A 110,667-nucleotide genomic window follows, 5' to 3' on the forward strand; every position below is an offset into this window, starting at 1 on the left:
AGGGTGGTCGGCGGTTCCCATCTGTCCGGTAGTGGACTTGACCTGCGGCGCAGCGGGTGACGGTCGCCCGGTGAGCGGTGACGCAGGGTACGGACCGGTGGCTCAGCCGGCCAGGCCGAGCACCTGCGCCGCCGCGCGGCCGTTGGCGTGGCTCGCCCCGTACGTGGTGACGAAGGCCCGGACGCCGGCCGGCCGCCACCGCCCCGGCCAGCCCATCTCCACCACCGTTACCGGGTGCGTCGCGGCCAGCGCCTCCACCAGGCCGACGCCGCCGGGCAGCCGGTGCAGGTGCCGCCCGACCAGCACGATCGGCCGGCCCGCCGCGAGCCGTCCCAACGCGGCCGGGTCGGTCTCGGTGGCGACCACCCGGACCTCCTCGACGTCGGCGAGGTGCGGGCCCAGCCCCCACGGCACCCGGCCCTCGGCGATGGTGGCGGCGGCGTACACCTGCACCACCAGCGGCCGGCCGAGCCCGGCCAGGTCGCCCTCCACCCGGACCGCCCGGCGGGCGGCGGCGTACCCGAGGTCGGCCGGGCCGGGGGCGGGCGGGCCGGCGGCCCGGGTCCAGGCGGCGAGCGCGGCGGACCGGCCGGCCGCCTCCTCCACCCGGGACCGGTCCAGCCGGCCGTCCGTGATCGCCCCGACGATCTCGGCGACCACCCGCTCCACCAGCGCGGCGTCGACCTTCGCGCCGACGCAGAGCAGGTCCGCCCCGGCGGCCAGGGCCCGGACGGCGGCCGGCCCGACCCCGCCGGCGGCGACGGCCGCCCCCTTCATCTCCAGCGCGTCGGTGATCACCGTGCCGGTGAAGCCGTACTCGCCGCGCAGCAGGTCGACCAGGACGGCCCGGCTGAAGGTGGCCGGCCCGTCCCCGGTCAGCGCCGGCACCCGGATGTGCGCCGTCATGATCGCCCGGCTGCCGGCCCGCACCACCGCCGCGAAGGGGGGCAGGTCGCGCTCGCGCAGCAGCGCCGGGCTGACGTCCACGGTGGGCAGTTCGTGGTGCGAGTCGGCGACGGTCGCGCCATGGCCGGGGAAGTGCTTGGCGCAGGCCGCGACCCCGACCGACTGGAGGCCCTCGACGGCGGCGGCCGAGTGCGCGGCCACCCGGGCCGGGTCGGCCCCGAACGAGCGGGTACCGATCACCGGGTTCTCGTCGGCGGTGTTGACGTCGACGGTCGGAGCCAGATCGACGGTGATGCCGACGGTGGCCAGTTCGGCGCCGATGGCCGCGTAGACCTGCCGGGTGAGCGCGAGGTCGTCCACCGCGCCGAGCGCGGCGTTGCCCGGGTACGGGCTGCCGGTGGCGTGCGCCAGCCGGGTGACGTCGCCGCCCTCCTCGTCGATGGCGACCAGCACGTCCGACCGGGCGGCGCGCAGCGCGGCGGTGCTCGCCGCGAGCTGGGCCGGGTCGTGCACGTTGGTGCCGAACAGGGTGTGCCCGGCCAGCCCGTCGGCGACCAGCTCCACCGCCCAGTCCGGCGGCACCGGCCCCGGGTACGCGGCGAGCAGCGTGCCCAGCGCCAGCCGGCGCAGTCCTGGATCCAGCCCCACGTGAATTCCCCCTTCGGTGCCGGACGGCACGAGTGTCGCCCCGGGCGGACGGGTCGTCCGAGTTCCCCGGCACGGGGTGGCCGATACGCTACGGGCACCCCTGATCGGCTCGATTTGGTCAGCAAAGTTTACGGAAACCAGAGGACGTGGCATGAGTGCGACCCGGCTGCCCGGCACCCCCCGCCTGTTGCGGGCGCTCAACGACCGCGCGGCCCTGGAGCTCCTGCTCGAACGCGGCCCGCTCACCCGCGCCCGGATCGGCGAGCTGACCGGCCTGTCCAAGGTCACCGCCTCGCAACTGGTCGAGCGGCTGGAGGAGCGGGGCCTGGTCACCCGGGTCGGTGAGCAGGCCGGCGGGCGGGGGCCGAACGCACAGCTCTACGCCGTCCGGCCGGGCAGCGCGTACGTGGTCGGGGTGGACGTCGGCGCGGAACGGGTGGTGGCCGCCTGCGCGGACATCACCGGCACGGTGCTCGGCCGGGTCGAACAGTCCACCCGGGACACCGACGACCCGGTCGGCGTGGTGCACAACGCGGTGGTGCGGGCGGCCAGCAGCGCCGGGGCGAAGCTGGACAGCGTACGGCGGGTGGTGCTGGGTACCCCGGGCCTGGTCGACCCGGCCACCGGTGACATCACCTTCGCCTTTAACCTGCCCCGCTGGCACCGGGGCCTGCTCGCCGCGCTGCGCGAGGACCTGCACACCCCGGTCGTCTTCGAGAACGACGTCAACCTGGCCGCGGTCGCCGAGGCGCAGTCCGGCGCGGCGCAGGGCATCGGCGACTTCGTGCTGGTCTGGGTGGGTGCCGGGATCGGTCTGGCGATCATGCTGGGCGGCAGGCTGCACCACGGCAGCAGCGGCGCGGCCGGCGAGATCGGCTACCTGCCGGTGCCCGGGGTGCCGATCCCCAGGGACGTCTCCCGTCGGGCCAAGCCGGCGTTCCAGCAGCTCGCCGGGGCGGACGCGGTCCGGGCGGTGGCCGCCGAGCACGGCATCGAGGCCGACGGCGCGGCCGACGCGGTGCGCGCCGCCATCGCCGCCGGCACCACTGGTGGTCCGCTGCTCGACGAACTGGCCCGGCGGCTGGCCCTCGGGGTGGCCAGCACCTGCGTGGTGCTGGACCCGCCGCTGGTGGTGCTCGCCGGTGAGGTGGGACAGGCCGGTGGTGCGGCGTTGGCCGACCGAGTCCAGCACGAGGTCGCCGCGATCACCCTGGTCCGGCCCCGGGTGGTGCCGACCGGGCTGACCGAGGAGCCGATCCTGCGGGGCGCGCTGCGGACGGCGCTGGATGCCGTCCGGGACGAGGTCTTCGGGTCGACCGTCGGGTAGTCGGTCCCGCCACCCGCCGTCCGTCATTGAAGGAATATTTCACCACCGCCCCGGCTGCGGCAAGATCCTGCCGCGACCGGGGGCGGTGCGTCGACGCTAGAGCAGGTCGCGGCGGCGGAACACGGCGAACGCGGCGACGGTGACCGTCCCGGTCACCGCCAGCAGCACCAGCAGCGCCGGCAACCAGGTGATCGAGTAGATCCCGCCACTACAGAAGCTGCCCCCGGACGCACAACGCAGGCTGTCGTCCCAGAACTCCACCCGGCCGGTCAGCCACGCGCCCAGGTAGCTGGAGAGCATGAGCTGGTCCGGCCGGGCCACGTCGACGATCTCCAGCACCAGTCGGGTGCCCAACTCCCACACCACCGCGTACGCGGCGACCGCGCCGAGCGCCGCCGAGGTGTGCCGGCCCAGCGTGGCGATCCCGAAGCCCAGCACGGACGCCAGCAGCACCAGCACCATGCCCCGCCCGTAGGTGGCGCCCAGCTTCCCCCAGAACTCCCCGTCCAGCGGCCCCGGCAACCCGGCCGTCTGCCCGATCGTCCAGAAGGTGCCCAGGTAGATCACCGACGCCACCGCCGAGAGCGCGGCCACCACCCCGATCAGGGTGCCCAGCTTCGCGCCCAGCACGGTGAGCCGGCCCGGACGCCAGAGCAGCAGGTTGACCACCCCGCCGGAGTTCAGGTCGGCACCGATGTACGACGCGCCCACCAGGAACCCGAACAGCACCAGGAAGGCGATCAGGAAGTAGAGCAGCCCCTCGGCCTGCTGGGAGAAGACGAAGACCGAGGAGAGGTAGTCGGCGGCCACCGGTAGCTGCGCCATCCGCACCGGGTCCAGTTCGCTGCAGTCGGCCGGCACGTAGCCGCTGTCCGCGGTGAGCGGGATCTCGCCCGCCTTGATCCGCAGGCAGCGGGTGTGCTCCGCCTCCATCTCGGCCACCGCCTGCGCGGCCTGGAGCTGCGCGGCGGACAGCTCGCCCGCCGACGGCCGGTGCGACCCGACCAGGGTGGTCGCGGCGGTGACCACGAAGGCCGCCGCGAGCAGCACCACCATGAGCTGGACGAAGCGGCGGGCGGCCAGCCGCTCCACCTCGGCGCGGACCAGGTTCACGCGTCCACCCTCCGGCCGTCGGTCACGTCCAGCTCGATCATCGGATCGTCGGGTCCCTCCCCGGACGGGACGGACCCGTCCGCCTGCCGGGGCAGTGTCGGTGCCGGCGCGGTGCCGGTCAGTTCCAGGAAGACGCTCTCCAGGTCCGGCCGGATCGGGGTCAACTCGCGGACCCACAACCCCTCGGTGCCGAGGGTGCTGCTGATCTGCTCCGGCTCACCCGCGCCGCCCACCACCAGCAGGTCGTCGCGCTGGGCGGTCACCGTCAGGCCGGCCGCCCGCAGCAGCTCCGCGCCGCGCTCCGGATCCGCCACCCGGACCTGCCACTCGTGCTGGTCGTGCCCGGCCAGCACGTCGTCCACCCGCCCGGCCGCCACCCGGCGACCCTGCGAGATGATCGTGACGTGGTCGCAGATCAACTGGATCTCGGCCAGGATGTGGCTGGAGACCAGCACGGTCACCCCGGATTCGGCGAGCGCCCGGATCAGGTCGCGCATCTCCCGGATCCCGGCCGGGTCCAGGCCGTTCGCCGGCTCGTCCAGGATCAGCAGCTCCGGGTTCTTGAGCAGGGCCGAGGCCACGGCCAGCCGCTGCTTCATGCCGAGCGAGTAGCCCTTCACCCGGTCGTCGCCCCGGTCCCGCAGGCCGACCTGCTCCAGCACCTCGTCCACCCGGGTCGTCGGCACCCCGCCGGCCACCGCCAGCAGCCGCAACGTGCGGCGCCCGGTGAAGTTGCCGAAGAACTGCGGGCTCTCCACGATCGCGCCGACCCGGCCGCTCACCTGGGTCAACTGCTCCGGGGCCGGCGTGCCCAGCACGCTCATCCGGCCCTCGTCGGCGTTGACCAGGCCGAGCAGGGCGCGCAGCGTGGTGGTCTTGCCCGAGCCGTTCGGGCCCAGGAAGCCGTGCACCTCACCGGCCTCGACGACCATGTCGAAGCCGTCCACCGCCACCCTGCGTCCCTGTCGCAGGGTGCGGAACGTCTTGCGCAGGCCGGCGATCTCGATGACCGCGCTCATCCGCACCGTCCCTCGTCGCGTTCGGGCATGGGCCGTCCTCCCGGTGTGGTGACCAACGACACGGCGCCCCACCCTATGGCCGCGCCGCCGCCCGTGGGGGGCACCCCGGGGTGCGTGGTTGGATGGGGCGGTGACTGCTGACCTGATCCCCGGCGCCACGGGCGCCGCAGCCGCCCCCTCGACCGTGGACGTGGATCTGGTGGTCAGCCTCGACGGCGTCACCGTCCGGCGGTCCGGCACCGCCCTGCTGCACGACCTCGACTGGCAGGTCGAACTCGACGAGCGCTGGGTCGTGCTGGGCCCCAACGGTGCCGGCAAGACCACCCTGCTCAACCTTGCCGCCGGCCGGCTGCACCCCACCACCGGCGTCGCGCACGTGCTCGGCGAGCGGATCGGCCGCACCGACGTCAACGAGCTGCGTACCCGGATCGGCCTGTCCACCGCGGCGGTCGCCGAGCGGGTCCCCGCCGAGGAACGGGTCAGCGACGTGGTGGTCACCGCCGCCTGGTCGGTGGTCGGCCGCTGGCGGGAGAGCTACGACCGCACCGACGAGGCCAGGGCCCGCGCCCTGCTCGGGCAGCTCGGCGTCGCCCACCTGGCCGACCGGACGTACGGCACCCTCTCCGAGGGCGAGCGCAAGCGGGTGCAGATCGCCCGCGCCCTGATGACCGACCCCGAGCTGCTGCTCCTCGACGAGCCCGCCGCCGGGCTCGACCTCGGCGGGCGCGAGGACCTGGTCGGCCGGCTCGCCGAGCTGGCGTACGACCCGGACGCCCCGGCCCTGGTCCTGGTCACCCACCACGTCGAGGAGATCCCGCCCGGCTTCACCCACGCGCTGCTGTTGCGCGACGGTGGCGTGATCGCCCAGGGGCTGCTCGCCGAGACGCTGACCGGCGACAACCTCTCCAAGACCTTCGGCCTGCCGCTGACGGTCGAACGGCGCGGCGAGCGCTGGGCGGCCCGCGCCGCCTGACCGCCGTCGAGGACCGGGCGAGGCCCTAGACTCGCCGCGACGTGCCAGCAGACGCCGGGGAGACCGGTCGGCGCGTCGATACGGTGGCAGGTCGGCAGGAGGTCGTGGTGCGGCAGACCCGGGTGGTCGTGGTGGGCAGCGCGAACATGGACCTGGTCGGGGCCGGCCCGGCGCTGCCCCGGCCAGGGGAGACCGTGCTCGGCGGCGACTTCGTGATGGTGCCCGGCGGCAAGGGCGCCAACCAGGCCGTCGCCGCCGTCCGGGCCGGCGCCTCCTGCGCCTTCCTCGGCGCGCTCGGCTCCGACTCGTTCGGCGTCACCCTCCGGGCCCGGATCACCGCCGCCCAGGTGGACACCACCCACCTGCGGGTGGTCTACGGGGCGTCCGGGGTGGCGCTGGTGATGGTGAACTCCGCGGGCGAGAACGCCATCCTGGTCACCCCCGGCGCGAACGCCGCCTTCACCGCCCTCACCGACGCCGAGCTGGACGTCGTACGCGGGGCGGACGTACTGGTCGCGCAGTTGGAGATCCCGGTCGAGACGGTGACCGAGGCGGCGGTGGCCGCCCGCGCGGCCGGCACCCGGGTGATCCTCAACGCCGCGCCGGCCCGGCAGGTGCCCGCCGAACTGCTGGCCTCGGTGGACCTGCTGGTGGTCAACGAGACCGAGGCGCAGACGCTCACCGGCAAGGGCCACGAGCCGGGAGCGCTGTTGGAGCTGGTGCCCCGGGCGGTGCTCACCCTCGGCGGCGAGGGCGCCTGGTACGTCGACCGGGACGGCGTCGCCGTGCACGTGCCGGCGGTGCCGGTGGACGTGGTCGACTCCACCGCCGCCGGTGACGCGTTCACCGCCGCCCTGGCCGTGGCCTGGGGCGAGGGCCGCGAGGTGGTCGACGCGGTGCGCTGGGCGGCGGCGGCCGGCGCGGCCTGCGTACGCCGGCTCGGTGCGTCCGTGTCGCTGCCCCGCCGGGCCGAGATCGACGCCCTCTACTCCGGCTGACCGGGCGCTCAGTCAGCCGGTTCGTCGGCCAGCCGTTCGCCCCGGCGGCGCAGCATGCCGAGGCCGGGGATGCCGGCGACGGCGAGCTTGAGGTCGCGGGTCACGTCGAGCAGGTCGTGCAGGTCCGGGCCGACCCGGTCCAGGGTGGCCAGGATCGGCAGGACGTCCGAGGTCAGGTGCTCCTTGAGCTTCGGCAACTCGTCCACGAGCCGGATCGCCGCGACGACCTCCTCGTGGCTCAACTCCGCGACGAACCGGTTCGCCATCGGCGCGCCCCGGCGCAACGCCGGCTCGTACGCGGCCATCAGATCGGCGGCGACGGTGGCGGCACCCTGCGCGGTGTCCACCGTCGCGGCGGCCCGGTCCGCCACCGACCCGGCCCCGGCCACCACCACGGCCGCCCCGGCGGCGACCTCGGTGGCCGTCTCGATCGCGGTGGTCGCGGCGGCGCTGATCACCGCCACCTCCCGGACCGCCCCCTCGGCGTCGGCGAGCACCCGGTCGGTGCGGTCCAGGGTGCCCTCGATCCGGTCCACCACCCCGTTGATCCGGGCCAGCAGCGCCTCCACCCCGTCGAGGACCGCGAAGGCGCGGGCCGGTACGGCGGCGAACGAGGCGGCCGAGCCGAGCGCCTGGTCGAGGGCGGAGCGGGTGAGGCCGACGACGGCGGCCGGGCGGGGCAGGGGAATGGCCATGTGACCAGTGTGCGTTCCGGCGGCCAGTGCCGCCGTACGGCTCCCGTCGGCCGGCCTGCCGTCGGAGGCCCGCCCCCGGGTCACTCGCCCGGACGGGTGCTCATCGGTGTCCCCCCTGCTGTTCGACGGCGCGTTGCACGGCCCGGTAGATCTGCCCGAACCGCAGCGCGTCAGGGGTGCGCAGCAGCAGCACCTCCTGCCCGAGGTGCTGCACCCACAGCTCGTTCACCCGGTTGCCGCGTTCGTAGGAGCGGTCCAGCCAGCCCAGCGGCAGCTCCAGGAAGGGGGTGAGGGCGAGCGCCCCGACCACGCAGGCGGCCAGGATGCCCAGGGCCAGCTTCCAGTTGCCCCGGTCCTGCGCCGACCAGACCAGCGAGACCACGCAGACCAACGCGACCAACGGCGGTAGGGAGAGCAGCAGCACCAGCACGCCACGGCCCAGGACCCGGGACCGGACGGCCATGGTGGTCGCTCCCCGGGCATGCCAGACGTACGCCACGTCCGCGATCCGCACGAAGTGCCCGCCTGCCCGGATCGACTCGGAGGTCACCTGCACCGTGTCGTCCCGGTAATAGAGGGTCATCACTAACTCTAACCATTCACCGGCAACGCGTGCCCGCTCCCGCGCCCGACCTTCCGCGCCCGATGTCGGGCCGGCCGGCGCTGCTGTCGGGCGAGTCCGCGGCCACCCTCGGCCGGCCCGGTGTCCGGCCAATCCGGGTGCGCCGGGCCGGGCTACGACCTGCTGCGTGGCCTCGGGCTGGTGCCGGACGGGCCGATCGCGCTCTGCACCGCCGACCGGCTGCCCGGCCCGGCGTTCTCCACCGCCCGCTGCACCGCCCGGTAGATCTTCCCGAAGCGCAGTGCGTCGCCGGTGCGCAGCAGCAGCACCGGCTGCCCCCGCCAGCGGGCCCAGATCTCCCGCTGCCGGCTGCCCCGGGCGTACGACCGGTCGAGATGTTCGAAGAGGAGGTCGGCGACCGGGCCGACGGCGAGCCCGACCAGGACCGACGCCCCCACCACGGCGATGGTGACGGTGAGCGAGCGGTGCAGCCAGACGGCCAGCGCGATGCCCAGCGCCGCCGCCACCAGCGGACCGGCCAGGGCCGCGCCGAGCGCTCCCCGCCCGGCCAGTACCCGCCACGAGCGGCTGCCCCGGCGGTGCCAGACCATGCCGATCTCGGCCAGCGGGAAGGTCCGCCCGTCGACCCGGATCGCGGCGGAGGTGACCTGCACCGACCTGTCGTCGTAATACGTGATCATCGCTGGACTCCCGGGGCCGGTGGGCGGACACCAGACTACGTTCCCCAACGATCGGGCCCGTAAGGTTGGCACGCGACTTCGACGAGGAAGTGAGGGCAGCGTGAGCGAGTTCGTGCGGCTGGAGACCAGGGACGGCATCGGCACCATCCGGCTGGAGCGGCCGCCGATGAACGCGCTGAACAAGCAGGTCCAGGAGGAGTTGCGGGCCGCCGCCACGGCGGCCACCGCCGACCCGGCCGTCCGTGCCGTCATCGTGTACGGCGGGGAGAAGGTCTTCGCCGCCGGTGCGGACATCAAGGAGATGGCCGACATGTCCTACGTGGACATGGCCGGGCGGGCCGCCGACCTGTCCAGCGCCCTCGGCGCGATCGCCCGGATCCCCAAGCCGGTGGTCGCGGCGATCACCGGGTACGCCCTCGGTGGCGGCTGCGAGCTGGCCCTGGCCTGCGACTGGCGGGTGGTCGCCGAGGACGCCAAGCTCGGCCAGCCGGAGATCAAGCTGGGCATCATCCCCGGGGCCGGCGGCACCCAGCGGCTGGCCCGGCTGGTCGGCCCGGCCCGCGCCAAGGATCTGATCATGTCCGGCCGGATGGTGGACGCGCAGGAGGCCCTGCGGATCGGCCTGGCCGACCGGGTCGCCCCGGCGGCGGAGGTCTACGACACCGCGGTCGCGCTGGTGAAGCCGTACCTGACCGGCCCGGTGCAGGCGCTGCGGGCGGCCAAGCTGGCGGTCGACGGCGGCCTGGACATGGACCTCAACTCCGGGCTGGCCTGGGAGAGTCAGCTCTTCGCGGCGCTCTTCGCCACCGACGACCGGCGGGAGGGCATGGCCGCCTTCGTCGAGAAGCGCAAGCCGGACTTCACCGGCCGCTGACCCCCCGGCGTGGGCCGGCGACCCGTCCGGCCGCCGGCCCCGCACCGAGCCGAGAAGAGTTCACATTCCGCGTACCGGCCAGTAACGTGTGACTCCGGTCATGGGACGAGGGGAGCGGCGATGACGGAACGGGTCGAGGGTCACGGCGGAGAGCTGGCGCTGGCGGCGCTGCGCGCGCACGGCGTACGGGAGATGTTCACCCTCTCCGGCGGGCACGTCTTCCCGCTCTACGACGCGGCCCACCGGGCCGGCTTCCCGCTCTACGACGTCCGGCACGAGCAGTCCGCCGTCTTCGCCGCCGAGGCGGTGGCCAAGCTCCAGCGCCGCCCCGGCCTGGCCGTGCTCACCGCCGGCCCCGGCGTCACCAACGGCATCTCCGGGTTGACCAGCGCATACTTCAACGCCTCCCCGGTGCTGGTGCTGGGCGGGCGGGCCCCGCAGTTCCGCTGGGGCTCCGGCAGCCTCCAGGAGATGGACCACCTGCCGCTGGTCGCCCCGGTCACCAAGCACGCCGAGACGGTCTTCACCGCCGACGACATCCCCCGCGCGGTCTCCGCCGCCCTGACCACCGCGCTCACCCCGCACCGCGGCCCGGTCTTCCTCGACTTCCCCCTGGAGGCGGTCTTCTCCGTCGGCGACGCCGAGCTGGCCGAACCGGCCACCGTCGCACCGGTCGAGCCCGACCCGGACGAGGTGACGAAGGCGACCCGGCTGATCGCCGCCGCCGCCCGCCCGGTGATCATCGCCGGCTCCGACGTGTACGCCGGCAACGCGGTCGCCGCGCTCCGCGAGGCCGCCGAGGCGTTGCAGGTGCCGGTCTTCGCCAACGGCATGGGCCGGGGCGCGCTCCCGCCGGCGCACCCGCTGGCCTTCGCCAAGGCGCGCCGGGTCGCGCTGAACGGCGCCGACGTGGTGGTCGTCGTCGGCACCCCGCTGGACTTCCGGCTCGGCTTCGGCGACTTCGGCGACGCGGCGGTGGTGCACGTCGTCGACGCTCCCAGCCAGCGGGCCGGGCACGTCCAGCCGGCCGCCAGCCCGGCCGGTGACCTGCGGCTCATCCTGTCCGCCTTCGCCGACCACACCGGTGACCGGGCCGACCACGCCGACTGGATCGCCAAGCTCCGCACCGCCGAGGAAGCGGCGAAGGCGCGCGACGCCGAGGAGATGGCCGCCGAGACCGACCCGATCCGCCCGGCCCGGGTCTACGGCGAGCTGCGCCGGGCCCTCGCCCCGGACGCGATCACCATCGGCGACGGCGGTGACTTCGTCTCGTACGCCGGCCGTTACCTGGAGCCGGCCCAGCCCGGCACCTGGCTCGACCCCGGCCCGTACGGCTGCCTGGGCACCGGGATGGGCTACGCGATGGGGGCCCGGGTCAGCCACCCGGACCGGCAGATCTGCGTGCTGATGGGCGACGGCGCGGCCGGCTTCTCGCTGATGGACGTGGAGTCCCTGGTCCGGCAGAAGCTGCCGGTCGTCATCGTGGTCGGCAACAACGGCATCTGGGGCCTGGAGAAGCACCCGATGCGGACCATGTACGGCTACGACGTCGCCGCCGACCTCCAGCCGGAGCTGCGCTACGACAAGGTGGTCGAGGCGCTCGGCGGGGCCGGCGAGACGGTGGCGAAGGCCGCCGACCTCGGCCCGGCCCTGACCCGGGCGTTCGACGCCGGGGTGCCGTACCTGGTCAACGTGCTCACCGACCCGACCGACGCGTACCCCCGCTCGTCGAACCTGGCCTGACCGCGCCGCCACCGCCGTCGCCGGGCAGCCGGCGGCGGCGGGTCTTTCTGTCGACGGCTAAATCAGCGGAATGTCCGCCGCTGCCGACGTAACGTCAGACCCCTCGCTCATCGTTGGACGACCAGCGATAACGACGGGAGTTCTGATGACATACGCCATCCGCGCCGAGGGGCTGGTGCGTCGCTTCGGCGCGACCACCGCCCTGGCCGGGGTCGACCTGGAGGTCCCGGCCGGGACGGTTTTCGGGTTGCTCGGCCCCAACGGCGCCGGCAAGACCACTGCGGTACGGGTGCTCGCCACCCTGCTCACCCCCGACGAGGGGCACGCCACCGTCGGCGGGTACGACGTCCGCCGCGACGGTCACCGGGTCCGCCAGCTCATCGGCCTGACCGGCCAGTACGCCTCGGTCGACGAGAACCTGACCGGCACCGAGAACCTGCTGCTGATCGGCCGGCTGCTCGGGCTGTCCCGGCCGGCCGCCCGGGACCGGGCCGCCGAGCTGCTGGCCGGTTTCCAACTCAGCGACGCCGCCGGCCGGGCGGCGAAGACCTACTCCGGTGGCATGCGCCGCCGGCTCGACCTGGCGGCCAGCCTGGTGGGCCGGCCGCAGGTGCTGTTCCTCGACGAGCCGACCACCGGGCTCGACCCGCGCAGCCGCAACGAGCTGTGGGACATCGTCCGGAGCCTGGTCGCCGACGGGGTGACCGTGCTGCTCACCACCCAGTACCTGGAGGAGGCCGACCAGTTGGCGAGCGAGATCGCCGTGGTCGACCACGGCCGGGTGATCGCCCAGGGCACCCCGGAGGAGCTGAAGGCCAAGACCGGCGGTCAGGTGCTCACCGTACGACCGGCGGACCCCGCCCACCTGTCCACCGTGCTCGCCGTCGTGGGCGACGTGGCCGGGGCGACCCCGGAGGTCACCCAGACCACGGTCACCGTGCCGGTGAACGACCCGGGTGTGCTGCCCGCGGTGGTCCGCCGCCTCGACGACGCCGAGGTGCACCTGGCCGAGCTGGCCCTGCGCGGGTCCAGCCTCGACGAGGTCTTCCTCTCGCTCACCGGCCACCGGGCCGAGGACGAGTCCGCCGACAACCTGGAGAGGAGCCCGGCATGACCGCCGCCACCGTCGTCGCCCCCTCGGCCCCCGCCGCCCCGGCCCGCCGGCTCGGGCTGACCGCCGGGCTGCGGCACACCGGCACCCTGGCCTGGCGCAGCCTGGTGCAGATCAAGCACAACCCGATGGAACTGCTCGACCTGAGCATCCAGCCGGTGATGTTCGTGCTGCTGTTCACGTACGTCTTCGGCGGGGCGATCTCCGGCAGCCCGGGCGACTATCTCACCTTCGCCCTGCCCGGCATCATCGTGCAGAACGCCTTCTTCGCCACGATGACCACCGGTTTCGGCCTCAACCAGGACCTCACCAAGGGCGTCTTCGACCGGCTGCGGGCACTGCCCGTGGCCCGCTGGTCCCCGCTCGCCGGCCGGATCGTGGCCGACACGGTCAAGCAGGCGTGGTCGTTGGCGCTGCTGCTCGGCGTCGGGCTCGTCCTCGGCTTCCGGCTCGGCAACGGCCTGCCCGGCCTGCTCGCCGCGTTCGCCCTGCTGCTGGCCTTCTCACTCGCCGCCGCCTGGATCTCGGTGCTGGTCGGGGTGCTGGTCAGTGAGCCGGACAAGGTGCAGATCTTCGGCTTCATGGTGATCTTCCCACTCAGCTTCACCAGCAACGCGTTCGTGCCGACCGAGACCATGCCGTCCTGGCTCCAGCACTGGGTCGAGGTGAACCCGGTGACCATCGTCGCCAACGCGCTGCGCGGGCTGCTGGTGGGCGGGCCGGTCGTCGGCCCGGTGGTCCAGTCGCTGCTCTGGGCGGCCGGCATCGCCGCCGTCTTCGCCCCGCTGGCGGTGCGGGCGCTCAAGCGTCGGGTGTGACCCCGGCCCGCGCCCGGAGGCCGTCGGTCCGGCCGCCCGCGTACGCCTCGCCGACCTGACGCCTCGCTGGCCTGACGCCTCGGCGGTCAGACCTCGGGCCGGTCACCCTCGCGTGGCGGGTCACCCTCCCGGTGGCGCAGCTCGTCCTCCCGGCGGCGCAGGTCGTCCTCCCAGCGCTGGAAGAGCGCGGCGTCGTCCCGGTGGGAGCGCTCGTCGATCGACTTCAGGAACTCGGGGTCGTCGTCCGGCGCGGCCGGTCGGCGGGGGCCGGTGCCCCCGCCGGCCAGCCAACCCTTCTGGGGGCCGTCCGCCGGGGCCGGGCGGCCGGCGACGAACCAGGCGATCGAGCCGACCAGCGGGAAGACCAGGATGATCAGTACCCAGGCGATCCGGGGCAGCGCTCGGGTCGCGCCGTCCTCGGCGGAGAGGCAGCCGATCAGCGCGCAGGCGGCGAGCACCACCTGGATGAGGAACAACAGCATGTAGAGCCGGGCCATGCCCCCATCATGGCGCAGCGCCGTGCCTCACCACACCCCATGCAGCACCAGCGGCACGGAGAGCAGCGCCAGGCCGGCCGTGCCCAGGGCGAGGAGGGGCACCGCCCGGGTGCCGACCCGGACCGGACCGCGACCCGCGGCCCGCCCCCAGCCGACCGCGAGCGCCCCCGCCCAGACCAGGACGGCGGCTGCGGCGAGCAGTGCGCCGGCCACGCCCCCGGTGAGCGCCAGCCGGACCGCCAGCACGGTGGCCACGGTGAGCGCCAGCGCGGTGCGTCGCCAGGCCAGCCGGGTGCGTTCCGGTTGCAGGCCGGGGTCCCGGGTCACCGCCCGCCCGCCCCCTTCACCAGGATCGCCACCACCAGCAGCAGGGCGCCCACCGCGACGATCAGGGCGAGCACCGCCGGGAAGCGGGAGGCCGGCAGCTCGTCGCCGAGCCGGATGGCCCGTTCGGTCCGCGCCCAGTGGTCCACCGCCCGGACGGCCACCGTCGCGCCGAGCAGCAGCAGCGCCACGGCGATCACCTCCCGCAGGTGCCGCAGCGGCAGCGGCGGCAGGAACTGGGCGGTGGCCAGCCCACCGGCGATCAGTGCCAGCCCGGTCCGCAGCCAGGCCAGGAAGGTCCGTTCGTTGGCCAGCGAGAAGCGGTAGTCCGGGGTGGCCCCCACGGATCGGGGTGCCGACGGGTCGAACCACCGTCTGATCGCCTGCCACACGACGCTGATTATCCGCTTTGTTCCCGGCATAGCCTGGAGTGATGACCGATCTTGACGCCACCACGCTACGCGACACCTACGACCGCCAGATCCGACCGGAGATCCCGGACCCGGTGCCCGCCGGGGTCACCGTCGAACGGGACGGGCCGCTGGTGCGGATCCTGGGCCTGGACCACGGCGGCTTCCTCACCTACCGCAGCCTGGACGGGCTGGCCGGGGCGGACCTGGACGCGCTGATCGCCCGGCAGGTCGAGCTGTTCCGGCAGCGCGGCGAGTCGGTGGAGTGGAAGCACAACAGCCACGACGAGCCCGCCGACCTGCCGGACCGGCTGCGGGCGGCCGGGTTCGAGCCGGAGGACCGGGAGACCGTCCTGATCGGGCCGGTCGCGCCGCTGGCCGGCGCCGTCCCGGTGCTGCCCGAGGGGGTACGGCTGCGTGAGGTGACCACCCGGGTCGACCTGGAGCGGATCGCCGCGATGGAGGAGGAGGTCTGGGGCAGCGACCGCAGTCACCTGGTCACCGGCCTGGCCCGGGAGATCGAGGCGGACCCGCAGTCGATCACCGTGGTGGTGGCCGAGGCGGGGGAGACGGTGGTCAGCGCCGGCTGGGTGCGTTACCTGAACGGCACCGGCTTCGCCAGCCTGTGGGGTGGCTCGACGCTGGAGCAGTGGCGGCACCGGGGCATCTACCGGGGGCTGGTGGCGTACCGGGCCCGGCTGGCCGACCAGCGGGGCAAGACGTTGCTCCAGGTGGACGCCTCGGAGGACAGCCGGCCGGTCCTGGAGCGGCTTGGCTTCGTCCCGGTCACCACGACCACCCCGTACGTCTACACTCCGTGATGATGGAGCAGCGGCTGACGGACGACGAGCGGCAGGTTCTCAAGACGGGCGCCTTCGGGGCGGTCTTCCTGGTGTCGAACGCCGAGCCCGGGATGTTCGCGATGATCCAGGAGAGCTTCGCCGCCTCCGGGGCGTTCGCCGATGCCAGCGGGCTGGTGCGGGAGGCGCTCACCACCGGCCCGCTGCCCCGGCTGCCGCACGACTCGGCCCTGGAGGTCGAGTCGGTGGTGCTGCCGGCGCTGGGTCGGGCGGTCGACATCCTGCGGGCGAAGTCGCCGCGGGACCTGTCGGCGTACCGCGACCTGGTGCTCGCGGCGGCGGAGCAGGTGGCCCGGGTGGACCGGGAGGTGGCGCCGGCCGAGGCGGCCGCCATCGAGCGGATCAGGGGAGCCCTGGCCGAGCCGGCCTGACCGGATCAGGTGTCGTCCGGGTCGGCGGCCGTGGCCGACCAGAGCGCGTGCACGGTGTGCCGGACGCAGTCGTCCCGCACCCTTCCGCAGGCGCACCGGTACGTCTCCGTGGGCGTCGTCCGCCGGCAGCGTCCGGGGGCGGCGTCGGCGACGGTCGGCCGATCCGGACCACGCTCGTCTCGTACTGACATGTCATGACACCTCCCTTTGGGGGAGTTTACCCAGCGCGGCGGGTGCTGGTGAGTTGTGTCACTCCGAGTGCCCGGAGAGTGGATGCTACTGGCAGGTAACATAGTTTCCGTGGGCAAGTGCACAGCGGCCCGCGGTTGACCGGGCGTCAACGGACGCGCGAAGCTCCGCCCGTGACCGGGCGAGCAATCGCACCACCAAACAGGAGGGTCGTCGAAGCGCGATGAACATCGTCGTACTCGTCAAGCAGGTGCCCGATTCGGGCGCGGACCGCAACCTGCGTGCTGACGACAACACCGTCGACCGCGGTTCGGCGAACAACGTCATCAACGAGATGGACGAGTACGCCATCGAAGAGGCGTTGAAGATCAAGGAGGCGCACGGCGGCGAGGTCACCATCCTGACCATGGGCCCGGACCGGGCGACCGAGTCGATCCGCAAGGCGCTCTCCATGGGCCCCGACAAGGCCGTGCACGTCCTCGACGACGCCCTGCACGGGTCCTGCGCCGTGGCCACCTCCAAGGTGCTCGCCGCCGCGCTCGGTCAGCTCGGCGCCGACCTGGTCATCTGCGGTGCCGAGTCGACCGACGGTCGGGTCCAGGTCATCCCGCACATGATCGCCGAGCGGCTGGGCGTCGCCGCCCTCACCGGCGCGCGCAAGCTCGCCGTCGACGGCGCCACGCTGACCGTCGAGCGGCAGACCGAGGAGGGCTACGAGGTGGTCACCGCCTCGACCCCGGCCGTGGTCTCCGTCTGGGACACCATCAACGAGCCGCGCTACCCGTCCTTCAAGGGCATCATGGCCGCCAAGAAGAAGCCGGTGCAGACGCTCTCCCTGGGCGATCTCGGCGTCGCATCGACCGAGGTGGGTTTCGACGGCGCGACCAGTGCCGTGCTGGAGCACACCAAGCGCCCGCCGCGCTCCAGCGGCACCAAGATCACCGACGAGGGCGAGGGCGGCGTCAAGCTGGTCGAGTTCCTCGCCACCGAGAAGTTCGTGTGAGAGGTCTGGACATGGCTGAGGTTCTCGTCGTCGTCGAAGCCACCAAGGAATTCGGCGTCAAGAAGGTCACCCTGGAGATGCTCACCCTCGCCCGCGAGCTGGGCACCCCGAGCGCCGTGGTGCTCGGTGGCCCCGGTGCCGCCGAGGCGCTGAGCGCCAAGCTCGGCGAGTACGGCGCGGAGAAGATCTACGCCGCCGAGGGCGAGGAGATCGACGGCTACCTGGTGGCCCCCAAGGCCACCGTACTGGCCGAGCTGGTCAGGCGGGTGCAGCCGGCCGCCGTGCTGCTCGCCTCGGCCCAGGAGGGCAAGGAGATCGCCGCCCGGCTGGCCGTCAAGCTCGACAACGGCATCCTGACCGACGTGGTCGGGCTGGACGCCGACGGCACCGCCACCCAGGTCGCCTTCGCCGGCTCCGCCATCGTCAAGTCCAAGGTCACCCGGGGCCTGCCGCTGGTCACCGTCCGGCCGAACTCGGTCAACCCGACGCCGGCGGCGGCCACCCCGGCCGTCGAGCAGCTCACCGTCGCGGTGACCGACGCCGACAAGCTGGCCAAGGTGGTCGACCGGATCGCCGAGCAGAAGGGCTCCCGCCCCGAGCTGACCGAGGCCGGCATCGTCGTCTCCGGCGGTCGGGGCGTCGGCAACGCCGACAACTTCAAGCTGGTCGAGGAGCTGGCCGACCTGCTCGGCGGTGCCGTCGGCGCGTCCCGCGCGGCGGTCGACTCCGGCTTCTACCCGCACCAGTTCCAGGTGGGCCAGACCGGCAAGACCGTCTCCCCGCAGCTCTACGTCGCGCTGGGCATCTCCGGCGCGATCCAGCACCGGGCCGGCATGCAGACCTCGAAGACGATCGTCGCCGTGAACAAGGACGGCGAGGCCCCGATCTTCGAGCTGGCCGACTACGGCGTGGTGGGCGACCTGTTCAAGGTCGTCCCGCAGGCCGCCGAGGAGATCCGCAAGCGCAAGTGACGGGTCGACCGTCAGGGCGTCCGGATGGAGCTGATCGGCGGGCCGGGGAGCTGAGCCGGCCCGCCGATCAGCCCGTCAGGGTGCCCCTCAGCAGGCTGTCGCCGGAGTGGGCGGGCTTGTTGTCGTACTGCTCCGCGGAGACGTCGACCACCGAGTGCGCCTGAGGATCCACGTTCGGCGGCAGTGGAAGCAGGACGTCGCCCGTGCCGTCGCGCAGCACACCGACCGAGAACATCTCCATGTTCCGCGGGTTGATCAGCCAGACCTCGTAATACCCCGGAACGTCCGGGAGATTCGCGACGTGCAGGTGCGGTTTCGTCGCTGCGGTCGGCCAGCGTGCTGGTCGCCAGGTGGAACATCGCCCGGCCGAACCGGTCGTACGCCTCCCGCAGCGCGGCCTCGTCGCCGGCGCGGCACCGCTCCGCGAGATCGTCCGGGGGTGGTGGATCAGGTCCGGCCCGGCTCCTCCGAGCGCCGTCACCGGGCCGGTCGCCTTCCGTGGGGCATGCCCGACTGTAACGTCCACCGCCGCCGTTCCCGGACGCGTGTGCGCTCCACTCTCTTCACCGGCTCCACTCTCTTCACCGGCGCTTCTCTCCGCGACGGTGCTTCGGTGCCGAGGGTGCGGCCGGAACGCGTTCCGGCCGGAGGAACCGCCTCCGGCGATCGTGCCGGCCGTGTCGGCCCTGATCCGCGTCCGGCTTCCGGTGCGGTGGGCAGGCACTGTAGAGCGGTCGCTGCGCGCGTGACTCAGGGGGAGGCCGGGTCCGGCGTCCGGCGGGCGGGTCACCGGCCGTTAGGCTGGACCGTGATGGCATACCTGGATCACGCGGCGACGACCCCGATGCTCGACGAGGCGTTGGAGGCGTACGTCGCCACCGCCCGCGAGGTCGGCAACGCGTCGTCGCTGCACGCGGCGGGCCGGCGTGCCCGGCGGCGGGTGGAGGAGTCCCGCGAGCGGGTGGCCGCGGCGCTGGGCGCCCGCCCGTCCGAGGTGATCTTCACCGGTGGCGGCACGGAGAGCGACAACCTCGCGGTGAAGGGCATCTTCTGGGCCCGGCGTGCCACGCACCCCGACCGGGTCCGGGTCGTCTCCAGCGCGGTCGAGCACCACGCCGTCCTCGACGCGGTCGACTGGCTCGCCGGGCACGAGGGTGCCCAGGTGGGCTGGCTGCCGGCGGACGCCGCCGGCCGGCTCGACCCGGAGCTGCTCCGGGCCGAGCTGACCGGGCACGCCGACCGGGTCGCCGTGGTGACCGCGATGTGGGCCAACAACGAGGTGGGCACCGTCCAGCCGGTGGCCGGGCTGGCCGCGGTCGCCGCCGAACACGGGGTGCCGTTCCACACCGACGCGGTCCAGGCGGTCGGCCAGGTGCCGGTCGACTTCGCGGCCAGCGGGGCCTCCGCGCTCACCGTGACCGGGCACAAGCTCGGCGGCCCGGCCGGGGTCGGTGCGCTGCTGCTCGCCCGGGATGTCGCCGCCACCCCGCTGCTGCACGGCGGCGGGCAGGAACGGGACGTACGCTCCGGCACCCTGGACAGCGCCGGCATCGTGGCCTTCGCGGTCGCCGTCGAGTCCGCCGTGAAGGGCCAGCAGGAGTACGCCGCCCGGGTGGCCGCGCTCCGCGACGACCTGGTCCGGCGGGTCCGGGAGGCGGTGCCCGAGGTGGTGTTCAACGGCGACCCCGCCGACCGGCTGCCCGGCAACGCGCACTTCTCCTTCCCCGGCTGCGAGGGGGACGCGCTGCTGCTCCTGCTCGACGCCCAGGGCATCGCCTGCTCGACCGGCTCGGCCTGCTCGGCCGGGGTGGCCCAGCCCAGCCACGTGCTGCTCGCGATGGGCGCCGACCATGACCGCGCCCGCTCCTCGCTGCGCTTCACCCTCGGCCACACCAGCACCCCCGCCGACATCGACGCCCTGATCGCCGCTCTCCCCGCCGCCGTCGACCGCGCCCGCCGAGCCGCCGCCCTCCGCACCCCCCGCTAACCCACCCATACGCCCCCGCCCCCCTCCCGCGCCCCCTCCCGCGCTGCCCTCCCGCGCTGCTCCCGCGCTCGGCCGCGCTCTGCCTCCCGCGCTCGGCCCCCGCTCGGCTCCCGCTCTGCCTCCCGGTGATCAAGAGAGTTGCGTCGGAATCCCGCCGCCATCTGACCCAAACCTCTTGATCACCGCACGCATCCGGGGTCTGGGACACGTGTCGATTGCGGCCGTGTCTCCCACCGCGAGCCCCCGGCGTTGACGGACACGCCGCCGGTGAGATGGACCAGGTCGGCGGTGCCGTCGTACGCGCCGTGCCAACCTTCCTGCGCAGCCCCGCATCCGGCCGGTGCTGTCGGGGATCCGCCGGTCGTGCTTGGTGATCAAGAGGTTTGTGTCAGAGCCGGGGTTTTGGATGACGTAAAGCTCTTGATCACCGCGTGAGGCGCGGGGCGTGGGGCGCCGGGGCGTGGGGCGTGGTGGGCGTGGGGCGCGGGCGTGGGCGTGGGGTGGGGATCGGGTGTGGGTGGGTAGGCTCGGGGTGGAAGGGAGCGTGGGCTGGTGAGGGTGTTGGCGGCGATGTCGGGCGGGGTGGACTCCGCCGTCGCGGCGGCGCGGGCGGTGGCGGCCGGGCACGACGTGACCGGGGTGCACCTGGCGCTGGCCCGGAATCCGCAGACGTATCGGACCGGGGCGCGGGGGTGCTGCACGCTGGAGGATTCCCGGGACGCGCGGCGGGCCGCCGACGTGCTCGGCATTCCGTTCTATGTGTGGGACATGGCCGACCGGTTCCACGAGGACGTGGTGGACGACTTCGTCGCCGAGTACGCGGCCGGGCGTACCCCGAATCCCTGCCTGCGCTGCAACGAGAAGATTAAGTTCGCGGCGGTGCTGGACCGGGCCGTGGCCCTGGGCTTCGACGCGGTGGTCACCGGCCACCATGCCCGGCTCGGCCCCGACGGCCTGCTGCGCCGCAGCGTCGACCTCGCCAAGGACCAGTCGTACGTCCTCGCGGTGCTGACCCGGGCGCAGCTCGACCGGTCGGTCTTCCCGCTCGGCGACTCCACCAAGGCGCAGGTCCGCGACGAGGCGGCCCGGCGTGGCCTGGCCGTGGCCGACAAGCCCGACTCGCACGACATCTGCTTCATCGCCGACGGCGACACCCGGGGCTTCCTCGCCGGGCGGCTGGGCGAGGCGCCCGGCGACGTGGTCGACGCGCTGACCGGCGCGGTGGTCGGCAGCCACACCGGCGCGTACGCCTACACGGTGGGCCAGCGGCGCGGCCTGCACCTCGACCGGCCCGCCCCGGACGGCCGCCCGCGTTACGTGCTCTCCATCACCCCGAAGACCAACACGGTCACCGTCGGCCCCGCCGAGGCGCTGGAGGTCTCCCGGGTGCGCGCCACCCGTCCGGTCTGGACCGGCGCGCAGCGGCCGACCACGCCGGTCGAGTGCGAGGTCCAGCTACGGGCGCACGGCGACGTCGTCCCGGCCACCGTGGCGCTGGACGGCGACACGCTCACCGCCGAGCTGCGCCGCCCGGTCCGTGGGGTGGCCGCCGGGCAGGCGGTGGTGGCCTACCGGCCGGATCCGGCCGGGGACGTGGTGCTCGGCTCCGCCACCATCACCGGCTGACGGCGTCGGCAGGGTTACCCTTCGGCCGTGACTGAACAGCTCTGGCCCTGGCCGGCGGGCGCGGCGACCGGCATCGGTTCGCTGCCCGGCACCGACATCGCCGAGGCGCAGCGGGTCGTCCTCGGTGAACTGCCCGCCCTTCCCCACCTGCCCGAACTGCCGGCCCGGGGCCCCGGGGCCGACCTGGTCGGGCGTACCGGCGGGCTGCTGGTCGAGCTGCCCGTCGAGCTGTACGCCGCCCGCTGGCGGATCGCCCCGCGCCCCGGCCGGGACCTGCGTCGGGCCCGGGACCTGCTGGAACGCGACCTGGACCAGCTCGCCGAGCAGGCCGAGGCGTACGCCGGGCCGGTGAAGGTCCAGGCGGCCGGGCCGTTCACCCTGGCCTCGACGGTGGAGCTGCCGATCGGTGGCCGGATGCTGCGCGACCCGGGTGCGGTCCGTGACCTCACCGCGTCCCTGGCGGAGGGGCTGCGGCTGCACGTCGCGGCGGTGACCCGCCGGCTGCCCCGGGCGTCGGTGCTGCTCCAACTCGACGAGCCGTCCCTGCCGGCGGCGCTCGCCGGCCGGATCCGCACCGAGAGTGGTCTGGGCACCTACCGGCCGGTCGACACCGCGGTCGCCCGCACGCTGCTGGCCGAGGTGATCGAGGCGGTCGGGGCGCCGACGGTGGTGCACTGCTGCGCCCCGGACGTGCCGTTGGAGCTGATCCGTACCGCCGGGGCGGTGGGGGTGGCGCTGGACCTCGCCCTGGTCACCGACCTCGACCCGTTGGGCGAGGCGCTCGACGCCGGGCTCGGCCTGCTGGCCGGCGCGGCGCCGACGCTGCCGCCGTCGGCCGGTCGCGCGCCGACCTCGGCCCAGGTCGCCGACCGGGTACGCACGCTCTGGGACCGGCTCGGTTTCCCGCGCCGGCAGCTCGCCGAGCAGGTGGTGGTCACCCCGGCCTGCGGCCTGGCCGGGGCCACCCCGGAGTACGCCCGGGCGGTGCTGACCGCCTGCCGGGACGCCGGACGGCGGCTGCACGAGGAGTGAGGGTTTCCTGTCGTACCTGGTGGGCAGGATGGCGGTCATGATTGGAATGCTGCGTACCGTGGTCATCGACTGCCCGGACCCACGGGCCCTGGCCGGCTTCTACGCCGAGCTGCTGGGCCTGCCGTTGGCCGAGGAGGATTCCGACGGCGACGAATGGGTGGTGCTCGGCGGTCCACGTGGCCACCAGCCCCGGGTCGCCTTCCAGCAGGCGCCCGACCTGCGCCCGCCGGCCTGGCCGGATCCGGAGCGACCGCAACAGTTCCACCTCGACCTCACGGTCACCGACATCGAGGCGGCGGAGCAGGCGGCGCTCGCCCTGGGTGCCCGCCGGCTGCCCGGCGAGGGCGAGGGCTTCCGGGTCTACGCCGACCCGGCGGGCCACCCGTTCTGCCTCTGCTGGGACTGACGACCTCCGCGCTCGGGGCGCCGACCCGCCGCCGACCCGTCGGCGGCGGGTCGGGTCCCGGCGGGCCGGGGTGGTGGGTGCGAGGCATGATCGGGTTCGTGATCGACTCCTCGCTCCGCCGCGCCTCCGGTTCCCTCTTCGGGCTCGCCTACGGCGACGCGCTCGGCAAGCCGACCGAGTTCCTCTCCGTCGCCGAGATCCACCAGCGGTTCGGCCCGACCGGCCCGCGTGAGCTGGTCGGGGATCCGGCCCTGGTCACCGACGACACGCAGCTTGCCCTGGCAGTGGGGTGGGCGCTGCACGACGCGCCCGGTTACACGCCGGAGGCGGTCGAGCCGCTGCTGCGGCGGCGGTTCCTGGCCTGGGCCGCCAGCCCGGAGAACAACCGGGCGCCGGGGATGACCTGCCTGCGCGCCTGCGGCGAGCTGGGGCGCGGGTCGCGCTGGCAGGAGGCGACGGTGGCCGGCTCGAAGGGGTGCGGCGCCAACATGCGGGTCACCCCGGTCGGGCTGCTCGACGTCGACCTGGACACCCTCGCCGGGCTGTCCCAGCTCCAGGCCGGTCTCACCCACGGCCACCCGACCGGGCTGGCGGCCAGTGAGCTGACCGCGTACGCGGTGCGGCTGCTGCGCGACGGCGCGGCCCTGCCGGAGCTGCCCGGCCTGCTGACGGACCGGGCCCGGGCCCAGCGCCGGACGTACCGGGGCGACTGGCTCGGTGACCTGTGGCAGCGGCCCGGGGTGGACTCGCCGGCGGAGTTCATCGCCCGGGGCTGGGACGAGTGCCTCCAGGCGCTGGACCGGCTCGACGCCGCGCTCCGCGGGCCGGACGACGGCGGGGACCTGTGCCGGCACACCGGTGAGGGCTGGATCGCCGAGGAGGCGCTGGCCACCGCGCTGCTCTGCGCCCTGCGGCACGCCGACGACCCGGTCGCCGCGATCGCCCGGGGCGCGACCACCGCCGGCGATTCGGACTCGATCGCCGCGCTGGCCGGGGCCTTCCTCGGCGCGGCCCTCGGGCTGCCCGGCTGGCCGGCCGACTGGTCCATCCGGATCGAGTACGCCGACCAGCTCGCCACGCTCGGCGCGGCCTGGGACTGACCCGGCCGACCGGGTCGGGACGACCCCTGGGCGGGGGCGCGGCCAGGCGGGAGGGGTCCGGGGTGGGCCCGCCGGTCCGCTGGCGGTACGACCCGGGCGGTGGCGGCGCGCGGTCAGGCCGGGCTACGCCGTCCGTGCAGTCGCCTGACCTGACGCCACAGGGCCGGGTCGCAGGTGCCGGCCCGGCGGGCGAAGGCGTCGACCGGGATGCGCAGCGGCTCGGCGAGGTCCAGCCAGCTGTCGTGGCCGGCGTCCGGGTCCCAGTCGCGGGTCGGGATCGGCACGTGGTCGTCCCGGTCGCGCTTGTCCTGGCTGGTGATCTTGAGCACGTCGCCGCCCCGGTCGTCGGCGCGCAGCACCAGGCAGGGCCGCACCTTCGAGCCGCTGCCGTCGTGGAACGGCACGTCCGCCCACCAGATCTCGCCCGGCCGGGGCGTACCGGTGGGGGTGCGGGGGCGGGGCGGCGCGGTCGGCCGGGCCCGGTCCCGGGGCGGGGTGCCGCGTTCCGGGCGGATGCGTTGGCCGCCGCTCGACGGGCGTCCACCGCGTCGCCGCCACTCGTTCCAGGCCCAGCCGGCGACGACCGCCAGGACGATCAGCAGCCCCCACCGCACCCACTCGGGCATCCGTACCCCTGCCTCTCCCGGGCGGTCGCCCCGCCGTCGACGTGCGGCGATCGTCGCACGGTCCGGGCCCGGGCGCCCGTCGGGCGCGACGGGGTGAGGCAGGATTGTCCCACCGGCCCGTTACCGTGCTCCGGTAGCGTGATCACGGGGAGGTTCGAACGGTGTCCGGAGGCGGCAGGGTGTCGGAAGAAGAGGTCCCCCAGCAGGTCAGCGCGGCGCAGGAGGCGGCGGCCGGTGGTGAGCCGACCCCCGAGGCACGGGACCGGCACGCCACGCTGAGCCAGGAGCTGACCGAGCACCAGTACCGCTACTACGTCCTCGACGCGCCGACCATCCCCGACGCCGACTTCGACCGGCAGTTGCGCGAGCTGGAGGCCCTGGAAGCGGAGTACCCGGCGCTGCGTACCCCGGACTCACCGACCCAGCGGGTCGGCGGCACCTTCTCCACCGACTTCACCCCGGTCAGCCACGCCGAGCGGATGTTCTCGCTCGACAACGCCTTCGCCGACGAGGAGCTGGCCGCCTGGGCCGAGCGGGTCGAGCGGGACGCCGGCGGCCCGGTGCCCTACCTCTGCGAGCTGAAGGTCGACGGCCTGGCCATCAACCTCACCTACGAGCAGGGCCGGCTGGTCCGGGCCGCCACCCGGGGCGACGGGCGCACCGGCGAGGACGTCACCGCCAACGTCCGCAGCATCCGGGAGGTGCCGGCCCGACTCACCCCGTCCGCCGAGTTCCCCGAGCTGCCGGAGCTGCTGGAGGTGCGCGGCGAGATCTACTTCCCGGTGGCCGGCTTCGCCGACCTCAACGCCGCCCTGGTCGAGCAGGGCAAGGCCCCGTTCGCCAACCCGCGCAACGCCGCTGCGGGCAGCCTGCGGCAGAAGGACCCACGGATCACCGCGTCCCGGCCGTTGCGGCTGGTGGTGCACGGCACCGGCGCCCGGCGCGGCTTCCAGCCGGCCACCCAGTCCGAGTCGTACGCGGCGCTGAAGGCGTGGGGGCTGCCGACCAGCGACCGCTGGCGGGTGGTGCCCGACCTGGCCGGCGTGGCGGGGTACATCGCCCACTACGCCGAGCACCGGCACGACGTCGAGCACGAGATCGACGGCGTGGTGGTCAAGGTCGACCCGGTCCCGATCCAGGGTCGGCTCGGCTCGACCAGCCGGGCGCCCCGCTGGGCGATCGCCTTCAAGTATCCGCCCGAGGAGGTCAACACCAAGCTGCTCGACATCGAGGTCGGCGTCGGGCGCACCGGCCGGATCACCCCGTACGCGGTGCTGGAGCCGGTGCACGTGGCCGGTTCGACGGTCGCCCAGGCCACCCTGCACAACGCCCGCGAGGTGGAGCGCAAGGGCGTGCTGATCGGCGACACCGTGGTGCTGCGCAAGGCCGGCGACGTCATCCCCGAGGTGCTCGGCCCGGTGGTCGAGCTGCGGCCCCCCGACGCCCGCCCGTTCGTCATGCCCACCGCCTGCCCGTCCTGCGGCACGCCGCTCGCCCCCGCCAAGGAGAGCGACGTCGACATCCGCTGCCCCAACACCCGTAGCTGCCCGGCGCAGCTCCGCGAGCGGGTCTTCCACCTCGCCGGGCGGGGCGCGTTCGACATCGAGGTGCTGGGCTACAAGGGTGCCGCCGCGCTGCTCGACGCGGAGATCATCGGCGACGAGGGTGACCTGTTCGCCCTCGACGCCGGGCAGCTCGCCCGGTCGCCGTTCTTCGTCAACAAGGACGGCAGCCTGGGCACCAACGCCACCAAGCTGCTCGACAACCTCGCCGTGGCCCGGGAACGCGACCTGTGGCGGGTGCTGGTGGCGCTGTCCATCCGGCACGTCGGCCCGACCGCCGCGCAGGCCCTCGCCCGGCACTTCCGGTCCGTCGAGGCGATCGAGGCGGCCACCCAGGAGGAGCTGTCCTCGGTGGACGGCGTCGGTCCGACGATCGCCGCCAGCATCAAGGAGTGGTTCGCCGTCGACTGGCACCGCGACGTGGTCCGCAAGTGGGCCGAGGCGGGCGTACGGATGGCCGAGGAGGCGGTCGACGAGGGGCCCCGCCCGCTGGAGGGGGTCACCGTGGTGGTGACCGGCACCCTGGCCGGGTTCAGCCGGGACCAGGCGGCCGAGGCGATCCAGAGCCGGGGCGGGAAGGTCACCGGTTCGGTCTCCAAGAAGACCGGCTTCGTGGTGGTGGGGGACAATCCAGGCTCCAAAGCGGACAAGGCGGCCACCCTCAAGGTTCCGGTGCTGGACGAGGCGGCCTTCCGGGTGCTGCTCGACGCCGGCCCCGACGCGGCGCGCGACGTGGCCCGCGTCGAGGAATGAGGGGCTGCGACCCGGATGTGAATCTTGGGGTCGTATACCAACTTAGTTACGACTACGACCGATTCGTGGCTGTCGTGTGGGAGTCCCGGCACCAAGGGCGTTTCATGGGGGCAGGTGTGCGACCGGCGCACACCCCGACGGGTGTGCCCGGGAGGTGCGATGGCGACCGCCGACCCCCGCAACTCCGTCCCGTCCGGGCGGGAGGCGCTGTTCGCGGGCTTCGTCGCCGGGGTGGTCGGGCTGGCGCTGCTGGTCTCCGCCGTACCCCTGCTGGACCTCGTCGACCGGTCGGGCCGGCTGCCGGCGGCGTTCTGGACGATGGCGGTGCTCGCCGTCGCCTGCGACGCCCGGCCCTTCGTGCCGTCCGGCCGCCAGCAGACGTCTGCGGTCTTCCCGTCCACCTGCTTCACCTTCGCGATCCTGCTCGGCTGGGGCCTCGGCCCGGCGGTGGCGGTGCAGGCCGTCGCGGTCGCCGTCTCCGGCACCCGGATGCGGCACACCGTCTGGCGGACCACCTTCAACGCGGCCCAGTACGCCTGCGCGCTCGCCGCCGCCTACCTGGTGCTCCGGCTCGGCCCGGGCGGCCTCTTCGACGGCGCTCCGCTGCGCTGGACCGACGTCGTCGCGGTCGGCGGCGCCACCTGCACCTGGTTCGCGGTCAACTACGGCCTGGTCAGCACCGCGTTGCGGCTGCGCTTCGGCGGCCGGTGGTGGCCCAGCGCCCGGCAGGGGCTGCCGTTCGAACTGCTCTCCACCGGCTCGCTGCTGCTGCTCGCCCCGGTCCTGGTGACCGCGGCGCGGGCCAGCGCCGCGCTGATCCCGCTGGTGCTGGTGCCGCTCTTCGCGGTCTACCGGATGGCCCGGCTCTCCGGTGAACAGGAACAGCTCGCCGCCCTCGACCCGCTCACCGGGCTGCCCAACCGCAAGGCGCTGCTCGCCGAGGTGACCGAGCAGGTGCACCGGCACGCCGAGCGGGTCGCCCGGGACGAGCCGGACGCCCACCTCGCGCTGCTGCTGATCGACCTGGACCGGTTCAAGAACGTCAACGACGCGCTCGGCCACGCGGTGGGAGACCGGCTACTGGTGGAGGTGAGCGCCCGGCTGGTCGACGTGGTGGGCGACCGGGACCTGCTGGCCCGCCTCGGCGGCGACGAGTTCGCCATCGTCGCCGGCGGGCTCGACGGCGTCGACGAGGCCCGGGAACTGGCCGACCGGGTGGTCGCCGCGCTGGCCGAGCCGGTGTCGCTGGACGGGCTGCCGCTGGACGTCGGCGGCTCGATCGGCATCGCGCTCTTCCCCGACCACGGCGAGGACTACGCCACCCTGATGCGCCACGCCGACGTGGCCATGTACGACGCGAAGCACCGCAACGACACCGTCGCCGTGTACGCCGCCGAGTCCGACCACAACTCCGCCGAGCGGCTGGGACTCCTGGCCGACCTGCGGCGCGTACTGGAGGCGGGGCCGGCGGCCGGGCGGACCGTACGGGGCGGGGACGGCGCGGCGCTGCCGTCCCGGTTGGCCGGGGAGGCGGGCGTCGCCACCGGCGGCACGGTCCGGTGGCGGCTGCGCCGACGGCGGCCCCGGCCGGCACCGGAGCACCCCGACGAGTTGCTGGCCCGGATCCTCACCGGCGCCGACCCGGTCCGCCGCCGCCCGGCCGCCCCGGAGGGCGGAACGGCCCTGGTGACGCCCCCGGAGACACCGGTCGACCCCGCGTCGGCCGGTCCCGCCCCGGTGGACCCCGCGTCCGTCGACCCGGTGTCCGTCGACCCCGCGTCCGTCGACCCCGCGCCGGGGGGCCCGGCGTCGGTCGGTCCCGCCCCGGTCGGTGCCGCGCCGACCGGCCCGTCGGAGGGCGACCGGACGGCCGATGCCGGCGAGATCACCATGTACTACCAGCCGCAGGTCGCCATCGCCACCGGCGAGGTGGTCGGCGTCGAGGCGCTGCTGCGCTGGCGGCACCCGCGCCGGGGGATGGTCGACCCGGAGGAGCTGATCCGGGTGGCCGAGCAGAGCGCGGTGATGCGGCTGCTCACCCACCGGGTGATCGACGACGTGGTGGAGCAGCTCGCCAAGTGGTCGGCGGCCGGGGTCACCCTGCGGGCGGCGCTCAACGTCAGCGTCCGCGACCTGCACACCGGTGAGATCGCCGACCGGATCGCCGACCGGCTGGCCCGCTACGGGGTGAGCCCGGAGCGGCTGCAACTGGAGATCACCGAGGGCGCGTTGATGGCCGACCCCCGGCGGGTGCTCGCCACCATCACCCGGCTGCACCAGCTCGGGGTGGCCATCTCCCTGGACGACTTCGGCACCGGCTACTCGTCGTTGCAACACCTGCGCCGGCTGCCGCTGTCGGAGGTGAAGGTCGACCGGTCGTTCGTGCTGGGGATGGCCGACGACCCCGACGACGCCGCGATCGTCCGGTCGACGATCGACCTGGCCGGCGCGCTCGGGCTGCGGGTGGTGGCCGAGGGGGTGGAGGACGAGCGGACCTGGCGGCTGCTGTACGCGGCGGGCTGCGACGCCGCGCAGGGCTGGTTCTACGCCCGCCCGATGCCCGCCGAGGAGCTGGCCGCCTGGCTGGCCCGCTACCGCCCGCTCAGCCCGGTGCCCAGCCCCGACGCCGAGATCCCCCGCCGGCACGCCCGCTGACCGCCCCCGCGGCCTTCCGGTCGGCTTCCAGGCCCGCGTAGCCCGGCGGAGGGGGAGTCGGAGGCGTCGGCGTGACCGCAGGACAATAGACTCGCTCCGGTCACCGCGCGTCATCCGCACCGCGACGGCGCGGCCGGCACACCCAGACGCAGCAGCACCGCCACGAAGGGGGCACCGATGGCCGCCATCTCCCGCGAGGAGGTCGCGCACCTCGCGCGACTGTCGCGGCTCGCCGTCACCGAGGAGGAGCTGGACACCTTCGCCGGCCAGCTCGACGTGATCCTCCAGTCGGTCGCCCAGGTGGGCGAGGTCACCGCGGCGGACATCCCGCCGACCTCCCACTCGGTGCCGCTGACCAACGTGCTCCGCGAGGACGTGGTGGTGCCCGGGTTGACCCCGCAGGAGGCGCTGTCGGGTGCGCCCGACGCCGAGGAGCAGCGGTTCCGCGTCCCGCGGATCCTGGACGAGGACGTGGCGGCATGAGTGACCTGACCAGAATGACCGCGACCCAGCTCGCCGGGCTCGTCGCCGCCGGCGAGACCTCGGCCGTCGAGGTGACCCGGGCCCACCTGGACCGGATCGCCGAGGTGGACGGCCGGGTCAACGCGTTCCTGCACGTCGACACCGAGGGCGCGCTGGCCGCCGCCCGCGCGGTGGACGAGCGCCGGGCCGCCGGCGAGGAGCTGGGCCCGCTGGCCGGCGTGCCGGTGGCGGTGAAGGACGTGCTCGCCACGAAGGGCGTGCCGACCACCGTCGGCTCGAAGATCCTGGAGGGGTGGCGTCCGCCGTACGACGCGACGATCGTGCAGCGGCTGCGCGAGGCCGGCACGGTGATGCTCGGCAAGACCAACATGGACGAGTTCGCGATGGGCTCCTCCACCGAATACTCCGCGTACGGCCCGACCCACAACCCGTGGGACACCGACCGGATCCCGGGCGGCTCCGGTGGCGGCAGCGCCGCCGCGCTGGCCGCGTACGAGGCGCCGCTGGCGATCGGCTCCGACACCGGCGGCTCGATCCGCCAGCCCGGCGCGGTCACCGGCACCGTCGGCGCGAAGCCCACCTACGGCGGGACCTCCCGGTACGGCCTGGTCGCGTTCTCCTCGTCGCTGGACACCCCCGGCCCGTGCGCCCGTACGGTGCTCGACGCGGCACTGCTGCACCAGGTCATCGGCGGGCACGACCCCCGGGACTCGACCTCGATCCCGCAGCCGGTGCCGGACGTGGTGGCCGCCGCCCGGCGGGGTGCCACCGGCGACCTGACCGGGGTCCGGCTCGGCATCGTCAAGGAGTTCACCGGCGACGGCGCGGAGCCGGGCGTGATGGCCGCGTTCCGCGAGTCGGTGGACACCCTGGCGAAGCTGGGTGCCGAGATCGTCGAGATCTCCTGCCCGCACTTCCGGTACGCGTTGCCGGCGTACTACCTGATCGCGCCGAGCGAGTGCTCCTCCAACCTGGCCCGCTTCGACGGCGTCCGGTTCGGCCTGCGGGTCGGCGACGACGGCAACCGGTCGCTGGAGGAGGTCATGTCGCTGACCCGCGAGGCCGGCTTCGGCCCCGAGGTCAAGCGGCGCATCATGGTCGGCACGTACGCGCTCTCCTCCGGTTACTACGACGCCTACTACGGCCAGGCGCAGAAGGTGCGTACCCTGATCACCCGCGACTTCACCGCGGCGTTCGAGCAGGTCGACGCGCTGATCTCGCCCACCACGCCGTTCGTGGCGTTCCCGATCGGGGCGCGCACCGCCGACCCGTACCAGATGTACCTGGCGGACCTGTACACCATCCCGACGAACCTGTACGGCGGTCCCGGCATCTCGGTGCCGTGCGGCCTCTCCGCGGGGCTGCCCGTCGGATTGCAGGTGATGGCCCCGACGATGGCGGACGACCGGATGTACCGGGTGGCCGCCGCGCTGGAGTCCGCGGTCGGCACGTTCACCCCACCGGCACTGTGAGGCAGGCGGGATGCTCACGCGAATCGAGATCGACGGCTTCAAGTCGTTCCGCGACTTCTCGTTGGACATCCCGCCCTTTCTCGTGATCATCGGACGGAACGCGGCGGGCAAGTCGAACCTCTTCGACGCCATCCAGTTCCTGAGCAGGCTGGCCGGTGATCCCGTCCTGGAAGCCGCCCAGCACATGCGGGGTGACGTCGCGGACCTCTTCCACAAGCACACCGACGGCACGTCGCTGGAGGTGATGTCGTTCGCGGTCGAGGTGTTGCTGGATCGCTCGGTCACCGATGCCTTCGGTGACACCGCTGAGGTCAACCACTCGCGGCTCCGTTACGAGCTCACCATCGAACTTCGGTCGATGGGTAGCAGCGGGACGCAGCGCCCGTACGTCATCAGTGAGTCGGTGCGGCGAATCCGGCGCGCGGGCGACACCTGGATGGAGAGGTTCACCGCGGAGCAGCGACGGCGGTTGGCGGTCTACCGGCCGGGTGCCGATCCGTTGGAGACCGAGCAGGACGACCAAGGGCGGCCGGTCTTCAGCATCAGGCAGCAGGGCAACCAGGGGCGGAAGCGCAGGCTTCCGGCCACGGCGGCCACGGCCACGGTGCTGTCCAGCCTGACGACCGCCACCGACTTTCCGCTGCTCTATGCGCTCAAGCGGGAGATGCAGTCATGGCGGCTGCTGCACCTCGACCCGAGCGCACTGCGGGCCCCGGACTCGTACGACGATCCGGACAGCCTGTCCGCCAACGGCGGACACCTTGCCAACACCCTCCGCCGGTTGGCGGACGAGACAGGTAGCCCGGACCGACCCGAGGGTGCTCTGAACGATCTCTCGGCCGATCTGGCTGCCGTCATTCCCGGGGTTGTCCGGGTGCGGTTGACCGAGGACGACGCGCGTCGGCAACGCCAGGTGGAGGTGGTCACCCGAGAGGAGGCCCCGTTCTCGGCCCGGTTGGCCTCCGACGGCACCCTCCGGGCGATCGCGCTGCTGGCGGCGCTCTACGATCCGCGCGGCGCGGGGCTCATCTGCTTCGAGGAGCCGGAGAACGGCATCTTCCCGCAGCGCTTGGCGCAGTTCGTCAGATACCTCAGGAGCCTGGTCGAACGGGCGTTGGCAGCCGGCAATGAGGGCACCGCGCTGACTCAGTTGGTGCTGAGCAGCCATTCGCCGGCGATCCTGCGGGCGCTGGAGCCCGCGCAGGAACCTGTGCGGTCCGACGCGGTGTTCATGGACGTGGTGAGCCGGGTCCAACGCGGCAGGGCGCGTAGCCGGGTCAGCCGTCGGCGGTCGATCGCCGGTGCGCAGCAGCTCACGATCGACGATGCGCTGGACGCCGGCAGCGTGGTGAGCCCACGGGAGATCGCCGAGTTCGAGGTGATGGCGGAGTTGGACGGCTGATGCGGTATCTCACCTCCGCGCTGGTGTCCGAGGGCGTCACCGACGACCAATTCCTGCCTAGGCTGCTGGCCAGGGCACTGACTGAGATCTGCCAATCGGAGTTCGAGGACGCGGTCGAGGTTGCCGACGTCCAGCCCCTGCGCGACCGAAAGGGTCCGTGTTCGACGACGGATGTGATCAGGCTCGTCGAGCAGAATCCCGCCAGTTTCTCGCTCATCTTCTTCCACCACGACCAGGGTGCCAGCGCAGACCGGGTCGCCGCCGAGTGGCTGCGCCCGCTGCGGCACCTGTGGGGAGATCGAGCGGAGCAATTGATCGCCGTGGTGCCGGTCCGCGAGACGGAGGCCTGGCTGTTGACCGACGGCGACGCTCTACGCACCGCGCTCGGCGTCCGGTGGACGGATGCGGAGATGGGGTTGCCCCCGCAGCCGAGACGCGTGGAGCGCATCGCCGACCCCAAGAAGGTGCTCAACGACATCATGGGCCGGGTCAGTCGTTCCACCACCGATCACTTCGGCCAACTGGGTGAGTTGGTCTCCCTGGCCAGACTCGATGATGTTCCGGCCTACCGGCAGTGGTGGTCCGATACACGTGACGCGTTGACCCGGCTGGGTTACCGGCGAGCCTGACCATCGGCGAGGGGATCGAAACCCGGGGGTGGGGCGGCCAGGCAACCCCATTAGGCTGGACGGGTTCTGTCCGGATCGCGCCTGGAGCGTCTCATGACCACGACACTGCCCGCGTACGACGAGGTCGTTGCGCGTTACGAACCGGTGATCGGCCTGGAGACCCACGTCGAGCTGGGCACGAACACCAAGATGTTCTGCGGCTGCCCGACCGACTTCGGCGGCGAGCCGAACACCCGGGTCTGCCCGGTCTGCCTGGGCCTGCCCGGGTCGCTGCCGGTGGCCAACAAGGCGGCCATCGAGGCGACCATCCGGATCGGCCTGGCGCTGAACTGCTCCATCGCGCAGTGGTGCCGGTTCGCCCGGAAGAACTACTTCTACCCGGACATGCCGAAGAACTTCCAGATCAGCCAGTACGACGAGCCGCTGTGCGTCGACGGCTACCTGGACGTCGAGGTGAACGGCGAGCTGGTGCGGATCGGCATCGAGCGGGTGCACCTGGAGGAGGACACCGGCAAGACGCTGCACGTCGGCGGGGCCACCGGCCGGATCCAGGGCGCGACCGAGTCGCTGGTCGACTACAACCGGGCCGGCATCCCGCTGGTCGAGATCGTCACCAAGCCGGTCCCCGGCATCGGCGCGCTCGCCCCCGAGGTGGCCAAGGCGTACGTCGCCGAGCTGCGGGACGTGCTCCGCTCGCTGGGCGTCTCCGACGTACGGATGGAGGAGGGTTCGCTGCGCTGCGACGTCAACACCTCCCTCAACCTGCCCGGCCAGGAGTGGGGCACCCGCACCGAGACCAAGAACGTCAACTCGCTGCGGTCGGTCGAGCGGGCGGTCCGCTCCGAGATGCTGCGCCAGGCGGCGGTGCTCGACGCGGGCGGCCGGATCACCCAGGAGACCCGGCACTTCCACGAGGACACCGGGGACACCACTCCGGGTCGGTCCAAGGAGACCGCCACCGACTACCGGTACTTCCCGGAGCCGGACCTGGTGCCGCTCGCGCCCGACACCGACTGGGTGGCGGAGCTGAAGGCCGCCCTGCCGGAGCTGCCCCGGCTGCACCGCCGCCGGCTCCAGCAGGAGTGGGGCCTGTCCGAGGCGGACATGCAGTCGGTGCTCAACGCCGGCGCGGTCGAGCTGATCGAGGCCACCGTCGCCGCCGGGGCGACCCCGGCCGCCGCCCGCAAGTGGTGGCTGGGCGAGCTGTCCCGGCGGGCCAACGAGACCGGCGTGGAGCTGGCCGACGTCGGGGCCACCCCGGCCCAGGTCGCCGAGCTCCAGGGCCTGGTCGACGCCGGTAAGCTCAACGACAAGCTGGCCCGTACCGTGCTGGAGGGCGTGGTCGACGGCGAGGGCTCGCCGACCGAGATCATGGCCAACCGGGGCCTGGAGGTCGTCTCCGACACCGGCGCGCTCACCGCCGCCGTCGACGAGGCGATCGCCGCCAACCCGGGCATCGCCGAGAAGGTCCGCAGTGGCAAGGTCGCCGCGGCCGGCGCGCTGGTCGGGGCGGTCATGAAGACCACCCGGGGCCAGGCCGACGCGAAGACGGTCCGCGACCTGATCCTGGAGCGCCTCGGCGTCCAGGGCTGAACCACCCGGGGGAGGCCGCCGTCGTGACCGACGGTGGCCTCCCGCCTTCTCCGAGTACGCGCGACCCGCGCCACCCGGCAGGTGGTCGCCTCGGTCAGCGGGTCGGGCTGGGTGACACCGACTCCGGGCCGCCCCGGGTGGGGGTCGCCGTCACCGGGACGTCGGCGCCCTTCGCCGGCTCCTGGATCACGTGCCGTTCCAGGTTGACCTGCGCCTGGCCGGTGCCGCCGACGGTGATGTCGTCGTACGCCTGGAGCAGTTTCTGCTGGTCGAAGTAGAGCACCGTCATCGACAGCGGGGTGGGTTTCTCGCCCTCCAGGCCACGCAGCCCGGCGCCGCCGGTGGAGCCCTCCACCATGAGCTGGGTGGGCTGCTTGCCAGGCACCTGCGGCAGCTTCGAGACCTGCCGGGCGTGGGTGTGCCCGGCGAGCACCAGCGGGCAGGTGCCGGAGAGCGGCCCGGCCGAGGCCGGATCGTGCACCAGCGCGATGTTCACCGGCGTCGGCGCGCTCGTCACCGTGGCGGCGAGCTGTTCGCCCGCGCCGATGACCTGGTCGGCGACCTGCTTGGTGAGCCCGCTGCCGGCCGGTGAGGTCTCCTTGTCCGGGGTGAACCGGGGGTCACCGATGCCGGCGATGGTCAGCCCCGCCACCGTGGTGGTCGAGTTGTTCAGTACGACCGCGTTCGGTTGTCGGGCCACCACCGCGGCCGTCCGGGGTGAGTCGTGGTTGCCCCGGATGTAGACGTACGGCTTCTTGAGCAGGCCGATCGAGCCGACGTACGACGCCTCCGGCTCCGAGCCCCAGTCGGTCAGGTCGCCGGTGTCGATCACCACGTCGATGCCGAACTGCTCCACCACGGTGCGGATGAGCTGCCAGCCGGTCGGGTTGAGGTGCATGTCGGAGACGTGCAGCACCCGGGTGGTGCCCGGTGCCGGCTCGTAGACCGGCAGCGCCGAGACCGTCGTGTAGAGCTGGCTGACGTTGCCGACCAGCCGCTGCAACTGCTCGGCGTAGCGGGTGTAGTCGTTGGCGATCCGCCGGGCGTCGCCGACGATCGCCGGGGCGTTGACCAGCAGCCCCTCGTACCGTGGCTCCTCGATGGCCTGGGGGCGGATGGTGCCCACGGCGAGCCCGAGACTGCCGGCGGTGACCGCCAGCGCAAGCCCGCCGGCCCAGGCGGTGCGCCGGGTGTCCCGGAAGACCAGCGCGGCCAGCAGCAGGGTGACCAGCACCGCCGCGCCGAGGGTACGCAGCCCGAGCCGCATCACCCCGTTGCGTACGTCCTCCACCGCCGACTGGCTGGCCCGGCTGATGCTCGCCGGGTCGTCGATCAGCGCCTCGGTCTTGCGCTGGTCCAACGCGCCCAGCCCGACCGTCAGGTGGGTGGGGCCGTCGTGGCTGTTGAGCTGGAGCGCGCCCAGCGGCGGGATGTCGACGGTGGTGCTGCCCTGGACGGCCGGGGCGAGGGTCAGGTCGGCCCGGAACGGGCCGATGTCGGTGCTGACCCGGCCGCCGGCGAACACCCCGATGACCGTGCCGGCCAGGCCGACCAGCAGCACCGCGAGCACCACGCCGACCCGGCGGACGACCCCCGCCCGGCCGTCGCGTCGCCAGCGCCGCTCACGCCGGGCCGGGGCGTCGTGCCCGGTCCCGCGCTGCTCGTTCTCCTGACCGTCCATGCTGAGATTCTGACCTGCCCTGTGAGAGATCCTGGCAAACCCGGCGGACGGGCGGCCGATCCGCCCGGTACGTGCCCCGGTGTCCGGCCGCGCCGACCGGCCCGGCGGCGGTCAGCTCCGGCCGGCACCGCCGTCGGCGAAGACCAGCCGCAGCAGCCGGTCGTCCTCGGGCACCGGCTGGCCCCGCCCGTCGTGGTTGGAGGTGGCGACCCAGAGCGAGCCGTCCGGGGCGGGGGTGACCGCCCGCAGCCGGCCGTACCTGCCGGTGAGCAGTTCCCGGGGCTGGCCGAGCACGGTGCCGATGTCGGTCAGCTCCACCAGCCAGAGCCGTTCGCCGCGCAGGCAGGCGGCGACCAGCAGCCGGCCGGTCGTGGCCAGCCCGGAACAGGACGCCTCGGTGGTACGCCACTGCACGATCGGGTCGACGAACCGCTTGTCCCCGGCCTGCCCCTCCACCGTCGGCCAACCGTAGTTCGCGCCCCGGTCGATCCGGTTGATCTCGTCCCAGGTGTTCTGGCCGAACTCGGTGGCGTACATCCGCTTGGCGGCGTCCCACGCCATGCCCTGCACGTTGCGGTGCCCCAGCGACCAGACCGGCGAGTTCGGGAACGGGTTGCCCGGGGCCGGCTTGCCGGCCGGGGTGATCCGCAGGATCTTGCCGGCCAGGCTGGCCCGGTCCTGCGCCGCGTCCCGGTCGCCGGCGTCACCGGTGCTGACGTAGAGCTGCCCGTCCGGTCCGAAGGCGAGCCCACCGCCGTCGTGGTTGCCCGCCTTCGGGATGCCGGTCAGGATCGGGGTCGGGACGCCGCCCAGCTCCAGCCGGGCCACCCGGTTGTCCCGCTCGGTGGTGTAGTAGACGAAGACCGACCGGTCCTCCGCGTACGACGGGGAGACGGCGATGCCGAGCAGCCCCGCCTCACCGGCCGCCGCCACCCCCGGCACGGTCTGCACCAGGGTGACCTTCAGCCCCTCCGGGCCGGACTCCGGCCCGACCTTGAGGATCCGGCCGCTGTCCCGCTCGGTGACCAGCGCGGCCCCGTCCGGCAGGAAGTCGATGGCCCACGGCACCCGCAGCCCCGTGGCCAGCACCGTCGCCACCACCTGCTGCTCGGGGGCGCTCGCCGACGTCGACGGGGTCGGCAGGTTGGGCGGCTCGCCGGCCGGGTCGGGCTCCGGCGGGCCGAGACTGCACCCGGCCAGCAGCAGCGCGGTGCCGGAGGTCGCCAGGGCCGCGCGGACGCGGCCGGCGCGGGGAATCGGGGGACGGGCCTTCACCCGCCCCAGCCTAGCCCGCGAAGCCGAACCCGCCGGCCCACCGACGCCGGCCGACCGGTCCGTGGACGGCTCAGCGGGCCCGCACGGCCAGTAGCGCCACGTCGTCCTCGCGCCGCTGCTCGGTGCCGAGCAGCAGGTCACACAGCTCGGCCGCGGGCCGGACGCCGGCGGCGGCGACCCGGTCCCGCAGCTCCGCCATCCCCTCGTCGATCGGCTGGTCCCGGCGTTCCACCAGCCCGTCGGTGTAGAGCAGCAGGGTGTCGCCGGGGGCGAGGAGCACCTCCCGGCCGGTGCGCGGCACGGGCCGGGCCAGCCCCAGCAGCGGCTCCCGCCGGCCGTCGAGGAACCCGACCGTGCCGTTGGCCGTGACCAGCAGCGGCGCCGGGTGGCCGGCGTTGCACCAGGTGACCGTCACCCCGCCGGCCGGGTCGGGTCGCAGCCGGGCCAGCACCGCCGTGGCGGCCGTCGGGATGCGCAGCCCGGAGATGGTGGCGTCCAGCCGGGCCATCAGCTCGTCGACCGGGTCGTCGCGGCCGTACGCGTTGCCCCGGACCAGGTTGCGGAGCTGGCCCATGGTCGCTGCGGCCTCGATGTCGTGACCGGCCACGTCGCCGATCGCCGCGACCAGGTCGCCGTCGGGCTGGACGAAGGCGTCGTACCAGTCGCCGCCCACCTCCACCCGGTCGGCCGCCGGCTGGTAGCGGGCCACCAGCTCCACCCACCGGCTCGCCGGCAGCCGGGGGAGCATGCTGTGCTGGAGCACCTCGGCGACGTGCCGCTGCTCGCCGTAGATCCAGCCGTTGCCGACCGCCTGCCCGGCACGGCGGCCGATCTCCCGGGCGGTGCCCAGGTCGGTGTCGTCGAAGGCGCGCCGACCCGGGCCGTTGATCAGGGTGACCACGCCCATCGGGGTGCCCTGGCCGGGGGCCGGCACCGGCACGGTCAGGTGGGAGGCGAAGCCCAGCCGCCCGGCGAGCGCCACCAGCTCCGGTTCGGTGCTGGCCCGCCGTACGTCGGCCAGGTCGGCGGCGCTGCGCAGCACCGGCTGCCCGGTCCGCAACACCGTCCGGGTGATCGACTCGGGGCCGAGCCGGGTGGCCGCCAACTCGCCGAACCGGGCCACGTCGGCGGCGCGCGCCGGGTCCCGGTGCACGGCGGTGACCCGCCGGGGCGTGCCCGCCCGGTCGACCAGGGTCACCAGGGCCCAGTCGGCCAGCAGCGGCACCACCGCGTCGGCCAGCCGACCCACGGCCGTCTCCACGTCGAGCGTGCCGGACAGCGTCTCGCTCAGCGCGGCCAGCAGGTTGAGCCGGTCGTGCGCCTCCTCGACCCGCCGCCGGGCCACCTCGGCGCCGTCCAGCGCGATCCGTAGCCGCAGCTCGGACGAGCAGGCCGCGGCCAGGTCCGCCAGCGTCCGTAGCTGGGCCGGGGACCATGCCCGGGGCTTGCTGTCGATCGCACAGAGCGAGCCGAGCACCCGGCCGTCCAGGTCGGTCAGCGGGATGCCGGCGTACGCGACGACCCCCAACTCCGGCACGGCCAGGTTGTCCCGTACCCGGGGGTGGAGCCGGGCGTCCGGGAGCACCATCGGGATCTCGGTGTCGACCACGTGCTGGCAGAACGAGTGGCTCAGCGGGGTCTGCCGGCGGCCGGCCCACGGCTCGGGCAGCCCGACCGCGCCGGGAAAGAACTGCCGGGTCTCGCTGACCAGGGAGACCAGCGCCACCGGCACGTCGAGCAGGTCGCTCACCAGCCGGGCGAAGCGGTCGAACGCCTCGTCCGGTGCGGCGTCCAGGCCGGTGTCGGCCAGTGACCGTAGCCGGACCGGGTCGGCCAGCGCGGCGATGTCGACGGCGGGCCGTGCGGAGGGCTCGGTCATCGACCACCTGTCTGCCGTCGTACCGGACGCCGTGCGACGTTCCGATCCTCGGTTATACCTGCCTGCTCCGGTTGTCGCCCACGGACGTGGGCGGCGTCGCCCACCGGGTGGTCGGTGGCCGGCCCGCCGGGTCGGTCCGCCGACGGACCGCTATCGTCGGCACGCGTGAAGGTATGGATTCCGCACCCCGCCGGTGTCGAGCTGCTCGGGCAGGTGCCGGCCGGTGTCACGGTGCAGCCGTGGACGGACCCGGCGTCCCCACCCGCCGACCCGGCGGACGTCCGGTTCTGGGTGCCGCCGTTCCTCTCCGCCGGGGACACCACCGCGATGCTGGACCGGCTGCCGGACCTGGCGGTGGTGCAGCTCCTCTCCGCCGGCGCGGACGCCTGGATCGGCCGGGTGCCGGCCGGGGTGACCCTGTGCGACGCGCGGGGCGTGCACGACGCCGGCACCGCCGAGTGGGTGGTCGCCGCGATCCTCGCCCAGCTTCGGAGCTTCCCCGCGATGGCCCGCGCGCAGGCCCGGCGGGAGTGGGCGTACGACCGGGTCGTCCCGACCGACGAGCTGACCGGCAAGCGGGTGCTGATCGTGGGTGCCGGCTCGATCGGCGCGGCGGTCCGGGCCCGGCTGGCCCCGTTCGACGTCACCTTCACCCTGGTCGCCCGGACGGCCCGCCCGGCGCAGGGGGTGCACGCGGTGGCCGAGCTGCCCCGGCTGCTGCCCGACGCCGACGTGGTGGTGCTGCTGGTGCCGCTGACCGACGCCACCCGGGGGCTGGTCGACGCCGCCTTCCTGGCCGCCATGCCGGACGGGGCGCTGCTGGTCAACGCCGCCCGGGGCCCGGTGGCGGACACCGCCGCGCTGGTCGCCGAGCTGACCTCCGGCCGGCTGCGGGCCGCGTTGGACGTCACCGACCCGGAGCCGCTGCCCGCCGAGCATCCGCTGTGGGAGTTGCCGAACGTGCTGCTCACCCCGCACGTCGCCGGCTCGGTACGCGGGCTGCTGCCCCGGGCGTACCGGCTGGTGGGGGAGCAGGTACGCCGGTTCGCCGCCGGAGAGCCGCTGGTCAACGCGGTGGTGGACGGGTACTGACGCCGGGGCGCGGCGTCGGGTTCAGTGGCCGTCCGGCAGGGCCTGCCCGGTGATCGACACCAGCCGGGGCAGGTCCGCACCGCGGACCGCGGGGAGCGGAACCTGCTGACCGTCGGCGAGTCGGGCGACGGCCCGGCCGCGCGGGTCGGTGGCCAGCTCGACGACCTGCTCCCAGGGGATCCGCCGGCCGCCGGCCAGGGCGCGTAGCCGCAGCTCACGCGGGTCGGCGTCGGTGCCGGCCCGCCACGCCCAGACGGCGATCGCGAGCGGGACCAGCAGCACCGGCAGCAGGTACCCCCGGGCGGTGGCCAGCGGCAGCGCGCCGATGGTGGCGACGACGGCGGCGACCAGGATGGCCTGGTTGTGCCGGAAGCGGATGGTGTCGGCGCGACTCACCTCCCGATGATCCCACCCCGGCCCGGGGCGGCTCCGGCCGGGCGGCCGACGGTGCCGGAGAGCACGGGTCGGTGACGCGGGTCACGGGCCGGGGGCGTAACCGCAGGGTCGGTCACTCGTTGGCGGGAATGGTGCGCCGCATGTCGTCCGAGGCGTCGCGCGGCACCACGGCATTACGGCACCACGGCACCACGGCACCACGGCACCACGGCATCACGGCATCACGGCATCACCGCAGCATCGCACCGCCGCACCGCCCCGTGTCCCCCTCACGAAGGCGACCGCCGTGCCACTCGCGTACCCCGTCCGTCGTCCACCGGTCCCGGTGGTCGCGGTCCTCGCGCTGGCCGCGTCACTGGTCAGTGCCGCCCTGGCCGGTGCCCTCCCGCCGCTGGCGGCCACCACGCTCGCCGGTGCCGCCGGGTGCGCCCTGGCGAGCCTGCGGCTGTCCCGGCTGGCCGCCGCCGGGGGACAGGACCGGCAGGCCCCGCACCGCCGTCGGGCCGCCGCCCTGCTCGACGTCGCGGTGGCGGTGGTCGGGATGACCGTGGCCGTGCTGCCGCTGGCGGCGGTGGTGCGGCGGACCGAGGTGGTGGCGGTCGGGCTCGGTGCGGCCACCGTGGCCTACGGCATCGGCCTGCTCCTGCTCCCCGGCCACTCCCGGTTGGCATCCCGGGCGCGGCTGCGCCGGACCGTCGACACCCTCGGGCTCGGCACCGCCCTGCTCTTCGCCGGTTGGGTGCTCCTCCCACCGGGGCCGGTGCCACCGGTGGTCCGGCTGGTCAGCGTGGTCGGCGCGGGCGGGCTGGCCGGGCTCCTGGTGGGCGCGCTGGCCGACCGGCGTCGCCGTCCCGGGGCGGCGCTCTGCCGGGTCGGGGCGGCGGCGGTGCTGCTCGGCCTGGCCGACCTGGTGGTACTGCTGGACTACCGCGCGCCGGAGTCGGCGCTGCTGACCGCCGTGCCGCCGCTGGTCGGCGGGGCGCTGCTCACCGCCGCCGGGATGACCCGGGTCTCGGCCGGCGACGCGCGGGGTGGCCCCGGCCAGCCCTCGGCCTGGCCCCGGGTCACCGCGCCGGCGGCGGTCGCCACCGGCGCCGCGCTCTGCCACCTGGCGTTCGTCGGCAGTTTCACCCCGACCGCCGTCCTGCTCGGGCTCGCGGTGATCCCGTCGCTGGTCGGCCGTGAGCTGATCTCGGCGGCGGACAACCGGCAGTGGGCGCGGCGGCTGGCCGCCCGGGAGGCGCACTTCCGGACGCTGGTCTCCGGCGGTCGCGACCTGATCCTGCTGCTCGACGACGAACTGCGGGTGCGCTGGCTCTCGGCGGCCGGCGAGCGCTGGTTCGGGCTGCGCGACGACGAGGTGTGCGGGCTGCCGCTGGCCGACCTGCTGCACCCGGACGACGTGCCGGACACCCTGGCCCGGCTCGCCGCGCCACCGTCCGACGGGGCGCCGCCACTGCTGGTGGCCCGGATGCGCGGCGGTGACGGCGGCTGGCGGGAGACCGAGTCGACGGTGAGCGACCAGCGTGGGGTGCCCGAGGTGGACGCGGTGGTGCTGCACGTGCGCGACGTCGGGGAGCGCCGCCGGCTGGAGCGCGAACTGCGCCGGGTCGCCGCCACCGACCCGCTCACCGGCCTGGCCAACCGGCGGGAGCTGCTGCGGGTGCTGGCCGAGCGGCGCGGCGCGCCGGGTGCGCTGCTCCTGCTCGACGTGCACGGCCTCGGTCCGGTCAACGACGGCCCCGGCCCGGTGGTGGGGGACGCGGTGCTGATCACTGCCGCCCGTCGGCTGCGGGACGTGGTCGGCCCGCGCAGTCTGGTCGCCCGGGTGTCCGGGGAGGAGTTCGCGGTGGTCACCGACGCCGGTCCGGTGCCGGCGTACGGGCTGGGCGGGCGGCTGGTGGCCGTGTTGACCGAGCCCTGCCCGGTGCCCGGCACCATGGTCCGGCTGCGGGTCAGCGTCGGCCTGGCCGAGCTGGCCGGGGCGGGGCCGGAGGACGCGCTGCGCCAGGCCGACCTGGCCCGACGCCGGGCCGTCCAGCTCGGCCGGGACCGGGTCGAGTGGTACGACGCCTACCTGGAGGAACAGTTGGTCCGCCGGCTCGACCTGGAACGTGAGCTGCCCGGTGCGGCGGCGCGGGGCGAGCTGGACCTGGTCTACCAGCCGGTGCTGGCGCTGGCCGACCGACGGCCGGTCGGCACCGAGGCGTTGCTGCGCTGGCGCAGTCCGGTGCTCGGCACCGTCCTGCCGGCCGAGCTGCTGCCGGTCGCCGAGGACCTGGGCCTGGTCGGCGAGGTGGGCCGCTGGGTGCTGGACCGGGCTTGCCGGCAGCTCGCCGACTGGTCGACCGGTGGCCGGGAGCTGTGGATGGCGGTCAACGTGACCCCGGGCGAGCTGACCGCGCCGGATTTCCTGGCCCGGGTGGTCGCCGTCCTGGCCGGGCACGGCGTGCCGGCGGACCGGCTGGTGGTGGAGGTCGGCGAGCCGAGGCTCGGCGCGGACCTGTCGACCGTGGTGGCCCGGCTGGCGGGGCTGCGGTCCCTCGGGGTGCGCACCGCGCTGGACGACTTCCGGGTCGAGCACGCCTCCCTGGCCCAGCTCCGCCGGCTGCCGATCGACCTGCTGAAGGTGCCGCCGCCCCCGGTCATGGTGGACGAACCGGCCCGGCCGCTGATCGACGTGGTGGTCGGTCTCGAGGAGCGGCTGGGGTTGACCGTGGTGGTGGAGCAGATGGAGCACGAGCCGGACGTGGACCGGGCGGTCCGGGCCGGCTGCCGGTACGGGCAGGGTTTCGCGCTGGCCCGCCCGGCCACCGCCGAGCGGGTCGAGGCGTACTTCGAGGGGTTTCCCTCGGCGTCCCGGTGAGCGGACCGTGGCTCACCGGATGCTGAACCGGTTCACCTTGCTCGGGGTGGGGCGGTGCTGCCGCGCGGGGTCAGGTGGGCCGTCTCGTCCTGGAGGCCGGACACCGGCTCGCCGGCGATGACGGCGAGGAGCTGGCGGGCCGCGTGTGCGCCGTAGGCGGGGATGTCCCGGCCGAGCGCGGTCAGTGGCGGGTGCACGAGCTGGCACAGCGGGGAGTCGTCCCAGGCGACGATGGAGAGGTCGCCGGGGACGGCGAGGCCCATCTCCTGCGCCACCGAGAGGCCGGCTATCGCCATCACGTCGTTGTCGTAGATCACCGCGGTGGGGCGCTGGGCGGAGCTGAGCAGCCGGCGGGTGGCCCGGGCGCCCTCCTCGCCGGTGTAGTCGGACCAGACGGTGACCGCGTCGGTCAGCCCGAGCCGCCGGCACACCTCGGCGAAGGCGTCGGTGCGGATCTCGGTGTGCAGCAGGGACGGCAGCCCGCCGACCCGGGCGATCTTCCGGTGGCCGAGCGCCACCAGGTACTCGACGGTCTCCGCCAGTGCCGCCGCGTCGTCGGACCAGACGCTGGCCAGCGTGCCGGTGTGCCCCGGCCCGCCGATCACCACCGCCGGTAGCTGCAACTCCTCCAGGGCGGGCACCCGGATGTCGTCGGTGCGCAGGTCGCAGACGAAGACGCCGTCCACCCGACGCTCGGCCCACCAGCGCCGGTACACCGCGATCTCCGCCTCCTGGTCGGCCACCACCTGGAGGGTCAGCGCGTACGACCGGGCGGAGAGTTCCGCCTCGACGCCGCTGATCAGTTCCATGAAGAACGGTTCGATGCCCAGTATCCGGGCTGGCCGGCACAGGGCCAGGCCGACCGCGTTGGCGGTGGCCCCGGAGAGCGCGCGGGCGGCGCTGCTCGGACTGAAGCCGATCTCGGCGGCGATGGCCAGGATGCGCTGTCGGGTGGCCTCCGAGACGCCCGGTTGCCCGTTGAGCGCGTACGACACCGCGCCCTTGGACACTCCGGCGCGCCGGGCGACGTCGGCGATGGTCGGCCGCTTCACCGGCGTGCTCCTCCACTTTCTCGCGGCCTGTGCAGGCCGGTCCCACGGGGCCGGGGGTGACCGGCGGGCCTCACGCTACCGGTGCGACCGCCGGACGGTTTCCCCGGCCGTGGTCGGCGTACGCCGTCGGGCCGACCGGTTACTTGCGCGGTTAAGCGTACGGCCTGAGACGGTAGTCGAGGTCGCCCTGGTGCTCGTCATTTTGCGCGGGAGAGCGCTTCACCACGCATGGTCGCGCTCCCAGAGGCGCCCTGAGGTTACCGGAGGGGCTCAGTGTTAACCGGCCGTTGACAGTGTCGGGGTCGGCCCGTACGGTGGCCTCACTTATCCGGTTCAGTCAACGTCTCTCGATGTCGGGAGCGTTCCCATGGTGGCGCGGAGGATGGCATGAAACGGTCCTGGACCCACTGGGCCCGCGCGGCGGCGGCGGGCGCCGTCGGCCTGATGATGGTCGCTGGATGCAGCGGCAAGAGCACCACCGACTCCGCCGACGGGGGCGGCCAGGTCACTCTCAAGATCAATTTCTGGGGCGACTTCGGTCTCCAGGACCTGAAGGTCAAGTACGAGGCCGAGCACCCCAACGTCAAGATCCAGCTCAACTCGGGCGAGTACAACGCCCAGCACGAGGACCTGCAGAAGAAGCTCGTCGCCGGCTCGGGCGCCGCGGACATCGCGGCGATCGACGAGGGCTTCATGGTCCAGTTCCGCAGCCAGTCCGACAAGTTCGTCAACCTGCTGGACAAGGGCGCCGGCTCGTACGAGAGCAAGTACCTGCCCTGGAAGTGGAAGCAGTCGCTGTCGGCCGACGGCAAGACCCAGATCGGCCTCGGCACCGACGTCGGCGGCCTGGCCATGTGCTACCGGACCGACCTGTTCAAGGCCGCCGGGCTGCCCACCGAGCGCGACCAGGTCTCCGCCCTCTGGCCCACCTGGGACAAGTTCATCGAGGTCGGCCAGCGGTACACCGGCCAGACCAACAAGAAGTTCCTCGACTCCGGCACCAACCTGTTCAACCCGATCCTCGGCCAGCAGCAGGTCGGCTTCTACAACGAGCAGGAACAACTCCAGATGGAGGGTGGCCCGAAGGTCGCCTTCGACTACACGATCAAGGCGATCCAGGCCGGGCTCTCGGCCAACCTGGCCAGCTTCCAGGCCGACTGGGACAAGGGCTTCACCGCCGGCTCGTTCGCCGTCCTCGCCTGCCCGGCGTGGATGCTCGGCCACATCAAGGACACCGCGCCCGGCACCGAGGGCAAGTGGGACATCGCCGCCGTGCCCGGCGGCGGCGGCAACTGGGGCGGCTCGTTCCTGACCGTGCCCAAGCAGGGCAAGCACGTCGACGAGGCGTACAAGCTGGTGGAGTGGCTGGTCCAGCCGGCGCAGCAGATCGAGATCTTCAAGAAGGTCGGCAACCTGCCGTCCCAACCGGCGCTCTACGCCGACCCGGCGATCGCCGAGTTCAAGAACCCGTTCTTCACCGACGCGCCGGTCGGGCAGATCTTCCCGAAGATGGCACAGGGGCTGACCCCGCAGTACCTGGGCAAGAAGAACGGCCCGACCCGGGTCGCGGTCGAGAACGTCATCACCCGGGTGCAGAACAAGACCCTCAAGCCGGACGCCGCCTGGGCGGAGGCGGTCAAGGAGGCCGAGAAGGCCGGCACGTCCTGACCTACCGGTGGGCGGTGGCGGAGCGGACCGACGCTCCGCCACCGTCCCGGTCGGTCCGCGCCGGGCGAGGCCCGCCCGGGGCGACCTCCGCGAAGTCCCGCCCCCGCCGTAACGTCACCTCTTCGGCCCTGGAGTGTGTCCCATGCCCACCACCCGTGCCGCGCCCGCGCCGTCGGGCCGCCGAGCCGCGCCGGGGCGCGGCGGCTCCGGACCCGACGAGCGGCGGCTCACCTGGCGCAACCGGCTGCACCGCTTCGACATGCGCTACATGCCGTACCTGATGATCGCCCCGTTCTTCCTGCTCTTCATCGTCTTCGGGCTCTTCCCGCTGGCCTTCAACGGCGTGGTGTCGCTGCGCAACTACCGCCTGGACGACCCGACGCTGCCGTACTGGGCCGGCGTCGAGAACTTCACCCGGCTCCTCGGCGACGAGGACTTCTGGAACGCGCTCTACAACACCTTCGGCATCTTCCTGCTGTCGTCGGTGCCGCAACTCCTGCTCGCCCTGCTCGTCGCCTCCGTGCTCAACCGCAAGCTGCGCGCGCAGACCTGGTGGCGGGTCAGCATCCTGCTGCCGTACGTCACCCCGATCGTCGCCTCGACGATGGTCTTCAGCGCCTTCTTCTCCCGCAGCTACGGCATGGCCAACTGGCTGCTCGCCAGCGTCGGCATCGGCGGGACCGGCGACGCCGCGATCGACTGGCGGGCCGACAAGCCGCACTCCTGGATCGCCATCGCCACGATGGTCAACTGGAAGTGGATCGGCTACAACGCCCTGCTCTACCTGGCCGCCATGCAGTCCATCCCGCGCGACGTCTACGAGGCCGCGGCGATCGACGGCGCCGGGCCGTGGAAGCAGCTCTGGCGGATCACCGTGCCGATGATCCAGCCGGTCGTCGTCTTCACCGTCGTGCTGTCCACCATCGGCGGTCTCCAGCTCTTCACCGAGCCGATGCTCTTCGACCTCAACGCGCAGGCCGCGACCGGCGGGCCGGACGGCGAGTGGCAGACCATCGCGCAGCTCATCTACAAGGTCGGCTGGAAGGACCTCAACCTCGGCTACGCCGCCGCGATGTCCTGGGCGCTCTTCGTGATCATCCTGCTCGTGGCCGGCATCAACACGCTGCTGACGAACCGCCTCTCCGGAGGCCGCCGGTGAACGCGAGGAACGCGGCGCAGCGGAGCCCCGCCGCCGCGAACGAGAGGAGGCCCGGATGACCGCCGTCGCCCCGCCGCGCCCCACCGCCCCGGCGCGCCGCAACCGGCCCACCCTGCTGGGCCGGGCACCGCAGGACACCCCGGCCGGGCTCTGGACGTACCTGATGCTGGCGGTGACGTTCCTGCTCGGCGCGTTCCCGCTGTACTGGATGTTCGTCATCGCCACCAGCAGCGACGAGGCGCTGGCGAAGCTCCCGCCGGCCGTCGTCCCCGGCGACCGGTTCATGACCAACGTCGACGAGGTCTTCTCCCTACAGGACGTCTACTTCGCCGCCTCGCTGGTCAACAGCGTCATCGTCGCCACCGTGGTGACCGCCTCGGTGCTCTTCTTCTGCTCGCTGGCCGGGTTCGCCTTCGCCAAGCTGCGGTTCAAGGGCAGCCGGGCGCTGATGCTCTTCGTGGTGCTCACCCTGACCGTGCCCAACCAGCTCGGCATCGTGGCGCTCTACATCGTGATGGGCAAGCTGGGCTGGAACGGCACCCTGCTCGCCGTCATCGCGCCCGGCCTGGTCACCGCGTTCGGCGTGTTCTACATGCGCCAGTTCATCGTCAACACCGTCCCCGACGAACTGGTCGAGTCGGCCCGGGTCGACGGGGCCACCACGATGCGGGTCTACTGGAACATCGTGCTGCCGGCGATCCGCCCGGCCCTGGCGGTGCTCGGCCTGCTCACCTTCGTGGCCACCTGGAACGACTTCCAGTGGCCGCTGATCACGCTCAGCGGCACCGACTTCCCCACCTCGATGGTGGCCATCTCCGACCTGGCCAGCGGCAACTACGTCATCTACCGCCGGGTGCTGGCCGGCGCGTTCGTCGCCACCGTGCCGCTGCTGGTCATGCTCTTCGTCGGCGGCCGGCAGATCGTCCGAGGAATCATGGAAGGCGCGGTGAAGTCGTGACCCACCAGGCGTTGCACCAGGGCTGGCAGTTGCGGGCGGTACCGGGGCCGCAGGTGCCGGGCGAGGTCGCCGGCCGGGAGGTGCCCGCCACCGTACCCGGCTGCGTGCACACCGACCTGCTCGCCGCCGGCCTGATCCCCGACCCCTACCTCGACGACAACGAGACGACGCTGACCTGGATCGGCCGTACCGACTGGGAGTACGAGACCACCTTCGTCCACCAGCCCGGCGACGACGACCGGTTCGACCTGGTCTGCGCGGGGCTGGACACGGTCGCCACGGTCACCCTCAACGGCACCGAGGTGGGCCGCACCGAGAACATGCACCGGTCGTACCGGTTCGACGTGCGGTCGCTGCTACGGCCCGGGGCGAACACGCTCGCCGTCCGGTTCGACTCGGCGTACCGCTACGCGGAGGGACAGCGGGACCGGCTCGGCGACCGGCCCAACGCCTACCCGGAGCCGTTCCAGTTCATCCGGAAGATGGCCTGCAACTTCGGCTGGGACTGGGGGCCGACGGTGGTCACCGCCGGGATCTGGCAGGAGATCGGGCTGCACGCCTGGTCCACCGCCCGGCTCGGCACCGTCCGTCCGGTGGTGACGGTCGCCGACGGCGAGGGGCGGGTCGCGCTGCACGTCGAGGTCGAGCGGGCCGCCGACGTGCCGCTGACCGTCCGGGCCGAGGTCGCCGGCGTGGCCGGCGAGGTGACGGTCCCGGCGGGGCAGCGCACCGCCGTGCTGACCCTCACCGTCGCCGACCCCGAGCTGTGGTGGCCCCGGGGGTACGGCGGGCAGCCGCTGCACCCGCTGGCGGTCACCCTGCGGACGGCGGACGGCCACACCCTGGACGCCTGGTCCCGCCGGATCGGGTTCCGGTCGGTACGCCTGGACACCACCCCCGACGCCCACGGCACCCCGTTCACCCTGCACGTCAACGACGTGCCGGTGGTGGTCCGGGGGGTCAACTGGATCCCTGACGACGCCTTCCCGACCCGGATCACCCGGGACCGGCTGGCCCGCCGGCTCACCCAGGCCGCCGACGCCAACATCAACCTGCTCCGGGTCTGGGGCGGCGGCCGGTACGAGTCGGCGGACTTCTACGAGTTGGCCGACGAGCGGGGCCTACTGGTCCAGCAGGACTTCCTCTTCGCCTGCGCGGCCTACCCGGAGGAAGAGCCGTTCGGCACGGAGGTCGAGGCGGAGGCGCGCGAGCAGGTGACCCGGCTGGCCGGCCACCCGTCGCTGGTGCTGTGGACCGGCAACAACGAGAACATCTGGGGCTGGCACGACTGGGACTGGCAGGAACCGTTGGCCGGGCGCACCTGGGGACGGGGCTACTACCTGGACCTGCTGCCCCGGGTCGTCGGCGAACTGGACCCGACCCGACCGTACTGGCCGGGCAGCCCGTGGTCGGGCACCGAGGCGATCCACCCCAACGACCCGGCGCACGGCACCACCCACATCTGGGACGTCTGGAACACCGACGACTACACCAGGTACCGCGAGTACGTCCCCCGGTTCGTCGCCGAGTTCGGCTACCAGGCGCCCCCGGCGTACGCGACGCTGCGCCGGGCGCTCAGCGACCAGCCCCTCGCGCACGACTCACCCGGGATGGCCCACCACCAGAAGGCCACCGACGGGGACGCGAAGCTCCAGCGCGGGCTCGACGCCCACCTGCCCGTCCCGGCCGACTTCGACGACTGGCACTACCTGACCCAGCTCAACCAGGCCAGGGCGATCCAGCTCGGGGTGGAGCACTTCCGGTCCCACCGGGACGTCTGCACCGGCACCATCGTCTGGCAGCTCAACGACTGCTGGCCGGTCACCTCGTGGGCCGCGATCGACGGCGACGGTCGCCGCAAGCCCCTGTGGTACGCGCTGCGCCGGGCGTACGCCGACCGGCTGCTCACCGTCCAGCCCCGCGACGGCGGGCTGGCCCTGGTGGCGGTGAACGAGACCGGTACGCCGTGGCGGTCCCCGGCGACGGTGACCCGGTCGACCCTGGCCGGCGAGCCACGGGCGAAGACGTCGTACCGCCTCGACGTGCCGGCGTACTCGGCGGTGACGCTGGCGCTGCCGGCGGACCTGGCCGGGCCGGAGGAGGCTCGCCGGGAGTTGCTGGTCGCCGAGGCCGGCGACACGGCCGAGCGGGCGCTGTGGTTCTTCGCCGAGGACCGGGACACACAGTGGCCGGCGGCCCACTACGACGCGGCGGTGGAGCCGACCGACGGTGGGCAGCGGGTCCGGGTCACCGCCCGCACGGTGCTGCGCGACCTGACCCTCTTCCCGGACCGGCTCGACCCGGCCGCCGAGGTCGACGCGGCCCTGGTCACCCTGCTGCCGGGGGAGTCGGCCACCTTCACGGTGACCAGTGGTGCGCCGCTGGACGCGGCGGCGCTGACCAGCCGTCCGGTACTGCGCTGCGTCAACGACATCACCCGGACGCGCTGAGCACGGGTCCCTCCTCCCACTCGGCGGGTGGGAGGAGGGGACCCCGGCCTGCTGCTGACGGATCGCCATGCCGGCGAAATCGCGGTGATCCGGCGTCGCCGATCGCGCAATGTCGCCGATGCGGCGGGGCTCAGGCGGTCGGATGCATGGCCGGCATGGGCGCGATCTCGTTAAAGATCTTGACGAGGACGCCCGGAAGCCCTGCTTCCGGGCGATGTCGAGGTACGCCTCAAAAAAACTGCTCGGACCTCAGCGTGTCGCTTCCGGTCTTCACCTCGACCAGGGCGGCCCACTGCCGCTGCCCACAAGTGACGCGGACGAGGCGTCCGTAGAGATCTCCCCACCGACTGCTGCTCTCCGCCGCCGGGCAGGCCCGTTCATGGTGCTCGCCGTCGGATTAGGCAGGCGGGTGGTAGGTGGCTAGAGTCGGCGTGACCCGGGCAGGACGGTGGCGCTCCCCGCAGGCTTCCACGCGAAGGGCGATCGATGGTGCGGTCCTACTACGTGCATGTCGGCCGTGAGCATGCGGTCAACCTTGACCTCGGAATCGAACGGTCTGTCTGGGGCTGGCGTTCCACTGCACTGGATCTTCGACGCGGGGATGCCCGCCGAGTGGCGCGTTCGATGCGGGCCGGTGATTATCTGGTCCTCGGCTGGTGGGGTCCGAATCCGAGGACAACAGACATGGAGGCATACCTTGCCGGCCGGCTGCGCCGGTTGGTGATCACCCGGATCGTGATGCCGCTCCGCGAGGACCGGGAGCCGGTATGGCCGGACGAGGAGGAACTGTTCCCCGAACGCGTCCGGCTACACGTGCTCGACGTCATCGACGACGTGCCGGGGAGGCTGCTGGGCGAGTCGGCGATGGCGGCTCTGAAGGATTCCGCCAACACGAAGGGCGTACCGGTCGAGGCCTCCCCGGTTCCGGTTGCGGCGCTCACCTCCGGCGGCGGAGACACCCCGATCGCCCGCCCGGACGAGGAGACCTCCGACCGCGCCGCTATCGGCGACGAGGACCTTGACGTGTACGCCCTGGTGGCACGGCGCAAGGAGCAGCGCCGACTGCGCCGGCTGAAGTTCGGCGAGCTGGCGGTTGTGCGGTGCCAGTTGTGCGGACGGGACCTGCCCCGGCACCTGATGGTTCTGGCACACATCAAGCGGCGGGCGGATTCCAGCTACCGGGAAAGGCTAAATCTCTCCAACGTCATGGCCGCCTGCCTGCTCGGTTGTGATGCGCTCTTCGAACATGGGCACATCCACGTTGGCGCGGATGGTCGGATTCGGCTGGCACGGGAGGCTGGCCCGCATGTCGCTGCGTCGGTGCGCGAACTGAACGGTAGAAGGTGCGCGGCGTTCGACTCGGCATCGGCGCCCTTCTTCGCCGCGCACACGGCTCGGAGCCGTGCCATCTCATCCGCTGATCATGATCTCGGTTGGGACCTTGACTACGACCACGGTGCCCACGACGGACTACACCCCGATCATCAGGAACTGGTCGGGCTGACCGTGACCACCGATCCGTGACGCCTGCAAAGTCCGACCAGCGGCCGATGACGGAGGATCGCGAGCACAGCCGCGCCAGGGTCCCCGCAGCCGATGCACCACAGCGAACGCCTGGAGTCGTGATGAACGAAACCGACAAGAGCGGCCCGGGGAGCGTCGCGGAACTCGCCGAGCAGCTCCGGCGGTTCGCCGACGACCGGGACTGGCAGTAGTTCCACACGCCGAAGAACCTGGCGATGGCGTTGGCGGGCGAGGTCGGCGAGCTGCTGGCCGAGCTGCAGTGGCTGACGGCCTGACGAGGCGGTTCGCCTGATGGCCGATGCGGAGTTGGGCGGCCGAGTACGGACCGAGATCGGCGACGTCATGATCTACCTGACCCGACTGGCCGACGTGCTGGGGATTGATCTGCTCGCCGCGGCGAACGACAAGCTGGCAGAGGTGGCCCGCCGGTACCCGGCCAACGAGATGCGGGGGTCTGCCGCCAAGGTACCGCGCGTGACCAGGATTCGATCATCTGAGTAGGGTTCCGGGTCGGAAGGCGGTCCTTGGTGGACCTGCCCGGTGATCCTGTGCTGCCCGGAGGCGCTCCCATGTCGGCGTACCGTTCGTCTGCTGCTGGTCTGCTGCGCCTCGCCTCCGACGGCACGCTGGTCGAGGTCCTGGCCGAGCGGCTTCGGAGCAGCGGTCACGGAGTGGCCCCTGCCGAGAAGCGGGCGTGGTCGCGCAGCCTGCCGGTGCTGGCCCAGGATCTCGTCGATGCCGGCCTCACCGGAGTCGAGGTGCTGGTGGAGTACCAGCTCCCGCTGACCAGCCGCCGGGTCGACGCGGTGCTGGCGGGGTCCGACCCGCGAACCGGGGACGACTCGTACCTCGTGGTGGAGCTGAAGCAGTGGAGCTACGCCACTGCCTACGAGGACTCCGAGACCCTGGTGGCCGTCGAACATGCCCGTGGTCCACGGCTGCACCCCGGTGTCCAGGTGGCCGACTACTGCCGCTACCTGAGCGACTTCCTCGGCGTCCTCGGCCAGGAGCCGCGACGGTTGAGCGGGGCCGCGTACCTGCACAACGCCGTGGACCGGGATGTGAGCGACCTGCTCGACCGACCGGCCACCGAGCAGAGCCGGATCTTCACCGGGCAGCGCCGGGGTCAGTGGCTCGACCACCTGCGCGGCCGGTTCGCTGTCGGGTCGGGAGCGGACGCCGCCGACCGGTTCCTGACCAGCACCGTGCGTCCCAGCCGGCACCTGCTGGCGTACGCGGCGGCGGAGCTGAAGGAACGCTCGCACTTCACCCTCCTGGACGAGCAGCACGTCGCGTACGAGCTGGTCATGCACGCGGTCGAGCGGGCCCGGACGGCGAACCACAAGCGGGCCGTGGTGGTGGCCGGCGGTCCGGGCAGCGGCAAGAGCGTCATCGCCCTGTCGGTGCTCGGTGAGTTGGCCCGGCAGAACCGGTCCGTGCTGCACGCCACCGGTTCCCGGTCCTTCACCCAGACCCTGCGCCGTTACGCCGGTCGAGGGTCCACCCGACTGCAGAGCCTGTTCAAGTACTTCAACAGCTTTATGGATGCCGGCACCAACGACGTCGAGGTGCTGATCTGCGACGAGGCGCACCGGGTGCGGGAGACGTCGGTGAACCGTTACACCACCAAGGCCCGCCGCGACGTCGCCCGCCCACAGTTGGAGGAGCTTGTCTCGGTGGCCCGGGTGCCGGTCTTCCTCCTCGACGAGCACCAGGTGGTCAAGCCCGGCGAGTTGGGCAACGTCGACGTCATCTCGGCGTTCGCCGAGAAGCTGGGGCTGGAGGTCGACATCGTCGCGCTGCACGACCAGTTCCGCTGCGGCGGCAGCGAGGCGTACGAGCAGTGGGTCCTGGACCTGCTCGGCCTCGACGGCGGCGAACCGACGGTCTGGGTCGGTGACGGTCGCTTCGACGTCCGGGTCGTCGACTCGCCGCAGGAGTTGGAGGAGTGGCTCGCCGATCGGCAGGCCGACGGTGGCACAGCCAGGATGTCGGCCGGTTACTGCTGGTCGTGGAGTGATCCGAGGGCGGCCGGCACGCTGGTGCCGGACGTGACGGTCGGCGGCTGGGCCCGACCGTGGAACGTCAAGAGCGACCGCAGCGTCGGCGACGCCCCGGGCAGCGCCTACTGGGCCACCGACCCGAACGGCTTCGGTCAGGTCGGCTGCGTCTACACCGCGCAGGGCTTCGAGTACGACTGGTCCGGCGTCATCATCGGCCCGGACCTGGTCGCCCGGGACGGCCGGCTGGTGACCCGGCGGGAGGAGTCGAGGGACCCGGCGTTCCGCAGCCGGAAGACGGTCAGCGACGAGGAGGCGGACCGGCTCATCCGCAACACGTACAAGGTGCTGCTGACCCGGGGGATGCGGGGCACGGTGCTGTACGCCACCGACCCGGAGACCCGCGAGCACCTGCGTGCCCTGGTGCGGGTCGCGCACCCACCGGAGGTCCGTTTCGAGCGGGATGCCGGGTAGCGACGACCCCAGAGTGTCGCTACAGTGACCGTCGGTTCAGCGGACCGACGGGCTTCCCACCGGGACAGGCCCCCACCGCGCGAGATTCTCGTGCCCGGGGGCTCATCACGTGCTCGCTTTCCAGACCAATCCCCAACAGATCCTGGAGCTGGCCAGGGAGGGTGAGTTGACCGACCGGGTGGGCGCCCATCTGGTCCGCGCGGGATTCCGGGTGTCCGACAGCGAGCGGGCGTCCTGGCGGCACAGCCTTCCCGCGTTGGCCGAGCAGCTCGTCGACGCTGGCCTCGCGGATCTCGACGTCCTCGTGGAGTGCCAGCTTCCCCGCAGCAGCCGGCGGGTCGACGTGATCCTCGCGGGCGTGGGGCCTTCCACCAGGCGTCCCGTCTACCTCGTCGTCGAACTCAAGCAGTGGAGCTGGGCGAGCGTCTACGACGAGGCGGAGAAACTGGTACGGGTGCCGCGACTGGCCGATCCGCAGGTGCATCCCGCCCTGCAGGTCGAAAGCTACTGCTCCTACCTCGCTGATTTCCTGCCGATGCTGTGGGAGTGGCCGGATGCGGTGCACGGTCTGGTGTACCTGCACAACGCGGACAGCGGGCGGATTCCGGATCTGCCGTCGGAGGGCGACACAACCCTGGAGCATCGACGCATGGTCTTCACCCGGGACCGGCACGCCCCACTGCGCGCCTATCTGACGGGAAGGTTCGCTCCGTGGCGGGACCCGGAGGCGGCGCGGCAGCTACTGACCGCACCCGCCCGTGCCAGCGAACAACTCCTGGCGGTGACCGCCCGGGAGGTCGACAGCCGCCGGCATCTCGTCCTACTGGACGAGCAGCGCGCGGCGTACGAGCTGGTGATGCGCGGCGTGCGCTGGGCGGACCAGGGCCGGCGCAAGCGGGTGGTGCTGGTCTCCGGTGGGCCGGGCAGCGGCAAGAGCGCCATCGCGTTGAGCCTGCTGGCGGCTCTCGCGGGTGAGCGTCGTGCGGTCGCGCACGCGACGGGCTCCAAGGCGTTCAAGAAGACCGTCCAGCGGTACGCCAGGAGCCGTCCCTTCGACCCGCAGCAGCGGACCGCCTCGATGTTCCACTACTTCATGGATTTCATGAACGAACCGCCGGACAGCCTCGACGTGCTGATCTGCGACGAGGCGCACCGGATCCGCAACCGGTCGACCCGGGGCGACCGGCGGGGCCGGAAGCCGCAGGTGCAGGAGCTCATCGAGGTGGCGAAGGTTCCCGTTTTCCTGCTCGACGACGACCAGGTGGTGCGGCCGAACGAGGTGGGCAGCATCGCCATGATCCGGGGGATGGCGGAGCGGCTCGACCTGGAGGTCGACTTCGTCCACCTGGGCGCGCAGTTCCGTAGCGGCGGCAGCCCCCGGTATGAACGGTGGGTGCTCCACCTGCTGGGGCTGGCCGGCTCCGGTCCCTACGCCTGGGCCGGTGACGACAACTTCCGGCTCGCTCTCGCCGATTCACCGCAGCAGATGGAGACCCTGCTGCGGTGGGCCCACGACGGTGCCGCCTCGGCGCGGATCTCCGCCGGCTTCTGCTGGCCCTGGACGGAGAAGCCCCGAGGCGGCCAGCTCGTGCCCGACGTCAGGATCGGCTCGTGGTCGAAGCCGTGGAACGCCAAGAGCGAGTACCCGCCCCGGGGGATCCCGGCCGGTTCCTACTGGGCCACCGAATCGAGCGGTTTCGAGCAGGTCGGATGCATCTACACGGCACAGGGCTTCGAGTACGACTGGTCGGGCGTCATTCTCGGCGGGGATCTGGTGGTCCGGAACGGAAAGCTGGTCTGCCAGCCGTCTGAGTCCCATGACAGCGCCATCTTCGACAGGCGGCGACAGTTCCCCGGGGAGAACGCGGAGCGGCTTATCCGCAACGCCTACAAGGTTCTGCTCACCCGGGGTATGCGAGGGACCCTGATCTATTCGGTGGATCGGGAGACCCAGGAGTTCCTGGCCGGGCTGGTGCCTCCCGCCCAGGTGCCGCAGGGCCTCGTGGCCCCGGGTGTGTCGAAGACCGGCCTGACCGGTCGGGCCCGTCCCTCCGTACAGGATCAACCGTCCGGACAGGACGCCCGCGCTGTGCGTTCCGACACGGTTCCGCCATCTGGCGATCAGTGAGCGCTGGTCCAAGGGCCGGCCAAGGTCGGCAACCGCACCACCTGCTGCTGGAGAATGCCGGCGAGCACACCGTGACCGAGGCCTGCGCAGCAGCCGGCTAGCGCTGGACCTGCTGGAACGCTACGGCCGCGACCTGCTGGAGATCGTCGCGTTCCTCGACGGGCACGGGGTGTGGCACTGCGACATCTAGTCCGCCAACCCTGACCTCCCGCCCCGGCCGAAGGACAAGCAGCCGCACCTGTGCATCTTCGACTTCCTCCTGGCCGGGTGCCTCCCTCCACGCCAGCCGGCAAGAAGGGGCCCCTCTCACTCGGGGACCCGGCGGTACGCCCCGTCGCTGGCCGAGGTGGCCATCGAGGCGTACGCGCGCAGCGCCGCCGACACCGGCCGCTGCCGGTCGACCGGGGTGTACGGCCGGTCCCGCTTCTCCTGCGCCACCCGGCGGGCCTCCAGCACGTCGGCCGGCACGTTCAGCTCGATCGACCGGGCCGGGATGTCGATGACGATCTCGTCACCGGGCTCGACCAGGGCGATCAGGCCACCGGAGGCGGCCTCGGGGGAGGCGTGCCCGATGGACAGGCCGGAGGTGCCGCCGGAGAACCGGCCGTCGGTGAGCAGCGCGCAGGACCGGCCCAGCCCCCGGCCCTTGAGGAACGAGGTGGGGTAGAGCATCTCCTGCATGCCGGGGCCGCCCTTGGGGCCCTCGTAGCGGATCACCACCACGTCCCCGGCGACGACCTCCTTGGCGAGGATCGCCGAGACCGCGTCGTCCTGCGACTCGTAGACCTTGGCCGGGCCGCGGAAGGTCAGGCACTCCTCCGGCACCCCGGCGGTCTTGACCACGCAGCCCTCCGGCGCCAGGTTGCCGTGCAGGATCGCCAGCCCGCCGTCGGCGCTGTAGGCGTGCTCCCGGTCCCGTACACAGCCGCCGGCGGCGTCGGTGTCCAGCGACGACCAGCGGTTGCTGGTGGAGAACGGCTCGGTGGTGCGTACCCCGCCCGGGGCGGCGTGGAACAGCTCGACCGCCTCCGGCCGGGGTGAGCCACCCCGGACGTCCCAGTCGGTGAGCCACTGGGCGAGGGAGGGGGCGTGCACGGCGTGCACGTCGCGGTGCAGCAGGCCGGCGCGGTCCAGTTCGCCGAGGATGGCGGGGATGCCACCGGCCCGGTGGACGTCCTCCATGTGGTACTGCGGGGAGTTCGGGGCGACCTTGGCCAGGCAGGGCACCCGCCGGGAGATGGCGTCGATGTCGGCGACGGTGAAGTCCAGCTCGGCCTCGCGGGCGGCGGCGAGCAGGTGCAGGATCGTGTTGGTCGACCCGCCCATCGCGACGTCCAGGGCGACCGCGTTGTCGAAGGCGGCCCGGTTGGCGATGTTCCGGGGCAGCACCGAGGCGTCGTCCTCGTCGTACCAGCGCTTGGCGATCTCCACGGCGGTGCGGCCGGCCTCGACGAAGAGCGACCGGCGCGCGGCATGGGTGGCCAGCGTCGAGCCGTTGCCAGGCAGGGCCAGGCCGATCGCCTCGGTGAGACAGTTCATCGAGTTGGCGGTGAACATGCCGGAGCAGGAGCCGCAGGTGGGGCAGGCGGACCGTTCGATCTCGCCGAGCTGGTCGTCGGTGACCGCCTCGTTGGACGAGGCGATCATGGCGTCGATCAGGTCGATCTTGGAGTGCACGACGCCCTCGATCGCCATCGTCTTGCCGGCCTCCATCGGGCCGCCGGAGACGAAGACCGTCGGGATGTTCAGCCGCAGCGCGGCCAGCAGCATCCCGGGGGTGATCTTGTCGCAGTTCGAGATGCAGACCAGGGCGTCCGCGCAGTGCGCGTTGACCATGTACTCCACCGCGTCGGCGATCAGCTCCCGGCTGGGCAGCGAGTAGAGCATCCCGCCGTGGCCCATCGCGATGCCGTCGTCGACGGCGATGGTGTTGAACTCGCGCCCCACCCCGCCGGCCTCGGCCACCGCGTCGGCGACCAGACCACCCATGTCCTTCAGGTGTACGTGGCCGGGGACGAACTGGGTGAAACTGTTGGCGATGGCGACGATCGGCTTGCCGAAGTCGTCGTCGGTCATCCCAGTGGCCCGCCACAGGGCCCGGGCGCCGGCCATCGTCCGACCGTGGGTGGAGGTCCTCGACCGCAGCTCAGGCATGCGTACCAGTCTTGCACCGCCAGCCGGGCGACCCCCACCGACGCGGGCCGTGTCCCAACAGTTGCACACCCGGTACCCCGCGGCTGTTGCCGATCCGGCACAGTTGAAGTCGTGCGTTTACCCCCGGGCATGGTCGCTGTCGCGGTCCTGAGCGGTCTACTCGCCGCCGCCGCCACCATGCTGCTGGCCCACTCCGCCCGACGCCGGGGCGGGCGGCACCGCCAGGCGCACCTGCTGTTCGCGCTGGCCGCCGCGATCGGGTCGGTCACCATGCTCGTCGGGGTGACCGCCGTGCTCGGCGCGGCCGACCACGGAGCCCACCAGCGCGGCCAGCAGACGGGCTGGGCGTCGCTGATCTCGATCGGCACCGCGCTCAGCGGGCTGGCCTTCTGCGCCGGCCTGCTCCGGCTGCCCGGCGCGACGGTCGCCCGGGCGGCGACCGCGCGGCTGCTCCTCGACGGGCTGGTCATGGCGACCGCGATTTGGTTCGTCGGCTGGGTGCTCTTCTCGGAGCCGACCCGGCTGCTCGGCGCGGCGACCCCGGCAGCCTGCCCGGCCATCCTGCTCGCCTCGGTGACCGTGGCCCTGACCGCCGGCCTCGCCGTGATCGTGGTGGCCCGGGCCGACGCGCCCCGGTCGCGCCTCGCCCTGCTCGGCGCCGGCATCATCGCGGCCACCACCGGCGGGCTCGGTGTCTCGGCCGGGGTCTGCCAGGGCGGTCCGGCGATGGCGCTCAGCGGCGCGGTGCTGCTCGCCGTCGGCCTGCCCGCCGGCGCCCTGGCGGTGCACCGGGTGGACGCCCTGGGCCAGGTCGACATCGACCTGATCCGGCGGGACGGCGAGTACGCCTTCATACCGATGTTCGCCATGGCCGCCTCGGCGATGTACCACCTCGTGCAGGGCGGCCGGTTCGACGCGCTGGGCATCGTCGCCGGCAGCGTCGAGGGCTTCGCGCTGGTCGCCCGGCAGCATCTCAGCCTCAACGACGTGCGCCGCTACGCCGGCCGGCTGGCCGAGCGGGAGGCGCACTTCCGTGAGCTGGCCCACACCGATCCGCTGACCGGCCTGGCCAACCGGCGTGGCCTGCTGCGGGAGATGCAGCGCCGCGCCGCCGACGGGGTGGGCTGCGCGCTGCTCGGGCTCGACCTGGACGGCTTCAAGAACGTCAACGACATGCGTGGCCACGACGTCGGCGACATGGTCCTCGCCGAGGTGGGCCGGCGGCTCAGGGGCAATCTGCGCCCCGGTGACCTGGCCGCCCGGCTCGGCGGCGACGAGTTCGCGGTGCTGATGCGGGGCGAGCTCGCCGACGCGGACGTGGTGGCCGAGCGGCTGCTCGGGGTGCTGGGCGGGGCGTACGACCAGCCGGGCGGCCCGGTCTTCCTCTCGGTCAGCATCGGGGTGGCCGGTCAGCTCGGCGACCCGGACGTGGTGGGGCTGCTGCGCCACGCCGACCTGGCGCTGCGCTACGCCAAGCAGCGCGGCAAGAACCGGATCGAGCGCTACGACGGCACCTACGACCAGTTGCTGCTGCGCCGCACCCGGCTGGAGCACGAGATGCGTGGCGCGATCGAGCGCAACGAGCTGCGGCTGGCCTTCCAGCCGGTGGCCTCGCTGCCCTCGGTGCGTCCGGTGGGCGCGGAGGCGCTGCTCCGCTGGCACCACCCGGAGCTGGGCAACGTCCGCCCGGACGAGTTCATCCCGCTGGCCGAGGAGTGCGGGATGATCGCCAAGCTGGGCGCGTGGGTGCTGCACCAGGCGTGCCGGCAGCTCTCCCGCTGGCTCGCCGACGGGCACGACGTCTGGGTGTCGGTCAACGTCTCCCCGCGTGAGCTGCACGCCCCGGAGTACGTGGTGCAGGTGGCCGAGGCGCTGCGCGCCCACCACGTACCGCCGCAGCGGCTGGTGCTGGAGGTGACCGAGCACGCCGTCGCCACCGACCTGGACGAGCTGATCCGCCGGCTGACCGCGCTGCGGCTGACCGGGGTGCGGATCGCGCTGGACGACTTCGGCGCCGGGTACTCCTCGTTGGGGCAGCTTCGTCGGCTGCCGATCGACATCCTCAAGATCGACCACAGCCTGGTCGCCGAGCACGAGCCGGTCCGCCCGGTGGGCCGGGACGGGCCGGCCTTCGCCCCGATGGTCGACATCGTCATGCGGCTGGGCCACCAGCTCGGCATGGAGGTGATCGCCGAGGGTGTCACCACCCCGACCGAGCTGGCCGCGGTGGTCGCCGCCGGGTGCCGGTTCGGGCAGGGTGCGCTCTTCGGCTGGGGGGTGCCGGCCGAACACCTGGAGGCGATGCTGGAGGCGGCCACCTCGCCGGGTGCCCGTCCGGCGTCGCTGCCGCCGGCCCCACCGCCGGTGCCGCGCCCGGCCGCCCCGTCGCCGCTGCTGCCCCGGCTGCGGTCCCACCCACCGGCGTCACCGGCGGTGCCCGCCCCGCGCGCCGCGGAGGAGGGATCCGCGCAGGCCGGGCCGTTCACCGGAGACGGTGTCCCTCGTTCGTGAACCAACATGTGGGATCAGTTGACTCATCGCGTGAGATGCGTCAGGCTTGGCCCATGTCGTCGATCCGGTCGCTGCGAGTACTTACCTGAGCGCACTCTCCCCCGTCGAGAGTGCGCTGGCCCCGTGCATCTGCACGAGGGCCGTTTTTATTGCCGTCGGACCCACCGGGGCGGTCAGCCGCCCCCGTCGCACCTGTCGTAGAAGCTCCACCCACTCCAGCCGAAGGCCTGAACCGCCATGACGAGACCCACGCCAGAGACACTCGCCCACTCCGCCCGGCGGGCGCGCACGGTCACCGAGCCGGCCAGCGACGCCGACCCCAACCCCGCGCCGCGTCCCGGCGCCGCCGGTGCCATCCCGGCCGGTGCCGGCCGGGCCGGCGCGGACGGAGCCACCCCGGCCGTACGGCAGCCCGCGCCGGCCCAGGTCTCCGGTGCCGGTTCGCTGGTGCGGTCCCTTGAGGCGCTCGGCGTCGACGTGGTCTTCGGCATCCCGGGCGGGGCGATCCTGCCCGCCTACGACCCGCTCTACGACTCGACCGTGCGGCACATCCTGGTCCGGCACGAGCAGGGCGCCGGTCACGCGGCGACCGGGTACGCGCAGGCCACCGGCCGGGTTGGCGTCTGCATCGCCACCTCCGGGCCGGGTGCGACCAACCTGGTCACCCCGATCGCCGACGCGTACATGGACTCGGTCCCGATCGTCGCGATCACCGGCCAGGTGGCCCGGCCCTCGATCGGCACGGACGCCTTCCAGGAGGCGGACATCCAGGGCATCACCCTGCCGATCACCAAGCACAACTTCCTGGTGCAGACCGCCGAGGAGATCCCCCAGGTGCTGGCCGAGGCGTTCCACCTGGCCGCCACCGGGCGGCCCGGGCCGGTGCTGGTCGACATCCCCAAGGATGTCCTCCAGGCGCCGACGACCTTCGCCTGGCCGCCCACCCTGGACCTGCCCGGCTACCGGCCGACCCTGCACCCGCACGGCAAGCAGATCCGGGAGGCGGCCCGGCTGATGGCGATGGCCCGCCGGCCGGTGCTGTACGTCGGCGGCGGAGTGCTCAAGGCCGGTGCCACCGAGGGGCTGCGCAAGCTCGCCGAGTTGACCGGCATCCCGGTGGTGACCACCCTGATGGCGTTGGGCGCGTTCCCCGACTCGCACCGGCAGCACCTGGGCATGCCCGGCATGCACGGCACCGTCGCCGCCGTCTACGGCCTGCAGAAGGCCGACCTGATCGTGGCGCTGGGGGCGCGGTTCGACGACCGGGTGACCGGCCGGCTGGACTCGTTCGCCCCGGACGCGACGGTGGTGCACGCCGACATCGACCCGGCCGAGATCGGCAAGAACCGGCACGCGGACGTCCCGATCGTGGGTGACGCCCGGCACGTGATCGACGAGCTGCTCACGGCGGTGACCAGCGAGCAGCGGGCGGGCCACCGCGCCGACCTGGGTGACTGGTGGACCCAGCTCGACGACCTGCGCGAGCGCTACCCGCTGGGCTACGAGGAGCCCGCCGACGGCACCCTCTCCCCGCAGCACGTGATCAAGCGGCTGGGCGAGATCGCCGGTCCGGACGCCGTCTACGTGGCCGGCGTCGGCCAGCACCAGATGTGGGCCAGCCAGTTCATCTCGTACGAGAAGCCGGGCACCTGGCTCAACTCCGGCGGCCTCGGCACCATGGGGTACGCCGTCCCGGCGGCGATGGGTGCCAAGATCGGCCTGCCGGACACGGTGGTCTGGGCGGTGGACGGCGACGGCTGCTTCCAGATGACCAACCAGGAGTTGGCCACCTGCGCGCTGGAGGGCATCCCGGTCAAGATCGCCGTGATCAACAACGGCAACCTCGGCATGGTGCGGCAGTGGCAGACCCTCTTCTACGGTGAGCGCTACTCCAACACCGAGCTGGGCACCCACAAGCACCGCATCCCGGATTTCGTCAAGCTGGCCGAGGCGCTCGGCTGCGTCGGCCTGCGCTGCGAGAACGCCGCCGACGTCGACAAGACGATCGAGGCGGCGATGGCGATCAACGACGCGCCGGTGGTCGTCGACTTCGTGGTCGGCAAGGACGCGATGGTCTGGCCGATGGTCGCCGCCGGCACCAGCAACGACGAGATCATGTTCGCCCGTGGCGTCCGCCCGGCCTTCGACGAGGACGAGATCTGACATGACCCTGCACACCCTGTCCGTGCTGGTGGAGAACAAGCCGGGTGTCCTGGCCCGGGTCTCCGGCCTGTTCTCCCGGCGCGGCTTCAACATCGACAGCCTCGCCGTGGGCGAGACCGAGAACCCCGACGTCTCCCGGATCACCATCGTGGTCAACGCCGAGTCGTCGCCGCTGGAGCAGGTCACCAAGCAGCTCAACAAGCTGGTGAACGTACTCAAGATCGTCGAGTTGGACGCGCAGGTCTCGGTCGCCCGGGAACTGCTGCTGGTCAAGGTCCGCGCGGACCGCAACGCCCGGGCGCAGGTGCTGGAGACGGTGAACCTGTTCCGGGCCCGGGTGGTCGACGTCGCGCCGGACACGCTCACCATCGAGGCCACCGGCACACCGGACAAGCTCGACGCGCTGCTGCGCGACCTGGAGCCGTTCGGCATCAAGGAGATGGTCCAGTCCGGCACGGTGGCGATCGGGCGCGGCTCGCGCTCCATCACCGCCGGGCCCGCGCTGCGGGCCGCCTGATCACCACCGCACAAGTCCACGACGGGCCGACGAGGACCGCCGTACGAAAGGGAAGTCAATGAGCGTTGAGGTGTACTACGACGACGACGCCGACCTGGGCCTGATCCAGGGACGCAAGGTCGCGGTGATCGGGTACGGCAGCCAGGGCCACGCCCACGCGCTGTCGCTGCGCGACTCCGGTGTCGACGTGGTGATCGGCCTGCCGGCCGGTTCGAAGAGCCGGCCGAAGGCCGAGGAGCAGGGCCTGCGGGTGCTCACCCCGGCCGAGGCGGCGGCCGAGGCCGACGTCATCATGATCCTTGCGCCGGACACCGCGCAGCGGACCATCTACGCCGAGTCGATCGCCCCCAACCTCGCCCCCGGCAAGGCGCTCTTCTTCGGCCACGGCTTCAACATCCGGTACGGCCTGATCACCGCGCCGGCCGACGTGGACGTGGCGATGGTCGCGCCGAAGGGCCCCGGCCACCTGGTCCGCCGCCAGTACGTCGACGGCAAGGGCGTGCCCTGCCTGGTCGCCGTCGAGCAGGACGCCAGCGGCACCGCGTTCCAGCTCGCCCTGTCGTACGCCAAGGGCATCGGTGGCACCCGGGCCGGCGCGATCCGGACCACCTTCACCGAGGAGACCGAGACCGACCTCTTCGGCGAGCAGGCGGTGCTCTGCGGCGGCGCGGCGGCGCTGGTGCAGACCGGCTTCGAGGTGCTCACCGAGGCCGGCTACGCCCCCGAGGTGGCCTACTTCGAGTGCCTGCACGAGCTGAAGCTCATCGTCGACCTGATGTACGAGGGCGGCATCGCCCGGATGCGCTACAGCGTCTCCGACACCGCCGAGTACGGCGACCTGTCCCGTGGCCCGCGCGTCATCGACTCCCGGGTCAAGGAGGAGATGCGCAAGATCCTCGGCGAGATCCAGTCCGGCGAGTTCGCCCGCGAGTGGGTGGCCGAGGACGAGGCCGGCCGGCCGAACTTCGCCAAGTGGCGGGCCGAGGGCGCTGCGCACCCGATCGAGGAGACCGGCCAGAAGCTGCGGGCCATGATGAGCTGGGTGGACCGCCCGATCACCGAGACCGCCTGATCCACGCGGCCCCACGTCCCGGGGCCGCCCACCCGCCCCACCCCGCGTGGCCCGCGACCCGACGCTCTCCCCGGCGTCCGGCCGCGGGCCGCCGGGGTGCCCGGCCGCAGGCCGACTGGGTGCCCGGCCGCGAGCCCGCCAGGGTGCCCAGCCGTAGGCGGGCATGGGTGCCAGGCCGCGCGTCGACTGAGCTTCTACTCCCGTCGCGCGTCTCCGCGTTTGCGCTGGTCCTGCCCGTCCCGTCCAGCCGTGCTCTCGCCCCCGCCCGTGCTCTCGCCCCCGCCCGTGCTCTCGCCCCCGCCCGTGGTCCTGGCCTTGTTCGTAGCCCTCGATTTGTTCGTGGTCCTGGCCTTGTTCAAGTCCTGGCTGCTGTTCGTGGTTCCGGCCCTGTTCGTGGTCCTAGCCTGGACCTGTCTGCGCCGAGATGCCGGCTACACCAGGTGGGGGCTCGACCGGCAGGTTCGCCGGGTTCGCGCCGTAGCCGTTGCCTGCTGTGCCGCGTCCGTGCCGATGGCCGTGCCCGCATCGGGCGAGCGTGTCGCGGTCAAGCCCACATGTCCACCGAGCGGTATGCCTGAGCGGCATAAATATGCCGCTCAGGCATACCGCTTCAGGGGTGTGTTGGCTCCCGCCGCCGTCACCGTCGGTGAGTGCCCGGGTGGGGTCGAATGCTGCCCGGGCTTCGCCCGCCAATCGGTGCGCTGTGCGTCTTGCATCCGCCCCTCCGGCATGCGCCCCTCCGACTTGGGCCCATTCGGCGTCCGCCCTCCGCCCTCCGGCCTCCGCCCTGTGGCGGACACGTCTGCGTGGGCGGGGCGTTGCCGGTCGCCTGGTTCACCTGCCGGGATCGGGTGAGCCACGCCTCACCGGGCATAGACCGGGCCGCCCGGCACCGTGGCCGTGGATGAACGGGGGATGACGGGCGTGCGACAACGCTGTGTGAGGGCGCTCACCCCGGACTCCGGGACATGCCGACGGGGGCGCCCCCTACGATCCATGGATAGGTGCGTGACCGGCACCTGACGGCCATGGCACGGATCGGCGCAGGGCGCATCGCGGCGCCCGGTCGCCCCGGCCGACCTAATACGACGTCTACGAGGACCGATGAATCCTGTCGTACTGATCGCCGAAGAACTCGCTCCCGCCGCCATCGAGGTGCTCGCGCACGACTTCGACGTGCGCCACGTCGACGGCACCGACCGCCCGGCCCTGCTCTCCGCGCTCGCGGAGGCCGACGCGGTGATCGTGCGCAGCGCCACGCAGATCGACGCCGAGGCGATCTCCGCGGCTCCGCGGCTGAAGGTGGTCGCCCGGGCCGGCGTCGGTCTGGACAACGTCGAGGTGCCGGCCGCCACCGCGCGCGGCGTCATGGTCGTCAACGCCCCCACCTCCAACATCGTCTCCGCCGCCGAGCAGGCCGTCGCGCTGCTGCTCGCCGTCGCGCGGAACACCGCCAGCGCCAGCGCGGCGCTGAAGGCGGGGGAGTGGAAGCGGTCCAGGTACACCGGCGTCGAGCTGCAGGGCAAGACCGTCGGCGTGGTCGGCCTCGGTCGCATCGGGGTGCTCTTCGCGCAGCGCATCGCCGCCTTCGGCACCCGGCTGATCGCGTACGACCCCTACATCCAGCCGGCCCGCGCCGCGCAGCTCGGTGTCCGGCTGGTGGGGCTGGAGGAGCTGCTGCGGGAGGCCGACTTCATCTCCATCCACCTGCCGAAGACCCCGGAGACGGTCGGCCTGATCGGCGAGAAGGAGCTGGCGATCGTCAAGCCGGGCGTCCGGATCGTCAACGCCGCCCGGGGCGGCCTGGTCGACGAGCAGGCCCTCGCGGACGCGATCGCCGAGGGACGGGTCGCCGGCGCCGGCGTCGACGTGTACGCCAAGGAGCCCTGCACCTCGTCCCCGCTGTTCGCCTTCGACAACGTGGTGGCCACCCCGCACCTGGGCGCGTCCACCCACGAGGCGCAGGACAAGGCCGGCCTGGCCGTGGCCCGGAGCGTCAAGCTGGCACTCCAGGGCGAGTTCGTGCCGGACGCGGTGAACGTGCAGGCCGGCGGCGTGGTCGCCGAGGACGTCCGCCCGCTGCTGCCGCTGGCCGAGAAGCTGGGCCGGGCATTCACCGCCGTGGCCGGCGGGGTGGCCGCCAGCGTCACCGTCGAGGTGCGCGGCGAGATCGTCAACCACGACGTCTCGGTGCTCAAGCTCGCCGCCACCAAGGGGCTGTTCAGCTCGGTGGTGGAGGAGCAGGTCACCTACGTCAACGCCCCGCACCTGGCCGCCGAGCGCGGCGTCGAGGTGACGCTGGCCGCCCAGGCCGACACGGTCGACCACCCGAACCTGGTCACCGTCCGTGGGGCGCTGCCCGACGGTCGTACGGTCAGCGTCTCCGGCACGGTCACCCACACCGGCGCCCGGGACGTCATCAAGCTGACCGAGGTGGACGGCTTCGATGTGGAGATCGGCGCCGAGGGCATCCTGCTCTTCCTGCGCTACGTCGACCGGCCGGGTGTGGTCGGCACCGTCGGCACCCTGCTCGGCGAGGCCGGCGTCAACATCGCGGCGATGCAGGTGGCCCGGCGGGAGGCCGGCGGCGAGACCCTGATGACCCTCACCGTCGACCAGGCGCTCGGCGCGGACCTGCTCACCTCGGCGGCCGACTCGATCGGCGCGACCTCCGCCAGCGCGGCGGACCTGCGCGACGAGTAGTCCACCGACACAGCACGAAGGGGGCCCGGCCGTACGGTCGGGCCCTCCGTCGTCTCCGGCCGCCGATGCCGGGCGCGGCCGGACGGTGGGTCAGCGGGCGACGCGGGACGGCGGCGGGTAGACCGAACCGTCCTGGGCGTCGAAGAGCATCAGGCCGTGCACGCCGGCCAGTCGCTCGATGTCGAGCAGAACCTGGTCCTCGCAGGTGGGGACGAGGTTCAACTCCACGTGGTCGTTGGCCGCGTGCAGCGGTGCGACCTCCCAGGGGGTGCCCGGACCGGCGGGCCGGTCGGGGTAGGAGGCGGTGATGGCCCGGTAGAACGCCACCACCCGTGGATCCGGGTACCGGTCGCCGTGCTGCCCCTCGCGGCACCGCCGCACCGCCGCCCGCACGTCCTCCGGCGTGGCCCCGTCGTGGAGGGCCCACACGCTCAGATCGAAACTCACGGCGGACAGCGTGCCATCACGCGTTCACCCGGGCGACACTGACCCGCCGGAATTCCCGCAGGTAGTTCGAGTGTCCGGTCGGAACGGTCCGCTGTGGAGACTCTTGCGTCGAGTTGCGTCGATTCGCTACCGTACCGGTGCGGTCACCGGGAAAGTCGGGGCGTCGGCCTGTCTTCGGGTGACGAGGTCAGACATCCGGCCGGCCGGTCCGCACCCCTCGATTGCGCGAGCCACGCGCATTCGTCGCTGACCGGCCCCCACGGTCGTTGCCGAGACCGTGGGGGCCGATCGCCGACCCGTCGACCGCGCCACCCCGTGGACCCCCTCCACAGGTCGGCCGACGTGCCGCGGCACCGCTCAGCGGCGCCGGTGGGCGAAGAGAGCCTGATATCCCGAGCCGTTGCGGAACCACGACAGCCCGACCGGTCCGGCGGCGTACAGCGCGGTCGCGTAGGCGTCGGCCACCGCCAGGTCCGGTCCGACCACGGTCGCGGCGACCAGGTGTCCGGCCGGTTCGCCGGTGTGCGGGTCGACCACGTGCCCCTGGCGGCCGGTCACCCCGGAGGTGCCCACCGCGCCGGCCGTCATCTCCAGCACCAGCGGGGCCCGACGTCCGTTGGTGGGGTGGTGCACCGCCACCCGCCACGGGCCGCCGTGCGCGGCGTACCCGCGTACCGTCAGGTCGGCGCCGGAGAGCACCGCGTAGTCGGTGATCCCGGCGGCGCGCAGCCGGGCCGCGGCCCGCTCCACCGCCCAGCCGTTGAGCAGGCCGCCGGGGTCGAAGCCGCCGGGGACCGCCCAGGCGTCGAACCAGCCGTCGGTGGCGGCCCGCATCGCCGCGCAGCGGTCGACCAGGTCGGTCAGCGGCGGGTACGACTCGGGGCTGATCTCGCCGCGCCGCAGCCGGGAGACGAGGCTGTCCGGCCGGGCCGGCCCGTAGGTGAGGTCGATGGCCCGCAGTTCGGCGACGGCGTCGCGCAGCGCCTCGCCGACCGTCCGCCGGCCCAGTTGCGCCGGGGCGTTGAGCAGGAGCGAGTACTCGGCGGTGCCGGTCCGGACGGTGTGCTGCACGGCGATCCGGTCGCCGGGCGCGTCACCGGGCCGGTCGAGCCGGTGGCTGCGGGTGCCGAGGCGCAGGTCGGGGCGGCGTCGGGAGAAGCCTGTCTGGTCCACCCAGCGGGTACGCGGCTGCTCGTCGAGTCTGCCTGGCCCCCGCTGCTGCTCGGTCCGCATCACACTGCTCCTTCGCCGACGGTGCCGCGGCGTCGCGGCTGGTCCGTCCCGGTCCCCCTGAACCGTCCTGGGCAGACCATAAGCAGTGGAGATGACCGCACCATGAATGTCACCTGGGAGCCTGCTGAGCATTCCGGCGTCCCAAATCATGGAAGGCTCGTACCGGGAGCCGGGACGGCGACGTACCGTTCACAGCAGCGGACGAGGTGAGGAGCGGCAGGTGGCACGGATCGCGGTGGTGGCCGGGGACGGGATCGGACCCGAGGTGGTCGCGCAGGCCCTCAAGGTCCTCGACGCCGTGCTCCCCGGCATCGAGGCCACGGAGTACGACCTCGGCGCGGCACGGTACCACCGCACCGGCGAGGTGCTGCCCGACTCCGTACTGACGGAGCTGGCCGGGCACGACGCCATCCTGCTCGGCGCGGTCGGCGACCCCACCGTGCCGCCCGGCGTGCTGGAGCGCGGGCTGCTGCTGAAGCTCCGCTTCGCCTTCGACCAGTACGTCAACCTGCGCCCGTCCCGGCTCTGGCCGGGGGTGCCCGGCCCGTTGGCCAGCGTCAAGCCGGGCGAGGTCGACCTGGTGGTCGTCCGGGAGGGCACCGAGGGCCTCTACGCGGGTGCCGGTGGCACGCTGCACCGGGACACCCCGGCCGAGGTGGCCACCGAGGAGAGCCTGAACACCCGGCACGGGGTGGAGCGGGTGATCCGGGACGCGTTCGCCCGCGCCGGCCGCCGGGAGCGCCGCAAGGTCACCCTGGTGCACAAGACCAACGTGCTGACCCATGCCGGGTCGCTGTGGGCCCGCGCGTTCGCGGCCGTCGCCGCCGAGCACCCCGACGTCAGCACCGAGTACCAGCACGTCGACGCCGCCGCCATGTTCCTGGTCACCCAGCCCCAGCGGTACGACGTGGTGGTCACCGACAACCTCTTCGGCGACATCCTGACCGACATCGCCGCCGCCGTCACCGGTGGGATCGGGTTGGCGGCCAGCGGCTGCATCAACCCGACCGGGGCGTACCCGTCGATGTTCGAGCCGGTGCACGGTTCGGCGCCGGACATCGCCGGCAAGGGCGTCGCCGACCCGGTGGCCGCCGTGCTCTCCGCCGCCCTCCTGCTCGACCAGCTCGGCCACGTCGACGCGGCGGCCCGGGTGACCGGTGCGGTCGCCGCGGAGCTGGCCGCCCGCACGCCGGGCGTACCGCTGCGTACCGACGAGGTCGGCGACCGGCTCGCCACCCACTCGGTGGCCTGACCCGCCCACCGCCGCCGGTCCGGCGGCCGGTGCCGTGCCCGGTCGGACCGTCGCAGGTCGGCAGGTCGCCGGCCCGGGGTCACCCGAACGGGCCCGGAAGGTCCAGCAGGTGGCGCTATCCGCTGAACGACCGTTCGGGGTAGGTTTCTGGCATCAGCTCCGGCGTGCGGTCCCGTACGCCGTCAACCCGCAGGGAGGTCAGCGCGATGAGCGGTGGTGACATGATCGATTTCGAGGTCCGTCCGAATCCCACGCCGGTATCCGCCGCCGACCGGGCCGCCCTGCTGGCCAACCCGGGCTTCGGCCGGGTGTTCACCGACCACATGGTGACCATCCGGTACGCCGAGGGCAAGGGTTGGTACGACCCCCGGGTCGAGGCCCGGGCGCCGATCCCGATGGACCCGGCGAGCGCCGTCCTGCACTACGCGCAGGAGATCTTCGAGGGGCTGAAGGCGTACCGGACGGCCGATGGTTCGGTGACCATGTTCCGGCCCGAGGCCAACGCCGCCCGGTTCATCGCCTCCGCGCAGCGGCTGGCCATGCCGGAGCTGCCGGCGGAGATGTTCGTCGAGTCGCTGCGCCGGTTGGTCGAGATCGACCGGGACTGGATCCCCGAGGGCGCCGACGCCAGCCTCTACCTGCGGCCGTTCATGTTCGCCAGCGAGGTCTTCCTCGGCGTGCGCCCGGCCAACGAGTACCTCTACTGCGTCATCGCGTCGCCAGCCGGCGCGTACTTCGCCGGTGGGGTCAGGCCGGTCACCGTCTGGGTCTCCCCGGACTACACCCGGGCGGCCCCCGGTGGCACCGGCGCGGCGAAGTGCGGTGGCAACTACGCCGCCTCGCTGTCCGCGCAGGCCGAGGCGATCGAGGCCGGTTGCGACCAGGTCGTCTTCCTGGACGCGGTGGAGCGCCGCTTCGTCGACGAGTTGGGCGGCATGAACGTCTTCTTCGTCTACGACGACAACACCCTGGTCACCCCGCCGCTGACCGGCACGATCCTGCCCGGCATCACCCGGGACGCGCTGCTCACCCTGGCTGCCGCCGCCGGGCACCGGGTCGAGGAACGCCCGGTCAGCTTCGCCGACTGGCAGGCCGACGCGGAGAGCGGCCGGCTGCGCGAGGTCTTCGCCTGCGGCACCGCCGCGGTGATCACCCCGATCGGCCGGGTGCGCTTCCCCGACGGCGAGTTCCTGATCGGCGGCGGTGAGCCGGGCCGGTCCACCACGGCGCTGCGCGAGCAGTTGGTGGCGATCCAGCGCGGTGAGTCCCCCGACCCGCACGGCTGGGTGCGGCGCGTTCTCTGATCCGTCCGCCGCCGCGCTGGCGCGGCCCAGGCCGGCTGAGCGGCCGTCTCGACCACCGGCCGCGCCGCTGCTCGCCGCGCGGCCGGCGGTCGCGGCGCCGGTGCTCCGTCCCCGCGGTCCGGGTTCCGCGACGTGCCTGTCCGCCGGGTGGACCCGGCTCACTCCAGCAGGTGATCGCGGAGGGCGGCGAGCTGGGCGTCGGTGACCCCGGCGTGGCGCAGGTAGTGCTCCACCGAGCCGTGCCGGTGCCTCAGCTCGCCGAGGAAGAGCGTCATCGCCTCGGCGGGGGAGGCGAGGAACGGCGCCGGCAGTTTCTCGGCGTCCGGCGCGGTCTGCGCCACCCAGGCACCGAACCGCCGGGACGACTCCGTGCTCAGCGCGTAGTCCTCGGCGATGTCGTCGTCACTGACACCGAGCACCGCCAGGGTCAGGCCGCAGACGATGCCGGTGCGGTCCTTGCCCGCGACGCAGTGCACCAGGACGGGTGCGTTGGCGCTGTCGGCGATCAGGCCGACCGCCTCGGCCAGCCCGGCGGTGCCGGTCTCGGCGAGGTCGACGTACCGGTCGGCGAGGTAGCGGGCCAGGCTCGACCCGGGCTCGTACCTCCGTTGCGTCCAGTCGGCGTGCTCGGGGTGGATGTGCCGGTAGGTCAGGCCGTCCAGCGCGGGCACCCGGCCGTCCCGGTCCACCTCGGACGGTCGGCGCAGGTCGACCACGGTGCGGATGCCGAGGGCGGCGAAAGCCTCCCGGTCGGTGCCGTCGATCCGGTGCGGGGAGTCGGCGCGGTAGAGCCGGTTCCACCGCACCGCGCGACCGTCGTGGCCGGGATAGCCGCCGACGTCACGGAAGTTGAACATCGCGGAGAACGGGATTCTGCGGTTGTCCTCGATGGAGTCCACTCGGCCACGGTAGTGGAGGCAGCCCCGGCACCGTAACGGCCGGCGGGGCGTGCGCCCCACCGGCCGTGCGTCCCGATCGGCTACCGCGCGGTGCCCGGGGGCAGGTTGCCGTAGGTGTCGTCGTAGTAGCCGCCCAGCTTGTCCCGGTACGCCGAGTCGCTGTGGCTGGTCTCGTCGTACTCGGGGGCGGCCTTGATCTGGTCCTTGCTGCGGTCGACGTAGACCTTCCGGTCGTCGTGGTCGACCTGGTTGACGGTGCCGGCCGGCAGCATGACCTTCTTGCCGAAGATCCACGGCCCGGTGTCGACGACCAGGTAGCTGCCGTCGACCTCGTGGCTCGCCTCGTCGATCTTGCCGATGCCGCCGTCGGTCGCCTCGACCTTGTAGCCGACCAGGTCGGTGTCGGCGACCCCGGCCTCGTCGCGGTAGCTCCACGGGCTGAAGGCGCCGGCGGGGGCGCCGCCGGGAACGATGCCCTGGCCGCCGTCGAGCATCGGGTCGGTGGTGCCGTGGGTGGTGCGCGGGTCGAGCCTGTCCATGAGAAGCTCCTGCCTCGACTGTCGTGGTCGTTTTCGGAGAGATGGCGTTTCGTGTCCGGATATGAGGTACCCGGGTCGGCCGCCCTCCACACCCCGTGACCGAAAACGACGACGGGCCGACGCCGCGATCCGCGGCGTCGGCCCGTCCGGCCGTCCGAGTCAGCCCAGCGCGTCCTGCGCGTCCAGGGCCACCGCGGCGGCGTGCACGACGGCGGCGATCCGCAGCCCCTCGTGCACCTGCTCGCGGGTGAACCCGGCACCGCGCAGCGCCTTCTCGTGCGACTCCAGGCAGACCCCGCAGCCGGTGATCGCCGACACGGCGAGGCACCAGAGTTCGAAGTCACCCTGGTCCACGCCCGGCCGGGCGATGATCTGCATCCGCAGCCGGGCCGGCATCGAGGCGTACTGCTCGTCGCCGATGAGGTGCTTGGCCCGGTAGTAGACGTTGTTCATCGCCATGATGGTGGCGGCGCCCTTGGCCGCCTCGACCGCCTCCGGGGTGAGGTGGCTGGCCGCCTCGGCGGCGATCTCCCGCAGTACCACCGGGTTGCGGGCCGCGACGGCACACGCCAGGGCGGTGCCCCAGCTCTGCTCCGGCTTCAGGGTCGAGGTGCCGACGGTGGAGCCGAGGTTGAGCTTGATGTCCTTGGCGTACCCGGGCAGGGCCGCCTTGACGACGTCCAGACCCATCTCAGGCGCCGGCGCCGGCGAGCAGGGCGTTGGCGTCGAGGGTCTCGCCGCCCTTGTTCCAGTTGCACGGGCACAGCTCGTCGGTCTGCAGGGCGTCGAGCACCCGCAGCACCTCGGAGACGTTGCGGCCGACCGAGCCGGCGGTCACCATGGCGAACTGGATCTCGTTGTCCGGGTCGACGATGAAGGTGGCCCGCTGGGCCACCCCGTCCTCGCCCAGCACGCCGCAGTCGGCGGTCAGCTCGCGCTTGATGTCGCTGAGCATCGGGAAGGGCAGCTCGCGCAGGTCCGGGTGGTCCTTGCGCCAGGCGTAGTGGACGAACTCGTTGTCCACCGAGACGCCGAGCACCTGGGCGTCCCGGTCGGCGAACTCGCCGTTGAGCCGGCCGAACTCGGCGATCTCCGTCGGGCAGATGAAGGTGAAGTCCTTCGGCCAGAAGAAGACCACCCGCCAGTTGCCCTGGTGGGACTTGTGGTTGATCGTCTCGAACGCCTTGTCGGCGTCCAGCGACACGCAGGCGGTGAGTTCGTACTCGGGGAAGCGGTCACCGACAGTGAGCACAGGTCCTCCTTGGCAGCGGCGCGAGGCCGGTATCTGGATCGGTTCCAGATACTTCCGCAGGAGGGTTTTCACCTGGTGGCAGCGGGGGTGACTTGTGAAGTCGATCACCAGCGGCGGGTGTGGCGCCGGGCTGGCCGGCCGATCGGCTATGGACACTGAGCGTCACCGTCCCGGCATGTGGATTGTGCCTCCCAAAAGCATGGGTGGGGTGGCAAAGTGGCGACCGTGACCAGCACCGCCCTGATCATTGGCAGCTAGCGCGCCCGGCCTCCCCCTCCGCCGAGCGCGCCGACCTCCCGCATCCGCGGGGGGTCTTTTTGTTGCTCCCCCAAGGTCCGAAGAAGGGACTCGCGATGACGTTCCAGGTCTACGACACCACGCTGCGCGACGGCGCCCAGCGCGAGGGGCTCAGCTACTCGGTGATCGACAAGCTCGCGGTGGCCCGGCTGCTCGACGAGTTCGGGGTCGGCTTCATCGAGGGCGGATGGCCGGGCGCGGTGCCGAAGGACACCGAGTTCTTCCGCCGGGCGGGTACCGAGCTGGACCTGCGGCACGCCGTGCTCGTGGCGTTCGGGGCCACCCGCAAGGCCGGGGTCGCCGTCGCCGACGACCCGCAGGTGCGCGGGCTGCTCGACGCGCAGACCCCGGCCGTCGCCCTGGTCGCGAAGGCCGACATCCGGCACGTCGAACGGGCCCTGCGCACCACCGGCGCGGAGAACCTGGCGATGGTCCGCGACACCGTCACCCACCTGGTCGCCGAGGGCCGGCGGGTGTTCGTCGACGGGGAACACTTCTTCGACGGCTACCGGCACGACCCGGCGTACACCGCCTTGGTGGTGGAGGCCGCGCTGGCCGCGGGGGCCGAGCGGTTCGTGCTCTGCGACACCAACGGCGGGATGCTGCCGTCCCAGGTGACCGCCGCCATCGCCGAGCTGACCGCGCGCACCGGGATCGCCCCGGAGCTGCTCGGCATGCACGCCCAGAACGACACCGCCTGCGCGGTGGCCAACACGATCGCCGCCGTCGAGGCCGGGGTCCGGCACGTCCAGGGCACCGCCAACGGGTACGGCGAGCGTCCCGGCAACGCCGACCTCTTCGCCGTCGCCGCCAACCTCCAGCTCAAGCTCGGGCTGCCCGTCCTACCCGAGGGCTGCCTGGAACAGATGGTGCGGGTCTCGCACGCCATCGCCGAGATCGCCAACATCGCCCCCGACACCCACCAGGCGTACGCCGGGGCCGCCGCCTTCGCCCACAAGGCGGGGCTGCACGCGAGCGCGATCAAGGTCGACCCGTTGCTCTACAACCACGTGGACCCGTCGGTGGTGGGCAACGACATGCGGATCCTGGTGACCGAGATGGCCGGCCGGGCCAGCGTCGAGCTGAAGAGCCGCGAGCTGGGCCTGGACCTGGCCGGCCATCCGGACGCCGTGTCGAAGGTGACCGCCCGGGTCAAGGAGTTGGAGGCGGGCGGCTGGTCGTTCGAGGCCGCCGACGCCTCGTTCGAGCTGCTGGTCCGCTCCGAGCTGCCGGACGCCGCGCCGGTACGGCCGTTCGCGCTGGAGTCGTACCGGGTGCTGGTCGAGCACCGGGAGGACGGCGCGGTGGTCTCCGAGGCCACCGTGAAGATCCGGGTACGCGGTGAGCGGGTGATCGCCACCGCCGAGGGCAACGGCCCGATCAACGCGCTGGACGAGGCGCTGCGGGTCGGGTTGTCCCGGCACTATCCGGAGCTGCGCCAGTTCGAGCTGGCCGACTACAAGGTCCGCATCCTGGAGGGCACCCACGGCACCGGCGCGGTGACCCGGGTGCTGGTGGAGACCGCCGACGGCACCGGCCGGGACTGGACCACCGTCGGGGTCCACCCCAACGTGGTCGAGGCGTCCTGGCATGCCCTCGTCGACGCCCTCACCTACGGCCTCGACCACGCTCGGGTCTGACCGCCCGCTCCGATATCAGGGGGTGGGGAGGCGGAGGGTGGCCAGCACGGCGCGGTGGTCGGTGGCGGGTACCGGGTGGACGGCGACCGCGCGGACGGCGATCCGGCGGTCGACCAGGACGTGGTCGATGGTGACCGGCGGGACCGGGTCGCCGTCGTACGGGCCCCAGGTGCCCACCAGCCCCGCCCCGACGGCGTCGGCCGCGCCCAGCAGGGGCCGGCGAATCTATTTCGTGAATGGTTGAGCGCTCGCCTCTCGCAATTCCCGACATCGGCTTCGCAATTGCAAAACGGGTTGATCGTCTATTGACGCTCCGCTTTTCTCGGTGTTAGGTTCCTCGTGGTTGAGGCGCCACAACAGAGCGTAGTAATGCCTGCTCAGGCCGGATGGAAACGTTGATTGGTCAACATTTCCGGTGCGGGCGTAGGTCTTCTGCCTGCGTCATTTCCGGCCCGTCCGCAGTAACCCATCCGGCTCGCCGAACGGCGGGTCGGCCGTATCGCCACGGTCACAAAAGGGAGACCTGTCATGGCCACATTCTTCAGGCGCAAGGCGGCAGCGGTGACGCTCGGCGTCCTGGCGCTCACCCTGGCCGGCGGTGGGATCGCCGCCGCGCAGCCGGCGACCAAGGCTCCGGCCGAGGTCGCCCAGCCGGGGGCACAGCAATCGGGCGGCCAGTCGCAGCCGGGCGTCTCGCCGGCCGCCGCGCGTGAGGCAAAGGCGGCGATGGGGGCGACCCTGGCGGTCCCCGCACCGGGCACCGTCGAGTGGGCCGTGGTGGCCAGCAACGGCACCCTGCTGCAGCACTCGGCCAACGTCGTCTCCACGACCAAGTACGGCCCGGGCCAGTACCAGGTGCTGCTGAACTACAACGTCAGCCTCAAGGCGCACAGCGCGACCATCGGCACCAACGACCAGTTCAACGTGCCGCCTTCCGGCCTGGTCTCGGTCGCGCCCCGCAACCAGACCGTGAACGGCGTCTTCATCCAGACCTGGACGCCCGGCAACGTGCCGGCGGACCGGCCGTTCCACCTGCACATCGCCAACTGAGCACGGACCCGGCCGGACGGTGCCGGCCCAACGGGGCCGGCACCGTCTCGTGTGGAACGTCCGGTCGAGGCCGGCTCGGGAGGTTGCCGACCAGCCGGGTGGATCGTCCTGATCCACCCCGGAAACCGCCTGACGGGTGCTGATAATCCGACGTTTGCCCGCCCTCGTGGCCGGGAAGCAAGCACCGTGACGGACATCTCGGACACCCTGGCCAGCCTGCCCAGCCCGGTCGAAGCCGACGCGGCGGGCGCCGAGTTGGAACAGATCCTCTTCGAGGTCAGACGCGTGATCGTCGGGCAGGATCGGCTCGTCGAACGCCTGCTCACCGCCCTGATCGCCGACGGGCACTGCCTCCTGGAGGGAGTGCCCGGCGTGGCCAAGACACTGGCCGCGCAGACCCTCGCCACCGTCGTCGGCGGCAACTTCACCCGGATCCAGTTCACCCCCGACCTGGTTCCGTCCGACATCGTCGGCACCCGGATCTACCGGGCCTCGAAGGAGGACTTCGACGTCGAACTGGGCCCGATCATGGCCAACCTGGTCCTCGCCGACGAGATCAACCGGGCCCCCGCCAAGGTCCAGTCCGCGCTGCTGGAGGCGATGGCCGAACGGCAGGTCACCATCGGTGGCCGGAGCTGGCCGGTGCCGGAGCCCTTCCTGGTGCTGGCCACCCAGAACCCGATCGAGTCCGAGGGGGTCTACCAGCTCCCCGAGGCGCAGCGTGACCGGTTCCTGATGAAGGTCGTCGTCGACTACCCGAGCGACGCCGACGAACTGGCCATCCTCTACCGGATGAGCACCGACCGGCCCCGCCCCCGCCGGGTGCTCGACGCGGAGCGGCTGCGCGAGTACCAGCGCCGCGCCGCGCACATCTTCGTGCACCACGCGCTCGCCGAGTACGTGGTCCGGCTGATCCTGGCCACCCGCGACCCGGGCCGCTTCGGACTGCCGGAACTCGCCCCGATGCTGGCGTACGGGGCGAGCCCCCGGGCCACCCTCGGCCTGGTCGCCGCCGCCCGCGCCCAGGCGTTGCTGCGCGGGCGCGAGTACGTGCTCCCCGAGGACGTCCGTGAACTGGCCGTCGACGTGCTCGCCCACCGGCTGGTGCTCTCCTTCGACGCGGTCGCCGACGGGGTCTCCGCCGAGGCGGTGGTGCACCGGCTGGTCCAGGCGGTGCCGCCGCCGGTGCTCGCCACCGGCCACCCCGAGCACGTCCCCGACCTGGCGGCGGCGTGAGCCGCCCGGCCACGCCGACGTACACCGGTCCGGGGCTGGCCGACCTCGCCCCCGACCAGCGGTTGCGCCGGCTGGAACTGACCGTCACCCGACGCCTGGACGGGCTGCTCCAGGGACAGCACCGGGGCCTGCTGCCCGGCCCCGGCAGCGAGATCGCCGGCAGCCGCGAGTACCGGCCCGGCGAGGACGAGGTGCGCCGGATGGACTGGGCGGTCACCGCCCGGACCACCGTGCCGCACGTCCGGGAGGTCGACGCCGACCGGGAGCTGACCACCTGGCTGCTGGTCGACGCCAGCCCCAGCATGGAGTACGGCACCGCCGAGCTGGACAAGCGGGAGCTGTCGGTGGCCGCCGTCGCGGCGGTCGGCTTCCTCACCGCCGGCGCCGGCAACCGGCTGGGCGCCCAGGTGCTCGCCCCCGGTGGGCTGCGCCGGTTCCCGGCCCGCAGTGGACGTATCCACCTGCTGAGCCTGCTCCGCGCGCTGCTGCACGCCCCCCGGGCCGCCGGCCCCGACCCGACGGCGGTGCCCCCGGCCGGCCCCGACCTGGGCGACGCCCTCGCGGCGGTGCAGCGGGTCGCCACCCGGCGCGGCCTGGTCGTGGTGGTCTCCGACTTCCTCGACGGGCTCCCCGACGACCACCACGCCCCGGCCCCCTGGGAGCCGCCGCTGCGCCGCCTCGCCGCCCGGCACCAGGTGCTCGCCGTCGAGGTCACCGACCCGCGCGAGCTGGAGCTGCCGGACGTCGGCCTGATCACCCTGGTCGACCCGGAGACCGGCGCGCGGCGCGAGGTGTGGACCGGTGACCCGGCGCTGCGCCGCCGGTACGCCAGCGCCGCCGCCGCCGAGCGGGCCCAGGTGGGCCGGGCGTTGCGCCGCTGCGGCGCGGCCCACCTGACGCTGCGTACCGACCGGGACTGGACCGCCGACATCGTGCGGCACGTGCACGCCCAGCGCCGGCTGGCCTCGGCGCCCGCCGCGCACCGGGGAGGTGCCGCGTGAACTGGCAGTCACCCACCCGGCTCCTGCTGCTGCTCGGGGTCCTCGCGCTGGCCGCCGGCTACCTGCTGATGCAGCGGCGGCGCAGCCGGTACGCGGTCCGCTTCACCAACCTGCGGCTGCTCGACCGGGTCGCGCCGCAGCGCCCGTCCTGGCGGCGGCACCTGCCCGCCGGCCTCTTCCTGGCCATGCTGGCGCTGCTGGTGGTCGGCTTCGCCCGGCCCACGGCCGAGGTACGGGTGCCCCGCGAGCGGGCCACCGTGATGGTCGCCGTCGACGTCTCCACCTCGATGCTCGCCACCGACGTCGAACCGGACCGGCTCACCGCCGCCAAGGAGGCCGCCCGGCGCTTCGTCGACGGGCTGCCCGACGAGTTCAACGTGGGGCTGGTGGCATTCGCCGGCAGCGCGGCGGTGCTGGTGCCGCCGAGCACCGACCGGGACGCCCTGCACGAGGGGATCGACCGGCTCGCCGAGGGGATCACCGGGGTGCAGGGCACCGCCATCGGCGAGGCGATCAGCGCCTCCCTCGGCGCGGTGAAGAGCCTCGACGAGAAGGCGGCCAAGCAGCCACCGCCGGCCCGGGTCATCCTGCTCTCCGACGGGGCGAACACCTCCGGCGCCGACCCGATGGAGGCCGCCTCGGCGGCCGTCGCGGCCAAGGTGCCGGTGCACACCATCTCGTTCGGGACCCCCGGCGGGTTCGTCGACCGGGGTGGCCGACCGATCCAGGTGCCGGTCGACGGGCAGACCCTCCGGGCCGTCGCCGACGAGACCGGGGGCGGGTTCCACGAGGCGGGCAGCAGCGCCGAGCTGCGTGACGTCTACGAGGACATCGGCTCCTCGGTCGGCTACCGCAAGGAACGCCAGGACATCTCCGCCCGGTTCATCGGCCTCGGGCTGGTGTTCGCCATGGGTGCCGCGGCCGGGTCGATGCGGTGGTTCTCCCGGCTGCCCTGAGCCCAGCCGTCCTGAGCCCGTCGGAGCGAACAGTGAGGAGCGGACGTATGGCAGTGCAGACCGGTCTGGGTGAGCCCCGGGGTCCCTGGTTCCTCTCGCCCGACCTGGGGCCGGACGGCCGGCCCCGGTGGGACGTGCCGGGGTCGGGGGAGGATCCCTCCCGACGGCGCTGGCGGGGTCGGCTGTTGACCGCCACGGCGGTGGTCGCCCTCTCCACCGTCTCCGGCGCGGCGGCCGGCGGCTGGGTGGCCGGCCACGACGGGGCGGGGTCGTCGGCGGCCTCCGCCGCGCCGGTCCCGGCGGAGCTGGTCACCGCCGCGCAGAAGACCGTGCCCGGTGTGGTGTCGGTGATGGTCGGCGGCGGCACGACCGGCCAGTCGGCGACCGGCTCCGGCTTCGCCATCGACAACGAGCAGCACATCGTCACCAACGACCACATCCTGGCCAAGGGTGGCGGCGGCGCGATCACGGTGGAGATGCCGGACGGCCGCCGGTACGCCGCCGAGGTGGTCGGCCGGGAGCCGGGCAGCGACCTGGCGGTGCTCAAGGTGCCGTCGGCCGCCGGGCTGGCCCCGCTGCCGCTGGCCAAGCCCCGGTCCACCCGGGTCGGCGAGCCGGTGCTCGCGGTCGGCTCGCCGCTCGGCCTGGCCGGCACGGTGACCGCCGGCATCGTCAGCGCCCTGGACCGGCAGGTACGGCTGGGCACCAACCGGCGCAGCGCGGTGCAGACCGACGCGTCGATCAACCCGGGCAACTCGGGCGGCCCGCTGGTCAACGCCCGGGGTGAGGTGGTCGGGGTGAACACGGCGATCGCCACCATCGACGGCAGCGGCTCGATCGGCATCGGCTTCGCCATCCCGATCGACCAGGTGCAGCAGACCGCCGACACGATCATCGGCAAAGGCGGGTGAGTCGGGCCTGCCAGACCGGACGGTCGTAACGGGAAAATTGACGGATACCTGGCGCGGGACCATCGGACCATAGAAATATCACGCTGAGTATGGATACTGGCGTGGGTGGAGCTTCCTCTCATAACGGTCCTGCTGGTGGCGGGACTCGTCCTCGGATGGGGTGTGGGCGCACAGTACGCCCGCGCCCGGCGCGGCTGGAACGACTACAAGGCCGCCAAGAAGGCGGTGCCGGGTGCCCGGAAGACCGCCATGCTGCTGGTCCGGGCCGTCTTCACCAAGGTCGGCGTGATCGCGCTGCTGCTCGTCGGCGCGGTCGCGTACGCCGCCGTGGGACCGAACCACGACCGGGCCGAACCGGCGCCCGCTCCGTCGCCCAGCGCCACCGCGACCCACCAGACCACCCACGGGCGATAGCCTCGCAGGGTGGACGACGGACTGCGGGTGACCGAACGGTGGGTCGTACCCGCCGCCGAGCTGCGGGAACGGTTCTCCCGGTCGTCCGGGCCGGGCGGCCAGGGGGTCAACACCACCGACTCCCGGGTCGAGCTGAGCTTCGACGTCGCCGGCACCACCAGCCTGTCCCCGACGCTGCGGGCCCGCGCGCTGGACCGGCTCGCCGGCCGGCTGGTCGACGGCGTGCTCACCATCGCCGCCAGCGAACACCGGGCCCAGCTCGCCAACCGTGAGGCGGCCCGCGACCGGATGGCCGCGCTGCTGCGCGCCGCCGTCGCCCCGCCGCCCCCGCCCCGCCGGCCGACCCGACCGTCCCGGGGCGCCAAGGAGCGCCGGCTCGCCGACAAGAAGCGCCAGTCCCAGCGCAAGCGCGACCGCCGGGCGGACGGGGACTGAGCACCGGAGACCCGGCTGCGGATCCACCGCGGATCCGGCTCGAACACCTCGGATACCTGGCGCGGTGAGCCCGGTCCGGCTCGAACATCTTGGATACCTGGCGCGGCGAGCCCGGGCGTGCGCCGGCTGGGCCGGGGGCCCCCGGAGGATCCGCGCACCGGTCGACCTCGGGCGGGGGCGACCATCCCTTGGCAGCGGTATGCCAGTCAGGCATATTTATGCCCGAGTGGCATACCGCTCGCCGGCATGATGCCGATGAGTGGGCAACCTCGTTGACCGGTTCGCTCGCCCGGTGAGCGTCACGGTTCGCAGCCGCCCGGCCAGCAGCGCGGCCTGGTGCCCGGCCCGGTCGGTCAGCGTGAGGAAGCTCCGCCTTGCGGACCCCACACCCTGCCGGCCCCACACCCTGCCGGCCCCACACTCGGCCGGTCCGCGCTCGGCCGGTCCGCGCTCGGCCGGTCCGCGCTCGGCCGGTCCGCGCTCGGCCGGTCCGCCGCGGCCGTGCCGGTCCGGGCGACCACCGGGCTGGGGCGACCACCGGCAGCCGTTCGTCGACCGGCTGCCGTTCGTGGACAGGCACTAGGCTGGCGAGCATGTCCACCGACACCCTGGTCACGCTCGCCGGTCGTACCGCGCTCGCCTGCGCCGCCGACGGGCCGAAGCTCTGCGGCGGCGGCGACGCCACCGACGTGATCGGGGAGGCGCTGGGCCACGGGGTGGAGCTGGTGGTGCTGCCGGTCCGCCGGCTCGCCGCCGAGTTCTTCACGCTGCGTACCGGGGTGGCGGGGGAACTGGTGCAGAAGTTCGTCAACTACCGGCTGCGGCTGGCCGTGGTCGGTGACATCTCGGGTCACGTCGACCGCAGCACCGCCCTGCGCGACTTCGTCATCGAGGCCAACCGGGGCGACCAGCTCTGGTTCGTGGACACCCTGGCCGAGTTGGAGGAACGACTGCGGGTACGGGCGGAGCGGGCCGGCGGCTGAAACCGGTGGAGGCCGGGGTGGCCCGCCGGCATGATGGCCGCCGTGGACACCACCCCCGACTTCGCCACCAAACCCACCCTTGCCGGTGACCTGGTGACCCTGCGTCCGTTCGTCGACGCCGACGTCGACGTCCTCCGGTAGGTTGTCGCCGAGCCCGAGGCGGCCCGGCTGACCGGCAGCCCACCCGACGGCCCGGACGAGGAGCGGCTGCGCTCCTGGTACGGCAGCCGCAACGCGCAGACCGACCGGCTCGACCTGGCGGTGGTCGACAACGCCACCGGCGACTGCATCGGTGAGGTGGTGCTCAACGACTGGGACCAGCACAACGCGAGCTGCAATTTTCGCATCCTGCTCGCGGCGGCCGGCCGGAACCGGGGCCTGGGCACCGAGGCGACCCGCCTGATCGTCGGTCACGGCTTCGACACGCTCGGCCTGCACCGCGTCTCGCTGGAGGTGTTCGCCATCAACCCGCAGGCTCGCCGGGCGTACGAGAAGGTGGGCTTCGTCGCCGAGGGCGTGTTGCGTCAGGTGCTGCGCGACGGTGCCGGCTGGGTGGACGCCACCGTGATGTCCATTCTCGCCCCGGAGTGGGCCGCGCACCGGGGCCGCCCCGAGTCGTGAGACCGGGCCGACGAGCTGCGTGAGCCGGGCCGTCGAGGTACGTGAGCCGGGCCGTCGTCCGGAGTAAGCCCGGGCCGTCGAGGTGCGTGAGCCTGGGCCGTCGGGCTGCGTGAGCCGGGCCGTCGGGCTGTGTGAGAGCGGGCCGTCGGGCTGCGTGAGTCGGGCCGTCGAGCTGCGGGAAAGGGCCGGCCCGGCCGGAGGCGGCCGTCGAAGCGCTTCGCCAGGATGCGGGAGGGCGTTGAGCGGGGCGGCCCGGTCTGGTGGAATGGCCGTGGGAGCAACCGGGCCGTCACCGACCGCAAGCCGTCACGTGACAGGAGTCCCTTCACCATGCTCCGAAGGCCGTTCATCTCCGCCCTGCTCGCCGCGTTCGCGGCCGTCCCCCTCACCCTGCTGGTCGGGCTGGTCGCCGCTGCGCCCGCCCGGCCGGCCGCCGCCGCGCCGGTGCGCGTCATGCCGCTCGGCGACTCGATCACCGGCTCGCCCGGTTGTTGGCGGTCCATCCTCTGGAACCGCCTCCAATCCACCGGTCACACCAATGTCGACTTCGTCGGCACCCTCGGCCCACAGGGCTGCGGCCAGCCGTACGACGGTGACAACGAGGGTCACGGGGGCTACCTGGTGACCAACGTCGCCAACCAGAACCTGCTGCCCGGTTGGCTCGCCGCCACCCGCCCCGACGTCGTGCTGATGCACTTCGGCACCAACGACGTGTGGAGCAACATCGCGCCGGCCACCATCCTCGCCGCGTACTCGAAGCTGGTGGACGACATGCGGGCCAGCAACCCGGCGATGCGGGTGATCGTCGCGAAGATCATCCCGATGGCCCCGGCCACCTGTGCCGAGTGTGGGCAGCGGGTGGTGGCGTTGAACGGCGCCGTCGACGCCTGGGCGGCGGGGAAGACCACCGCCGCCTCGCCGGTCGTGGTGGTCGACCAGTGGACCGGATTCAGCACCGCCAGCGACACCTACGACGGGGTGCACCCCAACGCGGCCGGCGACCAGAAGATGTCCGACCGCTGGTACCCGGCCCTGGTGGCGGCCCTCGGCGGGGTCACCCCGACCTCCACCGGCAGCCCGACGGTCAGCCCGACTGTGAGTCCGACCGTGAGCCCCACCGTCAGCCCCACCAGCAGCCCGACGACGCCGCCGGCCGGGGTGGCCTGTACCGCCAGCTACCGGATCACCAACCAGTGGCAGGGCGGCTACCAGGGCGAGGTGACGGTCCGCAGCACCGGCACCGCCCGTACCACCGGCTGGCGGGTCGCCTTCACCCTGCCCGACGGGCAGCGGATCACCCAGACGTGGAACGCCGAGCTGACCCAGAGCGGTACGGCGGTCTCCGCGCGGAACGTGAGCTGGAACGGCGCCCTGGCCCCGGCTGCCGAGGCCACCTTCGGCTTCCTCGGCAGCACCACCGGGACCGCCACCGTGCCGGCGGTGAGCTGCACGGCCAGTTGACCGGTGACGGGGGTCCGGGCCGCGTCCGGCGCGGACCCCCGTCCGGCACCCGACCGGGACACCACCGCAGTCCCGGGTTCCCGAAGACCGCGCGCTCCGCGCAGGCACCGGCGGCGGCCCGCGTAGCGCGGCGGGTGGCCTGCGTAGCGCGGCGGGTGGCCGCGCCAGCGGGCAGCGGGCTCAGCCGGCGTGGTGGCGGGCTCAGGCTGCGGTCGGCTCAGTCGGCGGCCGGCGCGGCCTGGTCCAGGGCCGCCAGCAGGCGGGCGCGGAGCACGGCGGCCCGCTCGGCGAAGTCACGCTGCGTCGCCGCGTACTCGGCCCGGCCCTCCGGGGTCTCCACCCGCACCGGGGGGTAGCCGAGGTCGGCCAGGTCGTACGGGCTGGCCCGCATGTCCAGCGCCCGGATCTGCCGGGCCAGCGCGAAACAGTCCCCGACCAGTTCCGAGGCGACCAGCGGGGAGAGCTTGTACGCCCACTTGTAGAGGTCCATGTTGGCGTGCAGGCAGCCCGGCTGCTCCAGCGTGTGCTGGCTCTCCCGGGTCGGGGTGAGCAGGTTCAACGGCCGGGCCGGGGCGGTGAAGAACCGGAATGCGTCGAAGTGGCTGCACCGTACCCCCCGCTCCTCGACGACGGCGGCGGTGCGTTCCGGGGACAGCCGCAACGGCCAGGCGTTGTGCCGGACCTCCTCCTGGGTCTGCCGGTAGACCATCGCCCACTCGTGCATCCCGAAGCAGCCCAGGTGTGCCGGCCGACCGGCGGTGGCGGTCAGCAGGCCCCGGATCCAGGTGACCGACTCGGCGCGGCGGACCCGTACCCGCGCGGTGTCGAGGGTGACCCCGGCGGCGTCGGCGCGGTAGTCCCGGCCGAACTCGGCCGGGTCGGCGTCGCGCAGCAGCACCCCGGCGCCGGGGTGCCAGCGCCGCAACTGTGCCGGGCGGTGCGAGTAGTAGGTGAACAGGAAGTCCTCCACCGGGTGCCGGCCGCCGGTGCGGCGGCGGGCCAGGTGTGGGGCGAGCCAGGCGTCCACCCGCGCCTCGTGCGCGGCCCGTCGGGCCTGCCAGTCGGCCGCGTCGAGGGCGGCGGGGGCGAGGGCGGCGGTCACGGACCCCAGGGTACGACCGCCGCCCGCACCCCGGTCAGGGCACATCCACCCGCACCCCGGTCAGGGCACGTCCACCCGCACCCCGGTCAGGGCACATCCACCCGCACCCCGGCGGAGAAGACCCCGCTGCGCAGTTCGAGCTGTTTCGGCTTCTGCATGCCGTGCACGGTGAAGACCAGCGGCAGCACCACCCGGCTGCCCGCCGTGACCGGCTGGGCGAAGACGTCCCGGCCCAGGTTCGCCAGCCGGGTCGCGTCCTCGTCGGTGCTCACCCAGGTGCCGCCCGGCAGGTACGCCCGCTGGAGCTGACCGTGCCAGCTCTGCTGCTCCGGGGTGACGTTGCGCAGCCCGACCGTGGCCTGGCACTGCTGGCTCGCCGCCTTCGCGGTGCCGCAGGTCACCCGGTACACGGTGAACTCGAACGCCTTCTCCCGCAGCGGGGTGCCGACCGTCCCGATGGCGCTGGTGCCCGTCCACGCCCCGGCGGTCGGCTGTTTAGTGGTGTCGATCGCGGCGACCTGCCGGGTGGCCGTCCAGGCGGCGGCGAAGACCACTCCGGCCAGCACGGCCGCCGCCACCCCGACCACCAGCCACACCGACGGGCTGCGCCGCCGACCGGCCGGTCCGGGTGCGGCGGGGCGCGGGTACACCGTCCCGCCGGCCGGCGTCTGCGGGCCACCGGCGTACGGCGGGTTGCCGGCCGTCACCGGAGCGGTGCCGGTCGGCTCGACGCCGCCCCGGCGTCGCCGCGCCCGCAGCCACCACCAGAGCCCGCCGGCCACCAGCACCAGCAGCGCCACCGCCGCGGGCAGCAGCACCGGCGGTCGCCGCCACAGCGGCGGCGCGGCGGTCACCTTCGCCGCCGGGGTCACCGCGCTCTGCCAGGTCGCGGTCGCGCAGTCGTACGGCCGGTTGCCGTCGCTGGTGAACGCGCAGGCCGGTGCGGTCAGCGCCTGGCCCGGCGCGGTGGCGGCCAGCGCGGTGTCCAGGGTCCGGGTCCCGCCGGCCGGCACGGTGACCCGCCAGGTGACCTCCCCGCCGCCGGTCGGCCCGCTGGGCCGGGTGGTCAGGCCGCCCGCGCTGACCGCGGTGGTCGACGACCCGGGTGGCAGCTCCTGCCGGACCAGGGTGACCACCGGCGAGGTGCCGGTGTTGCGGACCATGATCCGGTAGCCCGGCACCGGTGTCGTGGCGGGTGCCACGGCGACGGTGACCGGCGAGGCCGGCCGGGGTACCCCCGGGTTGCCGGCGGTGGTCATTCCCGGGGCGGGTGCCGCCGGGGTGACCGGGATGACCGCGCCGGTGGCCGCCACCCCGGGCGCGGCCGGTGCGGCCCGGCCCCCCCGGTCGTGCGCCGGTGCCGCCGTGCCCGGCGGCGCGGTACCTGGTCGCGCGATGCCCAACGGCGCTGCGGCCGGCGGCGCCGTGCCAGGTGGCGCCGCGACCGGCAGTGCCGGGACCGGTGGCACTGCGGCCGGTGGCACTGCGGCCGGTGGCACTGCGGCTGGTGGTGCCGTGCCTGGTGGTGCGGTGGCCGACGCGGGCGCTGGTGTGGCCGCCGTGGCCCCGGTGGCGGGGCCCGTGCTGGGCAGCGCCGGTACGGCGGCGAGAATGCCCAGGCAGTTGACGAAAACCGCGAGGGCCCTGTGGTGTCGTCTCGATGCAGGCATACCAACGAACCTCCGGAGCCGACGGTATGAGCGCGGACCCTCCGCCCGGGTACGAAGCGCCGAACCCGGCCCGGCCCGGCGACCGATGGCCTAAGCTGCGCCGACGCGTTTCCGGCGGCGGGTGAGCACCGCCCCGGCGCGGGATAGATTGGCCGGGTGCGTATCGCTCGTTTCGCTCATGCCAAGGGAATGTCGTTCGGGGTCGTCGAGGGCGAGTCGGAGGCCGGGCCGCAGGGCCTGACCATCGCCGAGATCGACGGCCATCCGTTCGGGCAGATCCAGTTCTCCGGTGCCCGCTGGGCGCTCTCCGACGTCCGGCTGCTCTCGCCGATCCTGCCCAGCAAGGTGGTCTGCGTGGGCCGCAACTACGCCGAACACGCCGCCGAGCAGGGCAGCGAGGTACCCAAGGAGCCGTTGCTCTTCCTCAAGCCGTCCACCTCCGTGATCGGCCCCCGGGACGCGATCCGGCTACCGATCTTCTCCAAGCAGGTGGAGCACGAGGCCGAGCTGGCCGTGGTGATCGGCGCCCCCGGTGCCCGCCGGGCCGACCGGGCCGCCGCCCAGAAGGCCATCTTCGGTTACACCTGTGCCAACGACGTCACCGCGCGGGACCTCCAGCGCGCCGACGGGCAGTGGACCCGGGCCAAGGGATTCGACTCGTTCTGCCCCCTCGGCCCCTGGATCACCACCGGCCTCGACGTCTCCGACCTGGAGATCCGCTGCGAGGTCGGGCGCAACCCGGACGAGATGGAGGTACGTCAGCTCGGCCGGACCAAGGACATGGTCTTCGACGTACCGGCGCTGGTGTCGTACATCTCGCACGTGATGACGCTGCTCCCCGGGGACGTGGTGCTGACCGGCACCCCGGCCGGGATTAGCCCGCTCACCGAGGGGGATACCGTCGCCGTACGGATCGAGGGGATCGGCGAACTCACCAATCCGGTGGTGCCGGTCACCTGATCCGTCCGACGCCCTGTTTCCGCAGGTCAGATGCGGTTCGGGGGGTTGGATTTGGCCTGCCGGCGCGGGGAGGGTAAAGTTCCATCCCGGCGCCGCAAGGGGCCAATGGGGTATGGGGTAATTGGCAGCCCAACTGATTCTGGTTCAGTTAGTCTAGGTTCGAGTCCTGGTACCCCAGCGCAACCGAGGGTTCATCCGAATCCCGGACGCTGGATTCTGGCAGAGTTGATCTCTGGTAGAGTGCGGCTTCCCCGCCCGACAGGGTGGGGAAGCGAAACTGGTTCTGGCCCCGTCGTCTAGCGGCCCAGGACGCCGCCCTCTCAAGGCGGTAGCGCCGGTTCGAATCCGGTCGGGGCTACAGCGCTGACAGCCCGTCCCACCTCGGTGGGGCGGGCTTCTTCGTGTCTGGCGTGGTCCTGGCCGGTCTGTGGTGTCGGCCCGTTTCCGGTCGTGCCTGTTGTGTCGCGCCGTGAGTTCGGGCTTGTTGTCTCGGCCGGTGGAGCAGGAGTTCCGCTCCGACGCCGACCTGGTCTCTTGGGTCCTGCCGGATGTTTCCCGGCCTGCGGTGCGCGCCCTGTCTTTGCCTGGCCTGGGTGTCGCGCCGTGTTCGGTGGGCTTGTGGTGTCGCGCCGCGCGTTTGGCTGGCCCGTGGTGTGGTGCCCGCCGGCCCGGCGACAGCTATGCACCGGCGTACGGATTGGTCGACCCCCGCTGTGGGCCGGGAGCCGGTGCCGTTAGACTACTGCCGCACCGCCCGCCAGGGTGGTGAAGCAGGAAAATGTGCCTGGCCCCGTCGTCTAGCGGCCCAGGACGCCGCCCTCTCAAGGCGGTAGCGCCGGTTCGAATCCGGTCGGGGCTACCACTCGAACGGCCCGTCCCGCATCTGCGGGACGGGCCGTTTCGCTGTCGTTCGCCCAGATGGTTCACCGACTCCGTCTGATCTGCCGTCGGTCCGCGTCTTCGCGGGTTCGCGTCTCCGCCGGTTCGTGTCCCCACCGGTTCGCCTGCCTACCGGTTCGCCTGCCTACCGGTTCGCCTGCCCGCCGGTTCGCCTGCCTACCGGTTCGCCTGCCTACCGGTTCGCCTGCCTACCGGTTCGCCGCCGCCCCGCCCCACCTGCTCGCCTGCCCTGACTGCCGCCCGCCCTGCCGCCCCTCTGCTGGTTCCCGGTTCGCCTCCCCTGCCTGCCCTCCGCCCGGCGGTCCTGCCGCTGGTCCCCCGGTTCGCCGTCTTCGCCCTGCCGCCTGCCCGCCGGCTTGTGCCCGCTGGTTCCCCGGTACTCCCGCCACCCCACCGCCTCAGGCCCATATGGGTGCGTTTGTTGTCGCCACAGCGACAACAAACGCACCCATAGAAAGCGGCGCCCCGCGTGCCCGCGCCCCGCCGCACGCCTCGTCGGTGATCAAGAGGTTTGGGCGTTCGGAGGTGATCGAAACGACGCAAACCTCTTGATCAACTTGGCGGGGGAGTCGTAGGTCGGCCCCTGGCTGGGGGCAGGAGCGGGGCGGGGGAGGGCGAGGGGGCAGGGGGCAGGGGAGGCAGGCGGAGGGAGGCGGGCAGGCGGAGGGAGGCGGGCTTAATCAGGGCAAGAGGTGGGTGGGGAAAGGCGGGCAGAAAGAGGCGGGCAGAAAGAGGCGGGCAAGAGAGAGGCGGGCAAGAGAGAGGCGGGCAAGAGAGAGGTAGGGGAAGAGGGGAGTGTTGGGTTAGAGGCCGGAGAGGCGTTGGCCGGCGCGGACGACGGCCATGGCGTGCCGTTCGCCGGGGCGGCGGCCGAGACGCTCTATCGGGCCGGAGATGCTGATCGAGGCGATCACCCGGCCGGTGCGGTCCCGGATCGGGGCGGAGACGCTTGCCACACCCGCCTCCCGTTCGGCGACGCTCTGCGCCCAGCCGCGACGGCGTACCTCGGCCAGGGTGCGGCCGGTGAACTTGGAGCGGGGCAGTAGCGGCATGACGGCTTCGGGCGGTTCCCAGGCGAGCAGGATCTGCGCGGCGGAGCCGGCGGTCATGGGCAGCACCGAGCCGACCGGCACGGTGTCCCGCAGGCCGCTGGCCCGCTCGGCGGCGGCCACGCAGACCCGCTCGTCGGCCCGGCGCAGGTAGAGCTGGGCGCTCTCGCCGGTGGCGTCGCGCAGCGCGGCCAGTAGCGGCTCGGCGGCGGTCAGCAGGACGTCCGGGGCGGCGTTGGCCAGCTCGCCGAGCCGGGGCCCGGGGCGCCACCGCCCCTGGGTGTCCCGGACCAGCATCCGGTGGATCTCCAGCGCCTGTGCCAGCCGGTGCGCGGTGGCCCGGGGCAGCTTGGTGCGTTCAACGAGTTCGGCCAGGCTGGCGCCGTCGACACAGGCGGCCAGGATGACCACCGCCTTGTCGAGGACGCCGACACCGCTCATACTGTGTCCCACAAGCCGAAATTTACCTCCCAGAATTTAGGATGTCCAGATGGTGGGAGTCACTCAACCGAGGACCCTGGCCGAGAAGGTCTGGGACGCGCACGTCGTACGGACCGCCGAGGGTGAGCCGGACCTGCTCTACATCGACCTGCACCTGCTGCACGAGGTGACCAGCCCGCAGGCGTTCGACGGGCTGCGTTTGGCCGGCCGTGGGGTCCGCCGTCCCGATCTCACGCTCGCGACCGAGGACCACAACACCCCGACCGGGTACGACGACCCGGCGTTCCGGCTTCGCCGTGGTGACCTGCTCACCATCGCGGACCCGACCTCGCGTACCCAGATCGAGACGTTACGCCGTAACTGCGCCGAGTTCGGCCTGCGGCTGCACCCCCTGGGTGACGAGAACCAGGGCATCGTGCACGTCATCGGCCCGCAGTTGGGCGTCACCCAGCCCGGGATGACCATCGTCTGCGGCGACTCGCACACCGCCACCCACGGCGCCTTCGGCGCGCTGGCCTTCGGCATCGGCACCAGTGAGGTCGAACACGTCCTGGCCACCCAGACCCTGCCGCAGTCCCGGCCGAAGACCATGGCGGTCAACGTCGTCGGTCAGCTCGGCCCCGGCGTCACCGCCAAGGACCTGGTCCTCGCGCTGATCGCCCAGGTGGGCACGGGCGGCGGGCGCGGCCACATCGTGGAGTACCGGGGTGCGGCGATCCGGGCGCTCTCCATGGAGGGCCGGATGACGGTGGCGAACATGTCCATCGAGTGGGGTGCCAAGGCCGGGCTGATCGCGCCGGACGAGACCACCTTCGCGTACCTGAAGGGTCGGCCGCACGCGCCGGCCGGCGCGGACTGGGACGCGGCGCTGGCGTACTGGCGGACGCTGCCCACCGACGAGGGCGCGACCTTCGACGCCGAGGTGACCCTCGACGCCGGCCGGATCACCCCGTTCGTCACCTGGGGCACCAACCCCGGTCAGGGCGCGCCGCTCGACGCGGCGGTGCCGGACCCGGAGGAGTTCGTCACCGACGCCGAGCGGACCGCCGCCCGCCGGGCCCTGGAGTACATGGACCTGACCCCCGGCACCCCGCTGCGCGACCTCCCGGTCGACGTGGTCTTCGTGGGTTCCTGCACCAACGGCCGGCTGGAGGACCTGCGCGCCGCCGCCGACGTGCTGCGCGGCCACCAGGTCGCCGACGGGGTACGGATGCTGGTGGTGCCCGGCTCCGCCGCCGTCCGGGAGGCCGCCGAGGCGGAGGGGCTGGACAAGGTCTTCGCCGACGCCGGCGCCGAGTGGCGGTTCGCCGGCTGCTCGATGTGCCTCGGCATGAACCCGGACACGCTCAGGCCGGGCCAGCGCTCGGCCTCGACCTCCAACCGCAACTTCGAGGGCCGGCAGGGCCGGGGCGGGCGTACCCATCTGGTGTCGCCGCCGGTCGCCGCCGCCACCGCCGTGGCCGGCCGGCTCGCCGCCCCCGCCGACCTGTAGAAGGGCAGCCGAGATGGACAAGTTCACCACCCACACCGGCACCGCCGTGCCGCTGCGCCGGTCCAATGTGGACACCGATCAGATCATCCCCGCCGTGTACCTCAAGCGGGTGACCCGGACGGGTTTCGCGGACGGCCTCTTCAGCGCGTGGCGGGAGGACCCGACATTCGTGCTCAACGATCCCGTCCATTCCGGTGCGTCGATTCTCGTGGCCGGTCCGGAGTTCGGCACCGGGTCGTCCCGGGAGCACGCCGTCTGGGCGCTGCGCGACTGGGGTTTCCGGGCCGTGATCTCTCCCCGATTCGGTGACATCTTCCGGGGCAACGCGCTCAAGGAAGGGCTCCTGCCGGTCGAGCTGGAATTGACGGCCGTCGAGGAAATCTGGGACCTGGTCGAGGCCGATCCGACCATCCCGGTCACCGTCGACCTGACCGCCCGGCAGGTCCGGGTCGGCGACTCCACCTGGTCGTTCCCGCTGGACGACCACAGCCGCTGGCGGCTGATGGAGGGGCTGGACGACATTGGACTCACCCTCCGGCACGTCGCCGAGATCGAGGCGTACGAGGTGTCCCGGCCTTCGTTCACGCCCGCCGTCGCATAGCCGTACGCCCGACCGTGGTACGGATTTCACCCCCATCGGCCCGTCCGGTGGGGGTGAATCCGTTACGACACAAGGGCTTTTTTCCACCGAATGTTTGTGTCCAGGCAGCACAGGGCATACGGTGCGCGCAGAATGGCTCGCGTCGAGTCAGTTGCACAATCGGGAGGAAGTCGTGAACAAGGCCGAGCTCATCGAGGCGCTCGCCGCTCGCCTGGGGGACCGGAAGACGGCGACGGCGGCGCTCGACGCGGTCCTCGCCGAGGTCCAGGCGGCGGTAACCAAGGGCGACAAGGTGGCGATCACCGGATTCGGATCATTCGAAAAGCGCGTCCGGGCCGCCCGAACAGCGCGCAACCCGCGTACCGGGGAGGCGGTGAAGGTCAAGAAGACATCCGTCCCGACCTTCCGTCCGGGTGCCGGATTCAAGGAGATGGTGGCCAGCGGCAAGGTGCCGAAGGCCGCCGCCCCGGCGAAGAAGACCGCCACGGCGGCCGCCAAGACCACCGGCGCGAAGGCGTCCGGGGCCAAGGCGACCACCGCGAAGGCGACCACCGCGAAGGCGGCCGGGGCCAAGGCGACGACCGCGAAGGCCGCCGCCGCGAAGAAGACGACGGCCGCCGCCGCCAAGAAGACCACCGCGGCCAAGAAGACCACCGCCGCCAAGTCCACGGCCGCCAAGTCCACGGCCGCCAAGTCCACGGCCGTGAAGTCCACCGCGGCGAAATCCACCGCGGCCAAGGCCGCCACCAAGAAGGCCGCCCCGGCGAAGAAGACCGCCCCGGCGACCAAGTCCACCGCCGCCAAGAAGACCACGGCGGCCAAGAAGACCACGGCAGCCAAGAGCACCGCCGCGAAGAGCGCGACGGCGAAGAAGGCTCCGGCCAAGAAGGCTCCGGCGAAGAAGGCCGGCGCCAAGCGCTGAGATCCGGGTACGACGGAACGGGCGCCCGCCGCGACGGTGGGCGCCCGTTCTGTATCCCGGGGCGGCCCACGGTGGCCCAGGGCCACGGTCCGGCGGCGGCGGAGGGTGAGCGCCTACAGCCAGCCGCCGGCCAGCCAGCCGCCGGCCAGGCAGTCGGCCGGGAAGCGGCGGAGGGGTGAGCGCCTACAGTCGGTCGGCGGCCAGCAGCCGGCCGGCGGCGAAGGCGAGCAGCCAGCCGCCGCCCTTGGCGGTGGTGAAGTCGCCCGCCCGCCCGGTCAACCGTTCCAGCGCGCCCGGGATCACCTTGCCCTGGCTGCACACCCCGACCGGCTCCCCGGCGGCGGCCAGCTCCGCCAGCCGGCCCGCCGCGGCCAGCGCGCACTCGTCGGCCTGCTGACCGGGCCGCGGCTCGTCGAGGTCCCCGCACACCTCGATCGGCAGGTCCAGCAGGGCCGCCACCGGGTCCAGGGTCTGCACGCACCGGCGGGGCGTGGCCGACAGCAGCCGGACCGGCCGGACCAGGGCCACCAGCGGGGCCAGCGCCGCCGCCTGCGCCACGCCCTCGGCGTCCAGCGGTCGGCCGGTGTCCGGTCCCGACCAGGTGGCCCGCCTGCCGGCGTGCGCGTGCCGGACCAACGCGATCGTGCCGGTGACCGGCGGCAGGGCGGCGAAGACGGCCAGCACCTCCGCGTCGTGCGGGTAGCTGACCAGCCGGATCGCCGCGTCGACGTCGAGCCAGCGCACCTCGTCGACCTCGGTGCCGGGCTGGAATCCGCCGGCCGCGACCGCCCGCATCGACCAGTAGTCGACCGTCTTCGGCCGGCCCTCGCTGCGGTATCCCACGCTGGGGAGGCGAACCTGCGGCACGGCCCGCACGTCGGCCTCCTCGGCCACCTCCCGGACGGCGGCGAGCAGCGGGTGCTCGCCGCCCTCCAGCTTGCCCTTCGGCACCGACCAGTCGCCGTAGCGGGGCCGGTGCACCAGGCAGACCTCGACGCCGCCACCGGCGGCCGGCCGCCAGGCCACCCCGCCGGCCGCCCGGATGCCGACCGGTCCCTCGTCCACCATTCTGGTCACCCTACGTCCCGACGAGCCGCCGCACGGGTCGCTCGCTTCCGGACCCGGTCAGCCGGCCGTGCCGCCGCCCCGGTACGGATCGCTCGCCTCCGGACCCGGTCAGCCGGCGGTGCTGCCGACCCGGCGCAGCAGCAGCTCCTGGAGGTCGTGCAGCGGCTCCTCGGCGTTGCCGGTACGCCGGGTCCAGGTGCCGTCCGAGGCCAGCTCGAACGCGTCCACGTCCGGGCTCATCGCGGTGGCCAGCACATGGTCCAGCTCGGCCCGGGCCACCGGGTCGCTCACCTGCACCAGCGCCTCCACCCGCCGGTCCAGGTTGCGGTGCATCAGGTCGGCCGAGCCCATCCAGAACTCGGCGTCGCCGTTGTTGCCGAACCGGAAGATCCGTGAGTGCTCCAGGAACCGGCCGAGGATCGACCGCACCCGGATGTTCTCCGACAGCCCCGGCACCCCCGGGCGGAGCGTGCACATCCCCCGGATCAGCAGGTCGACGTGGACGCCGGCCCGCGACGCCCGGTAGAGCGCGTCGGTGACCTCCTCGTCGACCAGCGAGTTCACCTTGAACTGCACCAGCCCCGGCATGCCCAGCCGGACGTGGGCGATCTCCCGTTCGATCCGCTCCACCAGGCCGCTGCGGATGCCCTGCGGTGCGACCAGCAGCCGCCGGAACGCGGTCTGCCGGCTGTAGCCGGTGAGCACGTTGAACAGGTCGGTCAGGTCGGCGCCGATCTCCGGGTCGGCGGTGAGCACGCCGAAGTCCTCGTACAGCCGGGCGGTCTTCGGGTGGTAGTTGCCGGTGCCGATGTGGCAGTACCGGCGGATCTGGTTGCCCTCCTGGCGCACCACCAGGGCGGTCTTGCAGTGGGTCTTCAACCCGACCAGGCCGTAGACGACGTGGCAGCCGGCCCGTTCCAGGGTGCGCGCCCAGCCGATGTTGGCCACCTCGTCGAAGCGCGCCTTCAGCTCCACCAGCACCACCACCTGCTTGCCGGCGGCGGCGGCGTCGACCAGCGCGTCGACGATCGGGGAGTCGCCGCTGGTGCGGTAGAGGGTCTGCTTGATGGCCAGCACGTTCGGGTCGGCGGCGGCCTGCTCGATGAAGCGCTGCACGCTGGTGGCGAACGAGTGGTACGGGTGGTGCACCAGCACGTCGCCGTCGCGCAGGGTGGCGAAGACGCTGCGCGGCACCTCGCCCTCGGCCAGCCGGGGGTGGGTGGCCGGCACGAACGGCCGGTCCTTCAGGTCGGGGCGGTCGGCCTCGCCGTAGAGCTGCCAGAGCGCCGACAGGTCGAGCAGCCCCGGCACCCGCAGCACGTCGTGGCCGTCCATGTCCAGCTCGCGGACGAGCAGCTCCAGCATGTGGTCGGAGATGGACGCGGCCACCTCCAGCCGTACCGGGGGGCCGAAGCGGCGGCGGGCCAGCTCCCGTTCGAGGGCTTGGAGCAGGTCCTCGTCCCGGTCCTCGTCGACCTCCACCTCGGCGTTGCGGGTGACCCGGAACAGGTGGCACTCGACCACCTGCATGCCGGAGAAGAGCTGGCCCAGGTGTACCGAGATCAGCTCCTCGACCGGCAGCATCCGCAGTCCCGGCTGGTCCCGGGCCACCCGGACGAAGCGGGGCACGTTGTTCGGCACCTTCACCCGGGCGAACAGTTCCGTGCCGCCGTCCGGGTCGCGGACCGCCACCGCCAGGTTCAGCGACCGGCCGGAGATGTACGGGAACGGGTGCGCCGGGTCCACCGCGAGGGGGGTGAGCACCGGGAAGATGTGCTCGCGGAAGTAGGTGCGTAGCCGTTCCCGCTCCGGGTCGTCCAGCTCCGCCCAGCGCAGGATCCGGACGTTCTCCCCGGCCAGCTTGGGCAGCAGGTCGTCGACGAAGCAGGCGGCCTGCCGGGCGACCAGGTCGGCGGTGGACTCGGTGATCAGCTCCAGTTGGGTGCGCAGCGGCAGCCGGTCGCCGCCGCGTACCGGCAGGCCGGCGGAGAGCCGACGCTTCAGCCCGGCCACCCGCACCATGTAGAACTCGTCGAGGTTGCTGGCGAAGATGGCCAGGAACTTGGCCCGTTCCAGCAGCGGGGTGCGCGGGTCCTCGGCCAGCGCCAGCACCCGGGCGTTGAAGTCGAGCCAGGAGAGTTCCCGGTTGAGGAAGCGGTCCTCCGGCAGCGGCTCGGCGGTGGGCGGCGCGTCGTCGGGGTGCCCGGTGGGCCGATCGCCCTCGTCGAGCACCTCGTCCAGCCCGGCGGAGGCCCCGGCGGCGCTGGCGCCGGGTGAGTCGGGCGCCGTGGCGGCGACCTCGTCGGGGGCGCGGCGGGTCCGGGCGGCACCGCGGCGGCGGGTGCCGTTGCGGGAGCCGGTCGGTTCGGTGGCGTGGGACGGGCTGGTGGGGTGCTCGCGAGGGGTGCTCACCAGCTCATAATCACCCGACTCGGGTTAACGTAAAATGAACTCGGGCCGGGTGGTTCAGGCCATCGTCGGTAACGTCACCCGGACGACCTCGCCGTCCGGATTCTTCTCCACCCGCAGCCGCTGCCCGAGGCGGAGCAGGCGCAGCCCCGAGGCGTCGAAGGCGCGTGCCGGAAAGGCCAGCTCGGTGCCGTCGTCGAGCAGCAGCACGCCGGTGCGGGTCTGCGGGTCGAAGGTCGCCACGGTGCCCTGCATGCCAGCACCGTACACCGGCGGGTCAGCCTGGGCGGCCGGCCGCCAGGTCCGCGTCGGTCGGCGGCGCGGTGGCCGGGTCGGGGAGCGGGCCGGTCAGCGCGGTGGTGGCCGGGCCGAGGCCGAGCCGGGCCGCGCCGGCCAGGTCGGCGGCGGTGTCCACGTCCCGGCGCAGGGTCGGCCAGTCGCCGGTCAACGGCACCGCCCCGCCGGCCAGGTGGGCCGCCGCCGAGTCGACCCCGAACCGGGGGACCAACGGCACTCCGGGCGGCGCGGCGAGCAGCACGGTGCCGGTACCGGGGGCGTCGGCGACGAACCGGCGTACCCCCGGCGGGCCGGCGGCGAGCACGCGCAGCGCGGCGGCCAGCTCGGCCGGGCGCAGCGCCGGCAGGTCCGCGGTGAGGGCCGCCACCCAGGTCGGCCCTGCGGCGTCGGCCACCGCCACTCCGACGCCGTGCCGCACGGCCGCGTTCAGCCCGGCGTCCGGCCGGTCCGGCACCACCCGCGCGCCGGCCGCGCCGGTGGTCGCCGCCACCGTCGGGTCGTCGGTGACCACCAGCACCTCGGCCACCGCCGGGCAGGCCAGCGCCGCGCCGACCGTGTCCGCCACCAGGGCCAGCGCCAGCTCCTCGTGCGGTACGACCGGCAGCGCGCCCCGCAGCCGGCTCTTCGCCGCGCCGAGCCGCTTCACCGGCACCACCACCGCCCACCTCGCCTGGCCCACGCCGACAATCCTGCCAGCGCCGACGGCGGTACCCTCACTGGCCGTACCCAGGACGAGCAGGCATGATTTCCGCTGCGGGTGCGCATCGGTGGGGTCGGGGCGAGGAGGAGGCAGGGTGACACGGCGCAGGCTGGGTTTCTGGCAACGGTTCGCCGTGGCGCTGGTCAAGTCCGTGATGCTGGCCTGGACCAGGCGCACCTGGCGCGGGGTCGAGCACCTGCGCACCGACGGCGGGATCATCATCGTCCCCAACCACATCTCGCACGCCGACCCGCTGGTCTCCGCGCACTTCGTCTACGACGCCGGCCGGTGGCCGCAGTACCTCGGCAAGGCCAGCGTGTTCCGGGTCCCGGTGGTCGGCTGGATCCTGCGCCGCTGCAAGCAGATCCCGGTGGAACGCGGCAGCGTCGACGCGGTCAAGTCGTTGGACCGGCTGATCGCCGCGCTGGACGACGGCGGCGCGGTGGTGATCTACCCGGAGGGCACCACCACCCGGGAGCCGCAGCTCTGGCCGATGAGGGGCAAGACCGGGGCGGCCCGGCTGGCCCTGGCCACCGGCGCGCCGGTGGTCCCGGTGGCGATGTGGGGGCCGGAGAAGCTGTTCGACCCGCGTACCGCCCGCTTCGGGCTGCGCCCCCGGATCCCGGTGACGGTGGTCGCCGGCCCGCCGGTCGACCTGAGCCGGTGGGCCGGCGCGACACCGAACCGGGTCGTGCTGGAGGAGATGACCGACCAGATCATGGTGAGCCTGCGTGACCTGCTCGCCGGCATCCGCGGCGGCACGCCGCCGCCGCTGTGGGACCGTCCCGCCCGTCCGCGTACTCCCGAGGTGACCGAATGAGCGAGTGGATCGACCGGCGCGGCGTGGAGGCGGGGGCATGAGCGGGCATGTGGCGGTGCTGGGCGCCGGCTCCTGGGGGACGGCGTTCGCCAAGATCATGGCCGACGCCGGCCGGGAGGTGACCATCTGGGCCCGGCGGGAGCCGGTGGCCGAGGCCATCCGCGCCCACCGGCGCAACCCCGACTACCTGCCCGAGCTGCGGCTGCCCGACCGGGTCACCGCGACCGGCGACGCCGCCAAGGCGGTCTCCGGCGCCGAACTGGTGGTGCTGTCGGTGCCGTCGCAGACGTTGCGCGGCAACCTCGCCGAGTGGGCCGTCCACCTCGCCCCGGACGCCACGCTCGTCTCCCTGATGAAGGGCATCGAGCTGGGCACCACCAAGCGGATGAGCGAGGTGATCGTGGAGACCGCCGGGATCACCCCGGACCGGGTGGTGGTGGTCTCCGGCCCCAACCTGGCCCCGGAGATCGCCGCCGAGCAGCCGGCCGCGACCGTGGTCGCCGGCACCGACCCGCGCCGCGCCGAGCTGGTGCAGCAGTCGATCCGCACCCCGTACTTCCGGCCGTACACCAACGACGACGTGGTCGGCTGCGAGCTGGGCGGGGCGGTCAAGAACGTGATCGCGCTGGCGTACGGGATCGCCACCGCGATGGGCTTCGGCGACAACACCCGGGCCATGCTGATGACCCGGGGGCTGGCCGAGACCGCCCGGCTGGGCGTGGCGCTGGGCGCCGACCCGATCACCTTCGCCGGGCTGGCCGGCATGGGCGACCTGGTCGCCTCCTGCTCGTCGCCGCTGGCCCGCAACCGGACCTTCGGCGAGCACCTGGGTCGGGGGGAGACCCTGGAACAGGCGCAGGCGGCCACCCGGCAGACCGCCGAGGGGGTGAAGAGCTGCCTGGCCATCCGGGACCTGGCCCGCGCGCACGGGGTGGAGATGCCGATCACCGAGCAGATCGAGCGGATCTGCCACGAGGGGATGGACCCCCGGCTCGCGGTGGACGCCCTGATGAGCCGTACCGCCAAGCCCGAGTCGTACGAGTGACCGGCGGCGAGTGGCACGACGGCACCCGGTGCGTGCACGCCGGGCTGCCCGAGCCGGTGCCCGGTGAGCCGTTCCTGCCCGGGCCGGTCTTCGCCGCGCCGTACCACCTCGACCCGTGGCAGGGGCCGGCCGCCACGGCCAACGGCTACGGGCGGCCGGACAACCCCACCCGCCGGCTGCTGGAGGCGGCGATCGGCGAGCTGGAGGGGGGCGACTGCCGGGTCTTCGCCAGCGGGCAGGCGGCCATCACCGGGCTGCTGCTGGCCGTGCTGCGCCCCGGGGACACCGTGCTGCTGCCCGCCGACGGCTACTTCCCGGTCCGGGCCTTCGCCACCGCCACCCTGGCGGGGCTCGGGGTGCGGGTCGGGTTCGTGCCGACCGCCGGGCCGTACCCGTCGTTCGACGGGGTCCGGCTGCTGCTGCTGGAGACCCCGGCGAACCCCGGGCTGGACGTGGCCGACGTCGCCGTACTGGCCGAGGCGGCGCACGCGGCCGGCGCGCTGGTCGCGGTGGACAACACCACCGCCACCCCGCTCGGGCAGCGTCCGCTGGACCTCGGCGCGGACGTGGTGGTCGCCTCCGGCACCAAGGCGCTGACCGGCCACTCGGACCTGCTGCTCGGCTACCTGGCGTCCCGTTCGGCGGAGCTGCTGGAGACGCTGACCGGTTGGCGGACCACCACCGGCGCGGTGCCCGGGGCGTTCGACGCCTGGCTGGCGCACCGCTCGCTGGCCACCCTGGACCTGCGGCTGGCCCGCCAGTCGGCCAACGCGGCGGCGGTCGCCGAGCTGCTGGCCGGGCGGTCCGACGTGGCGGGGCTGCGCTGGCCCGGCCGGCCGGAGGACCCGGCGTACCCGGTGGCGTCGGCGCGGATGCGGCGGATGCCCGGGGTGCTCTCGTTCGACCTCGGGGACGCCGACCGGGTGGCCCGGTTCGTCGACGCGGCCCGGCTGGTCGCCGCCGCGACCTCCTTCGGTGGCCTGCACACCACCGCCGACCGGCGGGCGCAGTGGGGCGACGACACCGCGCCGGGCTTCGTCCGGCTCTCCTGCGGGGTGGAGGACAGCGCCGACCTGGTGGCCGACATCGCCGCCGCACTGGACGCCGCGCGGCCGGCGGATCCGCTATCGTGAGCACGGCCCGCACGGGCCCCGACCGGAGGAGGTGAGTCCGATCCACCAGACGTCAGGACCGGCGCTCCCCACCGAGTCCCCGTCGCCTCGGTAGCGACGGCGGGAGCGCCGACGAGCGTTCCCGAAAGGCATCATCATGGCACCGATTCCGTTCCACCCTGACCGTCCCGCCCTCGTCGCCCGGCTGCGCGCCGCCGGCTGTGTCTACGCCGAGGACGAGGCCGAGTTGCTGATCGCCGCCGCTGGCGCACCGCGGGCGCTGGCCGTCCTCACCGACCGCCGGGTGGCCGGTGAACCGCTGGAACACCTGCTCGGCTGGGCCGAGTTCTGTGGCCGGCGGATCGCCGTCGACCCCGGGGTGTTCGTCCCTCGGGCCCGTACCGCACTGCTGGTGGAGGCCGCCGTGTCGGTCGCCGGGCCGACGCCGGCGCTGGTCGACCTGTGCTGCGGGTCGGGCGCGATCAGCGTCGCGCTCGCCGACCGGCTCGCCCCGCGTTGGCTCGCCGCCGTCGACGTGGACCCGGCCGCGGTCGCCTGTGCCCGCCGCAACCTGGCCGGCCGCGACGTCGCCGTCTTCGAGGGCGACCTGTACGACCCGCTGCCGCGCACCTGGCGGGGCCGGCTGGACGTGGTGGTGGCCAACGCCCCGTACGTGCCCACCCCGGCGGTGGCGTTGATGCCGGTGGAGGCCCGGCTGCACGAGGCGCCGGTGGCGCTCGACGGCGGCGTCGACGGGTTGGCCGTGCTGCGTCGGGTGGCCGCCGGGGCGGTGGACTGGCTGGTGCCGGGTGGTCACCTGGTGGTGGAGGTGAGCGCCGGGCAGGCCGACGCGCTCTGCGCCGCGCTGGCCGGGCTGGGCCTGGTGCCGTCGGTGCGGCACGCTCCGGAGTGGGACGCCACCGGCGTGGTGGCCCGCCGCCCGGACTGATCCGCCCGCCCGCTCCGGCCGGAACCGTACGCGCCGGCCGGAGCCGTCGGGCCGATCGCCCGTTGGAGGGCGGGCACGTGGCGGGTGGCGGCGTCGGGAACTAACCTCGCATCAGGCTCCGGGTGGAGGTGGCGGATGGACGGCGCGGACGTGCCGGTGGTGGTCGGCCTCGACAACGGCGGTACCAGCAACAACGCCACCGTGCTCAGCCTGGACGGCCGGTTCCTGGTGGACGGGCTGGTGGAGATCCCCAGCGAGGTGCGCGCCGGCCCGGACGCGGCCATCGAGGCGCTGGCCCGCGCGTTGGACGGGGTGCTCGCCCGTACCGGCGTGCCGCGTGCGCTGGTCCGCGCGGTCGGCCTGGACACCCCGGGCCCGGCCAGCGCCACCGGGGTGATCTCCTCCCGGGGGTCGACGAACTTCGCCCAGCCGGCCTGGCACGGCTACGACGTGCGGGGTGCCCTCCAGCGGCGGTTGGGCCTGCCGGTGGTCTACCACAACGACGGCAACGCCGCCGCGCTCTACGCCCACCACGTCCACTTCGGATCCGTGGCGGCGGCCCGGTCCTCGGTGGCGGCGATCGTCGGCACCGGCCTGGGCGGCGGGGTGGTGGTGGACGGCAGGGTGGTCACCGGGGCGGCCGGGATGGCCGGCGAGTTCGGGCACGTGCACATCCCGCTGGCCGGGCTGCTCGCCCCCGGCCAGCCCGAGCCGCGCTGCGCCTGCGGCTTCGTCGGGGACGCGGAGAGCGTCGCGTCGCTGACCGCGATCGGCCGCAACCTGCTGCCGTACTGGCTGTCCCGGTACCCGGGTCATCCGCTGGCGCAGGAGCCGGTCGAACGCGCCGCGAAGCTGCTGCGGGGGTACGCCGAGCGCGGTGACGCGCTGGCCCGGGAGGTCTTCGCCCAGCAGGCGGCGGCGCTCGGCCGGTTGTTCACCATCGCGGCGAACTTCACCGACCCGCACGCGTACTTCGTCGGCGGCGGGGTGGTGGAGGCGGCTCCGGAGTTCCGCGACTGGTTCCTCGGCACCGTCCGCGCGCACACCGTGCTCCGTGCGGAGCAGGCCACGCTGGCCACCTTCGCGCTGGTGCCGGACCGGGACATGGCCGGCGCGCGGGGGGTGGCGATCGCGGCGCTGGAGGCCGTGCGGGCCACCCCCGTGCCCCCTGCGGTCCTGGCCGACTGACCCGCAGGCGCGGGATCGCGCCCGCTCGTTGCGGTGACGCCCGCTCGCCGGCGCGGGACCGCCGGCCGGGCGCGGGACGCCTGCCGGCCCGCGACGCCCGTTCGGGTGCGGGCGTCGCGGGCGCGGGGTCAGCGCCGTGGTGGGGTGGCGGCGAATGCGGCCCAGGCGGCGGGCGGGAAGAGCAGCACCGGGCCGGTCGGGTCCTTCGAGTCGCGGACCGCGATCCGGTCGGGCAGGGGCGCCAGTTCGACGCAGGCCCCCTCGTCCCCGCTGTGGCTGCTCTTGCGCCAGGCGGCCGTGGCCAGCGCGGCGCTGATCGTGGGTGTCATCGGTGTCCTACCGTCCCTTCATCAGTTGCAGGAGCTGGTCGCGGCTGTCCGCCGGGCTGAGCGCGACGGTCCGCAGGTGCTCCATGATCTTGGTGCAGGTGCGCAGGTCACCGGGCCGATCGAGGACCATCTGACCGGCGACGGTCTCCACCGAGGCGATCAGCGGGTCCTCCGGGTCGGCGAACTCCAGGATGTGCAGCGAACCCCGGGTGCCGCGGTGGTAGCCGGCGGAGAGCGGGATCACCTGGACGGTGACGTTGGGCAGTTCGGCGATCTTGAGCAGGTGGCGTAGCTGCGCCTCCATCACCGTGCGGTCGCCGACCGGCCGCAGCAGCGCGCCCTCGTCGATGATCGCGTCGAAGATGGGCGGTTCGGCGGAGGTGATCCGCTGCTGCCGGTCCAGCCGCAGTTTCACCCGCTGCTCGACCTGGTCGTCGGCGAGGGTGTGCGGCCCGCCGCGCATCACGCCCCGGATGTAGTCGGCGGTCTGGAGCAGGCCCGGCACCACCGACGGTTCGAAGTTGGCGATGCCGGTCGCCTCCGCCTCCAGGGCGATGAAGTCGATGGTGCGTTTGTCCAGCAGGTGTGAGTAGGGCACCCACCAGCCGGGCTTGCGGGTGTCCTTGGCCAGTTGGACCGCGGCGGCGATCTCGTCGGGTTTGACGCCGTAGAGGCTGAGCAGCGCGCGGACGGTGGCCGGGTTGACCAGCGTCTGGGCGTTCTCGTAGCGGCTCAGCGTGCTGCGGGTGCTGTTGATCTCGTCGGCTGCGGCCTCCAGGGTGAGGCCGGCTGCTTCACGGTGGGTCCGCAGGGCGATGCCCAACCGGCGGGCGCGGGCGGTCTTCGGTGCCATACGTCGATGGTGACATATGTCTACGGGAACGTGTGCATGAGAGAACGTCGATGAGAGTTGCATTCACGCCTGTCCACCTGTCAATCTGTGACGGAGTCCTCACCAGCGGTTGTCGTGGCGACGGCGATGGTGAGCGACCGGAGGGGATGGGGCGCGTGGCGATCGGATTTACTCCCCCGTATCCGATCGCCACGTGCCACCGCCGCCGTCCGTCCAGGAGGGACCTCGGATGTGGGTAGCCGGATGTCGGGGTGGGCTCTGATGACCCGCTTCCTGGTCGTGCTCACCGACGTCCGGCCGGTGGAGCGGGAGACCCGCGACGAGCGGAACGCTCCCGAACGCCGCCGCCAGGTGGTCGGCGCGAGCAGCCGGGAGGCCGCCGACCGGATCGCCGGGGCGTTCATGGCGCTGGGCATGGTCCGGGCCGGCCGGCAACGGGTCAAGGTGATCGCCGTCGGGCGGCGACGGAGCGAACCACCGGCCAGTGAGTGACCACCACGCACCGTATTGGACGGGGTGACCGTTTGAGAGGGAGGCTCACGTCCTCCCGGGTATCACCATCGGCTCGCCGCCACCCACAGTAAGGTCAACCGGGTGAGCGCCGCTGGCGGCTCCGCAGTCGCTTACCGAGAGGTGACCCCAGTGACCACCCCAGGCAAGACCCGCGTGGCGATCGTCTTCGGCGGGCGCAGCCCCGAGCACGGCATCTCCTGCGTCAGCGCCGGCAGCGTGCTCGGCGCGCTCGACCCGGACGAGTACGAGGTGGTGCCGGTCGGCATCACCCGGCAGGGCCAGTGGGTGTTGACCAGCGGGGACCCCGTCGAGTTGTCGATCCAGGCCCGCCGCCTGCCGGAGATCACCGCCGGCTCCGGCGCCGAGGTGGTGCTCCGTGCCGAGCCGACCTCCGGCGGCCTGATTGTCCTCGACCCGACCGACGGTCCCCGTGCGCTCGCCGACGTGGACGTGGTCTTCCCGGTGCTGCACGGCGCGTACGGCGAGGACGGCACCATCCAGGGCATGCTGGAGATGGCCGACATCCCCTACGTCGGCGCGAACGTCTTCGCCTCCGCCGCCGCGATGGACAAGGAGTTCACCAAGAAGCTCTGCGCCGTCGAGGGCATCCCGGTCGGCCCGTACGCGGTGCTGCGCAACGGTATGACGCTGAGCGAGCAGGACAAGGCGCGGCTCGGCCTGCCGGTCTTCGTCAAGCCGTCCCGGGCCGGCTCGTCCTTCGGCATCACCAAGGTCGACGACTGGGCGCAGCTCGACGCGGCGGTCGCCACCGCCCGGGAGATCGACACCAAGGTGCTGGTCGAGGGCGCGATCGTCGGCCGGGAGATCGAGTGCGGCGTGCTGGAGGGCGAGGCCGGCGGTGCGCCCGAGGCGTCCGTGCTGGCCGAGGTCCGGATGGTCGGCGACCGCGACTGGTACGACTTCGAGGCCAAGTACCTCTACGCCGACGAGGTCTGCGAGTACGACGTCCCGGCCGGTCTGCCCGACCGGGTCACCCGCCAGATCCAGGAGTACGCCACCCGCGCCTTCACCGCGCTGGACTGCTCCGGCCTGGCCCGGGTCGACTTCTTCGTCAGCCCCGACCTGGACGTCTACCTGAACGAGATCAACACGATGCCCGGGTTCACCCCGACGTCGATGTTCCCCCGGATGTGGGCGGCCAGCGGCCTGGAGTACCCGAAGCTGGTCGGCCGGCTGATCCGTACCGCCCTGCACCGGGGCTCCGGCCGCCGCTGAGGCCCGCCGCCTCAGCCGTCCGCCCTCACCAGCCCCGCCCGTCGTACGTAGATCGTCCGACGGGTCACGGCCTGGTCCTGGGCGTCGAGCTGGTAGCCGTCGAGCCAGACCCAGCCGTGGTAGGTGGGCCAGTCGTGTGCCCGGATCAGCCGGAACCTGATCGGGCGGACGAACTGTGGGCTGGCCGCCCGGGTGACGAGTAGCAGGTCACCGGCGTTCATCGTCGCGGTCGCGCCAGGCGCGCAGGGTCTCGCCGGCGGCGCTGAGGCGGGCGCAGGAGCCGTCGGGTCGGCAGCGGGGGCAGGCGTTGCGGTGGTGGAAGTCGATCACGTAGCCGGCCATCAGCACCCGGAACGGCGGTTCCGGTCGGCTCTCATACATGGCCGGTGTTCCGCAGGATGGCGAGGCAGTCGGCCTCGGTCAGCGGGGTGAACCAGAGGAACCGGCGCAGCACCCGTTCGGGCAGCTCGTCCAGGTCGCGGATCGCCTCGGCGGCCTGGTCGGCCAGCACCACCACGGCCAGCGGCTGCCGCATCGGGGGCAACCTCCGCCGGTACGCGGGGCAGGGCCACGGGTCGGCGCAGTCCCGGCACGCCCAGCTCGGTCGGTGCGGCAGGTGGTCGCTCACCGGTGCCGCCCCTCGACCGCGTCCCGGCTGCGCCACCGCGCGGCCACGGTCATCAACGGCCGGTCCTGCGCGATGACCGTGGTGGGGGCGTTCCAGGCCGGGTCGTCCCGCATGATCGACTCGGTTTGCGGCATATTGCGGTATCCCGGCGCGGGGACACCGCAATATGCCGTGAACTGCCCGCCCGGTCGGTCCCTCCCGCCCGGCGAGCCGTACGCGCCGGCCCGGTGCGGGAAGGTCGAACGCTCGACCACGTCCACCGGACGATCCTTTCGCTGGAACCACTTCCACCGGCCCACGGCCACCTCCATTAATCATCGACAAGCCGCTCTGCCAGCCACGATCCGAGATAGGCAGTCGCCTGTGCAACACTCCACGTGAGACATTCCCCGGAGGGTCACGCCTTGCGGGCGATGATGCGGAAGTCGTCTCACGGCATGTCGGATGACGCGTCGGGATGAGACGGAGAGGATGGTGTACGTGGCGGAGATGGGCTCGACCGTGCCGAGGCGGGAACTCGGCCGGTTGCTGCGGCGGGCCAGGGAGCAGGCGGGCATCGGCCTGGAGGCCGCCGGCTCCGATCTGGAGTGGTCCCGCGCCAAGATGTACCGCATCGAGGCGGGCCAGACCCCGGTGCGAGCGCTGGACGTGGACCAGATGTGCCGCCTCTACGGCGCTACGCCGGAGCTGACGGAGGTCCTGGTCAGCCTGGCGAAGGAGTCCAAGAGCAAGGGCTGGTACCACGCCTACGGGGAGGTCATCCCACGCTGGTTCGAGTTGTACGTCAGCCTGGAGTCAGCGGCCAACCGCCTCCGCACCTACGAACACGCGCTGGTGCCGGGGCTGCTCCAGACCCCGGAGTATGTCGCCGAGGTGGCGCGGACCAGGTCCGGTATCACCGACGAGGAAGTAGCGAAGCTGGTTGAACTCCGGACGGAGCGTCAGCGCCTGCTCGGCAGGAAGTGGCCGGCGGCTCCCGCCTTTGAGGCGATCATCGAGGAAGCGGCATTGCGCAAGCAGGTGTCCAGCATGGCTGGGCAGTTGGACAAACTCATGGCAGCCAGCGAGGCACCGAACATCACCGTCCGAGTTCTACCGCTCGGTGGTGGGCTGAGTCGGGCAGCCATAGCGGGGAGCTTCGTCATTCTTGACTTTCCCACCAAGGGTGCCCGGTCCGCCGAGCCGACGACGGTTTGCAACGAGGGATTGTCCGGAGCCCTCTACCTCGATCGTGTCGAAGAGGTCAGGGCCTACGCCGGTGTGTGGAGCACGCTCACCGCCCAGGCGTTGA

Annotated in this window: 99 protein-coding genes, 3 tRNA genes and 2 pseudogenes; 66 read left to right on the forward strand and 38 right to left on the reverse strand. The window is 73.2% G+C overall.

Features of this window, described 5'->3' with window-relative positions:
• Positions 1–102: 102 nt before the first annotated feature.
• Positions 103–1,554 (reverse strand): glycoside hydrolase family 3 N-terminal domain-containing protein, encoded by a 1,452-nt coding sequence (locus tag ACIQG9_RS05430; protein WP_400398641.1) that lies wholly within the window; start codon positions 1,552–1,554, stop codon positions 103–105.
• A 151-nt stretch (positions 1,555–1,705) separates the two neighbouring features.
• Here ACIQG9_RS05430 and ACIQG9_RS05435 point away from each other — a divergent pair, with 151 nt between their 5' ends.
• On the forward strand, positions 1,706–2,881 hold the full coding sequence (locus ACIQG9_RS05435; RefSeq protein WP_400398642.1) for an ROK family protein: 1,176 nt from the start codon (positions 1,706–1,708) through the stop codon (positions 2,879–2,881).
• 96 nt (positions 2,882–2,977) lie between these two features.
• On the opposite strand, the gene ACIQG9_RS05440 is transcribed toward ACIQG9_RS05435, so the two are convergent.
• Together ACIQG9_RS05440 and ACIQG9_RS05445 are read right to left on the reverse strand one after the other, a co-directional pair.
• Positions 2,978–3,994, reverse strand: a complete 1,017-nt coding sequence (locus ACIQG9_RS05440; protein WP_400398643.1) for an ABC transporter permease — start codon at positions 3,992–3,994, stop codon at positions 2,978–2,980.
• Positions 3,991–5,013 carry an ABC transporter ATP-binding protein gene (locus ACIQG9_RS05445; RefSeq protein WP_400398644.1) on the reverse strand — a complete coding sequence of 341 codons (1,023 nt, stop codon included), beginning with the start codon at positions 5,011–5,013 and terminating at the stop codon, positions 3,991–3,993. The genes ACIQG9_RS05440 and ACIQG9_RS05445 overlap by 4 nt, the downstream gene beginning before the upstream one ends.
• Before the next feature lie 130 nt (positions 5,014–5,143).
• On the opposite strand from ACIQG9_RS05445, the gene ACIQG9_RS05450 reads away from it, so the two are divergent.
• Together ACIQG9_RS05450 and ACIQG9_RS05455 are read left to right on the forward strand one after the other, a co-directional pair.
• Positions 5,144–5,986, forward strand: a complete 843-nt coding sequence (locus ACIQG9_RS05450; RefSeq protein WP_400398645.1) for an ABC transporter ATP-binding protein — start codon at positions 5,144–5,146, stop codon at positions 5,984–5,986.
• 107 nt (positions 5,987–6,093) lie between these two features.
• On the forward strand, positions 6,094–6,984 hold the full coding sequence (locus ACIQG9_RS05455) for a ribokinase (RefSeq protein ID WP_400398646.1): 891 nt from the start codon (positions 6,094–6,096) through the stop codon (positions 6,982–6,984).
• Between the two features lie 8 nt (positions 6,985–6,992).
• On the opposite strand, the gene ACIQG9_RS05460 is transcribed toward ACIQG9_RS05455, so the two are convergent.
• From ACIQG9_RS05460 to ACIQG9_RS05470, 3 genes are all read right to left on the reverse strand, one after another.
• A complete protein-coding gene (locus ACIQG9_RS05460) occupies positions 6,993–7,679 on the reverse strand; it encodes a hypothetical protein (RefSeq protein ID WP_400398647.1) in 687 nt (228 codons plus the stop codon).
• A gap of 100 nt (positions 7,680–7,779) precedes the next feature.
• Complete coding sequence (locus ACIQG9_RS05465) at positions 7,780–8,262, reverse strand: DUF6232 family protein (RefSeq protein ID WP_400398648.1); 483 nt, start codon at positions 8,260–8,262, stop codon at positions 7,780–7,782.
• Positions 8,263–8,414: 152 nt separating this feature from the next.
• Entirely contained in the window at positions 8,415–8,942 is a 528-nt protein-coding gene (locus ACIQG9_RS05470) for a DUF6232 family protein (protein WP_400398649.1), read from the reverse strand.
• Positions 8,943–9,042: 100 nt separating this feature from the next.
• Here ACIQG9_RS05470 and ACIQG9_RS05475 point away from each other — a divergent pair, with 100 nt between their 5' ends.
• The 4 genes from ACIQG9_RS05475 (at position 9,043) to ACIQG9_RS05490 (ending at position 13,488) form a co-directional block, all read left to right on the forward strand.
• Complete coding sequence (locus ACIQG9_RS05475) at positions 9,043–9,816, forward strand: enoyl-CoA hydratase-related protein (protein ID WP_400398650.1); 774 nt, start codon at positions 9,043–9,045, stop codon at positions 9,814–9,816.
• Between the two features lie 120 nt (positions 9,817–9,936).
• Positions 9,937–11,559, forward strand: coding sequence for an acetolactate synthase (locus ACIQG9_RS05480; protein ID WP_400398651.1), 1,623 nt, complete (start codon positions 9,937–9,939; stop codon positions 11,557–11,559).
• Positions 11,560–11,704: 145 nt separating this feature from the next.
• Entirely contained in the window at positions 11,705–12,673 is a 969-nt protein-coding gene (locus ACIQG9_RS05485) for an ATP-binding cassette domain-containing protein (protein ID WP_400398652.1), read from the forward strand.
• Complete coding sequence (locus ACIQG9_RS05490) at positions 12,670–13,488, forward strand: ABC transporter permease (RefSeq protein WP_400398653.1); 819 nt, start codon at positions 12,670–12,672, stop codon at positions 13,486–13,488. The genes ACIQG9_RS05485 and ACIQG9_RS05490 overlap by 4 nt, the downstream gene beginning before the upstream one ends.
• A gap of 86 nt (positions 13,489–13,574) precedes the next feature.
• On the opposite strand, the gene ACIQG9_RS05495 is transcribed toward ACIQG9_RS05490, so the two are convergent.
• Genes ACIQG9_RS05495 through ACIQG9_RS05505 form a run of 3 tightly spaced genes read right to left on the reverse strand, consistent with a single transcriptional unit; the run spans position 13,575 to position 14,731 of the window.
• Positions 13,575–13,985, reverse strand: a complete 411-nt coding sequence (locus tag ACIQG9_RS05495) for a PLD nuclease N-terminal domain-containing protein (RefSeq protein WP_400398654.1) — start codon at positions 13,983–13,985, stop codon at positions 13,575–13,577.
• A 27-nt stretch (positions 13,986–14,012) separates the two neighbouring features.
• Positions 14,013–14,312: a DUF202 domain-containing protein gene (locus tag ACIQG9_RS05500; protein WP_400398655.1), complete on the reverse strand. Its 300-nt coding sequence runs from the start codon at positions 14,310–14,312 to the stop codon at positions 14,013–14,015.
• Positions 14,309–14,731 (reverse strand): YidH family protein, encoded by a 423-nt coding sequence (locus ACIQG9_RS05505; protein ID WP_400398656.1) that lies wholly within the window; start codon positions 14,729–14,731, stop codon positions 14,309–14,311. The genes ACIQG9_RS05500 and ACIQG9_RS05505 overlap by 4 nt, the downstream gene beginning before the upstream one ends.
• An 11-nt stretch (positions 14,732–14,742) precedes the next feature.
• Here ACIQG9_RS05505 and ACIQG9_RS05510 point away from each other — a divergent pair, with 11 nt between their 5' ends.
• Both ACIQG9_RS05510 and ACIQG9_RS05515 read left to right on the forward strand, forming a co-directional pair.
• Positions 14,743–15,540: a GNAT family N-acetyltransferase gene (locus tag ACIQG9_RS05510; RefSeq protein WP_400398657.1), complete on the forward strand. Its 798-nt coding sequence runs from the start codon at positions 14,743–14,745 to the stop codon at positions 15,538–15,540.
• Between the two features lie 2 nt (positions 15,541–15,542).
• The gene (locus ACIQG9_RS05515) at positions 15,543–15,950 is read left to right on the forward strand and encodes a hypothetical protein (protein WP_400398658.1); all 408 of its coding nucleotides are present in this window, start codon (positions 15,543–15,545) and stop codon (positions 15,948–15,950) included.
• A gap of 5 nt (positions 15,951–15,955) precedes the next feature.
• On the opposite strand, the gene ACIQG9_RS05520 is transcribed toward ACIQG9_RS05515, so the two are convergent.
• On the reverse strand, positions 15,956–16,141 hold the full coding sequence (locus ACIQG9_RS05520; protein ID WP_400398659.1) for a hypothetical protein: 186 nt from the start codon (positions 16,139–16,141) through the stop codon (positions 15,956–15,958).
• Positions 16,142–16,362: 221 nt separating this feature from the next.
• On the opposite strand from ACIQG9_RS05520, the gene ACIQG9_RS05525 reads away from it, so the two are divergent.
• Together ACIQG9_RS05525 and ACIQG9_RS05530 are read left to right on the forward strand one after the other, a co-directional pair.
• Positions 16,363–17,142, forward strand: a complete 780-nt coding sequence (locus ACIQG9_RS05525) for an electron transfer flavoprotein subunit beta/FixA family protein (protein WP_400398660.1) — start codon at positions 16,363–16,365, stop codon at positions 17,140–17,142.
• An 11-nt stretch (positions 17,143–17,153) separates the two neighbouring features.
• The gene (locus ACIQG9_RS05530; RefSeq protein WP_400398661.1) at positions 17,154–18,113 is read left to right on the forward strand and encodes an electron transfer flavoprotein subunit alpha/FixB family protein; all 960 of its coding nucleotides are present in this window, start codon (positions 17,154–17,156) and stop codon (positions 18,111–18,113) included.
• Positions 18,114–18,180: 67 nt separating this feature from the next.
• On the opposite strand, the gene ACIQG9_RS05535 is transcribed toward ACIQG9_RS05530, so the two are convergent.
• Entirely contained in the window at positions 18,181–18,903 is a 723-nt protein-coding gene (locus tag ACIQG9_RS05535; RefSeq protein ID WP_400398662.1) for an anti-sigma factor, read from the reverse strand.
• A 21-nt stretch (positions 18,904–18,924) separates the two neighbouring features.
• Between ACIQG9_RS05535 and ACIQG9_RS05540 the strand changes: the two genes are divergently transcribed.
• The 5 genes from ACIQG9_RS05540 to ACIQG9_RS05560 all read left to right on the forward strand — a co-directional run bounded on the left by ACIQG9_RS05540 (position 18,925) and on the right by ACIQG9_RS05560 (position 24,264).
• Positions 18,925–20,100, forward strand: coding sequence for a cysteine desulfurase family protein (locus ACIQG9_RS05540; RefSeq protein ID WP_400398663.1), 1,176 nt, complete (start codon positions 18,925–18,927; stop codon positions 20,098–20,100).
• 552 nt (positions 20,101–20,652) lie between these two features.
• On the forward strand, positions 20,653–21,726 hold the full coding sequence (gene mnmA, locus ACIQG9_RS05545; protein ID WP_400398664.1) for a tRNA 2-thiouridine(34) synthase MnmA: 1,074 nt from the start codon (positions 20,653–20,655) through the stop codon (positions 21,724–21,726).
• A gap of 27 nt (positions 21,727–21,753) precedes the next feature.
• Entirely contained in the window at positions 21,754–22,758 is a 1,005-nt protein-coding gene (locus ACIQG9_RS05550) for a methionine synthase (RefSeq protein WP_400398665.1), read from the forward strand.
• A 37-nt stretch (positions 22,759–22,795) separates the two neighbouring features.
• A complete protein-coding gene (locus ACIQG9_RS05555; RefSeq protein WP_400398666.1) occupies positions 22,796–23,164 on the forward strand; it encodes a VOC family protein in 369 nt (122 codons plus the stop codon).
• Positions 23,165–23,250: 86 nt separating this feature from the next.
• Positions 23,251–24,264, forward strand: coding sequence for an ADP-ribosylglycohydrolase family protein (locus tag ACIQG9_RS05560; protein WP_400398667.1), 1,014 nt, complete (start codon positions 23,251–23,253; stop codon positions 24,262–24,264).
• A gap of 113 nt (positions 24,265–24,377) precedes the next feature.
• Here the strand turns inward: ACIQG9_RS05560 and ACIQG9_RS05565 are convergent, their stop codons facing one another.
• Positions 24,378–24,890, reverse strand: coding sequence for a type II toxin-antitoxin system PemK/MazF family toxin (locus ACIQG9_RS05565; RefSeq protein ID WP_400398668.1), 513 nt, complete (start codon positions 24,888–24,890; stop codon positions 24,378–24,380).
• 161 nt (positions 24,891–25,051) lie between these two features.
• Here ACIQG9_RS05565 and ligA point away from each other — a divergent pair, with 161 nt between their 5' ends.
• The 7 genes from ligA to gatB all read left to right on the forward strand — a co-directional run bounded on the left by ligA (position 25,052) and on the right by gatB (position 35,439).
• Positions 25,052–27,205: an NAD-dependent DNA ligase LigA gene (gene ligA, locus ACIQG9_RS05570; RefSeq protein WP_400398669.1), complete on the forward strand. Its 2,154-nt coding sequence runs from the start codon at positions 25,052–25,054 to the stop codon at positions 27,203–27,205.
• 159 nt (positions 27,206–27,364) lie between these two features.
• Positions 27,365–29,860, forward strand: a complete 2,496-nt coding sequence (locus ACIQG9_RS05575; protein ID WP_400398670.1) for an EAL domain-containing protein — start codon at positions 27,365–27,367, stop codon at positions 29,858–29,860.
• A gap of 177 nt (positions 29,861–30,037) precedes the next feature.
• Positions 30,038–30,343, forward strand: coding sequence for an Asp-tRNA(Asn)/Glu-tRNA(Gln) amidotransferase subunit GatC (gene gatC, locus ACIQG9_RS05580; protein WP_400398671.1), 306 nt, complete (start codon positions 30,038–30,040; stop codon positions 30,341–30,343).
• Positions 30,340–31,815 carry an Asp-tRNA(Asn)/Glu-tRNA(Gln) amidotransferase subunit GatA gene (gene gatA / locus ACIQG9_RS05585; RefSeq protein ID WP_400398672.1) on the forward strand — a complete coding sequence of 492 codons (1,476 nt, stop codon included), beginning with the start codon at positions 30,340–30,342 and terminating at the stop codon, positions 31,813–31,815. Before gatC ends, gatA begins: the two co-directional genes overlap by 4 nt.
• Positions 31,816–31,825: 10 nt before the next feature.
• Complete coding sequence (locus ACIQG9_RS05590) at positions 31,826–33,217, forward strand: AAA family ATPase (RefSeq protein WP_400398673.1); 1,392 nt, start codon at positions 31,826–31,828, stop codon at positions 33,215–33,217.
• Positions 33,217–33,846, forward strand: coding sequence for a DUF4276 family protein (locus tag ACIQG9_RS05595; protein WP_400398674.1), 630 nt, complete (start codon positions 33,217–33,219; stop codon positions 33,844–33,846). Before ACIQG9_RS05590 ends, ACIQG9_RS05595 begins: the two co-directional genes overlap by 1 nt.
• A gap of 93 nt (positions 33,847–33,939) precedes the next feature.
• Positions 33,940–35,439, forward strand: a complete 1,500-nt coding sequence (gene gatB / locus ACIQG9_RS05600; RefSeq protein WP_400398675.1) for an Asp-tRNA(Asn)/Glu-tRNA(Gln) amidotransferase subunit GatB — start codon at positions 33,940–33,942, stop codon at positions 35,437–35,439.
• Between the two features lie 94 nt (positions 35,440–35,533).
• Here the strand turns inward: gatB and ACIQG9_RS05605 are convergent, their stop codons facing one another.
• From ACIQG9_RS05605 to ACIQG9_RS05615, 3 genes are all read right to left on the reverse strand, one after another.
• The gene (locus ACIQG9_RS05605) at positions 35,534–37,120 is read right to left on the reverse strand and encodes a metallophosphoesterase (protein WP_400398676.1); all 1,587 of its coding nucleotides are present in this window, start codon (positions 37,118–37,120) and stop codon (positions 35,534–35,536) included.
• A 111-nt stretch (positions 37,121–37,231) separates the two neighbouring features.
• Positions 37,232–38,395, reverse strand: a complete 1,164-nt coding sequence (locus ACIQG9_RS05610) for a PQQ-dependent sugar dehydrogenase (protein ID WP_400398677.1) — start codon at positions 38,393–38,395, stop codon at positions 37,232–37,234.
• Positions 38,396–38,465: 70 nt separating this feature from the next.
• A complete protein-coding gene (locus ACIQG9_RS05615) occupies positions 38,466–40,274 on the reverse strand; it encodes a GAF domain-containing SpoIIE family protein phosphatase (protein ID WP_400398678.1) in 1,809 nt (602 codons plus the stop codon).
• Between the two features lie 165 nt (positions 40,275–40,439).
• Here ACIQG9_RS05615 and ACIQG9_RS05620 point away from each other — a divergent pair, with 165 nt between their 5' ends.
• Positions 40,440–41,366: a 2-hydroxyacid dehydrogenase gene (locus ACIQG9_RS05620; protein ID WP_400398679.1), complete on the forward strand. Its 927-nt coding sequence runs from the start codon at positions 40,440–40,442 to the stop codon at positions 41,364–41,366.
• 21 nt (positions 41,367–41,387) lie between these two features.
• Here ACIQG9_RS05620 and ACIQG9_RS05625 read toward each other — a convergent pair whose 3' ends face one another.
• Positions 41,388–41,762, reverse strand: coding sequence for a PH domain-containing protein (locus ACIQG9_RS05625; RefSeq protein ID WP_400398680.1), 375 nt, complete (start codon positions 41,760–41,762; stop codon positions 41,388–41,390).
• A 286-nt stretch (positions 41,763–42,048) separates the two neighbouring features.
• On the opposite strand from ACIQG9_RS05625, the gene ACIQG9_RS05630 reads away from it, so the two are divergent.
• Positions 42,049–44,628 carry a putative bifunctional diguanylate cyclase/phosphodiesterase gene (locus ACIQG9_RS05630; protein ID WP_400398681.1) on the forward strand — a complete coding sequence of 860 codons (2,580 nt, stop codon included), beginning with the start codon at positions 42,049–42,051 and terminating at the stop codon, positions 44,626–44,628.
• Between the two features lie 32 nt (positions 44,629–44,660).
• Here ACIQG9_RS05630 and ACIQG9_RS05635 read toward each other — a convergent pair whose 3' ends face one another.
• Positions 44,661–45,680 carry a LacI family DNA-binding transcriptional regulator gene (locus ACIQG9_RS05635; protein WP_400398682.1) on the reverse strand — a complete coding sequence of 340 codons (1,020 nt, stop codon included), beginning with the start codon at positions 45,678–45,680 and terminating at the stop codon, positions 44,661–44,663.
• 387 nt (positions 45,681–46,067) lie between these two features.
• On the opposite strand from ACIQG9_RS05635, the gene ACIQG9_RS05640 reads away from it, so the two are divergent.
• The 8 genes from ACIQG9_RS05640 to ACIQG9_RS05675 all read left to right on the forward strand — a co-directional run bounded on the left by ACIQG9_RS05640 (position 46,068) and on the right by ACIQG9_RS05675 (position 58,041).
• Positions 46,068–47,348 (forward strand): ABC transporter substrate-binding protein, encoded by a 1,281-nt coding sequence (locus tag ACIQG9_RS05640; RefSeq protein ID WP_400398683.1) that lies wholly within the window; start codon positions 46,068–46,070, stop codon positions 47,346–47,348.
• Between the two features lie 142 nt (positions 47,349–47,490).
• Positions 47,491–48,507, forward strand: coding sequence for a carbohydrate ABC transporter permease (locus ACIQG9_RS05645; RefSeq protein ID WP_400398684.1), 1,017 nt, complete (start codon positions 47,491–47,493; stop codon positions 48,505–48,507).
• 55 nt (positions 48,508–48,562) lie between these two features.
• Complete coding sequence (locus ACIQG9_RS05650; RefSeq protein ID WP_400398685.1) at positions 48,563–49,465, forward strand: carbohydrate ABC transporter permease; 903 nt, start codon at positions 48,563–48,565, stop codon at positions 49,463–49,465.
• Positions 49,462–51,915, forward strand: a complete 2,454-nt coding sequence (locus ACIQG9_RS05655) for a glycoside hydrolase family 2 protein (RefSeq protein WP_400398686.1) — start codon at positions 49,462–49,464, stop codon at positions 51,913–51,915. The genes ACIQG9_RS05650 and ACIQG9_RS05655 overlap by 4 nt, the downstream gene beginning before the upstream one ends.
• Before the next feature lie 486 nt (positions 51,916–52,401).
• Positions 52,402–53,439 carry a hypothetical protein gene (locus tag ACIQG9_RS05660; protein ID WP_400398687.1) on the forward strand — a complete coding sequence of 346 codons (1,038 nt, stop codon included), beginning with the start codon at positions 52,402–52,404 and terminating at the stop codon, positions 53,437–53,439.
• A 291-nt stretch (positions 53,440–53,730) separates the two neighbouring features.
• Positions 53,731–53,940 (forward strand): hypothetical protein, encoded by a 210-nt coding sequence (locus ACIQG9_RS05665; protein ID WP_400398688.1) that lies wholly within the window; start codon positions 53,731–53,733, stop codon positions 53,938–53,940.
• 68 nt (positions 53,941–54,008) lie between these two features.
• Positions 54,009–55,913 carry a DNA/RNA helicase domain-containing protein gene (locus tag ACIQG9_RS05670; protein ID WP_400398689.1) on the forward strand — a complete coding sequence of 635 codons (1,905 nt, stop codon included), beginning with the start codon at positions 54,009–54,011 and terminating at the stop codon, positions 55,911–55,913.
• 109 nt (positions 55,914–56,022) lie between these two features.
• A complete protein-coding gene (locus ACIQG9_RS05675) occupies positions 56,023–58,041 on the forward strand; it encodes a DNA/RNA helicase domain-containing protein (RefSeq protein WP_400398690.1) in 2,019 nt (672 codons plus the stop codon).
• A 306-nt stretch (positions 58,042–58,347) separates the two neighbouring features.
• Here ACIQG9_RS05675 and ilvD read toward each other — a convergent pair whose 3' ends face one another.
• Positions 58,348–60,195 (reverse strand): dihydroxy-acid dehydratase, encoded by a 1,848-nt coding sequence (ilvD, locus tag ACIQG9_RS05680; RefSeq protein ID WP_400398691.1) that lies wholly within the window; start codon positions 60,193–60,195, stop codon positions 58,348–58,350.
• A 111-nt stretch (positions 60,196–60,306) separates the two neighbouring features.
• Here ilvD and ACIQG9_RS05685 point away from each other — a divergent pair, with 111 nt between their 5' ends.
• From ACIQG9_RS05685 to serA, 5 genes are all read left to right on the forward strand, one after another.
• The gene (locus ACIQG9_RS05685) at positions 60,307–62,706 is read left to right on the forward strand and encodes a putative bifunctional diguanylate cyclase/phosphodiesterase (protein ID WP_400398692.1); all 2,400 of its coding nucleotides are present in this window, start codon (positions 60,307–60,309) and stop codon (positions 62,704–62,706) included.
• A gap of 237 nt (positions 62,707–62,943) precedes the next feature.
• Entirely contained in the window at positions 62,944–64,869 is a 1,926-nt protein-coding gene (locus tag ACIQG9_RS05690; RefSeq protein ID WP_400398693.1) for an acetolactate synthase large subunit, read from the forward strand.
• 1 nt (position 64,870) lies between these two features.
• Entirely contained in the window at positions 64,871–65,386 is a 516-nt protein-coding gene (gene ilvN / locus ACIQG9_RS05695) for an acetolactate synthase small subunit (protein WP_400398694.1), read from the forward strand.
• Between the two features lie 58 nt (positions 65,387–65,444).
• Positions 65,445–66,458, forward strand: a complete 1,014-nt coding sequence (gene ilvC / locus ACIQG9_RS05700) for a ketol-acid reductoisomerase (RefSeq protein WP_400398695.1) — start codon at positions 65,445–65,447, stop codon at positions 66,456–66,458.
• 1,104 nt (positions 66,459–67,562) lie between these two features.
• Entirely contained in the window at positions 67,563–69,161 is a 1,599-nt protein-coding gene (gene serA, locus ACIQG9_RS05705) for a phosphoglycerate dehydrogenase (RefSeq protein ID WP_400398696.1), read from the forward strand.
• Between the two features lie 90 nt (positions 69,162–69,251).
• Here the strand turns inward: serA and ACIQG9_RS05710 are convergent, their stop codons facing one another.
• Both ACIQG9_RS05710 and ACIQG9_RS05715 read right to left on the reverse strand, forming a co-directional pair.
• Positions 69,252–69,608: a hypothetical protein gene (locus ACIQG9_RS05710; protein WP_400398697.1), complete on the reverse strand. Its 357-nt coding sequence runs from the start codon at positions 69,606–69,608 to the stop codon at positions 69,252–69,254.
• A 357-nt stretch (positions 69,609–69,965) separates the two neighbouring features.
• Positions 69,966–70,841, reverse strand: coding sequence for an FAD:protein FMN transferase (locus ACIQG9_RS05715; protein ID WP_400398698.1), 876 nt, complete (start codon positions 70,839–70,841; stop codon positions 69,966–69,968).
• A 220-nt stretch (positions 70,842–71,061) separates the two neighbouring features.
• Between ACIQG9_RS05715 and ACIQG9_RS05720 the strand changes: the two genes are divergently transcribed.
• Both ACIQG9_RS05720 and ACIQG9_RS05725 read left to right on the forward strand, forming a co-directional pair.
• On the forward strand, positions 71,062–72,093 hold the full coding sequence (locus ACIQG9_RS05720) for a 3-isopropylmalate dehydrogenase (protein WP_400398699.1): 1,032 nt from the start codon (positions 71,062–71,064) through the stop codon (positions 72,091–72,093).
• Between the two features lie 206 nt (positions 72,094–72,299).
• Positions 72,300–73,397: a branched-chain amino acid aminotransferase gene (locus ACIQG9_RS05725; protein ID WP_400398700.1), complete on the forward strand. Its 1,098-nt coding sequence runs from the start codon at positions 72,300–72,302 to the stop codon at positions 73,395–73,397.
• A 158-nt stretch (positions 73,398–73,555) separates the two neighbouring features.
• Here the strand turns inward: ACIQG9_RS05725 and ACIQG9_RS05730 are convergent, their stop codons facing one another.
• The 4 genes from ACIQG9_RS05730 to ACIQG9_RS05745 form a co-directional block, all read right to left on the reverse strand.
• Entirely contained in the window at positions 73,556–74,296 is a 741-nt protein-coding gene (locus ACIQG9_RS05730; RefSeq protein ID WP_400398701.1) for a tyrosine-protein phosphatase, read from the reverse strand.
• Positions 74,297–74,376: 80 nt separating this feature from the next.
• A complete protein-coding gene (locus ACIQG9_RS05735; protein ID WP_400398702.1) occupies positions 74,377–74,835 on the reverse strand; it encodes a PRC-barrel domain-containing protein in 459 nt (152 codons plus the stop codon).
• 159 nt (positions 74,836–74,994) lie between these two features.
• Entirely contained in the window at positions 74,995–75,525 is a 531-nt protein-coding gene (locus tag ACIQG9_RS05740; RefSeq protein ID WP_400398703.1) for a carboxymuconolactone decarboxylase family protein, read from the reverse strand.
• A 1-nt stretch (position 75,526) separates the two neighbouring features.
• A complete protein-coding gene (locus tag ACIQG9_RS05745) occupies positions 75,527–76,087 on the reverse strand; it encodes a peroxiredoxin (RefSeq protein ID WP_400398704.1) in 561 nt (186 codons plus the stop codon).
• 353 nt (positions 76,088–76,440) lie between these two features.
• On the opposite strand from ACIQG9_RS05745, the gene cimA reads away from it, so the two are divergent.
• A complete protein-coding gene (gene cimA / locus ACIQG9_RS05750; protein ID WP_400398705.1) occupies positions 76,441–78,024 on the forward strand; it encodes a citramalate synthase in 1,584 nt (527 codons plus the stop codon).
• Positions 78,025–78,039: 15 nt separating this feature from the next.
• On the opposite strand, the pseudogene ACIQG9_RS05755 reads toward cimA, so the two are convergent.
• Positions 78,040–78,228 (reverse strand): annotated as a pseudogene (locus ACIQG9_RS05755) (endonuclease/exonuclease/phosphatase family protein); the annotation flags it as partial.
• A 324-nt stretch (positions 78,229–78,552) separates the two neighbouring features.
• On the opposite strand from ACIQG9_RS05755, the gene ACIQG9_RS05760 reads away from it, so the two are divergent.
• From ACIQG9_RS05760 to ACIQG9_RS05805, 10 genes and pseudogenes are all read left to right on the forward strand, one after another.
• Positions 78,553–79,074 (forward strand): hypothetical protein, encoded by a 522-nt coding sequence (locus tag ACIQG9_RS05760; RefSeq protein WP_400398706.1) that lies wholly within the window; start codon positions 78,553–78,555, stop codon positions 79,072–79,074.
• 186 nt (positions 79,075–79,260) lie between these two features.
• Positions 79,261–80,310 carry an AAA family ATPase gene (locus ACIQG9_RS05765; RefSeq protein WP_400398707.1) on the forward strand — a complete coding sequence of 350 codons (1,050 nt, stop codon included), beginning with the start codon at positions 79,261–79,263 and terminating at the stop codon, positions 80,308–80,310.
• Positions 80,307–81,311: a DUF58 domain-containing protein gene (locus tag ACIQG9_RS05770; RefSeq protein ID WP_400398708.1), complete on the forward strand. Its 1,005-nt coding sequence runs from the start codon at positions 80,307–80,309 to the stop codon at positions 81,309–81,311. Before ACIQG9_RS05765 ends, ACIQG9_RS05770 begins: the two co-directional genes overlap by 4 nt.
• Complete coding sequence (locus tag ACIQG9_RS05775) at positions 81,308–82,267, forward strand: VWA domain-containing protein (RefSeq protein ID WP_400398709.1); 960 nt, start codon at positions 81,308–81,310, stop codon at positions 82,265–82,267. Before ACIQG9_RS05770 ends, ACIQG9_RS05775 begins: the two co-directional genes overlap by 4 nt.
• 47 nt (positions 82,268–82,314) lie before the next feature.
• Complete coding sequence (locus ACIQG9_RS05780) at positions 82,315–83,178, forward strand: S1C family serine protease (protein ID WP_400398710.1); 864 nt, start codon at positions 82,315–82,317, stop codon at positions 83,176–83,178.
• A gap of 105 nt (positions 83,179–83,283) precedes the next feature.
• On the forward strand, positions 83,284–83,592 hold the full coding sequence (locus ACIQG9_RS05785; RefSeq protein ID WP_400398711.1) for a hypothetical protein: 309 nt from the start codon (positions 83,284–83,286) through the stop codon (positions 83,590–83,592).
• Between the two features lie 9 nt (positions 83,593–83,601).
• Positions 83,602–84,027 carry an alternative ribosome rescue aminoacyl-tRNA hydrolase ArfB gene (gene arfB / locus ACIQG9_RS05790; protein ID WP_400398712.1) on the forward strand — a complete coding sequence of 142 codons (426 nt, stop codon included), beginning with the start codon at positions 83,602–83,604 and terminating at the stop codon, positions 84,025–84,027.
• A gap of 593 nt (positions 84,028–84,620) precedes the next feature.
• Positions 84,621–85,010: a DUF4180 domain-containing protein gene (locus ACIQG9_RS05795; RefSeq protein WP_400398713.1), complete on the forward strand. Its 390-nt coding sequence runs from the start codon at positions 84,621–84,623 to the stop codon at positions 85,008–85,010.
• A gap of 159 nt (positions 85,011–85,169) precedes the next feature.
• Positions 85,170–85,631 (forward strand): annotated as a pseudogene (locus tag ACIQG9_RS05800) (GNAT family N-acetyltransferase); the annotation flags it as partial.
• Between the two features lie 330 nt (positions 85,632–85,961).
• Positions 85,962–87,092 (forward strand): cellulose binding domain-containing protein, encoded by a 1,131-nt coding sequence (locus ACIQG9_RS05805; RefSeq protein ID WP_400398714.1) that lies wholly within the window; start codon positions 85,962–85,964, stop codon positions 87,090–87,092.
• Positions 87,093–87,309: 217 nt separating this feature from the next.
• Here the strand turns inward: ACIQG9_RS05805 and ACIQG9_RS05810 are convergent, their stop codons facing one another.
• Entirely contained in the window at positions 87,310–88,194 is an 885-nt protein-coding gene (locus ACIQG9_RS05810; protein ID WP_400398715.1) for a 3-methyladenine DNA glycosylase, read from the reverse strand.
• An 86-nt stretch (positions 88,195–88,280) separates the two neighbouring features.
• Positions 88,281–89,864: a hypothetical protein gene (locus ACIQG9_RS05815; RefSeq protein WP_400398716.1), complete on the reverse strand. Its 1,584-nt coding sequence runs from the start codon at positions 89,862–89,864 to the stop codon at positions 88,281–88,283.
• Positions 89,865–90,020: 156 nt separating this feature from the next.
• Between ACIQG9_RS05815 and ACIQG9_RS05820 the strand changes: the two genes are divergently transcribed.
• From ACIQG9_RS05820 to ACIQG9_RS05835, 4 genes are all read left to right on the forward strand, one after another.
• Positions 90,021–90,824: a fumarylacetoacetate hydrolase family protein gene (locus tag ACIQG9_RS05820; RefSeq protein WP_400398717.1), complete on the forward strand. Its 804-nt coding sequence runs from the start codon at positions 90,021–90,023 to the stop codon at positions 90,822–90,824.
• 106 nt (positions 90,825–90,930) lie between these two features.
• A tRNA-Gln gene (locus ACIQG9_RS05825) sits at positions 90,931–91,002 on the forward strand.
• Between the two features lie 107 nt (positions 91,003–91,109).
• Positions 91,110–91,182, forward strand: a tRNA-Glu gene (locus ACIQG9_RS05830).
• Positions 91,183–91,610: 428 nt separating this feature from the next.
• Positions 91,611–91,686: transfer RNA gene (locus tag ACIQG9_RS05835), tRNA-Glu, on the forward strand.
• A gap of 841 nt (positions 91,687–92,527) precedes the next feature.
• On the opposite strand, the gene ACIQG9_RS05840 is transcribed toward ACIQG9_RS05835, so the two are convergent.
• Complete coding sequence (locus ACIQG9_RS05840) at positions 92,528–93,214, reverse strand: IclR family transcriptional regulator (protein WP_088646078.1); 687 nt, start codon at positions 93,212–93,214, stop codon at positions 92,528–92,530.
• Positions 93,215–93,263: 49 nt separating this feature from the next.
• Between ACIQG9_RS05840 and leuC the strand changes: the two genes are divergently transcribed.
• From leuC to ACIQG9_RS05855, 3 genes are all read left to right on the forward strand, one after another.
• A complete protein-coding gene (gene leuC / locus ACIQG9_RS05845; protein ID WP_400398718.1) occupies positions 93,264–94,706 on the forward strand; it encodes a 3-isopropylmalate dehydratase large subunit in 1,443 nt (480 codons plus the stop codon).
• A gap of 13 nt (positions 94,707–94,719) precedes the next feature.
• Positions 94,720–95,307, forward strand: a complete 588-nt coding sequence (gene leuD, locus ACIQG9_RS05850; protein WP_400398719.1) for a 3-isopropylmalate dehydratase small subunit — start codon at positions 94,720–94,722, stop codon at positions 95,305–95,307.
• Between the two features lie 172 nt (positions 95,308–95,479).
• The gene (locus ACIQG9_RS05855; RefSeq protein ID WP_400398720.1) at positions 95,480–96,229 is read left to right on the forward strand and encodes an HU family DNA-binding protein; all 750 of its coding nucleotides are present in this window, start codon (positions 95,480–95,482) and stop codon (positions 96,227–96,229) included.
• 183 nt (positions 96,230–96,412) lie between these two features.
• On the opposite strand, the gene ACIQG9_RS05860 is transcribed toward ACIQG9_RS05855, so the two are convergent.
• From ACIQG9_RS05860 to cofC, 4 genes are all read right to left on the reverse strand, one after another.
• The gene (locus ACIQG9_RS05860; RefSeq protein WP_400398721.1) at positions 96,413–97,297 is read right to left on the reverse strand and encodes an NUDIX domain-containing protein; all 885 of its coding nucleotides are present in this window, start codon (positions 97,295–97,297) and stop codon (positions 96,413–96,415) included.
• 108 nt (positions 97,298–97,405) lie between these two features.
• Positions 97,406–99,709 (reverse strand): RNA degradosome polyphosphate kinase, encoded by a 2,304-nt coding sequence (locus ACIQG9_RS05865; RefSeq protein WP_400398722.1) that lies wholly within the window; start codon positions 99,707–99,709, stop codon positions 97,406–97,408.
• Positions 99,710–99,763: 54 nt separating this feature from the next.
• Positions 99,764–99,961 (reverse strand): cold-shock protein, encoded by a 198-nt coding sequence (locus ACIQG9_RS05870; RefSeq protein WP_400398723.1) that lies wholly within the window; start codon positions 99,959–99,961, stop codon positions 99,764–99,766.
• A gap of 22 nt (positions 99,962–99,983) precedes the next feature.
• Positions 99,984–100,682, reverse strand: coding sequence for a 2-phospho-L-lactate guanylyltransferase (gene cofC, locus ACIQG9_RS05875; protein ID WP_400398724.1), 699 nt, complete (start codon positions 100,680–100,682; stop codon positions 99,984–99,986).
• Between the two features lie 115 nt (positions 100,683–100,797).
• Between cofC and ACIQG9_RS05880 the strand changes: the two genes are divergently transcribed.
• The 5 genes from ACIQG9_RS05880 to ACIQG9_RS05900 all read left to right on the forward strand — a co-directional run bounded on the left by ACIQG9_RS05880 (position 100,798) and on the right by ACIQG9_RS05900 (position 105,817).
• Positions 100,798–101,523 carry a lysophospholipid acyltransferase family protein gene (locus tag ACIQG9_RS05880; RefSeq protein ID WP_400398725.1) on the forward strand — a complete coding sequence of 242 codons (726 nt, stop codon included), beginning with the start codon at positions 100,798–100,800 and terminating at the stop codon, positions 101,521–101,523.
• Between the two features lie 37 nt (positions 101,524–101,560).
• A complete protein-coding gene (locus tag ACIQG9_RS05885) occupies positions 101,561–102,568 on the forward strand; it encodes an NAD(P)H-dependent glycerol-3-phosphate dehydrogenase (RefSeq protein ID WP_400398726.1) in 1,008 nt (335 codons plus the stop codon).
• A complete protein-coding gene (locus ACIQG9_RS05890; RefSeq protein ID WP_400398727.1) occupies positions 102,565–103,701 on the forward strand; it encodes a cystathionine gamma-lyase in 1,137 nt (378 codons plus the stop codon). Before ACIQG9_RS05885 ends, ACIQG9_RS05890 begins: the two co-directional genes overlap by 4 nt.
• Positions 103,702–103,837: 136 nt before the next feature.
• Entirely contained in the window at positions 103,838–104,629 is a 792-nt protein-coding gene (locus ACIQG9_RS05895; RefSeq protein WP_400398728.1) for a putative protein N(5)-glutamine methyltransferase, read from the forward strand.
• Between the two features lie 135 nt (positions 104,630–104,764).
• A complete protein-coding gene (locus tag ACIQG9_RS05900) occupies positions 104,765–105,817 on the forward strand; it encodes an ROK family protein (protein ID WP_400398729.1) in 1,053 nt (350 codons plus the stop codon).
• A gap of 128 nt (positions 105,818–105,945) precedes the next feature.
• Here the strand turns inward: ACIQG9_RS05900 and ACIQG9_RS05905 are convergent, their stop codons facing one another.
• Positions 105,946–106,146: a DUF397 domain-containing protein gene (locus ACIQG9_RS05905; protein WP_400398730.1), complete on the reverse strand. Its 201-nt coding sequence runs from the start codon at positions 106,144–106,146 to the stop codon at positions 105,946–105,948.
• A gap of 7 nt (positions 106,147–106,153) precedes the next feature.
• Positions 106,154–106,999 carry a helix-turn-helix domain-containing protein gene (locus tag ACIQG9_RS05910; protein WP_400398731.1) on the reverse strand — a complete coding sequence of 282 codons (846 nt, stop codon included), beginning with the start codon at positions 106,997–106,999 and terminating at the stop codon, positions 106,154–106,156.
• 261 nt (positions 107,000–107,260) lie between these two features.
• Between ACIQG9_RS05910 and ACIQG9_RS05915 the strand changes: the two genes are divergently transcribed.
• Entirely contained in the window at positions 107,261–107,491 is a 231-nt protein-coding gene (locus tag ACIQG9_RS05915) for a hypothetical protein (protein WP_400398732.1), read from the forward strand.
• Between the two features lie 150 nt (positions 107,492–107,641).
• Complete coding sequence (locus ACIQG9_RS05920) at positions 107,642–108,748, forward strand: D-alanine--D-alanine ligase family protein (protein ID WP_400398733.1); 1,107 nt, start codon at positions 107,642–107,644, stop codon at positions 108,746–108,748.
• 11 nt (positions 108,749–108,759) lie between these two features.
• On the opposite strand, the gene ACIQG9_RS05925 is transcribed toward ACIQG9_RS05920, so the two are convergent.
• The 4 genes from ACIQG9_RS05925 to ACIQG9_RS05940 all read right to left on the reverse strand — a co-directional run bounded on the left by ACIQG9_RS05925 (position 108,760) and on the right by ACIQG9_RS05940 (position 109,636).
• A complete protein-coding gene (locus ACIQG9_RS05925; RefSeq protein WP_400398734.1) occupies positions 108,760–108,969 on the reverse strand; it encodes a hypothetical protein in 210 nt (69 codons plus the stop codon).
• Positions 108,956–109,129: a hypothetical protein gene (locus tag ACIQG9_RS05930; protein WP_400398735.1), complete on the reverse strand. Its 174-nt coding sequence runs from the start codon at positions 109,127–109,129 to the stop codon at positions 108,956–108,958. Before ACIQG9_RS05930 ends, ACIQG9_RS05925 begins: the two co-directional genes overlap by 14 nt.
• Positions 109,122–109,283, reverse strand: coding sequence for a hypothetical protein (locus ACIQG9_RS05935; RefSeq protein ID WP_400398736.1), 162 nt, complete (start codon positions 109,281–109,283; stop codon positions 109,122–109,124). Before ACIQG9_RS05935 ends, ACIQG9_RS05930 begins: the two co-directional genes overlap by 8 nt.
• Positions 109,284–109,372: 89 nt before the next feature.
• The gene (locus ACIQG9_RS05940; protein WP_400398737.1) at positions 109,373–109,636 is read right to left on the reverse strand and encodes a hypothetical protein; all 264 of its coding nucleotides are present in this window, start codon (positions 109,634–109,636) and stop codon (positions 109,373–109,375) included.
• A 184-nt stretch (positions 109,637–109,820) separates the two neighbouring features.
• On the opposite strand from ACIQG9_RS05940, the gene ACIQG9_RS05945 reads away from it, so the two are divergent.
• A partial coding sequence (locus tag ACIQG9_RS05945; protein WP_400398738.1) for a helix-turn-helix domain-containing protein occupies positions 109,821–110,667 on the forward strand: 847 nt, incomplete at its 3' end.

This window comes from Micromonospora sp. NPDC092111, from assembly GCF_044755745.1.
Classification (GTDB): domain Bacteria; phylum Actinomycetota; class Actinomycetes; order Mycobacteriales; family Micromonosporaceae; genus Micromonospora.

Excerpts from the sequence above, each read along its gene's own strand:
- ACIQG9_RS05435 (WP_400398642.1), top strand. The coding sequence starts at position 1,706 with ATGAGTGCGACCCGGCTGCCCGGCACCCCCCGCCTGTTGCGGGCGCTC.
- ACIQG9_RS05445 (WP_400398644.1), bottom strand. The coding sequence starts at position 5,013 with ATGAGCGCGGTCATCGAGATCGCCGGCCTGCGCAAGACGTTCCGCACC.
- ACIQG9_RS05460 (WP_400398647.1), bottom strand. The coding sequence starts at position 7,679 with ATGGCCATTCCCCTGCCCCGCCCGGCCGCCGTCGTCGGCCTCACCCGC.
- ACIQG9_RS05465 (WP_400398648.1), bottom strand. The coding sequence starts at position 8,262 with ATGACCCTCTATTACCGGGACGACACGGTGCAGGTGACCTCCGAGTCG.
- ACIQG9_RS05470 (WP_400398649.1), bottom strand. The coding sequence starts at position 8,942 with ATGATCACGTATTACGACGACAGGTCGGTGCAGGTCACCTCCGCCGCG.
- ACIQG9_RS05480 (WP_400398651.1), top strand. The coding sequence starts at position 9,937 with ATGACGGAACGGGTCGAGGGTCACGGCGGAGAGCTGGCGCTGGCGGCG.
- ACIQG9_RS05485 (WP_400398652.1), top strand. The coding sequence starts at position 11,705 with ATGACATACGCCATCCGCGCCGAGGGGCTGGTGCGTCGCTTCGGCGCG.
- ACIQG9_RS05490 (WP_400398653.1), top strand. The coding sequence starts at position 12,670 with ATGACCGCCGCCACCGTCGTCGCCCCCTCGGCCCCCGCCGCCCCGGCC.
- ACIQG9_RS05495 (WP_400398654.1), bottom strand. The coding sequence starts at position 13,985 with ATGGCCCGGCTCTACATGCTGTTGTTCCTCATCCAGGTGGTGCTCGCC.
- ACIQG9_RS05505 (WP_400398656.1), bottom strand. The coding sequence starts at position 14,731 with ATGCCGGGAACAAAGCGGATAATCAGCGTCGTGTGGCAGGCGATCAGA.
- ACIQG9_RS05510 (WP_400398657.1), top strand. The coding sequence starts at position 14,743 with ATGACCGATCTTGACGCCACCACGCTACGCGACACCTACGACCGCCAG.
- ACIQG9_RS05515 (WP_400398658.1), top strand. The coding sequence starts at position 15,543 with ATGGAGCAGCGGCTGACGGACGACGAGCGGCAGGTTCTCAAGACGGGC.
- ACIQG9_RS05520 (WP_400398659.1), bottom strand. The coding sequence starts at position 16,141 with ATGTCAGTACGAGACGAGCGTGGTCCGGATCGGCCGACCGTCGCCGAC.
- ACIQG9_RS05525 (WP_400398660.1), top strand. The coding sequence starts at position 16,363 with ATGAACATCGTCGTACTCGTCAAGCAGGTGCCCGATTCGGGCGCGGAC.
- ACIQG9_RS05530 (WP_400398661.1), top strand. The coding sequence starts at position 17,154 with ATGGCTGAGGTTCTCGTCGTCGTCGAAGCCACCAAGGAATTCGGCGTC.
- ACIQG9_RS05540 (WP_400398663.1), top strand. The coding sequence starts at position 18,925 with ATGGCATACCTGGATCACGCGGCGACGACCCCGATGCTCGACGAGGCG.
- ACIQG9_RS05555 (WP_400398666.1), top strand. The coding sequence starts at position 22,796 with ATGATTGGAATGCTGCGTACCGTGGTCATCGACTGCCCGGACCCACGG.
- ACIQG9_RS05560 (WP_400398667.1), top strand. The coding sequence starts at position 23,251 with ATGATCGGGTTCGTGATCGACTCCTCGCTCCGCCGCGCCTCCGGTTCC.
- ACIQG9_RS05565 (WP_400398668.1), bottom strand. The coding sequence starts at position 24,890 with ATGCCCGAGTGGGTGCGGTGGGGGCTGCTGATCGTCCTGGCGGTCGTC.
- ACIQG9_RS05575 (WP_400398670.1), top strand. The coding sequence starts at position 27,365 with ATGGCGACCGCCGACCCCCGCAACTCCGTCCCGTCCGGGCGGGAGGCG.
- gatC (WP_400398671.1), top strand. The coding sequence starts at position 30,038 with ATGGCCGCCATCTCCCGCGAGGAGGTCGCGCACCTCGCGCGACTGTCG.
- gatA (WP_400398672.1), top strand. The coding sequence starts at position 30,340 with ATGAGTGACCTGACCAGAATGACCGCGACCCAGCTCGCCGGGCTCGTC.
- ACIQG9_RS05590 (WP_400398673.1), top strand. The coding sequence starts at position 31,826 with ATGCTCACGCGAATCGAGATCGACGGCTTCAAGTCGTTCCGCGACTTC.
- ACIQG9_RS05595 (WP_400398674.1), top strand. The coding sequence starts at position 33,217 with ATGCGGTATCTCACCTCCGCGCTGGTGTCCGAGGGCGTCACCGACGAC.
- gatB (WP_400398675.1), top strand. The coding sequence starts at position 33,940 with ATGACCACGACACTGCCCGCGTACGACGAGGTCGTTGCGCGTTACGAA.
- ACIQG9_RS05605 (WP_400398676.1), bottom strand. The coding sequence starts at position 37,120 with ATGGACGGTCAGGAGAACGAGCAGCGCGGGACCGGGCACGACGCCCCG.
- ACIQG9_RS05615 (WP_400398678.1), bottom strand. The coding sequence starts at position 40,274 with ATGACCGAGCCCTCCGCACGGCCCGCCGTCGACATCGCCGCGCTGGCC.
- ACIQG9_RS05640 (WP_400398683.1), top strand. The coding sequence starts at position 46,068 with ATGAAACGGTCCTGGACCCACTGGGCCCGCGCGGCGGCGGCGGGCGCC.
- ACIQG9_RS05645 (WP_400398684.1), top strand. The coding sequence starts at position 47,491 with ATGCCCACCACCCGTGCCGCGCCCGCGCCGTCGGGCCGCCGAGCCGCG.
- ACIQG9_RS05650 (WP_400398685.1), top strand. The coding sequence starts at position 48,563 with ATGACCGCCGTCGCCCCGCCGCGCCCCACCGCCCCGGCGCGCCGCAAC.
- ACIQG9_RS05660 (WP_400398687.1), top strand. The coding sequence starts at position 52,402 with ATGGTGCGGTCCTACTACGTGCATGTCGGCCGTGAGCATGCGGTCAAC.
- ACIQG9_RS05665 (WP_400398688.1), top strand. The coding sequence starts at position 53,731 with ATGGCCGATGCGGAGTTGGGCGGCCGAGTACGGACCGAGATCGGCGAC.
- ACIQG9_RS05670 (WP_400398689.1), top strand. The coding sequence starts at position 54,009 with ATGTCGGCGTACCGTTCGTCTGCTGCTGGTCTGCTGCGCCTCGCCTCC.
- ilvD (WP_400398691.1), bottom strand. The coding sequence starts at position 60,195 with ATGCCTGAGCTGCGGTCGAGGACCTCCACCCACGGTCGGACGATGGCC.
- ACIQG9_RS05690 (WP_400398693.1), top strand. The coding sequence starts at position 62,944 with ATGACGAGACCCACGCCAGAGACACTCGCCCACTCCGCCCGGCGGGCG.
- ilvN (WP_400398694.1), top strand. The coding sequence starts at position 64,871 with ATGACCCTGCACACCCTGTCCGTGCTGGTGGAGAACAAGCCGGGTGTC.
- ilvC (WP_400398695.1), top strand. The coding sequence starts at position 65,445 with ATGAGCGTTGAGGTGTACTACGACGACGACGCCGACCTGGGCCTGATC.
- serA (WP_400398696.1), top strand. The coding sequence starts at position 67,563 with ATGAATCCTGTCGTACTGATCGCCGAAGAACTCGCTCCCGCCGCCATC.
- ACIQG9_RS05715 (WP_400398698.1), bottom strand. The coding sequence starts at position 70,841 with ATGCGGACCGAGCAGCAGCGGGGGCCAGGCAGACTCGACGAGCAGCCG.
- ACIQG9_RS05725 (WP_400398700.1), top strand. The coding sequence starts at position 72,300 with ATGAGCGGTGGTGACATGATCGATTTCGAGGTCCGTCCGAATCCCACG.
- ACIQG9_RS05735 (WP_400398702.1), bottom strand. The coding sequence starts at position 74,835 with ATGGACAGGCTCGACCCGCGCACCACCCACGGCACCACCGACCCGATG.
- ACIQG9_RS05740 (WP_400398703.1), bottom strand. The coding sequence starts at position 75,525 with ATGGGTCTGGACGTCGTCAAGGCGGCCCTGCCCGGGTACGCCAAGGAC.
- cimA (WP_400398705.1), top strand. The coding sequence starts at position 76,441 with ATGACGTTCCAGGTCTACGACACCACGCTGCGCGACGGCGCCCAGCGC.
- ACIQG9_RS05760 (WP_400398706.1), top strand. The coding sequence starts at position 78,553 with ATGGCCACATTCTTCAGGCGCAAGGCGGCAGCGGTGACGCTCGGCGTC.
- ACIQG9_RS05780 (WP_400398710.1), top strand. The coding sequence starts at position 82,315 with ATGGCAGTGCAGACCGGTCTGGGTGAGCCCCGGGGTCCCTGGTTCCTC.
- ACIQG9_RS05795 (WP_400398713.1), top strand. The coding sequence starts at position 84,621 with ATGTCCACCGACACCCTGGTCACGCTCGCCGGTCGTACCGCGCTCGCC.
- ACIQG9_RS05805 (WP_400398714.1), top strand. The coding sequence starts at position 85,962 with ATGCTCCGAAGGCCGTTCATCTCCGCCCTGCTCGCCGCGTTCGCGGCC.
- ACIQG9_RS05815 (WP_400398716.1), bottom strand. The coding sequence starts at position 89,864 with ATGCCTGCATCGAGACGACACCACAGGGCCCTCGCGGTTTTCGTCAAC.
- ACIQG9_RS05840 (WP_088646078.1), bottom strand. The coding sequence starts at position 93,214 with ATGAGCGGTGTCGGCGTCCTCGACAAGGCGGTGGTCATCCTGGCCGCC.
- leuC (WP_400398718.1), top strand. The coding sequence starts at position 93,264 with ATGGTGGGAGTCACTCAACCGAGGACCCTGGCCGAGAAGGTCTGGGAC.
- leuD (WP_400398719.1), top strand. The coding sequence starts at position 94,720 with ATGGACAAGTTCACCACCCACACCGGCACCGCCGTGCCGCTGCGCCGG.
- ACIQG9_RS05860 (WP_400398721.1), bottom strand. The coding sequence starts at position 97,297 with ATGGTGGACGAGGGACCGGTCGGCATCCGGGCGGCCGGCGGGGTGGCC.
- ACIQG9_RS05870 (WP_400398723.1), bottom strand. The coding sequence starts at position 99,961 with ATGCAGGGCACCGTGGCGACCTTCGACCCGCAGACCCGCACCGGCGTG.
- ACIQG9_RS05885 (WP_400398726.1), top strand. The coding sequence starts at position 101,561 with ATGAGCGGGCATGTGGCGGTGCTGGGCGCCGGCTCCTGGGGGACGGCG.
- ACIQG9_RS05895 (WP_400398728.1), top strand. The coding sequence starts at position 103,838 with ATGGCACCGATTCCGTTCCACCCTGACCGTCCCGCCCTCGTCGCCCGG.
- ACIQG9_RS05900 (WP_400398729.1), top strand. The coding sequence starts at position 104,765 with ATGGACGGCGCGGACGTGCCGGTGGTGGTCGGCCTCGACAACGGCGGT.
- ACIQG9_RS05905 (WP_400398730.1), bottom strand. The coding sequence starts at position 106,146 with ATGACACCCACGATCAGCGCCGCGCTGGCCACGGCCGCCTGGCGCAAG.
- ACIQG9_RS05910 (WP_400398731.1), bottom strand. The coding sequence starts at position 106,999 with ATGGCACCGAAGACCGCCCGCGCCCGCCGGTTGGGCATCGCCCTGCGG.
- ACIQG9_RS05915 (WP_400398732.1), top strand. The coding sequence starts at position 107,261 with ATGACCCGCTTCCTGGTCGTGCTCACCGACGTCCGGCCGGTGGAGCGG.
- ACIQG9_RS05925 (WP_400398734.1), bottom strand. The coding sequence starts at position 108,969 with ATGAACGCCGGTGACCTGCTACTCGTCACCCGGGCGGCCAGCCCACAG.
- ACIQG9_RS05930 (WP_400398735.1), bottom strand. The coding sequence starts at position 109,129 with ATGTATGAGAGCCGACCGGAACCGCCGTTCCGGGTGCTGATGGCCGGC.
- ACIQG9_RS05935 (WP_400398736.1), bottom strand. The coding sequence starts at position 109,283 with ATGCGGCAGCCGCTGGCCGTGGTGGTGCTGGCCGACCAGGCCGCCGAG.